General features: G+C 72.0%; 96 protein-coding genes, 6 tRNA genes and 5 pseudogenes (1 of these 107 running past the window's edge). 56 read left to right on the plus strand and 51 right to left on the minus strand.

The window, feature by feature from the left end; translation table 11 throughout:
- The 3 genes and pseudogenes from ACWCXH_RS03610 to ACWCXH_RS03620 form a co-directional block, all read right to left on the minus strand.
- Positions 1-727, minus strand: a pseudogene (locus ACWCXH_RS03610) (histidine kinase); the annotation flags it as partial.
- A 481-nt stretch (positions 728-1,208) separates the two neighbouring features.
- Positions 1,209-2,045, minus strand: a complete 837-nt coding sequence (locus tag ACWCXH_RS03615; RefSeq protein ID WP_449799674.1) for a polysaccharide deacetylase family protein — start codon at positions 2,043-2,045, stop codon at positions 1,209-1,211.
- Between the two features lie 290 nt (positions 2,046-2,335).
- A complete protein-coding gene (locus ACWCXH_RS03620) occupies positions 2,336-3,067 on the minus strand; it encodes a TetR/AcrR family transcriptional regulator (RefSeq protein ID WP_449799675.1) in 732 nt (243 codons plus the stop codon).
- 110 nt (positions 3,068-3,177) lie between these two features.
- Between ACWCXH_RS03620 and ACWCXH_RS03625 the strand changes: the two genes are divergently transcribed.
- Both ACWCXH_RS03625 and ACWCXH_RS03630 read left to right on the plus strand, forming a co-directional pair.
- The gene (locus tag ACWCXH_RS03625) at positions 3,178-4,260 is read left to right on the plus strand and encodes an alpha/beta fold hydrolase (RefSeq protein WP_449799676.1); all 1,083 of its coding nucleotides are present in this window, start codon (positions 3,178-3,180) and stop codon (positions 4,258-4,260) included.
- 101 nt (positions 4,261-4,361) lie between these two features.
- Entirely contained in the window at positions 4,362-4,775 is a 414-nt protein-coding gene (locus tag ACWCXH_RS03630; protein ID WP_449799677.1) for a VOC family protein, read from the plus strand.
- Here ACWCXH_RS03630 and ACWCXH_RS03635 read toward each other — a convergent pair.
- Both ACWCXH_RS03635 and ACWCXH_RS03640 read right to left on the minus strand, forming a co-directional pair.
- Entirely contained in the window at positions 4,772-5,470 is a 699-nt protein-coding gene (locus tag ACWCXH_RS03635; RefSeq protein WP_449799678.1) for a helix-turn-helix domain-containing protein, read from the minus strand. The two genes, ACWCXH_RS03630 and ACWCXH_RS03635, sit on opposite strands and share 4 nt — an antisense overlap.
- 10 nt (positions 5,471-5,480) lie before the next feature.
- Entirely contained in the window at positions 5,481-6,980 is a 1,500-nt protein-coding gene (locus ACWCXH_RS03640; RefSeq protein ID WP_449799679.1) for an alpha/beta hydrolase, read from the minus strand.
- Between the two features lie 102 nt (positions 6,981-7,082).
- Here ACWCXH_RS03640 and ACWCXH_RS03645 point away from each other — a divergent pair, with 102 nt between their 5' ends.
- Positions 7,083-8,039: a helix-turn-helix domain-containing protein gene (locus ACWCXH_RS03645; protein ID WP_449799680.1), complete on the plus strand. Its 957-nt coding sequence runs from the start codon at positions 7,083-7,085 to the stop codon at positions 8,037-8,039.
- 51 nt (positions 8,040-8,090) lie between these two features.
- Here ACWCXH_RS03645 and ACWCXH_RS03650 read toward each other — a convergent pair whose 3' ends face one another.
- The 3 genes from ACWCXH_RS03650 to ACWCXH_RS03660 form a co-directional block, all read right to left on the minus strand.
- Complete coding sequence (locus ACWCXH_RS03650; RefSeq protein ID WP_449799681.1) at positions 8,091-8,897, minus strand: VOC family protein; 807 nt, start codon at positions 8,895-8,897, stop codon at positions 8,091-8,093.
- 156 nt (positions 8,898-9,053) lie between these two features.
- A complete protein-coding gene (locus ACWCXH_RS03655) occupies positions 9,054-11,513 on the minus strand; it encodes a terpene synthase family protein (RefSeq protein ID WP_449799682.1) in 2,460 nt (819 codons plus the stop codon).
- 280 nt (positions 11,514-11,793) lie between these two features.
- On the minus strand, positions 11,794-12,141 hold the full coding sequence (locus tag ACWCXH_RS03660) for a DoxX family protein (protein ID WP_449799683.1): 348 nt from the start codon (positions 12,139-12,141) through the stop codon (positions 11,794-11,796).
- A gap of 274 nt (positions 12,142-12,415) precedes the next feature.
- Here ACWCXH_RS03660 and ACWCXH_RS03665 point away from each other — a divergent pair, with 274 nt between their 5' ends.
- Positions 12,416-13,027 carry an HhH-GPD-type base excision DNA repair protein gene (locus ACWCXH_RS03665; protein WP_449799684.1) on the plus strand — a complete coding sequence of 204 codons (612 nt, stop codon included), beginning with the start codon at positions 12,416-12,418 and terminating at the stop codon, positions 13,025-13,027.
- 115 nt (positions 13,028-13,142) lie between these two features.
- On the opposite strand, the gene ACWCXH_RS03670 is transcribed toward ACWCXH_RS03665, so the two are convergent.
- The gene (locus tag ACWCXH_RS03670; protein ID WP_449799685.1) at positions 13,143-14,624 is read right to left on the minus strand and encodes an MFS transporter; all 1,482 of its coding nucleotides are present in this window, start codon (positions 14,622-14,624) and stop codon (positions 13,143-13,145) included.
- A 96-nt stretch (positions 14,625-14,720) separates the two neighbouring features.
- On the opposite strand from ACWCXH_RS03670, the gene ACWCXH_RS03675 reads away from it, so the two are divergent.
- Positions 14,721-15,689 (plus strand): helix-turn-helix transcriptional regulator, encoded by a 969-nt coding sequence (locus ACWCXH_RS03675; protein WP_449799686.1) that lies wholly within the window; start codon positions 14,721-14,723, stop codon positions 15,687-15,689.
- 14 nt (positions 15,690-15,703) lie between these two features.
- On the opposite strand, the gene ACWCXH_RS03680 is transcribed toward ACWCXH_RS03675, so the two are convergent.
- Complete coding sequence (locus ACWCXH_RS03680) at positions 15,704-16,222, minus strand: YbhB/YbcL family Raf kinase inhibitor-like protein (protein WP_449799687.1); 519 nt, start codon at positions 16,220-16,222, stop codon at positions 15,704-15,706.
- 118 nt (positions 16,223-16,340) lie between these two features.
- On the opposite strand from ACWCXH_RS03680, the gene ACWCXH_RS03685 reads away from it, so the two are divergent.
- The 3 genes from ACWCXH_RS03685 to ACWCXH_RS03695 all read left to right on the plus strand — a co-directional run bounded on the left by ACWCXH_RS03685 (position 16,341) and on the right by ACWCXH_RS03695 (position 18,697).
- Positions 16,341-17,006 carry a rhomboid family intramembrane serine protease gene (locus tag ACWCXH_RS03685; protein WP_449799688.1) on the plus strand — a complete coding sequence of 222 codons (666 nt, stop codon included), beginning with the start codon at positions 16,341-16,343 and terminating at the stop codon, positions 17,004-17,006.
- Between the two features lie 432 nt (positions 17,007-17,438).
- Positions 17,439-17,735, plus strand: coding sequence for a type II toxin-antitoxin system VapB family antitoxin (locus tag ACWCXH_RS03690; protein WP_030061387.1), 297 nt, complete (start codon positions 17,439-17,441; stop codon positions 17,733-17,735).
- A 278-nt stretch (positions 17,736-18,013) separates the two neighbouring features.
- On the plus strand, positions 18,014-18,697 hold the full coding sequence (locus ACWCXH_RS03695; RefSeq protein ID WP_449799963.1) for a LytR C-terminal domain-containing protein: 684 nt from the start codon (positions 18,014-18,016) through the stop codon (positions 18,695-18,697).
- Between the two features lie 77 nt (positions 18,698-18,774).
- On the opposite strand, the gene upp is transcribed toward ACWCXH_RS03695, so the two are convergent.
- On the minus strand, positions 18,775-19,410 hold the full coding sequence (gene upp, locus ACWCXH_RS03700) for a uracil phosphoribosyltransferase (protein ID WP_329927243.1): 636 nt from the start codon (positions 19,408-19,410) through the stop codon (positions 18,775-18,777).
- A gap of 163 nt (positions 19,411-19,573) precedes the next feature.
- On the opposite strand from upp, the gene ACWCXH_RS03705 reads away from it, so the two are divergent.
- The 8 genes from ACWCXH_RS03705 (at position 19,574) to ACWCXH_RS03740 (ending at position 24,512) form a co-directional block, all read left to right on the plus strand.
- Positions 19,574-19,810 carry a hypothetical protein gene (locus ACWCXH_RS03705; protein WP_449799689.1) on the plus strand — a complete coding sequence of 79 codons (237 nt, stop codon included), beginning with the start codon at positions 19,574-19,576 and terminating at the stop codon, positions 19,808-19,810.
- 236 nt (positions 19,811-20,046) lie between these two features.
- Positions 20,047-20,622, plus strand: a complete 576-nt coding sequence (locus ACWCXH_RS03710) for a tRNA adenosine deaminase-associated protein (RefSeq protein WP_449799690.1) — start codon at positions 20,047-20,049, stop codon at positions 20,620-20,622.
- A gap of 51 nt (positions 20,623-20,673) precedes the next feature.
- Positions 20,674-21,195, plus strand: coding sequence for a tRNA adenosine(34) deaminase TadA (tadA, locus tag ACWCXH_RS03715; protein ID WP_449799691.1), 522 nt, complete (start codon positions 20,674-20,676; stop codon positions 21,193-21,195).
- Between the two features lie 57 nt (positions 21,196-21,252).
- Positions 21,253-21,339, plus strand: a tRNA-Ser gene (locus ACWCXH_RS03720).
- 382 nt (positions 21,340-21,721) lie between these two features.
- Positions 21,722-21,961, plus strand: a complete 240-nt coding sequence (locus tag ACWCXH_RS03725) for a hypothetical protein (RefSeq protein WP_449799981.1) — start codon at positions 21,722-21,724, stop codon at positions 21,959-21,961.
- A gap of 79 nt (positions 21,962-22,040) precedes the next feature.
- Positions 22,041-22,334, plus strand: a complete 294-nt coding sequence (locus ACWCXH_RS03730; protein WP_449799692.1) for a Dabb family protein — start codon at positions 22,041-22,043, stop codon at positions 22,332-22,334.
- Positions 22,335-22,622: 288 nt separating this feature from the next.
- The gene (locus tag ACWCXH_RS03735; RefSeq protein WP_449799964.1) at positions 22,623-23,462 is read left to right on the plus strand and encodes an RNA polymerase sigma factor SigF; all 840 of its coding nucleotides are present in this window, start codon (positions 22,623-22,625) and stop codon (positions 23,460-23,462) included.
- Positions 23,463-23,606: 144 nt separating this feature from the next.
- Positions 23,607-24,512 (plus strand): RNA polymerase sigma factor SigF, encoded by a 906-nt coding sequence (locus ACWCXH_RS03740; protein ID WP_449799693.1) that lies wholly within the window; start codon positions 23,607-23,609, stop codon positions 24,510-24,512.
- 15 nt (positions 24,513-24,527) lie between these two features.
- Here ACWCXH_RS03740 and ACWCXH_RS03745 read toward each other — a convergent pair whose 3' ends face one another.
- Positions 24,528-25,418 (minus strand): tyrosine-protein phosphatase, encoded by an 891-nt coding sequence (locus tag ACWCXH_RS03745; RefSeq protein WP_449799694.1) that lies wholly within the window; start codon positions 25,416-25,418, stop codon positions 24,528-24,530.
- Positions 25,419-25,914: 496 nt separating this feature from the next.
- On the opposite strand from ACWCXH_RS03745, the gene ACWCXH_RS03750 reads away from it, so the two are divergent.
- The 8 genes and pseudogenes from ACWCXH_RS03750 (at position 25,915) to ACWCXH_RS03785 (ending at position 36,077) form a co-directional block, all read left to right on the plus strand.
- Complete coding sequence (locus ACWCXH_RS03750) at positions 25,915-28,266, plus strand: hypothetical protein (RefSeq protein ID WP_449799695.1); 2,352 nt, start codon at positions 25,915-25,917, stop codon at positions 28,264-28,266.
- Positions 28,267-28,382: 116 nt separating this feature from the next.
- On the plus strand, positions 28,383-29,894 hold the full coding sequence (pelF, locus tag ACWCXH_RS03755) for a GT4 family glycosyltransferase PelF (RefSeq protein ID WP_449799696.1): 1,512 nt from the start codon (positions 28,383-28,385) through the stop codon (positions 29,892-29,894).
- Complete coding sequence (locus ACWCXH_RS03760; protein ID WP_449799697.1) at positions 29,891-31,414, plus strand: hypothetical protein; 1,524 nt, start codon at positions 29,891-29,893, stop codon at positions 31,412-31,414. The genes pelF and ACWCXH_RS03760 overlap by 4 nt, the downstream gene beginning before the upstream one ends.
- A 133-nt stretch (positions 31,415-31,547) precedes the next feature.
- Positions 31,548-32,540, plus strand: coding sequence for an SDR family NAD(P)-dependent oxidoreductase (locus ACWCXH_RS03765; protein WP_449799698.1), 993 nt, complete (start codon positions 31,548-31,550; stop codon positions 32,538-32,540).
- Positions 32,541-32,613: 73 nt separating this feature from the next.
- A pseudogene (locus tag ACWCXH_RS03770) lies at positions 32,614-33,315 on the plus strand (nucleotidyltransferase family protein); the annotation flags it as partial.
- 122 nt (positions 33,316-33,437) lie between these two features.
- A complete protein-coding gene (locus ACWCXH_RS03775; protein WP_449799699.1) occupies positions 33,438-34,352 on the plus strand; it encodes an NAD-dependent epimerase/dehydratase family protein in 915 nt (304 codons plus the stop codon).
- Entirely contained in the window at positions 34,349-35,041 is a 693-nt protein-coding gene (locus ACWCXH_RS03780) for a spherulation-specific family 4 protein (RefSeq protein ID WP_449799700.1), read from the plus strand. The genes ACWCXH_RS03775 and ACWCXH_RS03780 overlap by 4 nt, the downstream gene beginning before the upstream one ends.
- Before the next feature lie 22 nt (positions 35,042-35,063).
- Positions 35,064-36,077, plus strand: a complete 1,014-nt coding sequence (locus ACWCXH_RS03785; protein ID WP_449799701.1) for an endo alpha-1,4 polygalactosaminidase — start codon at positions 35,064-35,066, stop codon at positions 36,075-36,077.
- A gap of 60 nt (positions 36,078-36,137) precedes the next feature.
- On the opposite strand, the gene ACWCXH_RS03790 is transcribed toward ACWCXH_RS03785, so the two are convergent.
- Positions 36,138-36,335 carry a hypothetical protein gene (locus ACWCXH_RS03790; protein ID WP_449799702.1) on the minus strand — a complete coding sequence of 66 codons (198 nt, stop codon included), beginning with the start codon at positions 36,333-36,335 and terminating at the stop codon, positions 36,138-36,140.
- Positions 36,336-36,488: 153 nt separating this feature from the next.
- Here ACWCXH_RS03790 and ACWCXH_RS03795 point away from each other — a divergent pair, with 153 nt between their 5' ends.
- The 3 genes from ACWCXH_RS03795 to ACWCXH_RS03805 all read left to right on the plus strand — a co-directional run bounded on the left by ACWCXH_RS03795 (position 36,489) and on the right by ACWCXH_RS03805 (position 40,266).
- Positions 36,489-37,454 (plus strand): aldo/keto reductase, encoded by a 966-nt coding sequence (locus tag ACWCXH_RS03795; protein ID WP_449799703.1) that lies wholly within the window; start codon positions 36,489-36,491, stop codon positions 37,452-37,454.
- Positions 37,455-37,582: 128 nt separating this feature from the next.
- Positions 37,583-37,888 carry a hypothetical protein gene (locus ACWCXH_RS03800; protein WP_449799704.1) on the plus strand — a complete coding sequence of 102 codons (306 nt, stop codon included), beginning with the start codon at positions 37,583-37,585 and terminating at the stop codon, positions 37,886-37,888.
- Between the two features lie 185 nt (positions 37,889-38,073).
- On the plus strand, positions 38,074-40,266 hold the full coding sequence (locus tag ACWCXH_RS03805; protein WP_449799705.1) for a hypothetical protein: 2,193 nt from the start codon (positions 38,074-38,076) through the stop codon (positions 40,264-40,266).
- 67 nt (positions 40,267-40,333) lie between these two features.
- Here ACWCXH_RS03805 and ACWCXH_RS03810 read toward each other — a convergent pair whose 3' ends face one another.
- From ACWCXH_RS03810 to ACWCXH_RS03835, 6 genes are all read right to left on the minus strand, one after another.
- On the minus strand, positions 40,334-40,657 hold the full coding sequence (locus tag ACWCXH_RS03810) for a C40 family peptidase (protein WP_449799965.1): 324 nt from the start codon (positions 40,655-40,657) through the stop codon (positions 40,334-40,336).
- Between the two features lie 58 nt (positions 40,658-40,715).
- Positions 40,716-41,972: an SPFH domain-containing protein gene (locus ACWCXH_RS03815; protein WP_449799706.1), complete on the minus strand. Its 1,257-nt coding sequence runs from the start codon at positions 41,970-41,972 to the stop codon at positions 40,716-40,718.
- Positions 41,973-42,197: 225 nt separating this feature from the next.
- Positions 42,198-42,812: a hypothetical protein gene (locus ACWCXH_RS03820; protein WP_449799707.1), complete on the minus strand. Its 615-nt coding sequence runs from the start codon at positions 42,810-42,812 to the stop codon at positions 42,198-42,200.
- Positions 42,813-42,999: 187 nt separating this feature from the next.
- Positions 43,000-43,075 (minus strand) — tRNA-Arg (locus ACWCXH_RS03825).
- Positions 43,076-43,106: 31 nt separating this feature from the next.
- Positions 43,107-43,182, minus strand: a tRNA-Arg gene (locus ACWCXH_RS03830).
- 180 nt (positions 43,183-43,362) lie between these two features.
- Positions 43,363-43,456, minus strand: a tRNA-Ser gene (locus ACWCXH_RS03835).
- A 177-nt stretch (positions 43,457-43,633) separates the two neighbouring features.
- Here ACWCXH_RS03835 and ACWCXH_RS03840 point away from each other — a divergent pair.
- On the plus strand, positions 43,634-47,014 hold the full coding sequence (locus ACWCXH_RS03840; protein WP_449799708.1) for a PAS domain-containing protein: 3,381 nt from the start codon (positions 43,634-43,636) through the stop codon (positions 47,012-47,014).
- Positions 47,015-47,085: 71 nt separating this feature from the next.
- Here the strand turns inward: ACWCXH_RS03840 and ACWCXH_RS03845 are convergent, their stop codons facing one another.
- Both ACWCXH_RS03845 and ACWCXH_RS03850 read right to left on the minus strand, forming a co-directional pair.
- Positions 47,086-48,747 (minus strand): long-chain fatty acid--CoA ligase, encoded by a 1,662-nt coding sequence (locus tag ACWCXH_RS03845; protein ID WP_449799709.1) that lies wholly within the window; start codon positions 48,745-48,747, stop codon positions 47,086-47,088.
- A gap of 283 nt (positions 48,748-49,030) precedes the next feature.
- Positions 49,031-49,903 (minus strand): DUF1906 domain-containing protein, encoded by an 873-nt coding sequence (locus ACWCXH_RS03850; protein ID WP_449799710.1) that lies wholly within the window; start codon positions 49,901-49,903, stop codon positions 49,031-49,033.
- A gap of 153 nt (positions 49,904-50,056) precedes the next feature.
- Between ACWCXH_RS03850 and ACWCXH_RS03855 the strand changes: the two genes are divergently transcribed.
- On the plus strand, positions 50,057-51,124 hold the full coding sequence (locus ACWCXH_RS03855) for an EamA family transporter (RefSeq protein ID WP_449799711.1): 1,068 nt from the start codon (positions 50,057-50,059) through the stop codon (positions 51,122-51,124).
- A gap of 19 nt (positions 51,125-51,143) precedes the next feature.
- Here the strand turns inward: ACWCXH_RS03855 and ACWCXH_RS03860 are convergent, their stop codons facing one another.
- The 6 genes from ACWCXH_RS03860 to ACWCXH_RS03885 form a co-directional block, all read right to left on the minus strand.
- Positions 51,144-51,914 carry a pyridoxine/pyridoxamine 5'-phosphate oxidase gene (locus ACWCXH_RS03860; protein ID WP_449799712.1) on the minus strand — a complete coding sequence of 257 codons (771 nt, stop codon included), beginning with the start codon at positions 51,912-51,914 and terminating at the stop codon, positions 51,144-51,146.
- Positions 51,915-52,291: 377 nt separating this feature from the next.
- Entirely contained in the window at positions 52,292-52,471 is a 180-nt protein-coding gene (locus ACWCXH_RS03865) for a hypothetical protein (RefSeq protein WP_449799713.1), read from the minus strand.
- 409 nt (positions 52,472-52,880) lie between these two features.
- A complete protein-coding gene (locus tag ACWCXH_RS03870) occupies positions 52,881-54,245 on the minus strand; it encodes an FAD-binding oxidoreductase (protein ID WP_449799714.1) in 1,365 nt (454 codons plus the stop codon).
- Between the two features lie 189 nt (positions 54,246-54,434).
- Positions 54,435-55,262 (minus strand): MerR family transcriptional regulator, encoded by an 828-nt coding sequence (locus ACWCXH_RS03875; RefSeq protein WP_449799715.1) that lies wholly within the window; start codon positions 55,260-55,262, stop codon positions 54,435-54,437.
- A gap of 120 nt (positions 55,263-55,382) precedes the next feature.
- Positions 55,383-55,470, minus strand: a tRNA-Ser gene (locus ACWCXH_RS03880).
- Between the two features lie 59 nt (positions 55,471-55,529).
- Positions 55,530-57,413, minus strand: coding sequence for a S1C family serine protease (locus ACWCXH_RS03885; protein ID WP_449799716.1), 1,884 nt, complete (start codon positions 57,411-57,413; stop codon positions 55,530-55,532).
- Positions 57,414-57,876: 463 nt separating this feature from the next.
- Between ACWCXH_RS03885 and ACWCXH_RS03890 the strand changes: the two genes are divergently transcribed.
- The 4 genes from ACWCXH_RS03890 to ACWCXH_RS03905 all read left to right on the plus strand — a co-directional run bounded on the left by ACWCXH_RS03890 (position 57,877) and on the right by ACWCXH_RS03905 (position 62,063).
- Entirely contained in the window at positions 57,877-59,211 is a 1,335-nt protein-coding gene (locus tag ACWCXH_RS03890) for a purine-cytosine permease family protein (RefSeq protein WP_449799717.1), read from the plus strand.
- Positions 59,212-59,290: 79 nt separating this feature from the next.
- The gene (locus ACWCXH_RS03895; protein ID WP_449799718.1) at positions 59,291-60,115 is read left to right on the plus strand and encodes a glycerophosphodiester phosphodiesterase family protein; all 825 of its coding nucleotides are present in this window, start codon (positions 59,291-59,293) and stop codon (positions 60,113-60,115) included.
- Between the two features lie 285 nt (positions 60,116-60,400).
- Positions 60,401-60,976 carry an ATP-binding protein gene (locus ACWCXH_RS03900; RefSeq protein ID WP_449799966.1) on the plus strand — a complete coding sequence of 192 codons (576 nt, stop codon included), beginning with the start codon at positions 60,401-60,403 and terminating at the stop codon, positions 60,974-60,976.
- A gap of 103 nt (positions 60,977-61,079) precedes the next feature.
- Complete coding sequence (locus ACWCXH_RS03905; RefSeq protein ID WP_449799719.1) at positions 61,080-62,063, plus strand: DUF5926 family protein; 984 nt, start codon at positions 61,080-61,082, stop codon at positions 62,061-62,063.
- 194 nt (positions 62,064-62,257) lie between these two features.
- Here the strand turns inward: ACWCXH_RS03905 and ACWCXH_RS03910 are convergent, their stop codons facing one another.
- Positions 62,258-62,893 carry a bifunctional DNA primase/polymerase gene (locus tag ACWCXH_RS03910; RefSeq protein ID WP_449799720.1) on the minus strand — a complete coding sequence of 212 codons (636 nt, stop codon included), beginning with the start codon at positions 62,891-62,893 and terminating at the stop codon, positions 62,258-62,260.
- Between the two features lie 630 nt (positions 62,894-63,523).
- On the opposite strand from ACWCXH_RS03910, the gene ACWCXH_RS03915 reads away from it, so the two are divergent.
- Positions 63,524-64,978, plus strand: coding sequence for a PP2C family protein-serine/threonine phosphatase (locus ACWCXH_RS03915; RefSeq protein WP_449799721.1), 1,455 nt, complete (start codon positions 63,524-63,526; stop codon positions 64,976-64,978).
- 122 nt (positions 64,979-65,100) lie between these two features.
- Positions 65,101-66,600 (plus strand): aminopeptidase P family protein, encoded by a 1,500-nt coding sequence (locus ACWCXH_RS03920; RefSeq protein ID WP_449799722.1) that lies wholly within the window; start codon positions 65,101-65,103, stop codon positions 66,598-66,600.
- A 71-nt stretch (positions 66,601-66,671) separates the two neighbouring features.
- On the opposite strand, the gene ACWCXH_RS03925 is transcribed toward ACWCXH_RS03920, so the two are convergent.
- Both ACWCXH_RS03925 and ACWCXH_RS03930 read right to left on the minus strand, forming a co-directional pair.
- The gene (locus ACWCXH_RS03925; RefSeq protein ID WP_449799723.1) at positions 66,672-68,096 is read right to left on the minus strand and encodes a hypothetical protein; all 1,425 of its coding nucleotides are present in this window, start codon (positions 68,094-68,096) and stop codon (positions 66,672-66,674) included.
- Positions 68,093-68,770 carry an RNA polymerase sigma factor gene (locus tag ACWCXH_RS03930; RefSeq protein WP_449799724.1) on the minus strand — a complete coding sequence of 226 codons (678 nt, stop codon included), beginning with the start codon at positions 68,768-68,770 and terminating at the stop codon, positions 68,093-68,095. The genes ACWCXH_RS03925 and ACWCXH_RS03930 overlap by 4 nt, the downstream gene beginning before the upstream one ends.
- 313 nt (positions 68,771-69,083) lie before the next feature.
- Here ACWCXH_RS03930 and ACWCXH_RS03935 point away from each other — a divergent pair, with 313 nt between their 5' ends.
- Positions 69,084-70,061, plus strand: coding sequence for a helix-turn-helix domain-containing protein (locus tag ACWCXH_RS03935; RefSeq protein WP_449799967.1), 978 nt, complete (start codon positions 69,084-69,086; stop codon positions 70,059-70,061).
- Between the two features lie 52 nt (positions 70,062-70,113).
- On the opposite strand, the gene ACWCXH_RS03940 is transcribed toward ACWCXH_RS03935, so the two are convergent.
- The 9 genes and pseudogenes from ACWCXH_RS03940 to ACWCXH_RS03980 all read right to left on the minus strand — a co-directional run bounded on the left by ACWCXH_RS03940 (position 70,114) and on the right by ACWCXH_RS03980 (position 78,060).
- On the minus strand, positions 70,114-70,887 hold the full coding sequence (locus tag ACWCXH_RS03940) for a MerR family transcriptional regulator (protein ID WP_449799725.1): 774 nt from the start codon (positions 70,885-70,887) through the stop codon (positions 70,114-70,116).
- Between the two features lie 95 nt (positions 70,888-70,982).
- Positions 70,983-72,215 (minus strand): hypothetical protein, encoded by a 1,233-nt coding sequence (locus ACWCXH_RS03945; RefSeq protein WP_449799726.1) that lies wholly within the window; start codon positions 72,213-72,215, stop codon positions 70,983-70,985.
- Between the two features lie 138 nt (positions 72,216-72,353).
- Complete coding sequence (locus ACWCXH_RS03950) at positions 72,354-73,508, minus strand: LPXTG cell wall anchor domain-containing protein (RefSeq protein WP_449799727.1); 1,155 nt, start codon at positions 73,506-73,508, stop codon at positions 72,354-72,356.
- 313 nt (positions 73,509-73,821) lie between these two features.
- Positions 73,822-74,373 (minus strand): flavodoxin family protein, encoded by a 552-nt coding sequence (locus ACWCXH_RS03955; protein ID WP_449799968.1) that lies wholly within the window; start codon positions 74,371-74,373, stop codon positions 73,822-73,824.
- Between the two features lie 127 nt (positions 74,374-74,500).
- Positions 74,501-75,076: a GNAT family N-acetyltransferase gene (locus ACWCXH_RS03960; RefSeq protein WP_449799728.1), complete on the minus strand. Its 576-nt coding sequence runs from the start codon at positions 75,074-75,076 to the stop codon at positions 74,501-74,503.
- Between the two features lie 67 nt (positions 75,077-75,143).
- Positions 75,144-76,058 carry an NAD(P)-dependent oxidoreductase gene (locus tag ACWCXH_RS03965; protein WP_449799729.1) on the minus strand — a complete coding sequence of 305 codons (915 nt, stop codon included), beginning with the start codon at positions 76,056-76,058 and terminating at the stop codon, positions 75,144-75,146.
- Positions 76,059-76,104: 46 nt separating this feature from the next.
- The gene (locus tag ACWCXH_RS03970; protein WP_449799730.1) at positions 76,105-76,521 is read right to left on the minus strand and encodes a YunG family protein; all 417 of its coding nucleotides are present in this window, start codon (positions 76,519-76,521) and stop codon (positions 76,105-76,107) included.
- A gap of 219 nt (positions 76,522-76,740) precedes the next feature.
- A pseudogene (locus ACWCXH_RS03975) lies at positions 76,741-76,893 on the minus strand (heme-binding protein); the annotation flags it as partial.
- 594 nt (positions 76,894-77,487) lie between these two features.
- A complete protein-coding gene (locus ACWCXH_RS03980) occupies positions 77,488-78,060 on the minus strand; it encodes a hypothetical protein (RefSeq protein WP_449799731.1) in 573 nt (190 codons plus the stop codon).
- Positions 78,061-78,287: 227 nt separating this feature from the next.
- On the opposite strand from ACWCXH_RS03980, the gene ACWCXH_RS03985 reads away from it, so the two are divergent.
- The 4 genes from ACWCXH_RS03985 to ACWCXH_RS04000 all read left to right on the plus strand — a co-directional run bounded on the left by ACWCXH_RS03985 (position 78,288) and on the right by ACWCXH_RS04000 (position 84,202).
- On the plus strand, positions 78,288-79,067 hold the full coding sequence (locus ACWCXH_RS03985) for an alpha/beta fold hydrolase (RefSeq protein ID WP_449799732.1): 780 nt from the start codon (positions 78,288-78,290) through the stop codon (positions 79,065-79,067).
- A gap of 218 nt (positions 79,068-79,285) precedes the next feature.
- Complete coding sequence (locus tag ACWCXH_RS03990) at positions 79,286-80,404, plus strand: nucleotide disphospho-sugar-binding domain-containing protein (RefSeq protein ID WP_449799733.1); 1,119 nt, start codon at positions 79,286-79,288, stop codon at positions 80,402-80,404.
- Between the two features lie 687 nt (positions 80,405-81,091).
- Entirely contained in the window at positions 81,092-82,975 is a 1,884-nt protein-coding gene (locus ACWCXH_RS03995) for an FAD/NAD(P)-binding protein (protein ID WP_449799734.1), read from the plus strand.
- A 51-nt stretch (positions 82,976-83,026) separates the two neighbouring features.
- Positions 83,027-84,202 carry a putative PEP-binding protein gene (locus ACWCXH_RS04000; RefSeq protein WP_449799735.1) on the plus strand — a complete coding sequence of 392 codons (1,176 nt, stop codon included), beginning with the start codon at positions 83,027-83,029 and terminating at the stop codon, positions 84,200-84,202.
- 40 nt (positions 84,203-84,242) lie between these two features.
- Here the strand turns inward: ACWCXH_RS04000 and tyrS are convergent.
- The 3 genes and pseudogenes from tyrS to ACWCXH_RS04015 form a co-directional block, all read right to left on the minus strand.
- Positions 84,243-85,055, minus strand: a pseudogene (gene tyrS, locus ACWCXH_RS04005) (tyrosine--tRNA ligase); the annotation flags it as partial.
- Positions 84,986-85,918, minus strand: coding sequence for a phosphorothioated DNA-binding restriction endonuclease (locus tag ACWCXH_RS04010; RefSeq protein WP_449799736.1), 933 nt, complete (start codon positions 85,916-85,918; stop codon positions 84,986-84,988). The gene ACWCXH_RS04010 and the pseudogene tyrS, both read right to left, overlap by 70 nt.
- Positions 85,919-86,042: 124 nt before the next feature.
- Entirely contained in the window at positions 86,043-86,516 is a 474-nt protein-coding gene (locus tag ACWCXH_RS04015; protein ID WP_449799737.1) for an NUDIX domain-containing protein, read from the minus strand.
- Between the two features lie 144 nt (positions 86,517-86,660).
- On the opposite strand from ACWCXH_RS04015, the pseudogene ACWCXH_RS04020 reads away from it, so the two are divergent.
- Positions 86,661-87,197, plus strand: a pseudogene (locus ACWCXH_RS04020) (NUDIX hydrolase); the annotation flags it as partial.
- 39 nt (positions 87,198-87,236) lie between these two features.
- Here ACWCXH_RS04020 and ACWCXH_RS04025 read toward each other — a convergent pair.
- Positions 87,237-88,361: an XRE family transcriptional regulator gene (locus ACWCXH_RS04025; RefSeq protein WP_449799969.1), complete on the minus strand. Its 1,125-nt coding sequence runs from the start codon at positions 88,359-88,361 to the stop codon at positions 87,237-87,239.
- A 262-nt stretch (positions 88,362-88,623) separates the two neighbouring features.
- On the opposite strand from ACWCXH_RS04025, the gene ACWCXH_RS04030 reads away from it, so the two are divergent.
- The 3 genes from ACWCXH_RS04030 (at position 88,624) to ACWCXH_RS04040 (ending at position 91,947) form a co-directional block, all read left to right on the plus strand.
- Positions 88,624-90,135: a pyridoxal phosphate-dependent decarboxylase family protein gene (locus tag ACWCXH_RS04030; RefSeq protein ID WP_449799738.1), complete on the plus strand. Its 1,512-nt coding sequence runs from the start codon at positions 88,624-88,626 to the stop codon at positions 90,133-90,135.
- A gap of 79 nt (positions 90,136-90,214) precedes the next feature.
- Entirely contained in the window at positions 90,215-91,150 is a 936-nt protein-coding gene (locus ACWCXH_RS04035; RefSeq protein WP_449799739.1) for a methyltransferase domain-containing protein, read from the plus strand.
- On the plus strand, positions 91,147-91,947 hold the full coding sequence (locus ACWCXH_RS04040; RefSeq protein WP_449799740.1) for a hypothetical protein: 801 nt from the start codon (positions 91,147-91,149) through the stop codon (positions 91,945-91,947). The genes ACWCXH_RS04035 and ACWCXH_RS04040 overlap by 4 nt, the downstream gene beginning before the upstream one ends.
- Positions 91,948-91,969: 22 nt before the next feature.
- Here the strand turns inward: ACWCXH_RS04040 and argS are convergent, their stop codons facing one another.
- Positions 91,970-93,733 (minus strand): arginine--tRNA ligase, encoded by a 1,764-nt coding sequence (argS, locus tag ACWCXH_RS04045; protein WP_449799741.1) that lies wholly within the window; start codon positions 93,731-93,733, stop codon positions 91,970-91,972.
- Between the two features lie 188 nt (positions 93,734-93,921).
- Between argS and ACWCXH_RS04050 the strand changes: the two genes are divergently transcribed.
- The 4 genes from ACWCXH_RS04050 to ACWCXH_RS04065 all read left to right on the plus strand — a co-directional run bounded on the left by ACWCXH_RS04050 (position 93,922) and on the right by ACWCXH_RS04065 (position 98,860).
- Positions 93,922-94,518 (plus strand): HIT family protein, encoded by a 597-nt coding sequence (locus ACWCXH_RS04050; protein WP_449799742.1) that lies wholly within the window; start codon positions 93,922-93,924, stop codon positions 94,516-94,518.
- 63 nt (positions 94,519-94,581) lie between these two features.
- Complete coding sequence (locus ACWCXH_RS04055) at positions 94,582-94,992, plus strand: hypothetical protein (RefSeq protein ID WP_449799743.1); 411 nt, start codon at positions 94,582-94,584, stop codon at positions 94,990-94,992.
- Between the two features lie 516 nt (positions 94,993-95,508).
- A complete protein-coding gene (locus ACWCXH_RS04060) occupies positions 95,509-97,335 on the plus strand; it encodes a GmrSD restriction endonuclease domain-containing protein (RefSeq protein ID WP_449799744.1) in 1,827 nt (608 codons plus the stop codon).
- 238 nt (positions 97,336-97,573) lie between these two features.
- Positions 97,574-98,860, plus strand: a complete 1,287-nt coding sequence (locus tag ACWCXH_RS04065) for a DNA sulfur modification protein DndB (RefSeq protein ID WP_449799745.1) — start codon at positions 97,574-97,576, stop codon at positions 98,858-98,860.
- 644 nt (positions 98,861-99,504) lie between these two features.
- On the opposite strand, the gene ACWCXH_RS04070 is transcribed toward ACWCXH_RS04065, so the two are convergent.
- Positions 99,505-99,578, minus strand: a tRNA-Gly gene (locus ACWCXH_RS04070).
- Positions 99,579-99,838: 260 nt separating this feature from the next.
- Between ACWCXH_RS04070 and ACWCXH_RS04075 the strand changes: the two genes are divergently transcribed.
- Both ACWCXH_RS04075 and dcd read left to right on the plus strand, forming a co-directional pair.
- Entirely contained in the window at positions 99,839-100,075 is a 237-nt protein-coding gene (locus ACWCXH_RS04075; RefSeq protein ID WP_449799746.1) for a hypothetical protein, read from the plus strand.
- 71 nt (positions 100,076-100,146) lie between these two features.
- Positions 100,147-100,722: a dCTP deaminase gene (dcd, locus tag ACWCXH_RS04080; protein ID WP_449799747.1), complete on the plus strand. Its 576-nt coding sequence runs from the start codon at positions 100,147-100,149 to the stop codon at positions 100,720-100,722.
- Positions 100,723-100,806: 84 nt separating this feature from the next.
- Here the strand turns inward: dcd and ACWCXH_RS04085 are convergent, their stop codons facing one another.
- From ACWCXH_RS04085 to ACWCXH_RS04100, 4 genes are all read right to left on the minus strand, one after another.
- Positions 100,807-101,697 carry a metal-dependent hydrolase gene (locus tag ACWCXH_RS04085; RefSeq protein WP_449799748.1) on the minus strand — a complete coding sequence of 297 codons (891 nt, stop codon included), beginning with the start codon at positions 101,695-101,697 and terminating at the stop codon, positions 100,807-100,809.
- An 85-nt stretch (positions 101,698-101,782) separates the two neighbouring features.
- Positions 101,783-102,733, minus strand: coding sequence for a Yip1 family protein (locus ACWCXH_RS04090; protein ID WP_449799749.1), 951 nt, complete (start codon positions 102,731-102,733; stop codon positions 101,783-101,785).
- A gap of 101 nt (positions 102,734-102,834) precedes the next feature.
- Complete coding sequence (locus tag ACWCXH_RS04095) at positions 102,835-103,983, minus strand: sugar phosphate nucleotidyltransferase (RefSeq protein WP_449799750.1); 1,149 nt, start codon at positions 103,981-103,983, stop codon at positions 102,835-102,837.
- A 348-nt stretch (positions 103,984-104,331) separates the two neighbouring features.
- Complete coding sequence (locus tag ACWCXH_RS04100; protein ID WP_449799751.1) at positions 104,332-106,554, minus strand: (Fe-S)-binding protein; 2,223 nt, start codon at positions 106,552-106,554, stop codon at positions 104,332-104,334.
- A 294-nt stretch (positions 106,555-106,848) separates the two neighbouring features.
- On the opposite strand from ACWCXH_RS04100, the gene dnaK reads away from it, so the two are divergent.
- From dnaK to ACWCXH_RS04130, 6 genes are all read left to right on the plus strand, one after another.
- Complete coding sequence (dnaK, locus tag ACWCXH_RS04105) at positions 106,849-108,699, plus strand: molecular chaperone DnaK (protein WP_449799752.1); 1,851 nt, start codon at positions 106,849-106,851, stop codon at positions 108,697-108,699.
- Positions 108,696-109,316 (plus strand): nucleotide exchange factor GrpE, encoded by a 621-nt coding sequence (grpE, locus tag ACWCXH_RS04110; RefSeq protein WP_449799753.1) that lies wholly within the window; start codon positions 108,696-108,698, stop codon positions 109,314-109,316. The genes dnaK and grpE overlap by 4 nt, the downstream gene beginning before the upstream one ends.
- Positions 109,317-109,482: 166 nt before the next feature.
- The gene (gene dnaJ, locus ACWCXH_RS04115; protein ID WP_449799754.1) at positions 109,483-110,628 is read left to right on the plus strand and encodes a molecular chaperone DnaJ; all 1,146 of its coding nucleotides are present in this window, start codon (positions 109,483-109,485) and stop codon (positions 110,626-110,628) included.
- A gap of 7 nt (positions 110,629-110,635) precedes the next feature.
- Positions 110,636-111,151, plus strand: a complete 516-nt coding sequence (locus ACWCXH_RS04120) for a heat shock protein transcriptional repressor HspR (RefSeq protein ID WP_449799755.1) — start codon at positions 110,636-110,638, stop codon at positions 111,149-111,151.
- 203 nt (positions 111,152-111,354) lie between these two features.
- Positions 111,355-112,356: a LuxR family transcriptional regulator gene (locus tag ACWCXH_RS04125; protein WP_449799756.1), complete on the plus strand. Its 1,002-nt coding sequence runs from the start codon at positions 111,355-111,357 to the stop codon at positions 112,354-112,356.
- Positions 112,357-112,974: 618 nt separating this feature from the next.
- Positions 112,975-113,601 carry a hypothetical protein gene (locus ACWCXH_RS04130; RefSeq protein WP_449799757.1) on the plus strand — a complete coding sequence of 209 codons (627 nt, stop codon included), beginning with the start codon at positions 112,975-112,977 and terminating at the stop codon, positions 113,599-113,601.
- Positions 113,602-113,608: 7 nt separating this feature from the next.
- Here the strand turns inward: ACWCXH_RS04130 and ACWCXH_RS04135 are convergent, their stop codons facing one another.
- Complete coding sequence (locus ACWCXH_RS04135; protein WP_449799758.1) at positions 113,609-114,586, minus strand: LuxR C-terminal-related transcriptional regulator; 978 nt, start codon at positions 114,584-114,586, stop codon at positions 113,609-113,611.
- Positions 114,579-114,647, minus strand: partial view of a LuxR C-terminal-related transcriptional regulator gene (locus tag ACWCXH_RS04140; RefSeq protein WP_449799759.1) — the 3' end only. It continues 888 nt past the right edge of the window; 69 of the gene's 957 nt are visible here — the last part of the coding sequence; the start codon falls outside the window, past its right edge; it ends in the stop codon at positions 114,579-114,581. The genes ACWCXH_RS04135 and ACWCXH_RS04140 overlap by 8 nt, the downstream gene beginning before the upstream one ends.

Genomic DNA, 114,647 nt, shown 5'->3' on the forward strand with positions numbered 1-114,647 from the left:
CCGCGTGCAGCACCGCGTCGTGGTGCTCGTACATCCGCGTCATCTCGGCCGGGCCCAGGCCGTGCGTCTGGCGGCGCAGCCGCCGCCGCACCAGCGCCGCCCCGCCCGTGCCCACGGCGAGCGCCGCCGCCGCACCGCCCAACAGGACCGGCAGCTGCCGGTTCACCGCGCCGCCCGTGTTCTTGACGTAGTACCCCACCGAGAGAAAACCGGCGACCGAACCATCCGGCCTGGTGACCGACACAGTGGTGTCCACGTCGGGTCCCAGCGGTATGTTCTCGGTCACGGTGTACGGCCCCTTCAGGGCCGGCTGGTAGTTGCCGTAAACGTGCTTTCCGATCAGCTCGGGATGGGCGGTCTGGGCGTAGCGGGTCCCGTCGGTGCCGAAGATCACGATGTAGTCGAAGCCGCCGCTCTTCTGCACGTCCACGGCCAGCGGCTGCAGCACCGCGGTCGGATCGGCGCTGTCGAGAGCAGCCGCCATCCCGGGATAGCGCGACAGCGTGACGGCCGCGGCGCGCGTGCTGTGCTCCGCATCACTCGTGGCGAAGCTGCGGGCCTGCAGGATGAGCGTCGTCAGGGCCGCGCCGACCAGCAACACAACGACGATCAACAGCCACAGGAACACCTGCCCGGCGACACTGTGCACCCGCAGCCGCGAAAAGCGCAGCCGCCCCCAGGCGGACCGGTCTTCCCCCGGTCCGTCCTGGGCCTTGCTCGAGGGCATGCTCCCTGTGTGCATCCAGGCTGTCCCCGCGTATCCGGGTCCTCCTCCTCCACGCTGCCACCCTGCCCGAAGACGCGCACGCGCGAAGCCCACGGCGGGCCAGGCAGATTGCCGGCCAGAAACTGGTGGCTGCGGCGAGGACACCACCGGGGACGCCCCCGGGGGTGGTGGGCTTGCCTGCGTCATCGTCGCGGATCCGGCCTGGCCGGGAACCGGGTACAGAACCCCGACCGCCGGCTCCGCGCGTGGTCTCATTTTTGGTCTCGTTCACCGCCGTTCAGGCGGGTTCAAACGGGCGATCACGCTGTACCGGGTGCGGGCCGGCGACATCGACGACCCGGAGCGCGGACGTTCACGCCGACCGCCACCACGAATGGCTCTGTCCCGTGGCCGGGGCGGAGCCATGTCCGTTGCGGCAGTTCGACACATCCGGCTCGCGCTGCTCCCAGCGGCCGTCAGCCGGTCGCCCTCGGAGGGCGTGTCATGGGGTGGTCCGGACCGGGAAGCCGGTCGGGCGGCCCTGGTCCTTCAGCCAGCCGAGCACCTGGGTGAGGGCCTCGACGGTCTGCTGGCGGTCGCCGCCGCCGTCGTGGAACAGCATGGTCGGGCCGAGGCCGATCTCCTTCTTGACCGTACCGACGATGGCGGCGGTGCCGGGCTTCTCGAAGTCCTTCGAGTCGATGTTCCAGCCCAGTGGGCGCATGCCGTTCGCGGCGGCGATGCGCCGGCTGTCGGGAGTGAACGAGCCACCGGGAGCCCGGTAGTACAGCACCTCGGCCCCGCCGGCGGCGTCCTCGATCATCTTCTTCGCGTCCAGGATCTGCTTCTCCTGGTAGGCGACGGGCTTCTTGTCCATGGAGGTGTCGTGGTCCACGGTGTGATCGCAGAGCCGGTGGCCGGCCGCGACGACCTGCTTGACCAGGTCGGGGTGGGCCTTGGCCTGCGGTCCGATCATGCAGAAGGTCGCCTTGACGCCGTACCGCTTGAGCACGTCGAGGACCTTCGGGGTCCAGACGGGGTCAGGGCCGTCGTCGATGGTGATGTTGACGGCGTTGCCTCCGGCCTCGGAGGCGTGGGCTATGCCGTCGGGTATTCCCCCCGGCTGCTGCGTACCGCCGTCGCCGCCCTGGGCACTGCCGTCGCTGTTGTGGCCGTCGGTGGTGGCGGGCTGTTCCTGTGCGACGTTCTGGTGGGGGGCACGGATCGACCCGGTGACCGTCGGAACGGCCCAGGCGGTCGCCGCCACGGCGACGACCGCCACAGCGAGAGCCACCCGCGAACGGTTGCTCCGGTTCCCCGTGCGCGCCTTGAAATCCATCGACCGACCACTTCCCCCGACTGCGTCTGCCAGCTCTCTGAGGTTCATGACGTGAGCGGGACCGGAGAGGGTTCCCCCCAGTTCGACGCGCATAGGCGGTCGCACATGGCCTGACAGTGTGCCGTGGCCGGCCTGGCGGCCCACCAGCACATGCGGGTGCGGCCTCGGACGCTGCGCCCAGCAGGCCGGCCCACGGGCTCACGAGCGGGCCGCTCAATGCGCGAACCCTCCCGTCCCCCGCCATCGGCCGGGGCCCGGCCCGATTCCTCGGGCCGGGCCTCCACCGGGGGTCAGGGGTGGTCGATCAGGGACTGGACGCCGTCGAGGATGCGGTCGAGGCCGAACCGGAGGGTGTCGACCGGGTCGGCGGGGTCCGCGGGGGCGAAGGCGCCGGCGGCGAGGGCGGCGGTGAGGGCGGGGAAGCGGTCGGGGCGGCGGGCCAGGAGTTCGCCGGTGAGGTGGGCCCATTCGCGGCTGTGGGCCTCGTCGAAGTCGAGTCGCTGTTGCACGTGGGTGCGGACGAAGCCGGCGATGAGGACGAAGACGCGGTGCTGCTGGGGGGCGGTCAGGCCGGTGGGGGCCAGGGCGGTGAGAGCGGCGTCGAGCCAGCCGAGTTGGTTGGGGCCCATGAGTTGGTGGCGCATCGCGGTGGCGGCCAGCAGCCAGGGGTGGCTGCGGTGGACCTGCTCGGACGCGCGCGCCCAGGCGACGATCCGCGGGCGCCAGCCGGGGCCGGCCGCGGTGAGGTCGGGGGCGTCGGCGAGGACGGATTCGACCATCAGTTCGACGAGCTCGGCCTTGCCGGGCACGTAGCGGTAGAGCGCCATCGCGGACACGCCGAACCCGGCGGCGACCTTGTTCATGGAGGCGGCCTCCAGTCCCTCGGCGTCCGCCAGGGCGACCGCGGCCTCGGCGATCCGCCCCGGGGTGAGGCTCGGCTTGGGGCCCCGGGTGGGGCGGTCCTGTTCGCCCCACAGCAGTGCGACGGCTGCACGCAGGTCACGCGCCTTCTCCTTGGGCATGAGGCCCTCCCTCTCCGATCGGGTCCGCCGGGGCCGTTGACGCCGGCGAGAACTGTGTATACCTTAAACACATCGAACTGCTGATGCCATAAACAGTTGGGGGAATCACCATGCTCGCCACCGTCCTCGCCGCCTGCGTCGCCACCGCCGTCGCCACCCCGGCCGCCGGGCTGCTCGGCTACCGCGGGCTCAAGCGCCACGCCAACGCCGAGCGGATGCGCATCACCTCGCCGACCGGGATCGACGAGGCCGGGTTCGTCCGCATCGGCGGCATCGACCAGTGGGTCTCGGTGCGCGGCGAGAACCTCGCCAACCCGGTGGTGCTGGAGATCCACGGCGGCCCCGGCGCCTCCAACCTGCCGTTCATCCCGCGCACCCGCCCCTGGGAGCAGCACTTCACGATCGTCCGCTGGGACATGCGCGGCGGCGGCAAGACCTTCGGCCACGGCGGCCCGGACGGCCAGGGCGAGATGAGCCTCGACCGGCTGCACCGGGACGCGCTGGAGGTCACCGAGTACGTCCGCACCCGGCTCGGCGTGCCGAAGGTGCTGCTGGTCGCCAACTCCATCGGCACCGTCCTCGGCCTGCGCCTCGCCCGCAACCACCCCGAGCTGTACTCGGCCTACGTCGGCACCGACCAGAACGTCCTCGCCGGGGGCCACCGGCACCCCGCGTACGACGCCCTGGTCGAACGCCTCCGGACGGCCGGCAAGCGCAGGGAGCTGGCCACCGTCACCGGGATGGGCCCGGACGCCACGGCCTGGAGCACCCACCAGTGGTCGGAGTTCAACAAGCTGGTCGTCACCACCGACCCGCTGACCTACGACACCATGAAGACCGTCGTGGTCCGCTCGCTCTGGTTCTCGCCCCTGCACACGCTGCGCGAGCTGCGGACGTACCTGAAGGGCATGACCTTCGCCGAGCAGCTCGGGCCGCAGGCGATGGGGGTCGACGAGTGGGCCGAGGGCACCGACTTCGCGCTCCCGCTCTTCGTCTTCCAGGGCGACAGCGACGTCCTCACCCCGCCCGCGCCGGCCCGCCGCCTCTTCGACTCCGTCACCGCGCCGGTCAAGGACTTCGCCCTGATCCGGGGCGCCAGCCACTTCGCGTCGTTCCGCGAGCCGGAGCAGTTCCTGGAGCTCATGCTCACCAAGGTCCGTCCGGTCGTCACGGGCGAGCCGGCCACCCGATGAGGCCTGGTGCGGCCCGGCGCCGGGGCACCCCCGGCCGAAGGCCGGGGGTGTGTCCGATTCCTTCAAGACGGGCGCCCGCGCCGCCGCCTAGCGTGGCGGGCATGAACACCAGCACACCGGCACCCCGGTTCGCGTTCGTCGGCATCGCCGTCTCCGACATGGCCGCCTCGGTCGCCTTCTACCGACGGCTCGGACTCGCGTTCCCGGACGGGGCGGAGCACGAGCCGCACGTCGAGGCCGAGTTGCCGGGCGGGTTGCTCCTGGTACTCGACGCCGAGTCCACCATCCGTTCGTTCCACCCGGGTTGGCGGCCGCCGGCCGGAGGCGGCCGGACGGGACTCGCGTTCCGGTGCGAGAGCCCCGCGCACGTGGACGCGGTGTTCGGGGACCTCGTAGGGGCCGGGTACCACGGGGAGTTGAAGCCGTTCGACGCGTTCTGGGGTCAGCGGTACGCCGTCCTGCACGACCCGGACGGGAACGGCGTCGACCTGCTCGCGGCGCTGCCGACCGGCTAGCGGCGGATCAGAGCGGTGAGCGGCAGCCCGGTCAACTCCCGTATGTCGCGCGCCAGATGGGCCTGGTCCGCGAAGCCCGTCCGGGCCGCCGTCTCCGCGAAGGGGACGCCGGCGCGGGCGAGGGCGAGGGCCCGTTGCAGGCGGAGGATGCGGGCCAGGGTCTTCGAGCCGTAGCCGAAGGCGGTCAACGAGCGGCGGTGCAGCTGCCGTTCGCCGAGGCCGACGCGCTCGGCGGTCGCCGCGACGGAGCGGCCGGCCGCCACGGACGCGACGACGGCGCCCAGCAGCGGGTCGGCGGGCCCGGCGTCCGCCGCGAGGCACAGGGCGAGGTCCTCCAGCGCGGCGGCCGGGTCGGGGGCCGCGTCGATGCGCCCGGTGAGGCGGCGCACCTCGGCGCCGGGGCGCAGGTCGGCCAGGTCGACGCGCCGGTCGCGCAGCTCGTGCGCGGGCACGCCGAGCAGCGCGGGGGCCGTACCGGGGGAGAAGCGGACGCCGGCCCAGGGGCCCGAGAACCCGCCCCCCGGGCGGTGGGCGCGGGTGTCCGGCCCCGCGACGAGGAGCCGGCCCTCCGTCCACAGCAGGTCCATGCAGCCGTCCGGCAGGACGGGAAACCGCGGCAGTGCCGGAACAGCCGCGCGCGTCCACACCACCGCGCCGGGGAGGCGGGACGCGCGCTCGGCGTATTCGGGGGCCACGCCCGGAAGGCTACGCCCGCAGGTGCCGCAGGACCGAGGCGGCGGCGCGGGCGATGGCGTCCCGCACCTCGTCGGTGTGGTCGAGGACCTCGAAGCCGTGCCGGCCGTTCGGGACGTCGATCAGCTCCAGCTCCGCCTTGTGCTCGCCGGCCGCCGCGACGAATCCGGCGACCGTCGCCGCGATCGTCTCCGCCTCCAGCCCGGCCCGGGTCAGCACGATCGGCAGCGGGCCGGCCCCGGCCACCGCCTCCGCCGGGCGGAAGCGCCTGTCGACGGTCGCCCAGCCGGGCAGCGGCGCGAGGACCGGGTAGCTCGCGGCCAGGCAGCGCAGCCAGGACGGCGGGGCGGCCAGCCAGTCGGCGGTCAGCAGCCCGCCGCCGGAGAAGAACCAGAGCGCGATCCGGTCGCCGTCCACGCGCGGGTCGGCGCGCAGCACGTCGATGGCCGCGGCGATGGCCTCGGCGGCGCGCGGGTACTCGTGCAGGCCCTGCAGCCCGTGCTCGACCGTCGCGCCGACGACGCCGAGGCTCGCCGCGTACCGGCCGTACCCGACGTAGATCGGCCAGTCGCGCGGGGTGGGCCGGGTGTCGGCGGGCAGGGGGCCGCCGTGGACGAACAGGACGGCGGGCAGCGGGCCTTCGGCCTCCGGCAGGTACAGGTCGAGGTTCCCGGTGCGCTCGTGCGCGCAGTCCGGCAGCGGGTGCTCCGCGGTGTCCAGGACGTGCGGGCCGGTGAACGCGGGTGTCTCGGCGGCGGGCGGCAGGACGATCCGGTGGCCCTCGCCGGCGGCGGCCCGGAGCAGGACGTCGGCGAGCTCGTCCGGCTGGGAGAGCATCGGCCAGTGGCCGGTGTCGAGGTCGAAGAAGCCCACCCGGGGGTCGGCCAGGAACCTGAACTGCGGCATGCCCGTGCGCACGATGGCCTCGACGGTGGCGATGTCGGTGCCGCCCGCGGTGCAGAGGATCCCGGAGGTCGGCACCGACGCGAGGGCGCCGGACAGCAGCAGGGGCTCGGTGAGGGTGGCGACGGGCTGCGCGGTGGCCAGGTCGGTGAGCCGGTCCAGTGCCTCGGCGGTGAGGCCGGCGACGCTCCCCCAGCGGTGCCACTCGCCCCGGCCGGGCGCCGGGAGGAGGCCGCCCGGGGGCCGGCGGGCCGGGTCGAACAGCAGCTCGCGGGCCGGTTGGTCCGGGACGAGCTGGACGGCCCGGTCGCCGTCCACCGGCAGGCCGGCGTCCAGGTAGACGATGCGGGTGAGCCGGTCCGCCCTCCGGTCGGCGGCACCGAGCGCCGGGTGGATGCCGTACTCGTGGCCGACCAGGACGAGTTCGGGGTCGGCCGCCGCGTCGATCAGGCGCAGGACGTCCTCGATGTGCGTCTCCAGGCCGGCGTCGCCCCGGCTGCTGAGCGTCGCCTCGTGCACCTCGGCGCCGGCCGCGCGGAGCCGGTCGCTCACCTCCCGCCAGATCCAGCCCCCGGTGAAGTGGCCCGGTACCAGCACGAACGCGGTCATGATTCGTCTCCTCGTCGTTTCGTCGCTTGTGATCGCCCGTCCGGCCCCGTCCGGCCGGGCACGCGGGTACCGTAGGAACTCCCCCTGAGGGAGGTTCAAGCCTTGCCACCGGCCGTCCTGTGGAGCATCGGTGAACTCGCGGAGCACGCGGGCGTCACCGTCAAGACCGTCCGCTTCTACTCCGACCGCGGCCTGCTGCCCGAAGCCGGGCGCAGCTCCGGCGGCCACCGGCGGTACGGGCCGGAGGCGCTCGACCGGCTGCGGCTGATCCGCTCGCTGCGCACGCTCGACCTGCCCGTCCCGGAGGTCGGACGGCTGCTGGAGCGGGACGAGACGCTGGGGGACGCCCTGGAGGACGCGGTGGCCCGGCAGTTGCGCGAGCTCGGCTCCCGACTCACCGCCCTGCGCTGGCGGGAGGCCGCCCTGCGGTTGCTGCACGAGTGCCCGCCCGAGGAGCGCGCCGACCGGCTCACCCTGATCGGCGGGCTGACCACCCCGCCGGACACCACCGCACTGGCCCGCTTCTGGCGGCGCGCGCTGCCGCCCCGGATGCCCGCCCGGCTGACCGCCGCGATCGTCGACGCGGCCGTCCCGCAGCCACCGGCCGACCCGGCGCCCGCCCAGGTGCTGGCGTTCGCGCGGCTGAACGCGCTCGTCTCCCGGGGCTGCTCCGGCGCCGGCGGCCACTCCCCCGCCGGCAAGGGAGGCTGCCCGAACGAAATCGCCCGCACCGACGGCGGGTACCGGCCCGCCGTGCTCTACGAGGGGCTCGGCGAGGCCTACGACCTGGCCTCGGCGGAACTGCGCGCCGGCCGTGACCCGTACGACGGCCCGGCACTCGACAACTTCGTCGCCGCCCACGCCGCCTCACGCTCCGTCCGGGACACGCCGGACTTCCGGCGCCGGCTGCGGGGCATGCTCGACGTCACCGACGATCCGGTGATCGCGCGCTACTGGGAGCTCACCGGCGAGCTCACCACGCCGGACGAGCCCACCCTCGGCCGGGCGCACGCGTGGCTGCGCGCGGCGCTGGCGGGACAGTTGGCGGCGACGGCCTGACCCGGCACGCGGGCGTCGCGCCGTCCACGGCGAGGTCCTCGCGCTCGCCCGTCAGGCGTCCGTCAGGGTGGGCAGGTCGCCGGAGGTCGTACCGGGGTCGATGATCCCGAAGGCGGCGCCCTGCGGGTCGCCGACGACCGCGAACCGGCCGAACGGGCTGTCCATCGGCTCCATGTGCACGGCACCGCCGCCCGCCCGCAGCCGTCCGATCGTCGCGTCGACGTCGTCCACGGCGAAGTACACGCTCACGTACGAGGGCACCTCGGGCGGCAGGTCGTCCGGCCCCATCCCCATCCGGCCGAGCACCGGCTGCTCGCCCACTCGGAAGATCTTGTAGTCGACCTGCTCGCTGTCCATCTTCTGCACGGTGTACGGGAAGACGGCCGGGAAGAACCCGTCCGCCTCGGCCGGGGCACGGGTCACCACCTCGGCCCAGGCGTACGAGCCGGGCGCCCCCTGCTTCTCGAAGCCCTCGTGCGTACCGCCCTGCCAGACGCCGAACACGACGCCGCCCGGGTCCCTGGCGATCAGCATCGTGCCGAACTCGCCGACCCGCATCGGGCCCATCAGCACCTCGCCGCCGTTGCCGCGGATCTTCTCGGCGGTGGCGGCGGCGTCCGGCGAGGCGAGGTAGAGGCACCAGGCGGACGGGGCCTGCCCGCCGTCCGGGCCCGGCATCGGCGGCACGATGGCGGCGACCGCCCTGCCGTCCGAGTAGGCCTGCGTGTAGTTGCCGTGCTCCGACGCGCTCTCGCCGAAGGTCCAGCCCAGGACATCGCCGTAGAAAGCCTTGGCGCCCTCCAGGTCGTTGAACATCGCGTCGGCCCAGCAGGGTGTGCCCTCAGGTAGCGCGGCCATCTCTCTCTGCCCTCTCGTGTGGCGGTATGCCCTATTTGCCCCCATTCCGTCACCCTAGCCAGTCCCCCGTCCGCACGCGCGCCCGTCCGCAACGCCCGCACACGACGCGGCCGGCCAGGGCACGCCCCGGCCGGCCGCGGACCGCACGGCTCCCGGCTACCCGATCGGCAGCGGCGCGCGGGCGCCCCTCGTCCCGAGCCCGGTCGGCCCGCCGGGCACCACGCCCGGCCGCGGCACCTGCGCGCCGCCCGCGGCCGCGGCCGCCTCGCCGGCGTGCGCCGCGACGCCGGGGTGCGCCGCCGACGTGCCCAGCCCGGTCGGCCCGAGCGCCAGGCCGCCGGTGGGGACGGACTCCTCCACCCGTGCCGCGTCGTGCCCTTCACGTCCGAAGTGCCGCATCAGGTCCTCCTCGGTGTACCGGTGGCACCCCTGGTGCCAGTTCACGATGCCCGCGATCCAGTTCTCCAGCTCCTCCACGTACCCGCCGAGCAGCTCCCGCGCCGCGCCGTCGAGCCCGAAGTCGTCGAACATGACGGGGAGTTCCTTCTCCGCGACGTGCTGGAACTGCGCGAGCCGCGAGTGCATCAGGTCGTCGACGATCCGGACGGCCGACGGGTAGTCGCAGTGGAAGAAGTTCTGGACCACCAGGGCCATGTTGTGCAGCTCGCCCTCGTACTCGATCTCCTTCTGGTACGAGAACAGGTCGTTCACCATGCACGCGTAGTCGGCCGCCGAGTTCTCCAGCGAACGCATCGCGCCGTGCTCGTACACCTCGGGCGGGACGACCTGCCCGTGACCGATCCGGCTGAGGCTCATGGTGAGGTCGGAGCCGAAGGTGGCCCGGCGCATCTCCAGGTAGTCGACCGGGTCCGGGATCCGGTGCTGCACCTGGTTGGAGAGCTCCCAGATCCAGCTGAGCAGCATGTCCTCGACAGCCTTGCGCAACGTCCGCCGGGCGTCGACGGTCATCGGCCCCGCCGTCCGCTCCCAGATGTCGGCCAGGCCGCGCTCCAGGGCGTTGGCCGGCTCCGCCGCCGGGCCGCCGTCGTCGACCGGCATGAACAGCGGCAGCCGCTCGACGGCGAGCTTGGCGCCGGCCAGGTCGCGGGTGCTCCCGTAGACCCGCGGGAAGTAGTCGTCGGCCCAGGTGCCCCACAGCAACCAGGCCGAGCCGATGTCGAGTTGGTCGACCGTGGCGTCCGGGTGCATGCCCGCCATGCAGAGCGGGAGGTCGTAGTCGCGGGTGGACTCGGCCGTCCAGAGCGCGGACCCGGGAATGCCCGGCAGGTCGTCCAACAGGCCCGTCCGCCGGGCCCATTCGACGGCCCGGTCGCGCGCGCCCTCCAGGTGCGGGCTCAGCGAGAGCGCGAACGGCACCCTGAACTCGGGCAGGCGGGACGGTCCGACGCGCCGGAACGGCACGTGGCCGTGCGAACGCGCCCGCCGCACCGCCGGATCCACCCCGCCCGGCCCGACGGGCACGTCCCGTGCGGGCACCTCCGGCACGGCCCCGCCGCCGCGCACCATGTCGAGTGCCGAGGTGCCGATCCCGCCGATCGCGAACGGGTCCCAACGACGGCCGGCTTCGGAGAGGTCGGACGGGTCGCCCGAACCCGCCGCCGCGCCCCCGCCGTTCATGTAGCGACTGGACCGCATGTGCCACTCGTGGCCGCCGGACTGCCAGTCCTGCAGGCCCTTGACGTACGTCAGCACCCTGGCCCGGCCCAGCGGGTCGAGCCCGGTCTCGGCGAACAGCACGGGCAGTTCGGTGAACACGGTGTTCTCGAACTGCTGGAGCCGCGAGGTGAGCAGGTCGTTGACCGCCTCGGCGGCCTCCTGGGTGGAGCACTCCAGGAAGCGCTCCAGCACCAGGATGCCGTTGCTCAGCTCGCCCTCGTCCTCCACCTCCCGCTGGTAGGAGAAGACGTCGTTGCGCAGGTGCACGGCGTCGGCGAAGGCGTCCGTCAGCACCCGCAGCGCGCGCGAGCCCGAGACCTCCTTCGGCACCTCGGCCCCGGCGGCCACCTCGACCAGCTGCGCGGACCACGGCGCGCCGCCCACCTTCCGGCGCATCTCGATGTACTCGACCGGGTTGGCGACCCGGCCCGCGTTGATGTTGGACAGCTCCCACAGCGACTCGTCGAGCAGGTTCCGGGTGCTCCCGGCGAACCGGATCCGCCAGTCCTCGCCCATCGTCGGCACGGTGCGCCGCCAGAGGTCGGCCAGGCCCGCCTCGACCGGGTTCTGCGGCTCGGGCACCGGGGTGGCCGGGTCGGCGGGCATGAACAGCGGCAGCCGGTCGAGGTGCGCCTTGCCGCCCTCACGGTCGTTGGTCCGCTTGTACATGTCGAGGAAGTGGTCGTCGAAGAAGAAGACCCACACGTACCAGTCGGTGACCAGCGACAGGACCTCGGCGGAGGCGTCGGGGTGGGTGTAGGCGCAGAGCAGGCCGTAGTCGTGGGCGTCCAGGTCGGCCCGTTCCCAGATGCCGGACCCCTCCAGCATGCCCATCTCCCGCGCCCAGACGGAGGAGTGGGCCCGGGCCTCGTCGAGATGGGGGTTGAGGCGTGCCGGGTGCGGCACGTAGAAGGACGGCAGTTCGAACGGCTGGGTCACGGCGGGCGAGCCTTTCTGGACGCGTCGGCTGGACCAAGAATGACCCGCGCCCCGGCCCGGCACCGGCACAACAAGAACAGTCATATGAGATGACCCGCCTGCTCGAACCTCCGGTCGAACTGCCGCCCGAGCCACCGCTCAACGGTGGCTCGCCTGTACGGAGCCGGGAGCCCCGCATCCTTGCCACACGCGCACCACCCACGAGCCCCCACACCCCCGAACCCCCGGCGGGACGGACCGAGTTCGGCCCGTCCCGCCGGGGGCGTCGCGCAAGGGCCGCTCAGGCCGCCAGGCCGAGGACCAGCGAGGCCGCGGCCGGCGCGAGGTAGACGAGAGGGAACGGGACGTGCGCGTAGCTGCGGGCGCGGACGACGGTGAGCACGGCGCCGGCGAAGTAGAGGATCAGGCCGATGGCGGCGAGGCGGCCGATCACGGGGACGAAGAGGCCGACCAGGAGGCCGGCGGCGCCCGCGGCCTTGGTGGCGCCGAGCCACACCCACGAGGCGCGCGGGACGCCGTACTCGGCGAGCGGCTCCACGACGAACTTGGCGCCGGCGAAGACCGCCCCGGCCGAGAAGCCGGCCATGAGGGCGCCGAGAACGGTGACGATGACGTAGGCCACGGACATTGAAGTGCTCCCCACTCGGTGGCTGGTTGGTCCGACACTCCTCCGACCCGCCGCACGCGGCGGGTGTGACAGCCGCGGGGGAAAAAATGTTCCGTCCCGCAGTGGGGTGTTGACACCGGACGCCCCCAACAACCGCTACGCCAACGAACAAACCAGCTGCACCAAGGCATCGATCCCCAAGACTTCCCCTCCTACGGGCGTGTTGACACCACCCCTCCCGCCCCTTCGACCAGACTGGGCGCCGACCCGACCAATCCACTCCGAGGAGGGGCCCATGAACGTCACCGTTCGGCTCGCACAGCAGCCCGAGGCCGACGAACTGCTCGGACGCAGTGCGCTCGCCGCGCTCATCGGCATGCTGCTGGACCAGCAGGTGCCCATGGAGTGGGCGTTCACCGGCCCGCTGACCATCGCCCAGCGGCTCGGACGGGACGATCTGGACAGCCACGAGATCGCCACCTACGACCCCGAGGAGTTCGTGGCGCTGCTCTCCGCGAAGCCGGCCGTGCACCGCTACCCGGCCGCGATGGCCAAGCGGGTGCAGCAGCTCTGCCAGTTCCTCGTGGCGCAGTACGACGGCGATGCCGCCGCGCTGTGGAAGGACGCCAGGACCGGCAAGGAGCTGCTGAGCCGGCTCAACGCGCTTCCCGGCTTCGGCAAGCAGAAGTCCCAGATCTTCCTGGCACTGCTCGGCAAGCAGTACGGCGTGCGGCCGGACGGCTGGCGCGAGGCGGCCGGCGCGTACGGCGAGGAGGGCGCGCACCGCTCGGTCGCCGACATCACCGGGCCCGAATCCCTCGTCCTGGTCCGGGAGTCCAAGCAGGAGGCGAAGCGCGCCGCGAAGGAGGCCAAGGACACCGCCAAGGCCACCGCCAAGGCCCGCTGAGTCGCCCGATCCACCGTCGGGGCACCCCGGACCGCCGGCTCAGGCCGCCGCCGGCCGGGCCGCGGCCCTGCGCTCGTCCGCGTCCGCCGGCCAGAAGTACACCGGCGGCGGACCGTCAGACCAGCTCCGGCTCCCGCCGCTCAAGAACCGCATCCTGCTCCGCACCCGCGGCGACGGCCTTCCGCCGCGGCAGCGCGAACATCAGCAGGAACACCACCACCAGCACCCCCGCGACCCACCACATCGCGTGGACGAAGGCCCCGCTGAACGCTTCCCCCACCGCCGTCGGCGCGACGACGTCGTCCATCGCCCCGAAGAAGGCCACCGACACCAGCCCGAGCCCGAGCGCGTTCCCCACCTGCTGCACGGTGTTGATCAGGCCCGACGCCGAACCGGCGTGCTCGCGCGGCACCTCCGCGAGGATCGCGTCGGTGATCGGCGCGACGATCAGCCCCATCCCGAGGCCCATCACCACCAGCGGCAGCGCCATCTGCCACGGCGCGATCGCCGTCCCGTACCGGTCCGCCTCCCAGATGTAGGTGAGCACGCCCGCCGCCATCACCAGCGCGCCCGTCTGGAGCACCCGGCGCCCGAACCGCGGCACCAGCTTCTGCACGGACAGCCCGGCCGCCGTCGAGACCGCGAGCGAGAACGGGATGCCGGTCGAGCCGGCCTTCAGCGGGCTCCAGCCGAGGCCGATCTGCATGTAGAGGGTCCACACCAGGAAGAAGATCCCGCAGGCCACGCCGAAGGTGAGCTGCACCCCGATCCCGGCCGCGAAGGACTTCACGCGGAACAGCGAGAGCTCCACCAGCGGCGAGCCGTCCCGCCGCGCCTTGGCCTTCTCGTACACCACGAACAGCGCGAACACCACGAGGCCGCCGGCCATCGACAGGTACCCCCAGAGCGGCCAGCCGGCCTCCCGCCCGTGCGTCAGCGGGTAGATCAGCATCAGCAGCCCGACGCTCGCGAGGGCCACGCCCACCAGGTCCAGCTTGAGCGCCTTCCCGGCCTTCGACTCGGCGATGAAACGGCGCCCGGCCAGCAGGCCGGCGAGGCCCACCGGCAGGTTGATCAGGAAGATCGGCCGCCAGGCCAGGCCGAAGAGGTCCCACTCGGTGAGCAGGGCGCCGATCAGCGGGCCGCAGACGGCGCCCAGTCCGACCACCGCGCCGAACATCCCGAACACCTTGCCGCGCTCCTCCGCCGGGAAGGTCGCGTGGATGATCGAGAGCACCTGCGGCACCATGAGCGCCGCCGTGCCGCCCTGGAGCACCCGCATCGCGACCAGCATGTCCGGGCCGGTGGCCAGGCCGCACAGCGCGGACGCGAGCGTGAAGCCGCCGATGCCGATCAGGAACAGCCGCTTGCGGCCGTAGATGTCGCCCAGCCGCCCGCCGGTGATCAGGCCGATCGCGAAGGCCAGCGAGTAGCCGCCGGTCACCCACTGGACGGCGCTGAAGGAGGCGCCGGTGTCCTCCTGGATGCTGGGGACGGCGATGTTGACGATGGTCACGTCCACCAGGTCCATGAAGGAGGCGACCATCACGATCGCCAGCGCGATCCACCTCCGCCGATCGGTGTCCACAGTGCTCATCACACGCTCCTCGTTCGTCTCGCTCGTCGGCACGTCCGAAACGGTAGACGGCATGTAGGCCAGATCCTGTCCCAGTTCTCCGGCATCCTGGACGGCATGACCGACACCCCGGCCCGCTTGCTGAACCTGCTCTCCCTGCTGCAGACCCCGCGCGAGTGGCCCGGCAGCGAGCTCGCCGAGCGGCTCGGCGTGAGCCCCCGGACGATCCGGCGCGACATCGACCGGCTGCGCGACCTCGGCTACCCGGTGCAGGCGACGATGGGCGCGGTCGGCGGGTACCGGCTGGTCGCGGGGACGGCGATGCCGCCGCTGCTGCTGGACGACGAGGAGGCGGTCGCCATCGCGGTCGGACTGCGGGCCGCGGCCGGGCACGCGGTGGTCGGCATCGAGGAGGCGTCCGTCCGGGCGCTGGGCAAGCTGCTCCAGGTGCTGCCCGCGCGGCTCAGGCACCGGGTGGGGGCACTCAACGCGGCCACCGTCCCGCTGCTCACCGGGGACGGACCGACCGTCGACCCGGACGGCCTCACGGTGCTCGCCGGCGCCGTCACCAACCACGAGCGCCTGCGCTTCGCCTACCGGGCCCGCGACGGTGCCGAGACCCGCCGCAACGTCGAACCCGAGCGCCTGGTCTCGACCGGCCGCCGCTGGTACCTGGTCGGCTTCGACCTGGACCGGGACGACTGGCGGCTCTTCCGGGTCGACCGGCTCCGCGAACCCTTCGCCACCGGTGCGCGCTTCACCCCGCGCCCGCTGCCCGCCGAGAACGCCGCCACGTTCGTGGCCGACAAGCTGCGCCGCCGGAACACGACGTACGCCATGGTCGCCACCGTGCACCGCCCCGCCGCCGAGGTCGACCGCTGGATGCCCTGGACCGGGGACTACCGGATCGAGCCGATCGACGACCGCACCTGCCGCCTGCACTCCCGGGCGGACTCGCTCAAGTGGCTGGCGTCCGGGCTGCTGCTCCTCGACTGCGACTTCGAGGTGCACGAGCCGCCGGAGCTGATCGCCCACCTGCGCACCCTGGCCGACCGCGCCAACCGCGCGGCCGACCGGGCGGGTTGAACCGGGGCCCGTCCTCAGACCCCGTACTCGGCGGTGAGCAGCGCCCGGCCGAGGGTGTGGAAGGTGAGGTGGAAGCCGACCTGGGCCGGCGGGGTGTCGGCGGAGACGTCCAGCTTCTCGACGTCGAGCGCGTGCACCGCGAACACGTAGCGGTGCGGGGCGCCGGGCGGCGGGGCGGCGCCGTCGTACTTGTTGCCCGGGAAGTCGTTGCGCCCGTGGAAGGAGGCCGCGCCCGGCAGGGCGTCGTCCGAGGAACCCGCGCCGCGCGGCAGTTCGGTGGTGTCGCCCGGCAGGTTGAGCGCGAGCCAGTGCCACCAGCCGGAGCCGGTCGGCGCGTCCGGGTCGTAGCAGGTGACGGCGACGCTCCGGGTGCCCTCCGGCAGGCCCGACCAGGCCAGCTGCGGCGAGAGGTTGCCGCCGGCGTGGATGAACTCCCGGGCCAGCGTGCCGCCTTCGGTGATGTCCTCGCTGCTCAGCGGGAAGGACGGCACCTCGGGCAGGAACTCGTACGGCAGCGGCGGACGCTTGCTCATGCTTGGGTCACCTCTCAACGGGCCCTGACGGCCTCGGACCTGGTGCGGCCTCGGCTGAATGACACCGTTCACTGTAATGGGGTGCACGTCCGAACCGGCGGCCCCTTACAGTCGGGTCATGGCCTCCAACCTCGCCCGCCTGCTCGCCGACTCCCGCCGCGCACTGTTCACGATGCTCGGCGCCCTCGCCGCCATCTGGCTGGTACAGGTGGCCAACTGGCTGGACGACTACCGCCTCTCGTACGACTACGGCCTGCGCTCGGGGCGGATCGACGAGCTGCCCGAGATGTTCACCATGCCGTTCCTGCACTTCGGCTGGGACCACATCGAGGCCAACTCCTGGCCGCTGTTCGCGTTCGGCTTCGTCGCGGCCTACCGGGGCATGCGGAAGTTCCTGCTGGCCAGCCTGCTGATCGTCATCTCCGGCGGCCTGACGGTGTGGCTGCTGGAGCGCCCGGAGGCGGTGACGGTGGGCGCGAGCGGCATGGTCTACGGGTACTTCGGCTACGTGGTGCTGCGCGGGATCCTCGACCGCAACCTGCTGGACACCGCCATCGGCGTCGTCATCGCCGCGCTCTACTCCTACATCCTGCTGGGCGTGCTGCCGGGCGCCCAGGGCGTCAGCTGGCTCGGCCACCTGGGCGGGCTGGCCGGCGGACTGGCCGCGGCCTGGCTGCTCCGGGGCCGCGCCCCGGAGCCCGCGCCCGCCGCACCCGCGGCCGCGCCGGAGACCACGTCCGGCAACGCCGCCCTGCTCAAGCAGCTGGACGACCTCGGCCTGTAGCCCACTCGGGCCTGTGGCCCGCTCGGCGCAGCCAGGTATGGACCGATACCGGCCCTCCGGCCGGCGTGGAAGGCACACCCGCCCCCTGCTCCGGAGCCGCACCGCGGAGTCGCCCGTCCTCGCCTTCGCCACCGACCTGATGCACGAGGGCCCCGACACCTTCTTCGGCCACCTCACCGACCGCGCCGGGGTCGGCGGCGTCACCCGAGGAGTACCTGTCGGCGACCTCCCGGACGGCCGACGGGGTGACGGCGGAGGACCATCGGGGCACACTCCTGGGCCGAGCGGGATCAGAACCCGCAGAAAACCTGGGGCAATGTTCGCGACATTTCCCATCAAACAGCCGCAAACGTCCACCTGCGGTTCACACCCGAGCGCGTGGCGGCGTCGCGGCTGCTGCGCCATCCGCCGTCCGAACGGTAGGCTTTCCGTGTGATCTTCAAGCGCATCGGCAACGGGCGGCCGTACCCGGATCACGGCCGGACCAGCACCCGCCAGTGGGCTGACGTCGCCCCACGCCCGGTGCGGCTCGACCAGCTGGTGACCACCAAGGGACAACTCGATCTCGAAACCCTGCTGGCCGAGGACTCGACCTTCTACGGGGACCTCTTCGCCCACGTGGTGAAGTGGCACGGCGACCTCTACCTGGAGGACGGGCTGCACCGGGCCGTGCGGGCCGCGCTGCAGCAGCGCCAGGTGCTGCACGCCCGCGTCCTCGAAATGGAGTGACGGGCTCGCCCGCACGCTTCCGGACCGCTCCCTCGCCGCCACGGCGGGAGGGCGGTCCCGTCGTGCCCGGACGCCTCCGCGCGCCTCTCGCGTACCCCCTTTCGGGTAGCGAGGTACTCCAGATGATGATCGTTTAGTACCTTCGCGGGAATCCGGCACTAATCTGCTGACTACGGCCGCGACCAGGGGAACCGTCCCCGTCGGCCGACTCGTCGTCATCCCGAGATCCCGAGCCATCCCGACCCCGCCCCGGCACGAGGGGGAGACAAACCGTGAGCATGTTGACTCCCCAAGGCCTCAAGGGGAAGCAGTACCGCATCACCGGCAACGCCTATCCGCGCCTCGGCCGGCCGCCGAAGAAGAGCCGCAAGGTGATCGCCGGGCTCGCGGCGCTGCTCGCCCTGGCCCTCATCGGGCTCGGCAGCGTGCAGCTCTACGACATCTTCACCAGCAAGAACAGGAACACCAGCGCGCAGGCCTGTGCCACGCCCTCCGGCAAGGCGCTGGCCGCCCCCACGCCGGGGGCCTCGCCGGGCGCCCCCGCCGCCTCCGGCGCCCCGGCGGCCGCGCAGGGCGACCCGCACGCGATCCCGCAGCCGGCCACGGTCACGGTGAACGTCTACAACGCGACCACCAAGGCCGGCCTGGCCGGGCGGACCGCCGAGGAGCTGAAGAAGCGCGGCTTCACCATCGGCAAGGTCGGCAACGCCCCGGCCGAGCTGGACAAGAAGGTGCCCGGGACCGCCCAGGTGATCGCCGGTCCGGCCGGCGCCGGCGCGTCGACCCTGGTCAGCTCGCAGATCGCGGGGGCCACCGCCACCGCCGACGCACGGACCGACGCCAGCGTGGACTTCGTCATCGGCGACAGCTACAACGCGCTCCTGGACGAGACCCAGGCCGCCGCCGCGCTGGCCCTGGCCGCCAAGCCCTCCCCCACCCCGAGCGCCACCGGCAACTGCTGAGCCCGCGCGGCCCGTGAGGACGGAGAGAGCCCCCCGGCGGTGTGCCGGGGGGCTCTCGGTCGTTCGGGGATCTCGCGTCAGCCGGCGGTGCCGTACAGGCGGTCGCCCGCGTCGCCGAGGCCGGGGACGATGTAGCCGTTCTCGTTCAGCCGCTCGTCCAGGGCGGCGGTGACCACGGTGACCGGCAGGTCCGCCAGCTCCCGCTTCATCACCTCGACGCCCTCCGGCGCTGCCAGCAGGACCACGGCGGTGACGTCGGTGGCGCCGCGCTCGATCAGCATCTTGATCGCCGCGACCAGCGTGCCGCCGGTGGCCAGCATCGGGTCGAGCACGTAGACCTGGCGGCCGGAGAGGTCGTCCGGCATCCGGGTGGCGTAGGTGGAGGCCTCCAGGGTCTCCTCGTTGCGGACCATGCCGAGGAAGCCGACCTCGGCGGTCGGCAGCAGGCGGGTCATCCCGTCCAGCATGCCGAGGCCGGCCCGCAGGATCGGCACCACCAGCGGACGCGGGTAGCTGAGGCGGGTGCCGGTGGTGACCGCCACGGGCGTGGTGATCTCCACCTCGTCGGTGCGGACGTCCCTGGTGGCCTCGTAGGCGAGGAGGGTCACCAGCTCGTCGGTCAGGCGACGGAAGGTCGGCGAGTCGGTGCGCTCGTCGCGCAGGGTGGAGAGCTTGTGGGCGACCAGGGGGTGGTCGACGACGTGGAGACGCATGTACCGAGGTTAGCCCGGCCCTGGACGCCTGTACGACACGCCGCGGGCCCACGGCGCGCGGCGGGGGCTCACTCTGTCGTGACACGCCGTGACGCACCGCGAATGTCCGGCCGGAACCGGCCGCTGTGGTATCAACCGGGCCGATCTGGGAATGTCACGTCTTATGACGAGCAACCCGAACACCGGGGGCGGCTCGGCGGAGGAGCCCAAGGGCCCCTCGGGCGGCCGCGCGGGCCCGTCCGCGAGCCCCCCGGAGACCGAGGCGGCGCGCCGCAAGCGGCGCGCCGTCTTCCTCCGCGAGCTCGCCGAGGCACGCGAACTGCGGGAGCGGGTCCAGCCCAGGCGGACCAAGGAACGGCGGATGCGCGAAGCGATGCGGATGCGCACCTTCCGGATCTGAAGAACCCCCGAACGGCCCAGACCCACCATTCGACCGTCCTCGGACGGTCCGGGCGGCGTGGGACCGGCCGTCGACCGACGCTTCCGACACGACCTGCAAAGACGCGCTGCCGAACACCCCCCGCAAGGGCGGGCTTTCTGTCACGATTCCGATGGGACGGTCCGAACAGCGGACCGCCTCTGGCGCGGGGGCGGCCAGATGTTCGCGTCGCCCGTGCGCGCCGACAGCCGAGACCGATGATCTTGGGAGTGTCCCTGGTGGCGTACTTCGCTGCAGTGCTTGCTCGCTCCGAGGACGGGTGGGATGTGAGCGAGACGGAGCTCGACGACGTCGAAACCCTGGCCGATCTGGCAGACCTGGCCCGCGACGCCGCGCAGGACGACGACAGCGTCCTGATCTTCATCGAACAGGAGGACGCCTGGTTCGCCATCGTCCGGGTGGACGGCGAGGAGGATCCGCGGATCTTCGTGTCGGACGGCGCCGCCGCCGCCCGCAGCTCGTACGGCTCCGTCCTCACCGACGAGCTGGTCGACCAGGCCGGCGAGAGCGAGTTCGGCGACCTCGACCACCTGGTCGTGGAGCTGGAGGACAGTGAGGAGGCCGAGGACCTGGACGACGAGGCCGCCGACGACACGGCCCCGCACGGCGGCGTCCCGGTCGGCCCGCTCGGCGACTCCCACCTGCTGACCGAGTTCGGCCTGCCCTCCGACGAGCTGCTCGCCCTCAGCGGCGAGGGCGCGGTGCCGGGCGACGCCCTGGAGGAGATCGCCGAGGCCCTGGGCTGCGGCGAGGTCCTGGAGGCGGTCCGGTAGCGGGCAGCGGCCCGAGAGGTGTCCGTCGCCGGATGCCCGACACTGGATGCCATGCAGTCCGCCACCCCCGCAGCCCCCCTGATCGCCCCGCTGCCCGCCCCCGTCCGCCCCGACCCGGTCCGTGACCGCTGGGCGGCGCCGATGCGCCTCGCGATGGCCGAGGCCGCCCTGGCGCCGGTCACCGGCGACGTCCCGGTCGGGGCGCTCGTCCTGGGCCCGGACGGCGAGGTGCTCGGGCGCGGCCACAACGAGCGCGAGGCGGTCGGCGACCCGACCGCACACGCCGAGGTGGTCGCGATCCGGCAGGCCGCCGAGAAGGTCGGAGAGTGGCGGCTCAGCGGTTGCACGCTGGTCGTCACGCTGGAGCCCTGCACGATGTGCGCGGGCGCCATCGTGCTGTCCCGCATCGACCGGGTGGTCTACGGCGCCCTGGACGAGAAGGCCGGCGCGGCCGGCTCGCTCTTCGACGTGATGCGCGACCGGCGGCTCAACCACCGCCCCGAGGTGATCTGGGGGGTCCTCGCCGACGAGTGCGGCGAGCAGCTGCGCGCCTTCTTCGACACCCACCGCTGAGGGTCCGCCGGGATACGGATTTCGTGACCGCGACACCCGTCCGGTAGAGTTCCTCTCGGTAGCGTGTCCGAGCGGCCAAAGGAGCACGCCTCGAAAGCGTGTGTGGGGGCAACTCCACCGTGGGTTCGAATCCCACCGCTACCGCTGGAAAGCCCGAGGGCCCGTCCGATCCGGACGGGCCCTCGGCGTTCTTCCGTGCACCCTCGGAACGCGGAGAGGACTCCGCACCCGGGCCGGTGTCCGCCAACGCCCTTGTCGGGTACGGAGCCTGGAGGGGGAGCGGTTCGGGGGAACCAACCGCTCCCCCGGCGGAGTCCCACGACCGGCGCCGCGGTCGGGGGAGGAGCCGCGACACCCGGTCCCACAGCGGGGAGCTCCGGATCCACGCACCGGGATTCCTGCCGGATCCTCGGTGCGTCATCCATCCTGCCGCCCGGTTCGCGCACGGGCACCCGGAGAAAGGCCCCAACTCGTGGGGACCTTCGTCCCGCCGGGCGAACGCGCCACGCACTTGATAGCCCGTCCGGTGGATAAGCTGCCCCTGCAGGGCCGCTCGGGGACCCGGATGACGGCGGCCCACAGCTGGGAGGAAGGTCACCCGATGGCGCAGGCGAAGAAGATCGGCATGATCCTCCTGCTCGTCTTCGTCCTCTACTCGATCATCACGTCGCCGGCCCGCTCGGCCGAGCTCGTCCAGCTGGGCTTCGAGGGCATCTCGAACGCCGCCAAGGCCGTCGGCACCTTCATGACCGGCCTGATCAAGTAGCCGCCGGTCTCGAGGCCGCCCCGGCGCACGGGCTACGGTGGGCGGGACCCTCATACCCCCGTCCGCGAGGAGCGGCATCGTGATCCGGCACCTGGTCCTGTTCAAGCTCAACGAAGGCGTCCGCAAGGACGACGAGCGCGCGCTCGCCGGCGCCAAGGCGTTCGCCGAGCTCGGCTCGGTGATCCCCGAGCTGCGCGAGTGGGAGTGCGGCTGGAACACCACCGACCGCGACATCGCGTACGACTACGCGATCAACAGCCTGGTCGAGGACCGCGACGCGCTCCAGGCCTACCTGACCCACCCGGCCCACCAGGCGGCGGCCGGCCAGTGGCGCGAGTTCGCCACCTGGGTGATCGCGGACGTCGAGGTCTGAGAGCACCGTCCGCCCCGGGGCGCTTCCCCCGGACGGACCGCGGCGTCCCGCCCGAGGTCCGGGCGGGACGCCGCGCTCCGCCCCGGAACGATCCTTGCGGCGCCTCACCGCCGGGCCCCGCGAAGGCCCGGTACCGCATCAACACACCTCCGCCGGGTGCTTGCCCGACCTGTGCCCGCCTTGTGATGCTATGACCGGTTTTGCCGGACATGGCGAGGTGAAGAACCAGCCGCGACACCCAATCCGCCAGGGCCCGCCGTAGTCGACTTTGGGAGGGGTGACGTGTCCGTGGACGAGGTGCTGGCGGGGATCATCAGCCCGGCCGGCGAGCTTCGGCCGGACGGCCTGCGCGGCTCCGGCGGCCGTCCGGCGGTGGACGTCCGGACGCTGACCCGGGTGCTGTTCGAACGCCTGGCCGAGCTCCCCCCGGACGCCCCCGAGCGGGAGCGGGTGCGGGCCGCTCTGATCGAGGTCAACATCCCGCTGGTGCGCTACGCGGCCACCCGCTTCCGCAGCCGCAGCGAGCCCATGGAGGACGTCGTCCAGGTCGGCACCATCGGCCTGATCAACGCGATCGACCGGTTCGACCCCAGCCGGGGCGTCCAGTTCCCCACCTACGCGCTGCCGACCATCCTCGGCGAGATCAAGCGCTACTTCCGGGACAACGTCCGCACCATGCACGTCCCGCGACGGCTCCAGGAACTGTGGGTGCAGGTCAGCGGCGCCATGGAGGAGCTGACGGTGCTGCACGGGCGGACCCCCAAGGTGCCCGAGATCGCCGCGAGCCTGCGCATCCCCGAGGAGGACGTCCGGGCCTGCCTGGACGCGGGGCGGGCCTACAACGCGGCGTCCCTGGAGGCGGCGCAGGAGCACGAGGGCGGGCTCGCCCTGCTGGACCGCCTCGGCTACGAGGACTCCGCGCTCGCCGAGGTCGAGCACCGGGACATGGTCCGCCACCTGCTGGTCCAGCTGCCCGAGCGGGAACGGCGGATCGTCATGCTGCGGTTCTTCGCCAACCTGACCCAGTCGCAGATCAGCACCGAGCTGGGAATGTCCCAGATGCACGTCTCCCGGCTGCTCTCGCGGATCCTGACGAGGCTTCGAACCGGCAACTCCTGGGAAGACTGACATCGCTCCGCGTCACCACCGCGTGACATCTTGCGACGACCGGGTTTGCCGGGGATCGTGTGCCGGTATGGAGGGGGAGGGCCTTCGGCGGGAACATCCGCGCGTCGACGCCCGTTCAACCGTCAGTCACAAGGGGGTGGGCGCATGTCCGGAGAGCTGGGCACTGCGGAGATCCACGCTGGTCAGGCCACAGGCATCGCGGTCGCCGAGGACCGGGTCCCGCTGCAGCGGGGGCCGTCCACCGCACCGCCCGTCCCCGAGGCGCCCGTCGCGGCGTCACCCGGCACCGGGCTGGACACCCGGACGCTCTCCCGCTCGCTCTTCCTGCGGCTGGCCGCCCTGGAGCCCGGCAGCGAGGAGCACACCTACGTCCGCGACACCCTGATCGAACTCAACCTGCCGCTGGTCCGGTACGCCTCGGCGCGCTTCCGCAGCCGCAACGAGCCGATGGAGGACATCGTCCAGGTCGGCACGATCGGGCTGATCAAGGCGATCGACCGGTTCGACCCCGAGCGCGGGGTGGAGTTCCCCACCTTCGCGATGCCGACGGTGGTCGGCGAGATCAAGCGGTTCTTCCGGGACACCAGCTGGTCGGTCCGGGTGCCCCGGCGGCTCCAGGAGCTGCGGCTCGCACTCACCAAGGCCGGCGACGAGCTGGCCCAGCGGCTGGACCGCTCCCCCACCGTCCCCGAGCTGGCGGCCTGCCTCGGCGTCAGCGAGGAGGACGTGGTCGAGGGCCTCGCGGTCGGCAACGCGTACACCGCGAGCTCGCTCGACTCCAGCCCCACCGAGGAGGACGGCGACGGGCCGCTGGCCGAGCGGCTCGGCTACGAGGACCTCGCGCTGGAGGGCGTCGAGTACCGGGAGTCGCTCAAGCCGCTGCTGGCCAAACTGCCGCCGCGCGAGCGCCGGATCATCATGCTGCGCTTCTTCGGCAACCTCACCCAGTCGCAGATCGGCGAGGAGATCGGGATCTCCCAGATGCACGTCTCCCGGCTGCTCACCAAGACCCTCACCCAGCTCCGGGAGGGGCTCATCAGCGAGGGCTGACGGGCCCCGCGGGGCTCAAGCCGCCTCGCCGTCCAGCAAGTTGTTCCGGAGCCCGGCCAGCACCTCGTCGTCCAGCCCGAGGCCGTCGCGCCAGAACGCCCCGAAGTCGGACCAGCCGGCCTCGACCTCCTCGAAGGCCGCGGCCAGGTAGGCGGGGTCGGCCCGGAACACCGGCAGCAGCAGTTCCGGCTCGCGCATCAGGCCGCGGGTGCCGAAGTCGTCCATCACCCGGCCGACGACCGGCGCCGAGCGCTCGTTGGTGAGCAGGTAGTCGGCGAGGACGGTCTCGTGGTCCACGCCCAGTGCGGTCAGCAGCAGCGCCGCGAGCCAGCCGGTGCGGTCCTTGCCGGCCGAGCAGTGGAACAGCAGCGGCGGGCCGTCGGGGGCGGCCAGCAGGCGCAGCGCGGTGGCGAAGCGCTCGCGCGCGAGCCCGTCGGTGACGAACCAGCGGTAGAGCCCGGTCATCATCGCGGCCGCGCGGCCGTCGCCGAGCAACGCGCGCTGCTTCTCCGGGCTGCGGTCGGCCAGGGCGTCGCGCAGCGTCACGTAGATGTCGAAGTCAGGTGCGAACACCGGGAGATGGTGCAGGGTCACGCCGCCCTCGGCGTCCGGTTCGACGGTCACCGCGGTGCCCGGGGGGAGGTCGGCGGCGACCTCCGGGACGGGGAGGCCGGGAACGCGGTCGGGGCCGGCCTCGCGGACCTCGTCGAGGCTGCGGAGGTCGACCACGCGGCGCAGGCCGAGGGCCCGGAGCGAATTCAGGTCGTCGCCGGCGACATGGTTCAGGCCATCGCTGCGCAGGACCGTACCGGGCCGGAGGACCCTTCCGTCAGCCGTCCGACAGCCGCCCAGGTCACGGGCGTTGACCGCACCGCGCAGTCCGAGACTGCGCCCGACCTGGGGCATTCCACTCCGGTTGGACGCGGCATTCCGAACGCCGCCGATTGTCCCGGCCTCGGTCCGCTGATCGGCCATGCGGGAGCCTCCATTGCATATTCGGACTGTCACATGGCACAGAGGTGCCCGATATTGCATGAACCTGCCCAATGGGGCGGCGAGATGTGCAAGAGTGTCATGCGCAACGACCACAGTGTAGGTGTCCGGCGCGCCCCACCACGTCGCCCGGTTGGTAACAACGCTTGGTAACCAGCTGTAGCACTCAGGTTCCGGTTTTTCATTTTCAATTCATCATTTGCATGGCCGGTGCTGTTCCGGTCACAATCAGCGCCTTCATGGCTTCGCCATGAACGTTGGTAACAGGTTTGCTGCACTCTCGCCCAATTGGTCCCTCGCGGAGCCGACCCTCGACCAGGATGGGCGCCGGGCAGCCTGCTGCCCGCGAACAGCTACAGGGCAGGCGAGCGCAGAGCAGCGAAGCGCCTGCCCCAAGGGGAGGATCACCATGGGTCGAGCGACCCGAAGAGTTGCCGCCTACGCGGCAGCAGTTCTGCTGGCCAGCGGCCTGCAGACCACCCTGGCCCACGGCGACACCGCGACGCCGCCGAGGATCGATCTGACCGTCCTCGTCATCGACGACGGCGGACCCTCCGTCGCGGCCATCACGGCCGAACTCAAGAGCCAGGGCACCCCGTACAAGGTCATCACCCTGAGCGACCCCAACCGCCCTGTCATCAACGCCGCTTTCCTGAGCGACACGATCAACGGGCAGCCGCGGGGCAAGTACCAGGGCATCGTCCTGCCCAACGAAAACCCCTTCACCAACTCGCCGGCCGAGATGACGGCAATCGCGACGTACGAGGCGGCATTCAACGTCCGCCAGATCGACGCGTACACGCTCGCCAGCCCGGCGGTGGGCCTGAACTGGGCCCAAAATCCCGGTTACATTGGCACCTTGGACGGTTTCCAGGCCGCCACCACCACGGCAGGCACTTCGGGCTCGTTCAGCTACCTGAAGGGCGCCGTGCCCTTCGAGGACAACGACCCGAACGTCAGCGAGAGCTACGGGTACCTGGCCACCCCGCTGGCGGGCCTCCCGTCCGGCGCCTCGTTCACGCCGCTCGTCGACGCCCCGATCCCGGGCAGCTCCTCGCGCGGCTCGCTGGTCGGTGAGTACACCCACGACGGCCGCAAGGAACTGGTCGTCACCTTCGTCTACAACCAGTACCAGCAGCAGTACCGCCTGCTGGCCCGCGGCATGGTCGACTGGATCACCCAGGGCGTCCACCTCGGGTACGACCGCAACTACTTCGCGGCCCACGTCGACGACGTCTTCCTCGCGGACGACCGCTGGTCCACCACCCTGAAGTGCACCCCCGGTGACGTGACCTGCCCGCCCGGCACCCCGGGCACCAGCAACCCGATCCGGATGACCCCGGCCGACGCGCAGTACGCCAAGCAGTGGATGGCCTCGAACAACTTCACCCTGGACATGGTGTTCAACGGTGGCGGCAGCGAGGACTGGAAGGCCGACAACAACACCACGGTCGACCCGACGGCGAACCAGATGATCGCCGACCAGAACAGCTACCGCTGGGTCAACCACACCTACACCCACCCGTACCTGGGCTGCGTCCAGGACGTCAGCGTGGTGCCGTGGCGCTGCACCAAGGACGCCTCCGGCAACACCGTCTGGGTCGACCAGAACACCATCTCGACCCAGATCAAGAACAACTTCGACTGGGCGGCCAAGAACGGCCTCAAGGTCGACCCGCAGGTCCTCGTCACCGGCGAGCACTCCGGACTGCTGACCGCCCCGCAGGAGACCAGCGACAACCCGTACCTGGCGCCGGCGCTGGCCGCCAACGGCATCAAGTTCACCGGCAGCGACGCCTCCCGCGAGCCCGCCCAGCGGGCCGTCGGCTCCTCCACGCTGACCGTGCCCCGCTACCCGATGAACGTCTTCTACAACGCCGGCTCGGCGGTCGAGGAGACCGACGAGTACAACTGGATCTACACCAGCAAGGCCAACGGCGGCAGCGGGATCTGCGAGAACAACCCCAGCTCCACCTGCCTGCCCAAGCCGCTGGACGTCAACACCGGCTTCCAGTCGTACATCGTGCCGCTCGAGGCCCGGATCGACCTCGGCCACGTGATGAGCAACGACCCGCGGCCGCACTTCATCCACCAGTCGAACCTCTCCGAGGGCCGGATCGTCTACCCGGTGCTGGAGAAGATCCTCGGCACCTACCGCTCGCTCTACGCCGACAACGCCCCCATCGTGAACCTCGGCGAGCGCGAGATCGGGCAGGAGTTCCAGAAGCGCGCGGCCTGGAACGCGGCCGTCGCCTCCGGCCAGGTCACCGCCTACAAGATCGGCAACAACGTCACCGTCTCCGCGCCGGCCGGCGTTCAGGTCCAGGCCACCATGCCGACGGGAACTACTCAGAAGCTGGCCATCGGGTCGACCGCCTTCGGTTCCGCCTACGCCGGTACGCTTTCCGGCTGGGTGGCGCCGGGCGCGCTGCAGAGCTCCATCACGCTGCAGCTGTCCTCGGGTGCCACTCCGGCGGCCCCGGCCGCCGTCGCACCGAGCGTCGCGGCCAAGTCCGTCCCGGCCCCGGCGCAGGCCGACAAGAAGGTGGTCCCCCAGGGCGTCGCCACCCCGGTCCCCGTCGGCCCCAGCGACACCACCCGCACCAAGGCTCCGGTCCTGGTCCCGGGCAGCGGAACCCCGGTGCCCGGCAAGGACGTCCAGCGGGGCGGCAACGCCGCCGGGCTCGTGAAGAGCGCCATGGTCTCCGGGGGGACGGCCGAGCTCGACAGGAAGTCCGCCGGCAAGCCCGGCTCCCGGTAACACGTAAGACCCGATGGTGGGGCCGGTGCCGGCGAACCCGGCCCGGCCCTGCCACGGCTCCCGTTCCGGCCACCCAGGCCGGACACCCGACGCAAGAACAGGAGGGGGGACAGGAGATGCGCGTCACCCTGCTCACCGAGGGGACGTATCCGCACCAGCACGGCGGCGTGAGCGTCTGGTGCGACCAGCTCGTTCAAGGCATGCCCGACGTGGACTTCGACATCATCGCCGTCACCGGAACCGGTCACGAGCCGCTCGCCTGGGAGCTGCCCGCCAACGTCCGGTCCGTCACCACCGCACCGCTGTGGGGCCCGGCCTCCGAGGCCAGGGCGCCGCGCGGCAGCGAGATGCGGCGCTTCCTCAACGCGTACGAGCGCTTCCTGCACTCCATCCTCGACCCGGTCTACACCACCCACTTCGGCACCGAGCTGTACGGCTTCGCCGACCTCGCCCGGCGCGGGCTGCTCAGCCCCGCGCTGCGCAGCGAGCGCGCCCTGCGCACCCTCCAGCACGTCTGGACCCGCGACTACCTCCCCACGGCCGTCTCCCGGCCCACCCTCCACGACGCCCTGAACGCCACCGACCTGCTCGAACACGCACTGCGCCCGCTCTCGGCCGAGCCGCCGACGGACGGCGTCGCCCACGCGGCCAGCGGCGGTCTGGCCACCCTCCCCGGGCTGATCGCCGCTCAGCAGTACGGCGTACCGTTCCTGCTCACCGAGCACGGCATCTACCTGCGCGAGCGCTACCTCGGCTACCGCACCGGCCCGTACCGCTGGCCGGTCAAGGCGCTGCTGCTCGGCTTCTACCGGATGCTCGCCGAGGAGAGCTACCGGCAGGCCGCCCTCGTCACCCCCGGCAACCGGTACAACCGGCGCTGGGAGGAGCGCGGCGGCACCCCGTCGGCGAACATCCGGACCGTCTACAACGGCGTGGACCCGACGGCCTTCCCGCCCGCCGGCCCCGAGCCGCAGACCCCGACCCTCAGCTGGGCCGGCCGGGTCGACCCGATCAAGGACCTGGAGACGCTCATCCGGGCCTTCGCCATCGTCCAGCGCGAGATCCCCGAGGCGCGACTGCGGCTCTTCGGGGGCACGCCCAAGGGCGGCGAGGCGTACCGGGACGGCTGCATAGCCCTGGCCGCCGAGCTCGGCATCGCCGACTCGGTGGTCTTCGAGGGCCGCGTCGCCGACATCACCGACGCGTACGCGGCGGGCAACGTGGTCATGCTCTCCAGCATCAGCGAGGGCTTCCCGTTCACCCTCATCGAGGCGATGTCCTGCGGCCGCGCGACCGTCTCGACGGACGTGGGCGGCGTGCGCGAGGCCGTCGGCGACACCGGACTGGTCGTCCCGCCGCGCGAGCCCGAGCCGATGGCCGCCGCCGCGATCGAGCTGCTGCGCGACGCCGAGCGGCGCGCCCGGCTCGGCGAGCAGGCCCGGCTGCGGGTCATCGAGCAGTTCACGCTGCGCCAGAACATCGACGGCTTCCGCGGCATCTACACCGAGCTCCTCGGCACCGCCCGCTGGATGCCGGGCGGCGTGGTGCCCGTCGCCGACGACGTCCCGACCGGCTGGGACCAGCAGCTCGCCACCGCCCGGCGCCGGCCCAGCGAGGTGGGCGCATGAGTGGTCCCATCCGTCTCGTCCCGGACGAGGCCGACGCCGACCGGACGATGCAGCTGCGCACGCTTCCGCGGGGGCGCCGCCGCCCGTCCCTGCCGGCCCGGCCCGCGCCGGAGGAGGAGCTCGGCCTCTCCGCGGACCCGCTGGACGAACTCGCCGAGCGGCTGCAGGACATCTGCGCCGACGCCGTCCACCCCTTCGAGATCGCGGCCTTCCTGGAGTCCGACGGCCTCTCCGACGAGCAGGCCGCCCTCCTGTACGGCCGCCCCGACGCGTTCACCGTCGCCGAGGAGCTGTTCGAGAAGGTCGAGCGCCGCTACCCCGGCCCGAGCTCCGAGTTCGCCAACCCCTGGCGGGCCGACCCCTGGCGCTGCGTCGTGCGCGGCCTGGTGTTCGCCCTGCCCGGGCTCGGCTACCTGCTCGGCGCCAACCTGTTCGCGGCCACCCGGATGCGCTTCGGCCTGCCCTCCGGCATGCTCGCGCTCACTGTCGCCACCGTCGCCAGCTGGGCCTTCAACCAGGCGCTCGCGCACCGCGCGTACCGCTGGCTCAGCCGGCTGCGGCGCCGGGAGTCCGCGATCTGCCTGAGCATCGGCGCACCGATCGGCGCACTGATCGCCTCGACCGCGGCGTACGTCGTCGGCGGGCCGCTCGATTCGCTGCTCTTCGCCGCCGGGCAGTCCGCGTACCTGGGCGCGGCGACCGTGCTGCTGGTGCTCGGGCGGGAGAAGTTCCTGCTGCTGGCACTGGCACCGGCCTCCATCGGCGCGGGCGTGGTGCTCGCGGCGGACGTCCCGCAGGTCGTCCGGACGGTGGTCCTGCTGACCTCGCTGGTGCTCGCCGTCGGCCTGGCCGCCCGGGAGCTGGTCCGCTGCATCCGCGGCGACAAGGACGCCAAGGACGCCGTCGCGGTGAAGCTCCAGCTCCGCCAGGAGATCCCGCACCTGCTGTTCGGCCTGGCCTGCGGCACCCTCACCCTGATCGCCGGCCTCGGCGTGACCATCCACGAGGCGGTCAGGACCGGCGCCGCGCACGGGACGCACACCACGCCCACCGGCCCGGCCATGATCGCCCTGACGCTCAGCCTCGGGCTCGCCGAGTGGCTGCTCTTCCGCTACCGGGCGATGGCCGTCGCCGCGCTGCGGGTCAGCCACACCTCCGCCGAGTTCGTCCGCCGCACCGGCGGGGTGCTGCTCGGCTGCCTCTTCATCTACCTCACCACCGTGGCCGCCCTGGACGCCGCCGCGACCGTGCTGTGGCCCGGCGCCCCCGCGCTCGGCGTCCCGCAGCTCGGCGCGCTGCTGCTCCTCGGCGGCTCGCTCTGGCTGGCGCTGCTCCTGAACGCCTTCGGGCTCAGCTGGAGCACCGCCCTCATCTGTCTGGCCGCCGCGGGTGCCGAGAGCGCCGGGCTGCTGACCGGTGCGGACCCGACCCTCCTGCAGCTGATCGGCTGCGGGACGGCCGCCTTCGTCCTCACCGCCATCGCCGGGCCCGTGCTCGGCCGCACCACCCAGCACCGCTGAACACCACCGGAACACACGCACGACCGAACCACGCGCACGGCTGGACGAGCACCGCCGCACCAGCCGGCATCATCACCGGCCGGGCTGCCACGACGCCCGGCCGCTCCCCCGAGAACCAGAAAGCGAATCACGCATGAGCAGCGTCGCCGTCACCGGAGCCGAGGGCTTCATCGGCTCCCACCTCGTCGAGACCCTGGTCGCCGACGGCCACCACGTCCGCGCGATGGTCCAGTACAACTCCTTCTCCTCCTTCGGCTGGCTGGAGACCCTGTCCAAGGACGTGCTGGACTCGGTCGAGATCGTCCTCGGCGACGTCCGGGACCCGGGCTCGGTCATCGACCTGGTCAAGAACACCGAGACCGTCTACCACCTGGCCGCCCTGATCGCGATCCCGTACTCCTACCGGGCCCCGCACTCGTACGTCGACACCAACGTCACCGGCACCCTGAACGTGCTGGAGGCGGTGCGTCACCTCGGCATCCAGCGCCTTGTGCACACCTCGACCAGTGAGACCTACGGCACCGCCCAGACCGTGCCGATCACCGAGGAGCACCCGATCAACACCCAGTCCCCGTACGCCGCCTCCAAGGCCGGCGGGGACCGGCTGGCCGACAGCTACTACGCCAGCTTCGAGACCCCGGTCGTGACGCTCCGCCCGTTCAACACCTTCGGCCCGCGCCAGTCGATGCGCGCCGTCATCCCGACCGTGATCGCCCAGGTCGCCGCCGGCCAGACCGAGATCACCCTCGGCGACCTGCGCCCGACCCGCGACTTCATGTTCGTCAAGGACACCGCGAACGCCTTCCGCACCGTCGGCACCGCGCCCGCCGACGCCGTGGTCGGCAGGACCTTCAACGCCGGCACCGGCGGCGAGATCTCGGTCGGCGACCTGGTCACCCTGGTCGGCAAGCTGATGGGCGTCGACCTCGTGGTCAAGGAGGACGAGCAGCGCATCCGCCCGACCAACTCCGAGGTCATGCGCCTGGTCGCGGACGCCACCAAGCTGCGCGACGCGACCGGCTGGGCCCCCGACTTCAGCCTGGAGCAGGGCCTGGAGCAGACCATCGAGTTCTTCCGGGACCCGGCCAACCTGGACCGCTACAAGACCGACATCTACAACGTCTGACCGCCGCACAGATCTTGCCAGCCCTGGTTATCAAGGTTCGTGTCCTGCGCATTCCTTCCGTGGGGGAAACACCATGCATGCAGTGATCCTGGCCGGTGGTAAGGGCGTCCGACTCCGCCCGTACACCACCGCGCTCCCCAAGCCGCTCGTCCCGATCGGCGACCAGCACGCGATCCTGGAGATCGTGATGCGCCAGCTCGCCGCCGCGGGCTTCAAGACCGTCACCCTGGCCATCGGCCACCTCGGCCACATCATCCGCGCGTACGTCGGCAACGGCTCCCAGTGGGGCCTGCGCGTCGGCTACGCCGTGGAGGACAGCCCGCTCGGCACCATGGGCCCGCTGCTCACCATGCAGGACCGGCTGCCCGAGCACTTCCTGGTGATGAACGGCGACATCCTCACCGACCTGGACTTCGCCGGAGTGCTCAAGCACCACGAGGCGTCCGGCGCGCCGCTGACCATCGCCACCTACGCCCGCCAGGTGAAGATCGACTTCGGTGTCCTGACCACCGAGTCCGGCAGCATCACCGGCTTCCAGGAGAAGCCGAGCATCGACTACCGCGTCTCGATGGGCGTGTACGGCGTGTCCCGCTCCGCGCTCGCCAAGTACACCCCCGGCCTGCCGCTCGGCTTCGACGAGCTGGTGCTCGACCTGCTGGCCGCCCAGACCCCGCCGTCCTCCTACGACTTCGGCGGCTACTGGCTCGACATCGGCCGCCCGGACGACTACGACCGCGCGAACGCCGAGTTCGCGAGCATCCGTCCGGTGCTGATGCCCTTCGAGACCAGCGGCGTCGCACCTGCGGTCACCGAGCTGCCCGTCCCCGCCGCGCCCACCACCGCGGACCCCGCCCAGGCGCCCGTCGCCACGGGCGCCGAGAGCGACGGACGGGCCGCGTGAGGATCCTGCTTCTCGGCGGGGACGGCTTCCTCGGCCGCCACGCCGCCGCCGTCCTGCGGTCGCTGCCCGGTGCCACCGTGCTGACCGCGGGCCGGCGGCCCGCTCACGACCTCCGGCTGGACCTGGCCACCGCCCAGCCCGGCCCGCTCGGCGAGGAGCTCGCCGCGCTGGCCCCCGACGTGGTGGTCAACTTCGCCGGCGCGGTGGCCGGCAGCGCGATCAAGCTCGCCGAGGTGAACGCGCGCGGTCCGGCGGTGCTCTGCGAGGCGCTGCAGCTCGGCGCCCCGAAGACCCGGCTGGTGCACATCGGTTCGGCCGGCGAGTACGGCGTCTGCGAGCCGGGCGGTTCGCTGTCCGAGGAGGCGGACGCCCGTCCCGTCGGCGTGTACGGCGCGACCAAGCTGGCCGGCTCCCTCGCGGTGGCCGGCTCGCCGCTGGACGCGGTGGTGCTGCGGGTGTTCAACCCGGTCGGCCCGGGGGCGCCGGCGGGCTCGCTGCCCGGCCGGCTCGCCGCCGAGCTGCGCCGGGTCGCGCCCGAGGGTGCCGACGGCGTCGTGAAGGTCGGGGACCTCTCGGCCCACCGCGACTTCGTCGACGCCCGCGACATCGCGCGCGCGGTCGGCCTGGCCGTCGCCGCGGACCGTCCGCTCCCCCGGGTGCTCAACCTCGCCTCCGGGCAGGCCAAGCCGGTCCGGGCGATCGCCGAAGGCCTGGTCGCGGCGGCCGGGTTCACCGGCCGGATCGACGAGAGCGGGGCGGGCTCCGAGCGCTCGGCCGCGGTCTCCTGGCAGCAGGCCGACGTGTCGGCCGCCGCCCGGGAGCTCGGCTGGCACCCCGAGACCGACCTCGCCGACACCCTGCGCGACCTCTGGCTCAGCACCGAGCCCGGCCCGACCCCGGTCGTCGGATGACCGGGACCACCACCGACGGCCGCCTGCTGGTGCCGCTGTACGTCCACCCCGCGGTGGACCCGGCGGCCTGGCGGGCGGTCGCCGCCGCCGACCCCGCCCGGATCGCCGCCGTCGTGCTCAACCTGGCCGACGGCCCGGGCGAGACCCCGGACAACGTCTTCGCCGAAGCGGCCGACGAACTGCGCGCCGCCGGACTGCCGTTGCTCGGCTACACCGACACCGACTACGGCCGACGCTCCCACGCGGCCGTGGTGAGCGATGTTCTGACGTATCGTCAGCGGCATGCCATCACCGGCGTCTACTTCGACCAAGTCGCCTGCCACCCGGGCGCGTTGGCGCACTACCGGCGGCTGGCCACGGCGGCCCGCGCGGCCGGCTGCGGCACCGTCGTGTTCGGCCACGGCGAGCACCCGGACCCCGGCTACGCCGAAGTCGGCCTCGCCGACCTGCTCGTCACCTTCGAGGGCACCTGGGACTCCTATCGGGAGATGACCCTGCCCCTGTGGACCGGCCGCCACGCGGCCTCCCGCTTCTGCCACCTCGTGTACGACGTCCCCGCCGACCAGGCACGGGACGCCACCGCGCTGATCGCCGCCCGACGGGCCGGCGTCGGCGCCGCCGTCCCGGGCTCCGGGGACAACCCCTGGTGCACCCTTCCCCACGGTCTGACCGCCGCTGAACTGACCTGACCAGATCCGGAGTTCGACAACCGTGAACCGCCGTACCCGGCCCTTACCGGCCGCCATCGCCCTCACCACCGCCCTGCTGGCCACCGCGTGCGGCAGCTCCGGCTCCGAGGACGACCACAGCCCGTCGGCCGAGGACCCCCCGAGCAAGCCGCCCGCGGCGACCGCTCCCGGCACTCCCGGCACCCCGAGCGACACCGCGACCCCCGGCGCCCCGGGCACCCCCAGCGCTCCCGCCACGCCCACGCCGACCGGCACGCCCAGCACGCCGTCGGCCCCCGGCACGCCGTCCGCTCCGGGCACCCCGGGCGGCGGCACCACCGCCCCGCCGCCGTCCGGCGCCCGCTGGCAGCCCACCCCGGGCCTCGCCTGGCAGTGGCAACTCGGCGGCAACGTCGACCAGTCGGTGGACGTGCCGGTCTACGACATCGACGGCTTCGAGAACGACGCCTCGGTGGTCGCCGCGCTGCATGCCAAGGGCCGCAAGGTGATCTGCTACATCAACGCCGGCTCCTGGGAGAACTTCCGCCCCGACGCGGCCGCCTTCGCCCAGGCCCTGCAGGGCTCGGACACCGGCTGGAAGGGCGAGAAGTGGTTCGACATCCGCAAGGTCGACCAGCTCAAGCCGCTGATGGCCGCCCGCTTCGACATGTGCAGGAGCAAGGGCTTCGACGCCATCGAGCCGGACACCATCGAGGCCTACAACCAGAACAGCGGTTTCCCGCTCACCGGTGACGACCAGATCCGGTACAACCGCATGCTGGCCCAGCTCGCCCACGAGCGCGGCCTGGCGATCGGCCTGAAGAACGACCTGGACCAGATCCCCGCGCTGCTGGGCGACTTCGACTTCGCCGTCAACGAGGAGTGCTCGCAGTACGACGAGTGCGACCGGGTGGAGCCGTTCGTCAAGGCGGGCAAGGCGGTCTTCCACGTCGAGTACAAGGTCGACACGGACCAGTTCTGCGACAAGGCCAAGGCGCTCGGCTTCAGTTCGATGCAGAAGAAGCTCGACCTGAACGCCTGGCGCAAGCCCTGCTGAGCCGCCCGCGGCGGCCTCCCGTCGCGCGGGTGACCCGGACCGGGGTCACCCGCGCGAGGGTCACTTGACCGCCAGCCAGATGACACCGCCCAGCACGGCCAGGCCGATGACGGCGATCAGCGCGATCACGCCGGTGCGGTTGCCGCTGCTGCGGCCGTAGGTGGAGACGGAGCCGGGGCTCTGCGGCGCGGGGGTCTCGTCGACGAACGCCCGGAACATCTGGGTGCTGCCGGCGGGGTCGTAGTCGTTGTCAGCCATGGCAGGGACTCTAACGAATCCGGCGGCCGGCCCGACACCCCGGACCCTCCCCGCGGCCCCGGACCACCCGCACGTGCAACAGCGCTACGACAACCGCGTGAAGACCGCCCGAAGCCCGGAATGCCGCACGGGGTGATCCCGTTGACTGCGACCATGACCGGTAACCACAGTGATGCCGCACGCCGGGTCCGGCTCGGCAACTCCGACCTCAGCGTCCACCCGCTCTCCCTGGGCGGCAACGTCTTCGGCTGGACGGCCGACGAGGAGCAGTCCTTCGCCGTCCTGGACGCCTACGCGGCGGCCGGCGGCAACTTCGTCGACACCGCCGACGTCTACTCCGCCTGGGCCCCGGGCAACACCGGCGGCGAGTCCGAGACGATCATCGGCAACTGGGTGCGCAGCCGCGGCAACCGGGACGACGTCGTGATCGCCACCAAGGTCGGCATGCACCCCGAGGCGAGCGGCCTGAGCGCGGCCAACATCAAGGCCTCGGCGGAGGCTTCGCTGCGGCGCCTGGGCGTCGAGCGGATCGACCTCTACTACACCCACCGGGACGACGACACCCCGGTCGAGGAGTTCGTCACCACACTGGACGAGCTGGTCCGCGAGGGCAAGGTCCGCGCGGTCGCCGCGTCCAACATCGGCGCCGAGCGGCTGGCCGAGGCGCTGGCCTTCGCCGAGCGCGAGGGCCTGGCCGGGTACGTGGCCGTCCAGCCGCACTACAACCTGGTCTCGCGCGGCACCTTCGAGGGCCCGCTGGCCGACGTGGTCGCCGAGCACGGACTCGCCACCGTGCCGTACTACGCGCTCGCCTCCGGCTTCCTCACCGGCAAGTACCGCCCGGGCGGCCCCGGGGTGGCGAGTGCGCGCTCCGAGGGCGCCGCGCGCTACCTGGACGACCCGCGCGGCCCCAGGGTGCTGGAGGCCCTGGACAAGGTCGCCGCCGAGCACGGCGTCGAGCTCGCCACGGTGGCCCTCGCCTGGCTCGCCGCCCGCCCGACGGTCGCCGCCCCGATCGCCAGCGCCCGCACGGTCGAGCAGCTCCCGCCGCTGCTGGCCGCCGCCTCGCTGCAGCTCACCCCCGAACAGACGGCGCTGCTGGACGAGGCGTCCGCCTGACGCCACTACCGCGCGCCCCTGCGGGCCGTGCGCGCGCCGCCCGTCCGGGTGGCGGGCACACGGCCCGCGGCCGTTCCCGGGCCACCATGGGTCGAGCCCGACCGACCCACCGCAGCCCGGGGGCCCGATTGCCCGACCAACCCGCCGGGGGCGGCTTCGCCGTCTCCCCGTCCGACCTGTCCGCCCACGCCGGGACGGTCGACGAACTCCACGCCGGCCTCACCGCCGCCGACGACACCGCCCGCGACCACACCACCACCGCCCACACGGCCCTGGCCGGCTGGCGCACCGGCCCCGAACTCCGCGCCCGCGCCGCCCGCTGGGACGACCAGGTGACCGCCTTCGGCGGCATCCTCCACGACCTCGCCCACCGCCTCCGCGCCACCGGCGCCCGGTACGCCGCCACCGACCGCACCCTGGCCACCGAGGAGTAGCCGGTGCCACCCCACGTCCCCACCCCGCCACCACGAACGCCCCCGCCACCCATCGCTCCGGCTCACCCGCCCACCACGCCACCGCGAACGCCGCCACGAACGCCCCCGCCGACTCCGGCCCGTACCCCGCCCACCCCCGCACCTCCCTCACCCACCACCCCCCGCCCGGCGAGGAGCAAGCAGCCGTGCTGAGCTACGAGACCGTCCGCTCCACCCGCCTCGACGCCCTCACCGCCGCCGCCGAGGAGTGGACCGCCCTGCGCGCCCGCTACCTCGGCCTGCGCGACCGGCTCGACGGCGAGATCACCGGCCCGCTGGCCGAGGGCTGGGACGGCGAGGCGGCCACCGCCGCCCACGCGCTGATCGCCGAGGTGGCCGGCCAGTTCACCGCCGCGAGCCAGGAGTCCGCCGATCTCGGCACCCTGCTGGCCGACGCCGCCGGCCAGTTCACCGACGCCCAGCGCCGCCTCGTCCGCCTGGCCGACGAGGACGCCCCCGCCGCCCACCTCCGGGTCTCCCCCACCGGCACCGTCACCGACGTCCACCCGCTGCACGACGACGAGTCCGCCCGCCACCAGCCCGAGTACCAGGCCGTCTTCCTCCCCGAACGCCGCCGCACGGTCGCCGAGTTGGCGGGCCGCATCGAGTCCGCCCTGCGCGCCGCCACCGAGGCCGACGAGGCCGCCGCCTGGGCCCTGCGCTCGGCCCCACCCGCCCCGGGCGACCGCCCGTTCGGCCCGGACGGCTGCCACACCCTCGCCCAGGCCCGCCAGGCCCGCGCGGACCTCGGCACCGCCCTCACCCTGGCGGCGAAGCGCGCCGCGCTCACCCCCGACGAGCTGACCCGCCTCGACGCCCTGCTCACCGCCCACGCCGACGACCCCGCCTTCGCCGCCGAGTTCACCACCACGCTCGGCCCGCGCCCCGCTCTCGAACTCTGGCGCGACCTCAATGACCCCTCCCTGTCCCGCGGTTCGGACCGCGGTCGCACCGAAGCCCTCCGCCGGCTCCAGTCCTCGCTCGGCACCGTCCTCGGCACCGCCACCCACAGCACCGACCCGGCCATGCGGGCCTGGGAGCAGGAGATCCTCCGCCTCGGCCCCAAGCAGCTGCCCCGCCCCGGTGGCGGCCCGGTGCCGACCGGCTACCACCTGATGAGCGCCCTGCTGCACTCCGGCCGGTACGCGTCCGGCTTCCTCAGCGCCTACGGCGAGGGCCTGCTGGCCACCGAACACGCCGCCAAGGTGTCCCCGCAGCTCCTCTGGGCCCCCGACAGCACCGAGCCCGCCTGGGACCACCTCGGCGAGGGCCGCGGCGGAGACCCGGTGACCGGCCTGCTGGCCGCCCTCGGCCACAACCCGGCCGCCGCCACCGCCTTCCTGGACCCGGGCGACCCCCGGCGCGGCGACCACCTCGCCTACCTCCTGCGCGGCCGCCGCTGGCCCGAGGAGCTGGTGGCCGGCGCTCACGTCCGGGGCCACCACGCGCTCGGGCTCGCCGTCCAGGCCGCCGCGACCGGCACCCACCCGGACGGGTTCCACGCACACACCGCCGCCCAGGCCCGGGTGATGCGGGACACCGTGACCCTGCTGGACGCCGGCATCGGCCACGAGCACCTCCCGCCCGGTCTGCACGCACCCGTCGCCGCGGCCCTCGCCGACTACGCCGCCGACACCCACGCCGTCCTCTCCGGCACCAGCAGGTCCGCCAAGGACCACGCCGCCGCCGCGGCTTCCGGCGTGTGGACCGACGAGCGCACCGGCGAGGTGCGGATGGCCGTCGAGAAGGGCCCGCTGATCCGCACCCTGCGCGGCCTCGCCGATCTCCCCGAGGCCCACCACGGCATCCAGCAGGCCGAGTTGACGCACATCGCGGAGCGGATCGGCGGCCTCCCGGCGGACGCCTCCGAACCGGAGTGGAAGGGACTGCTCGCCAACTCGACCGTCGCCCTCGGCGTGCTCGACGCCGTCCAGGCAGACGCGGTGCTCGACCAGCGCGACGACGCCGCCAAGGTCGCCGCCTGGAAGGCCAAGGGCCTGTACACCGGCCTCGACGTCCCGCTGAAGCTCGTCCCCGGCCCCGGCCTCGGCGAACTGACCCGGCGGGTCCTGGCCGCCGGCATCGCCGACTGGCAGAGCGGCGCCCTCGACGCGATCGACGCCGCCGCGGCCGGCCGGATCGAGCGGAACACCCTCACCGGCCCCGACGGCCGCAGCGGCCACGAAGGCGTCATCGCGATGGTCGAACAGTGGCGGCGCGAGCACGGCCACCCGGACCCGGACGGCCTCGCCGCCGACTGGGACAAGCAGCAGTTGCGCACCGTCTACAACACCGGCCGCACCGACGCCGCCGCGGCCCTCGGCCGCACCGGAGGCTGACCGCCGCCGCCCGAAAGGGCCGGGCCCCCGGCAGCAGCACGCCGCCGGGGGCCCGGAGCCACCGAGGCTACGGCCGACCGAAGTGGGTCGGGGAGTAGCCCCCGTTCAGCGTCGAGATCCGCACCGCCCCACCCGGCCGCGGCGCCTCCACGAACGTGCCGCCGCCCAGGTATGTCCCCACGTGGTGGATCCCGGAGGCGCGCCCGCTGTCCGACCAGAACACCAGGTCGCCGCGGCGCGACTGCCCCGCGCTGATCGACGTGGTGGCCGCGTACTGGTCGTCGGCCACCCGCGGCAGGCTCATCCCGCTGCGCCGGTACGCCTGCTGGACGAGCCCCGAACAGTCGTAGCCGGACGGGCCGTTGCCGCCCCAGACGTACGGCTTGCCCAGCTGGGCGAGCGCGTAGTCGACGGCCGACTCCGTGCGGCGTACGCGCCGATGGCCGTCCTCATGCGGGTCGTCCTTCCTTCCGCCCGGCCCGGGCGGCCGGGGGCGGCACCGAGGCGGCCACTCCGGCCGGGGCGACGAAGGCGACCAGCAGTTGCTCCATCAGCGCGCTGCGGGCGGCCTCGTCCAGTTCGTGCGCGGTCGCACGCTCCAGCCGCCGGACGGCGAGCGCCGCCGCCTCGACCGCGTCGTCCACCAGCACCGTCCGCAGACCCGCGTCCAGGTCGGCCAGCCGGCGGCGACGCATCGACTCGGCGACCTCGGACGCGTAGTCCAGCGCCAGCGGCTGCACCGAGTACACCTCCAGACCCGCCGGAGCGGCCTCGGCGGCCAGCGCCCGGGTCAGCTCGTCGGCGAACCACTGCCCGTCGCGCAGCGCGGGCCCGGGCGCCGCGTTGCTGTCGCACGGCAGGGCGGACGCGGTACGGGTGAGGACCGCCTGGACCTGCTCGCGCAGGTAGCTCTCATGGTCGTCGATCGCCAGCAGCGCCCGCGCGGTGTCCTTGACCCGCCAGACGACCAGCAGCCGGACGACGATCGGGGTGCCGGTGCGGTCGACCACCCTGACCAGCTCGCTGCGCCAGTGCCGCAGCCGCACGTCCACCCGGCGGCGGCGCAGCAGCGGGTTGACCCAGACCAGGCCGGTGCTGCGGACGGTGCCGCGGTAACGGCCCCAGCGGGTGAGCACCCGGGTCTCGCCGCCGGCGTTGGCCAGCAGCCCGGCGAGGGCGTACACGACGAGCAGCCCGGCGGCGCTCACGGCGACGACCGACGCGGTGTCCACGTCGGCCCGGCCGCTCTCCCGCGTGGTGCTGCCGCGCAGGTCGGGCACCGCGTCCCAGTACGGGATGACGCCGTCGTGCAGCAGCACCGCGAGGACGCCGGCCACGCCGACGAGCACCGCGAACAGCGCCCCCCAGCCCGGCAGGGCGGTGGCGACGTGCTCGCGCAGTGCCTGGTCGGCGCGCGGGGGGCGGCGGGAGGTCACGGCCACGATGCCGCCGGCGGGGGTGGCGTCGGGGAGCTCGACGGTCTCCGGCGCGGCGGTCTCCAGCGGGTCGCGCAGGTCGGCTCTGCCGGACGCCGGTCCGGGGACGACGGCGAGGGGGGTGGTGGCCGGGCCGCGGTCGGCCGGACCGGCCGTCTCGGCGGGCTTGGCCGACGCGCTCGCGCCGATGACGAACCGTTCCGGCAGTGCCGACGGGAGCGTCTTGGGCAGGTGGTCGGGTCGCTGCGAAGAATCGCGGGTGACGTCCATGCACGGATCCTCGGGGTCGGTGTGTCGCGCAACGGGCGGCCCGGATCTGACGGGCAGTGCCAGAGTCAGGCTAAGTTCATACGTCATCAAATGCGACATTTAAACCACAGTGTGTCGATATTTACTGACGAATCATCTGAAGTCGACCTGATGCGCAGACACATGATCGGATGGTCGGGGTGATGTCGAATGGCCGCCGGAAGGTCCCGGACGTTCCGGAGCAGGTCAGCGCCGTCGGGCACCCGGCCCTCGGGCGAACACCCGGCGAGTGATCAGCCCGATCGCGGCGAGCAGCAGCAGGCCACCAGCGAGCCTGGTGCGCCACCGCGCAGGCCCGGTCTCGTGGGCCGCCACCCGGGGAGTGTCCGCCCCCACGGGCGAAGCGGCGGGCGGCGCCGTCTTCACGGTGATCCGCACGGGCTCGCCGCGCAGCACCACGCCGCCGCTGGTGGTCTCGACCGGGGTGAGGCTGTACGCGCCCGCGGCGAGCGGGCCGCCGGGGCGGCAGTTCCAGTCGCCGCTGCGCTCGACCGGGGCGCGGCAGAGCGGCGTGTCCCCCTCACGGACCTCGACCGAGGCCTCAGCGACGGCGTCCTCGCCGCGGATCCGCGGCCGGACGTCAGCGGTCACGGCCCTGTCGGCCGGTTCGGCGGTGGCGTCGAAGCCCGGGAAAGTGGCGAGGCCGAACTGGACGGAGAGGCCGGCGGGCAGGACGGCGCGGTGCTCCGCGCTCCAGGTGTCGGGAGACTGCTGGGCCGCCGAGGGCGGGCTCCAGGCGATGAGGAGCCCGGCGGTGAGGGCGGCCAGGGCGGCAGCTGTGCGGGGGAACTGTCGGCTCATCCGACTCTCCTTCGCGGTCGGCTGCCGGGTGGCGGGCAGTCCGGGCACAAGATGCGACAAAACGGAATCACGACCTTGAGCTGGCCATACCCCGACACCTGCGCATTTGGCCGTGTCCCACCCGTTCGGCCGCCTGGAGATCCCCGACACGAAAGAAGCCCCCGGCCGATGGCCGGGGGCTTCTTGCTGGTGCGCTCAGCAGGATTCGAACCTGCAACCTCTTGATCCGTAGTCAAGTGCTCTATCCGTTGAGCTATGAGCGCAAGGAACGGGCGAACCCGATCTTGCGGAGGTTGGTGCGCTCAGCAGGATTCGAACCTGCAACCTCTTGATCCGTAGTCAAGTGCTCTATCCGTTGAGCTATGAGCGCTCGCCCCGGTGAACGTGTCTCCGTGGCGTTGCGGGAACAACATTACATGACCTGCGACGTAGGACGAAATCGATTGATCCGGCCCCCTCGGGACCGGCGCCCAAACGTGCCCGGACGTGCCCGGACAGGCCCGGACATGCGAGAAGCCCCGCCGACGAGATCGTCGGCGGGGCTCCCGGCTGGCGGAGGCTGAGGGATTTGAACCCTCGATCAGGAATAACCCCGAAACCGCATTAGCAGTGCGGCGCCATAGACCGGACTAGGCGAAGCCTCCTCCACAAGGGACGCATCCGCTTGGCGGACGCGTTCCGTGTGCCTGTGATGATGCCACACCCGTGGGGTCCGGCACCAACCACCGCCCACGTTACTAGCCGGGTCGTCCCCACCGCAAAGAAGAATGAGATACTGCCGATTCCGGAGGAGCTGCCCTGAGCCGAGGAGACCTGTCGACGTGAGCAGCAGGCCGATCCGAGGCGCTGCTCGCCTCGCCGCCATACTCGACGCCCTGCCCGACGCGTTGCTGCTGGTGAACAGCAACGGCACCGTCGTCGATGCCAATGCCGCAGCCGTCCAGCTGCTGCAGGCACCGGGCACCTCGCTGGTCGGCATGGGCTTGCTGGGCCTGCTGCCCGAGTTCGACCCCAGCCGGATCCCCGGTTCGATGCGTCCGGCCGCCCGCGAGGACGACACCCTCGACCGCCCGGTCCGGATGACCGCCCACCGCACCGACGGCACCACCCTCCCGGTCGAGGTCTCCGGCAACGACTTCGCCGACGACGGCGCCGGCGAGGGCCGCGGCTACGCGCTCTCCCCGCTCGTCCCGTACGACCCGTACCGCGAGAGCTCCCGCTCACCGTCCGCGAGCGACCTCCTCCTGTTGCTGGTCCGGGACCTCTCCAGCCGGCTCGGGGTCGAGGCGGAGCTGCGCCGCCAGCACAAGCAGACCGAGATGATCCTGCGGGCCGCCGCCGAGGGCGTGCTCGGCGTGGACCTCGAAGGACGCTGCGTGCTGGTCAACCCGGCCGCCGCGCACATCCTGGAGTACCGCGCGAGCGAGCTGGGCGGGCGCGAGCTGCACCCGCTGATCCAGCACTCCCGGGCCGACGGCACCCCGTTGGCGCTGGAGGAGTCCGCGCTGATGGACACCCTGACCTCCGGGCGCAAGCACCGGGTGCGCGGCACCGTGCTGTGGCGCAAGGACGGCCGCCCGGTCACCGTCGACCTCACCACCGCCCCGGTCCGGGACGGCGACCAGTTGGTCGGCGCGGTGATGACCTTCACCGACCGCAGCCGCGAACTCGCCCTGATCGCCCGCAACGAGCACCTCACCGCCGTCCTGGAGAGCGAGCTCGGCGGCGCGCTGACCGCGCTGAACCAGCGTCTGGACACGCTCGCCGCCGACCCGGCCGGGCAGCTGTGGCCGGAGGCCAACTGGACGCTGCGCCGCCTCGCCGACGAGTGCCGCCGCTTCGGCCGGCTGATCGACGGCGTGCTCGCCCACCAGCGCTCCGAGGCCGGTGAGGGCGCACCGTCGGACGGCAGGGGCGGGGCCGAGGGCAAGGGCGGCCAGGGCGAGCGGAAGGCCGCCCAGCAGCGGGTGCCGGTCGCGCTGGACAAGGTCGTGCGGCGGGCCGTCGAGGACGCCGGGGAGTTGGTCGGCGCGGGCCGGGTGCGCTTCTCGGTGCACGCCGCCGGCGTCGAGGTGATCGCCGACGAACGGCGCCTCGCGCAGGCGATCGCCCACCTGGTCGCCGACGTCAGCGGCGTCGGCCTCTCGCTGGACGCCCCGACCACGCCCTCCCCTGGACTGAACACGGGACTGAGCAACGGCGGAGGGGCGGCACTGCCCCCGTCCGCCGACGAGCCCCCGCTGGTCGTCCTCGCGGCGGCCCAGCGCGGCGACGTCGCCCGGGTCGAGATCCGCGGCCCCGGGCGCGGCGGCAGCCCCGTCCACCTGCCGATAGCCCGCGCAGTGGTCGAGCGCCACGGTGGTGTGCTCCAGCCGCACGAGCTGCCCGGCAAGGCCGGCACCACGTACGTCGTCGAGCTGCCGCTGGACCCGGCCGCCGCGAAGGCCGCCGCGGAGCGCGCCGCCGCCGAGGGCCGCTCCGACCGGCCCAAGGAGGGCGACAGCGCCGTCCTGCCCGACCTGCCCGACCTGCCGGGCATCCCGCAGCTGCCCGCCGCCCGCCGCTCCGAGGACGAGCGCCCTGCCGAGCCCGCCGCAGACGCCGAGGCGGACCGCGCGCCCGCCGAGGAGCCGGCCCCCGAGCGGCGCGGGCGTCGCGGCCGGCCCGCCGCCGAGACCCCGGCCCCCGACTCCCCCGAGACTCCGGCCGACCAGTGGCCGAACGCCCCCGCGCGGATCGAGCGGGCCGTCCCCGAGCAGTGGAACGGCACCGGCAACGACCCCGCGTACGGGCGCCAGGGCCTGCCCGGCCCGGACGGCGCGCAGCGCGACCCGTGGGGCAAGGACGACGGCCGCTCCGGCCCGGCCTACGCCGTCCCGGTCGACGGCGAGGGCCCGCAGGAGCGCCCCGCCGCGCGCGGCCCGCTCGCCCTCGGCCCGGGCACCGGCGACGCCCCGAGCACCGGGACACCCGCGGACGGCACCCCCACCGGCGAGACCAGGCCCCGGCGCCGCCGCGCCCGGGAGGCTTCCGAGGACTCCTCCTCGGGCGCCCTCGCCCTGCCCGGCGTGCCCGAAACCCCCGTCTACCCCGGCCTGGAGCACGCCCTCCCGGCCGGTCCGGCGCCCGCCCTGCCCGAGCCGGCCGCCGCGCCGACCGGCCGCCGCCGGCGCCTGGCCGTCCCGCCCGGCCCCGGCCCGGAGACGCCCGCGGCACCCGTGCCCTCCACTGCGCTGGAGCCCGCCCGCCCCGCACTGCCCGCCGCCGAGAACCCCGGGGACGCCGCTCCCAGACCTGTCGGCACCGGCCTCGGCGAGCTCGCCCCGCCGCGTCCGCTCGGCCCCCCGCCGATGCCGGCCGTCGCGCCGCAGCCGCCCGTACCGGCCGAGGCCCGCACCGCCCCGCGCCCGGTGGCCGAGCTGCCCGCCGCCGGCAGCGTGAACCTGGAGAAGCCCGCGGGCGAGGACCCCGGCACGCGCCGACTGCTGGTCTGGCCCGAGCCCGACCCGGCCACCAGGCAGGCCCTCCAGGAGCGCGGCTACCACCCGGTGATCGTCCGCTCCCGCGAGGAGGTGGACGCGCAGGTCGCCGGCTTCCCCGCCGCGCTCTTCGTCGACCCGCTGACCGGCCCGATCACCCGCACCGCCCTGCAGTCGCTGCGCACCGCGGCGCTCAACAGCCGGATCCCGGTGCTCGTCACCGCCGGCCTCGGGCAGGCCACCCGGGACGCCGCGTACGGCGCCGATCCGGCTGTGCTCCTGCGCGCCCTCGCGCCGCGCGACGGCGAGCACCACGCCCCGCGCGTCCTGCTGGTCGAGAGCGACCCGGACATCGCCTCCGCCATGATCAACAGCCTGGAGCGGCGAGGCATGCACGTCGAGCACGCGGTGGACGAGAACGACGCCGTCGCCCGGGCCAGCAGCGTGCAGCCGAACCTGGTGGTGATGGACCTGCTCCAGATCCGCCGCCGCCGGGTCGGCCTGCTGGACTGGCTGCGCGCCAACGACCGGCTGCACCGGACCCCGCTGGTGGTCTACACCTCGGTGGACCTCGACCCGCGCGAGCTGCCCCGGCTGCGCACCGGCGAGACGGTGCTGTTCCTCGCCGAGCGCTCGACCAGCGCGGACGTCCAGTCCCGGATCGTCGACCTGCTCGGGCGGATCGGCGCGATGGGCGAGGCGGGCGTCGCCGCCGCCGGCTGACGGCCGACCGGTACGCGAAAGGGCCGGTCACCCCGTTCGGACGGGGTGGCCGGCCCTCGCCGCGCCGCCGGTCACCCCTTGCCGAGCACCGTGACGTCCAGCTCGTTTGCCGCGTAGCTGGCCCGGATCACCTTCTTGTCGAACTTGCCGACCGAGGTCTTCGGCACCGACTCGACGATCGACCAGCGCTCCGGCAGCTGCCAGGAGGCGACCCGCTCGGCCAGGAAGGCCCGGAGCTCGCCCAGCCCGGCCATGGCGCCCGGGCGCAGCACGACGGTGGCCAGGGGGCGCTCGCCCCACTTCTCGTCCGGGACGGCGACCACGGCGGCCTCGGCCACCTCGGGGTGGGCCATCAGCTGGTTCTCCAGGTCGACCGAGGAGATCCACTCGCCGCCGGACTTGATCACGTCCTTGGCGCGGTCGGTGAGGGTCAGGTAGCCGTCGGCGGTGATGGTGCCGACGTCGCCGGTGCGCAGCCAGCCGTCCTCGGAGAACTTGTCGTCCGGGCGGAGCGGGTCCTGCCCGTCGCCGCCGTAGTACGCGCCCGCGATCCACGGACCGCGCACCTCCAACTCGCCCGCGGCGACACCGTCGTGCGGCATCCGCTCGCCGCCCGGGCCGATCAGCCGGGCCTCGACGGAGGCCGGGAAGATGCCCTGGGTGATCCGGTAGGGCCACGCCTCCTCCGGGGTGAGGCCGCCGGGCGGCTGGGCGAAGGAGCCGAGCGGCGAGGTCTCGGTCATGCCCCAGGCGTGTATGACGCGGATGCCGTGGCGCTCCTCGAAGCCCTTCATCAGCGACGGCGGGCAGGCACTGCCGCCGATGACCACCATGCGCAGGCTGGAGGTGTCGTAGTCGCCGGCGTCGAGCTCGTCCAGCAGGCCGCTCCAGATGGTGGGGACGGCGGCACTGACGGTGGGCCGGACGGCGGCGATCATCTCGGCCATCGGCTTGGGCTGGAGGAAACGATCCGGCATGAGCAGGTTGGCGCCGGACATGTAGGCGGCGTGCGGGATGCCCCACGCGTTGACGTGGAACATCGGGACGACCGGCAGCGCGGTGTCGCGCGGGGTGAAGGCGAAGTTGTCGCCGGTGTTCACCTGGAGGCAGTGCAGGTAGACCGAGCGGTGGCTGTAGAGCACGCCCTTCGGGTCGCCGGTGGTGCCGGAGGTGTAGCAGAGCACGGCGGCCTGCCGCTCGTCGATCTCGGTGCTCCACGGGTACGCGGTGGGCCGGTCGGCGATCAGGTCCTCGTACTCGTGGACGGTGCCCGCGAAGCCGGCCAGCACCGAGCGGTCGCCGGGACCGCTCACCACGATGTGCCTGAGCGTGGGGTCGAGGTCCGGCAGGACGGCGGCGAGCAACGGCAGCACGGTGCCGTTGACGATGATCACGCGGTCGGCGGCGTGGTTGACGATGAACGACAGCTGCTGGGCGGGCAGGCGCAGGTTCAGCGTGTGCAGCACCGCCCCCATGGCGGGGACGGCGAGGTAGGCCTCCAGGTGCTCCGCGTTGTTCCACATCAACGTGCCGACGCGGTCGTCGCCGGTGACCCCCAGCTCGTCGCGCAGCGCGTAGGCGAGCTGGGCGGCCCGCGCCCCGACCTCGGCGTACGTCCGGACGACCGGACCGGTGCCGTCCCAGGTGGTGACGGTGGACCGGGCGTGGATCGTGGACCCGTGCTCCAGGATCCTCGCGACGGTGAGCGGTACGTCCTGCATCGTGCTGAACACGGGGCCTCCTTGACCTGGCGGCACTGGCGGGTGCGCCTGCGGCACCTACCGGACGGTAATGGACGCGGGCGTGCCCGATTGTGCCGTTCCGTCCGGCCGCTGTCAGCATCCCGGCCCCGTTGCACGGATCACGCGCGGGGAACGGGCGCGCACCGGGCGCGCGGGACCCGGACCGCTCGGAGACCTGCCGGGACTGCCTCGGCCGGGGCCGGCTGCCGTTCGGCGGCCGGGGCCACGGGGGCCTCGGGGGCCTCGGGGCGGGGGCCTCGGGAGCTTCTGGGGCCTAAGCCGCCGTGGGGCCGTCGACGTAGTCGCGGTCGATGCTGAGGGTCGCGCCGCCGTACGTCTCCTTGACATTGCCGTTGTACTGGTGGACGCGCTGGTGGTAGACCCACAGGTCGCCGCCGAGCGGGGCGGGCGCGGCGGTGTCGGCGTGACCGTCCCAGCGGCCGTACCAGACGGCGTCCGGAAGCGGGGAGCTGCCGGCCCAGGCCGCGGCGGCCAGGTCGGCGATGCCGGACTCGAGACTGGAGTAGAAGCCGGAGCGGAAGCCGGCGTCGTGCAGCCCCTGCGTCCAGCCGAGGGCGAAGTTGACCACGGTCTGGCCGCAGCCGGGGTCGCTCATCGGGTAGGCCTCGATGTCCAGGTAGACCGGGCTGCCCTTGTCGAACCCGAGCGTCTGCAGCCCGCGCACCGCCTCGGCGGCCTCGGACCGGCCCTGCTCGACCGCCTGCCCCGGGTCGATCCGCATCGGTTTGGCGTTGAGCGCGCTGCACGGCGCCTGGAGCCCGACGTGCACCGGCAGGAACCGCCAGCCCATCGCCCGCGCCTGGCTGACCCAATCGGCGGTCAGCCGGGTCTGCGCGCAGGCGCGCTGGGAGCCGCTGGTGTAGATGCCGAGCGCACCGTACGCGGAATGGTCCCACCACTCCTGCATGACGCTCAGCGACGGCGCGGTGCAGGCGTCGAAGGCGGGGCCGCTGTAGCCGTCCCGGGCCTCGGGCGGGCCCTCGCGGTCGGGCAGCCTGAGCGCCCGGATGCGGGGAACGGCGACGGCGGCCGGGGCGGTGGCCCCGGCGCTCACGGCCGTCCCGTCGATGGCCAGCAGGAACACGAGGGCGGCGGCGACGATGGCCGTGGGGCGGAGATAGCGCATGCCAGCCTTGATACTGACGGACCATCGGATGAACGTGGCAACCACGCCGCCGCCCCCGCACGGTCCCACCCTTTCGGGGCACCCCGTCCGCATCCGTCCCGATTTTCGTAACGAGCTTGCTGGTACTGCACTCCTTACGGCAAACTCGTCAGCATGCCCACCTCCAACCCCAGCGAAACCGTCGCCCCGACGCCGGCCACCGCGGCCGTCGCCGAGGCCCTTGCCATGCCGCCCGCCCCCAAGGGCGAGCCCGCCGGCGAACGCGGCAGCTGGCGACGAGGCGAGGCGCCCGGCCCCGCGGCACCACCCGACCTCCGGCTCGACCGGCCCACCGGCCGGTTCCCCAAGTTCCTGCGGCGCCCGGAGAGAATCCCGGCGCCGCTTCTGTGTCTGGCCGCGATGTTCCTGGTGCAGACCGGGATCGCGCTCTCCAAGCCGCTCTTCGGCCCGCTCGGGGTCAGCGGCACCACGTTCCTGCGGCTGGGCTTCGCGGCGGTCATCCTCCTCGCCGCCACCCGGCCGAAGCTGCGCGACAAGCGTCCGCGCGACCTCGCCGCGGCGGCCCTGCTCGGAACGGCCTCGGCCGGGATGACCTTCCTGTTCGCCGGGGCGGTCGACCGGCTGCCGATGGGCACCGCGGCGACCATCGAGTTCCTCGGCCCGCTCGCCGTCGCCCTGGTCTTCGCCCGCCGGGCGAGCCACCTGCTGTGGGCGCTGCTCGCGGCGGCCGGGGTGGCGCTGCTGACCCTGCTCGGCGAGGGCGACGGCGGCGGTTCGCTGGACCCGGTCGGCCTGCTCTTCGCGTTCGGGGCGGCCGCCTGCTACGCGGTGTACATCCTGTTCACGGACAAGGTCGGCGCCACGTTCCAGGGCTTCCAGGGCCTCGCGGTGTCGATGACGGTCGGCGCGCTCACGCTCGCGCCGTTCGGGCTCGGCGGGGCCTGGCACGGGCTGACCTCGCCCGGCGCCTCGCCGGTGGTGCTGCTCGCCTCGGTGGCCGGGGTGTCGCTGCTGCTGCCGGTGATCCCGTACGCGCTGGAGATGACCGCGCTGCGGCGGATGCCGCAGCGGGTGTTCAGCGTTCTGGTCAGCCTGGAGCCGGCGGTCAGCGCGCTGGTCGGCCTGGTGGTGCTGGGCCAGCTGCTGGGCGCGCCGCAGCTGGCCGGGATCGGCTGCGTGGTGGCGGCCAGCGTCGGCGCGACGCTGACCGGGCGGCGGTGAGCCTCCAGGACACGTCCGGCTAGGGCCAGAGCAGGGTGCGCGACCACTCGGGGGTGCGGACCGGGCCGGTACGGGTGTAGCGGAGCCGGATGTGGCGGCGCTCGGCGTCGCCCTGCCAGTACTCGACCTCGTGCGCCCAGAGCGTGTAGACGGCGTGGCCGGCGGCGACGGCGTCCGGGGTGGCCTCCAGCCGGCGGCGGGCGACCGCGACGGCCTCGTCGTACTCCTCCAGCGAGGCCAGCGGCTCGCTCTGGCGCCCGACCAGCGCGCCCACCCGGGCGGCCGGGGAGCGGGTGGCGAACTCGGCGGCGGCGACCAGGTCGGCGGCCCGCTCGACGGTGCCGCGGACCCGGACCTGGCGGCCCAGCTGCGGCCAGTAGACGGTCAGCGCGGCGGCCGGGTGGTCGGCGAGCTGACGGCCCTTCGGACTGTCGGCCGCGGCCGAGAACACCCAGCCGGTGCCGCTCGCGTCGACGTCGCGCAGCACGAGCACCCGGGCGTCCGGCAGGCCGTCGGCGTCGACCGTGGAGAGGGTGACCACCTGCGGGTCGAGCACGCCGGCGGCGAGGGCGGTGGCGAGCCAGTCCACGAACAGCGGGCCGGGCTCGGCGGGGGCGGCCTCGGCGTCGAAGGTCGGCAGCGGCCGGGCCATCGGCGGGCGGCCGAGCAGCAGCTCCGGCACGGACCTCGGCCCGGGCCGGTGCTCGTCCCGCGACTCGGGCCTCGGATCCGGGCCGGGTGCAGGCCTGGCCTCGCCCGGGCCGGTCAGGCCCTCCTCCTCCGCTGCCATCGCGTCCTTCCTTCCGGTCGCCGCGTCCGCCGCCACGGCCGACCGGGCCTTCCTGGACCCGGGCGCGCGCGGTGTGCTGTCGGGCGCAACCGTACCGCCGCCGTCGGACGACTCCGGGCGCGGGCCCTGGCTGTACGCACCCGGACGGATGACGGTGGCGACCTGCGCCGGCGCGGCGACGGGCCCGGGGCCCGGACGCACGCGTGGGCGGTGCCGGTGACGGCACCGCCCACGCGGCCGGTTCGCGGCGACCCTTTCCGCTGGCCGGTCATGCGCTTGTTGATCCATCTCGACTGTTTCGAGCCCCGCCGCGGGTGTTCAGCTCGCCCGCGGCCACCCACCTCCGGCGCCCCCGCCGGCGGTGGAGTGCGCCCGGATCAGCGGAAGATCGGCGCGAAGACGACGTCGACGCCGGCGTTGGAGTCGGCGTTGGAGCCGGCACCCGCCGCCGCGCCGTTGTCGGCCGCCGCGGCGCCGGCACCGGCGAGCAGCAGGCCGACCACCAGCGGGGCGGCGACCAGGAAGCCGGCCGCCCGGCGGGTGTGGATGCGAGCCATGAAAGCCTCCAAGGAACTGTGAATCGTGCAATGTGTGCGGGAGTTCGCCGACCAGGCGAACACCTCGGGCTGCGGCGCCGAGGGACAGACTTCCGCAACAAATCGACAAAGCGCCACCCCGTGGAGCAGTTTTCGCCCGTTAGCGTGATATCCAGCAAGGCTCCGCATAACCGCCCACCAGCCGGAGAGCGCACCGAAACACCCGCACTGAGCTGGGAGTTCACCCGCGCAGCCGCCCGGCACGGCACCGCACGAAGCGGCGCGATAGGGCGTACGGAAAAATCGCCGCACCACCCCCGGCGCACAGAAATGGGAACGCGCCGCCAAAAGGTTCGACAACCCACCCATGTCGACATTCGGCGTCTTTTTAAGACCATCATTCAGAAATGATACTGAGGCCGTCGGAACATCAGACCATCTTGCCCGGATTGAGGATTCCCAGCGGGTCGAAGACCGCCTTCAGGTGCCGCTGGAGGTCCAGCGCCACCGGCCCCAGCTCACGCGCCAGCCAGTCCCGTTTGAGCAGCCCGACGCCGTGCTCACCGGTGATCGTGCCACCCAGCTCCAGCCCGAGCGCCATGATGTCGTCGAAGGAGCGCTGCGCCCGGGCCGCCTCCTCCTCGTCCGAGGCATCGAAGATGACGATCGGATGGGTGTTGCCGTCCCCCGCGTGGCTCACCACGCCGATGGTCAGCGCGTGCCGCTCGGCGATCGCCGCGACACCGTTCAGCATCTCGGCCAGCCGCGAGCGCGGCACCGCCACGTCGTCGATCATCGTGGTCCCCAGCCGGTCCAGGGCCGGCAGCGCCAGCCGCCGGGCCGCCAGCAGCAGCTCCGACTCCGCCTCGTCCTCGGCCGGCACGACCTCGGTCGCCCCCGCCGCCCGGCACAGCCCGGCCACCCTGGCCAGCTCGGCGGCCCGGTCCGGCCCGTCGAAGGCCACCAACAGGAGCGCCTGGGTGGACTCCGGCAGCCCCATTCGCCCCAGCTCGTTGACGGCCCGCACACTGACCGCGTCCATCAGCTCCATCAGCGACGGGGTCAGACCGCCCGCCATCACCTCGCAGACCGCGGCCCCTGCGGCGTCCGCGCTCGGGAACTCCGCCGCCAGCGCCAACTGCGGCGGCGGGGCCGGCCGCAGCGCCAGCACCGCCCGGACCACCACGCCCAGCGTGCCCTCCGAGCCGACCAGCAGCCGGGTCAGGTCGTACCCGGCCACGCCCTTGGCCGTCCGGCGCCCGGTGGACAGCAGGCGCCCGTCCGCGAGCACCACGTCCAGCCCGAGCACGTACTCGCTGGTGACCCCGTACTTGACGCAGCACAGCCCGCCCGCGCCGGTGCCGATGTTGCCGCCGATCGTGCAGGACTCCCAGCTGGACGGGTCCGGCGGGTAGGCCAGGCCCAACTCGGCCACGGCGCGCGAGAGTTCGGCGTTGACCACGCCGGGTTCGACGACCGCGATCCGGTTCACCGGGTCGATCTCCAGGATGCGGTTCAGCTTCACCAGGGAGAGCAGGACGCACCCGTCGACGGCGTTGGCCGCCCCGGAGAGCCCGGTCCGCGCGCCCTGCGGCACCACCGGGGCGCGCAGGTCGGTGGCGGTCCGCAGGACGTGCTGCACCTGCTCGACGGTCTCCGGGAAGACGACCGCGGCGGGCGTCCCGGCGGCGCAGAACCCGGCCATGTCGTGGCGGTAGGCATCCAGGACGTCCACGTCCACCACGACCGCCCCGGGCGGGAGCCCCTGCGCCAGCCGATCCGTCAGATCACCCATCGCCGCCTCCGCTCACCGTCCGCAGCCGTCCCCCGCACTCTGCCCGGCACGCGGAGACCCGGCAAGTGGGCCCCGACCGACGGACGGTGGGGTACGGCTCCGCCGGAGGGCGGGTGGGGGTTGGAGGGGGCGGGGACGGAACCAGGGCGAGTGGCCCCGGCGGGCGAACCCGGCGGGGCCGTGTCGGGGCTACTGCGGTTCGACGGGTTCCTGGAGTTCGGTCACCCAGTGGGCCGGGTCGTCCGGGCACTCCAGGTAGAGCTCGCGGGCGTAGCCGGTGGAACGGTAGCCATTGGCCTCGATGAAGTGGGCCAGCTCCTGGAAGCTGCCCACCGCGTCCTCCATCGAGCCGCGGTGGACGACCGTCGCCGCGTGGTCGAGCGCGGGCAGGTCGACGACGTCGAAGTCGTGCTCCCCCGCCCGCACGCCCGGCCCGACCGGGACCGCGGCGCGGACCAGCACGGCGCCGCCGCCCTCCGGGGCCTCCTCGTAGCAGGCGACGGCCGGGCCGGTCTCGGCCACCCCCGCCGCCGCCAGCCGGCGGCACAGCTCCGCGAACAGCGGGCCGATCACCGGTCCGATGTCCTCCGGCTGGTAGCTCGCCGCCACCGCGCTCAGTTCGGCCACCCGGACGGATGGCACCGGCTTCACCACGACATCGTGCGTGGACATGGTCCCCTCGCTCTCGATCGTCCGGAGCCTCGCCTGCACCCGGGCCAGTCGCCGCGTGTCCGCCGCGATCGCCTCGGCGAGCTCGGCGCGCCGCAGCCGCAGCATCCCGCGCAGCTCGGTCGCGTCCACCTCCTCGTCCAGGACGGCCCGCACCTGCTGGAGCGTGAAGCCCAGCTCCTTGAGCGCGATCGCCCGGTTGAGCCGGGCGAGTTGGGCCGCCTCGTAGAAGCGGTAGCCGCTGACCGGGTCCACCCGGGCGGGGCGCAGCAGTCCGATCGCGTCGTAGTGGCGCAGCATCCGCACCGACACCCGGCCGTACTTGGCGAAGTCTCCGATGGTCAACATGGTGCTTCCAGTGCACGGCCTTCCACGGTGTCAGGGTCAAGCGCCGCTGTCCGGGAAACGCGAAGGCGGGTGCCGAACGATCGTCGGCACCCGCCCTGAGCAGGTGTTTTCCCCTACCGGCGGAGAGCGTGGGATTCGAACCCACGGTGACGGGTCACGCCACGACAGTTTTCAAGACTGTTCCCTTAGGCCGCTCGGGCAGCTCTCCAGGCGGAGGTCAGCCTAACGGGTCCGGCGGGGTTCGGTGCACACGGTTTCGCGGCGGGGTCAGCTGGGGATGTCGCCTTCCCGCGAGCCGAGGGTGACCTTGGTGGTCATGGTCTGGCCGTTGCGCTGGTACTCGACGTCGACGGTCTCGCCGGGCTTGTGCGTCCAGATCCGGCTGACCAGCGCCGGGCCGTTCTCGATCGGGGCACCGTTGAGCTTGGTGATGACGTCGCCGGGCTTGAGGCCGGCCTTGTCGGCGGCGCCGCCGGGGGTGACGGCGGGCTGGCCCTGGCTGTCGCGGGTCTGGATCTGCGCGCCGTCACCCTTGTAGTCGTCGTTGCGCAGCACGTCGAGCTTGGCGTACACCGGCTTGCCGGTCTTGATCAGGGTGTCGGCGACCCACTTGGCCTGGTTGATCGGGATGGCGAAGCCCAGGCCGATGCTGCCCGCCCGCCCGTTGGCGGAGGCGTTGGACTGGATCGCCGAGTTGATGCCGACGACGGCACCGCTGGAGTCCAACAGCGGACCGCCGGAGTTGCCGGGGTTGATCGAGGCGTCGGTCTGCAGGGCGTTCATGTACGAGGCCTGGCCGCCGGTCTCGTCGCCGGAGGCGACCGGGCGGTCCTTGGCGCTGATGATGCCGCTGGTGACGGTGGACTCCAGGCCGTACGGCGCGCCGATCGCGATGGTGGCGTCGCCGACGTTGACCTTGTCGGAGTCGGCCAGCGTGAGCGGGGCCAGCTTCTCCTTCGGCGGGTTGTCGATCTTGACGACGGCCACGTCGTAGCCCTCGGCGCGGCCGAGCACGGAGGCGTTGTAGGAGGAGCCGTCGGCGAACTTGACGGTCAGTTTGCCTCCGCCGCCGGTGACGGCGGGCGCGACCACGTGGTTGTTGGTGAGGATGTGGCCCTCGGTGTCGAAGACGAAGCCGGTGCCGGTGCCCGACTCGCTGCTGTTCTGCGCCTTGATGGTGACGACGCTCGGCAGCGCCTTCTGCGCGATGGCGGCGATCGAACCGGGGGCGGGCTCGTTCTTCTGGGTGTTGCTCGCCTGGATGGTGGTGCTGCGGTGGTCGTCCGCGGTGGCGACGGAGTTGCTGCCGCCCGAGACGGCCACGCCGACCGCGCCGCCGGCGATGCCCGCGACGAGCGCCACGGCGGCGATCAGGGCGACCAGGCCGCCGCGCTTCTTCCGGGGACCGCCGGGGCCGGCCGAGCCGCCGGGGTAGTCCGCCGGGTAGCCGAGCGGACCACCGGGGGCACCGGGGCCGCCCGGGTAGCCGGGCATGCCGTGGGCGGCGGTGGTGTCGTGCGCCGCGCCCCAGCCGCCGAGCGGGTGGCCCGCGCCGAACGGGTGCTGGGGGCCGGTGGCGGCGTACGGGTCGTGCGCACCGGCGGCGGGAACGCCGTGGGTCGGGGTCGCGTACGGGTTGGCGCCCGGCGGCAGGGCCTGGGCGGCCTCGCCGACGGGGGCGGCCGGGGCGACGGGGGCGGCCGGGGCCGGCGGCAGGACCGGCGGCGGAGCGTCGATGTAGCCGGTCTCGGCGACGGGCGCCTCGACGGGTGCGGCGGGCGCCTCAACAGGTGCGGCGGGCGCGGCCGGGGCGGCCTCCGGTGCGGGGACCTTGGTGAACGCCATGGTGGGCTTGTGCCCGCCCTCGACCGGGGCGGCCACCGCGGGGGCCTCGGCGGCCGGAGCCGTCGGCTCGGGCACCCGGCTGAACGCCATGGTCGGCTTGTGCCCGCCATCGGCCGCCGCCGCGTCCGCGGCGGCCTCGGGCTCGGCGGCGGGAGCGGCCGCGGCGGCCTCGGGCTCGGGAACCCTGCCGAAGGCCATGGTCGGCTTGTGCCCGTCCGCAGCCGGGGCTGCGGACACGGCCGCCTCGCTGCCCGAGGGCTGCTCCCCCTGCGGCCCGGCGGGCCCAACCTCGCGCTCGGTGCTCACGGACGACCTCCATAGCTGACAGAACCAAGGACCATAGTTTTTCGCACTGCCGATTCGATTGCCGTAAGGACCCCTCTGAAGAACTCATAAGAATCCTTAGGCGGGACCGACGGATCCGCTCGACGGCACCTTCCCGGCGGAAGCTCCCCCACCCCCGCCGGACGTCCCGCGATGCGGACCGCACACCCCCTGGCCTTGGGCGTTCGCCCCGGTGCCGGTTAGCCTGTCGCTCCAAACTGACACGCGGGAGCTTGGACCTTCCAGGCTGAGAGTGCGCTGGTCGACCGTACGCCACGGGATCGTGGGCGGACCGTCGAGGGGGCGCTGACCGCCGGAACCTGTCCGGGTAATGCCGGCGTAGGGAGTATCGGCCATGCCGCCTGCTTCGCCATCCTCTTCTTCGGGCGCGCCCTCGTCCAAGGGTTTCTCCGAATCGTCCACGACCGTTCACACCGCGACCGCGGTGCCGGACCGTCCGGAGAAGGCCGAGGCACCGCTCGTCCTCGACACCGAGCCGCCGCGCACGCTGCGCCTGCGCGACCACTTCGCGCTGTGGATGAACCTCGGCGTCAGCCTGATCGGCTTCTCCACCGCCGCCACCGTGCTCGGCGCCCCGGGCAGCGAACTGTCCCTGGCCGCCGCCGGCACCGCGATCGTGGCCGGCACCGCGGTCGGCACCGCGATGCTCGGCGTGGCCGCGCTGATCGGCGCCCGTACCGGCGCGCCGGCGATGGCGAGCCTGCGCGGGCTGTTCGGCACCCGGCTGTCGTACGTCCCGACGGTGCTGAACATCGTCCAGTGCGTCGGCTGGGGCGTGTTCGAGCTGCTGACGATCGCGGCGGGCGCGCAGACCGTCGCCCACACCGACGGCTACCGGTGGCTGTTCGTCCTCCTCGCGGGCGGGCTGACCACCGCGCTGACCATCTGGCCGCTCGGCTCGATCCGGGTGCTGCGCCGCTTCGTGGCCGGCGCCGTCGCCGTCGCGATGGTGTACCTGACGGTCCAGCTGGGCCGGCACGGCGTGCCCGACCCGGGCGCGGGCAACTGGCACGGCTTCCTGGGCGCCACCGACGCGATGATCGCGGTGTCGATCTCCTTCGTCCCGCTCGCCGCCGACTACACCCGGCACTCGCGCACCCCGCGCTCGGCGTTCTGGGGCAGCTTCTCCGGCTACACCGTCGCGCAGGTGTGGTGCTACGCGCTGGGCCTGATGGCACTGCTGCAGTCGGACGGCGACCCGAACAAGATCTTCGACTCCTTCCTCGGCGTCTGGGCGGGCTGGCTGTTCCTGCTGGTGCTGGTGCTGCGCGAGACGGACCAGTCCTTCGCCAACGTGTACTCGACCGCGATGTCGGTGCAGAACCTGCTGCCGCGGGCGGACCGCCGGGTGCTGTCCGGCGCGATCGGCCTGCTGACCACCGTGCTGGCGCTGCGGATCGACAAGTTCACCGACACCTACACCAACTTCCTCGGCCTGATCGGCTCGGTCTTCGTGCCACTGCTGGCCGTGCTGGCGGTGGACTACTTCTTCGGCGCCGGCCGGGGCGGCTGGAACCTCTCCGACGACGCGCCCTCGCGCTGGCTGATGCTGCTGCCGTGGGTACTCGGCTTCGCCGTCTACCAGTTCATCGCACCGACCCCGGTGGCCGGCTGGTGGACCGACTTCTGGACCTCCGCCCAGGAGGCGCTGCACTTCACCCCGCAGGAGTGGACGTCGGCCTCGCTGTTCGCCTTCGCGGTGCCGGCGCTGGTCACCTGGGCGCTCACTCCGCTGAGCCGGCGCGCCGCGCAGCACTGACGGACCGGAGGCGAAGCCGGCCCCGCAGGTTGGGACCGGCTTCGCCTCGGCGTTACCCGCGCCGCCTATCGTTGGCGGTGTGACCAGCCCAGATCTGTCTCCGGTGGCCCCGCGCACCGCCCCGCCCGTCCAGGTAGTCGCCCACCGCGGCTCCTCGGACGCCCTTCCCGAGCACACCCTCGCGGCCTACCGGCGCGCCCTCGACGAGGGCGCGGACGCCGTCGAGTGCGACGTCCGGGTGACCGCCGACGGCGAGCTGGTCTGCGTGCACGACCGCCGCATCGGCCGGGTCTCGAACGGCCGGGGCACCGTCTCGGCGATGACGCTCGCCGAGCTGGAGGCGTACGACTTCGGCGCCTGGAAGACCGGCCGGCCCAGCACCGACCCCGAACTGCGCGGCGTGCTGCGGCTGGAGCGCCTGCTGGAGCTGGTCGTGGACTGCGGACGCCCGGTGGACCTGGCGATCGAGACCAAGCACCCGGTGCGCTTCCGCGGCCGGGTCGAGGCCGAGCTGCTGCGGATGCTCGAACGGTTCAAGATTTCCGGCACGCGCGAGGGCGACCGCCCGTCCGCCCGGATCATGAGCTTCTCCTCGATCGCGCTGAACCGGGTGGCCGCGGCCGCGCCGGAACACCAGCGCGTGTTCCTGATCGAGCGGATGCTGCCGCTGCTCGGGCAGCTGCGCGAAGGCAGGCCGCTGCCCGGTGGGGCGCGGATCGCCGGGCCCGGCATCGAGCTGGTGCGGGCCAAGCCGCAACTGGTGCCGCGGCTGCGCGAGCTGGGCCACGAGGTGCACGTGTGGACGGTCGACGAGCCGGCCGACGTGGACCTGTGCCTGGAGCTCGGGGTGTCGGCGATCATCACCAACAAGCCCGCGCAGGTGCTGGCGCAGCTCGGCCGGTGAGGCGGGGGCGGCCGGGGTGACGGTCCCGGGGTGACGGTCCCGGCGGCCCCCGGACGTCCTGTCGGAACCTGATCGCTCCGGTCGGCACTCAAACCTTCCGCGCACGTTCATTGTCGGAAATCATTCGATCGTGCGACAGAGGGTGAGCGGGGAATGACCTCCCGCCCACCCTCCGTCGCACCGCTCGAAATGGGCTCGCGGGATCGTCGCGCACTCGTTTCCGACGCATTACCAAGGGGCATCCATCCCTCGGCATACGCTGAAGGAGGTCCGGGGGTGGCGTTGATGGTGGCGCGTGAAGTGCCGACTTCATCGACCATGGCAGTGCCGCACGGCCCAGCGAGTGTCGGGGTCGCACGGCGCCGACTGCGTCGAGATCTGGGTGATCGGCAGATACCGGAACCGGTCATTGATGATGCCGTACTGATCCTTTCCGAACTGTTGAGCAATGCGTGCCGGTATGCCCGGCCGCTCGGCCCGCTGCCGGCGCTCGGGCGCGGCGCCCGGGCCGAGGTCGTGGACCAGGTGCTGGTCGGCGTCCCCTCCGGGCCGCACGCCGGTGCGCCCGCCGGCCGGGACGCCGAGCAGTCCGGTGATGACGACGGCGGGGTGCTCGTCCGCTGGCAGATGCACGCGGACGGCGTGCTCACGCTGGAGGTCACCGACGGCGGCGCGCCGACCAGGCCCCAGCCCGCCAGCCCCTCGCTGACCTCGCGCGGCGGCCGCGGCCTGGGCATCGTCGACCAGCTCGCGAGCGACTGGGGCGTGCGCGACGCGCCCGGCGAGGTGACGGTCTGGGCCGCGCTGCCCGCCCGCGCGCGGCACGCCCGGCGCACCGGCGGTGACGCCCGCAGCGCTTAGGGCCCGTCGTCCAGGTGTCCGCCCCGGCGCGTTCCCGTGCGCCGGGGGAACGTCAGTAGGCTTCCCGGAGCAAAGGACCACCGTCCCCCGGGAGAGCCGCACCATGGGCAAGAAGGCCGCCAAGAAGGCGCCGCAGCGCCAGTCCACCACCGCCGTCACGGGTGAGGTCCCCGTGGTCGGGGCCCGCGAGAACTGCCCGTGCGGCTCGGGCCGCCGGTACAAGGCCTGCCACGGCCGGGAGGCCTCGCACGCGGTGCAGGAGCTGGTGCACCGCCCGTTCGAGGGCCTGCCGGGCGAGGCCGACTGGGTCGCGCTGCGCGAGCTGGTGCCCGCCGCCACCGTGCCGCTGACGCTGGCCGCCGGGGTCGCCGAGACCGCCACCGGCGAGGTCCCGTCGGTGACCCTGGCCACCGTGCTGCCGCTCGCCTGGCCGGCCCTGCGCCGCCAGGACGGCTCGGTCCTGCTCGGTCTGCAGACCCAGTCCTCCTCGGGCGACCTGAGCCGCGACCTCGCCGACGCCCTGGAGCTGGCCCTGACCGTCGAGCCGGGCAACCCCGTCCCGGCCCGCCGGACCGTCCCGGGCGGGCGCCGCCTGCAGGAACTGCTGGACGTCACGGCGGCGTTCACGCCCACCGTGCACACCGGCTTCGAGTTCTGGCTGGAGAACGCCGAGACCGCCACCGGCGAGGTCGCCGCCTCGCTGGAGCGCGCCAACGCCTCCGCCATCCCGACCGAGAAGCTCGCCGGCGTCGACTCCGCGTACTGGTGCGGCACCCCGGACAAGAACCACCTGCGCTGGGTGATGACCGTCCCCGAGGAGCAGCTCCTGGACGCGCTGGCCCGGCTGAACGCCGCCGGCGAGGCCTCGCTCGGCCCGGACACCCGCCTGGTCGGCTCCTTCCGCGCGCACGGCCTGACCGTCCCGGTGTGGGACCTGCCGCTCGCCATGTCGGCGGCCGACTGCGAGAAGCCCGCCGCCGAGTTCGCCGAGCGGCTCGCCGCCGTCCTCGCGGACGCGACGCCGCTCACGGCCGACGAGCGGCGCGCCCGCGCGAACCTGGTGAACCGTCAGGTCACTTTGAACTAAAGCACGCAGGAGCAGGGTGATACGCGTCACATTGTCGCCGTGAAGCGCAATTTCCGGGCGTGGAGGGCGTCTTGGAAATTGGCGCGGACGCAGATCCTTGTTACTGTCTAAAGAGTCCGGTCGCTGGTGCATCCCCCGTCGCCAGCGGCCGGATCTTCTGCTTTTCCGGCCGGCCCGCCGAGCGGGCCCGCCGATCAGTACGCCGAGCGCCCGCTGTCCAGCCGGACCGCCGCCTCCACCAACTCCCCCAGCAGCGGCCCGACCTGCGGCAGCCACACCCCGCCGTCGGCCGCCCGGCGCGGCGCCAGCACCCAGCGCACCGGGCCCGCCCCGGCACCGGGCGGCAGCGGCAGGAAGCCGCCCGGCCCGTGGTAGTGCAACGAGCCGGGAACCCAAGGGAGTTGGGCGAGCATCTCGCCGAGCGCGTCCAGCGAGTACGGCGCCACCAGCAGCGCGTAGCGGCCCGGCATCGCCAACACCGGCCCCAGCGGCAGCCGCAGCGCACCCAGGTACGCGAGCGCCCGGGCCCCGGCCAGGGCCGGCAGGCTCACCGCCGAGACCACCCGCCCGGTCGCCGCCAGCACCGGCGCGTCCGGGCTCTGCCGCTCCCACCACCAGCGCACCATCCGGGCGTCCGTGGTGGCCGCCAGCAGCGACGGGTCGTGCGGGTGCGCGCCCGGTACCGGGCAGTCCGGGTCGCCGCACGAGCAGCGCCCGCCGCACAGCACCGCGCCCGGCACCACCGGCCAGCGGTGGTCGACGGCCGCCTCCAGGGCCGCGGTCAGTCGGGCGGACCGGGCCGCGGACCGGCCCCTCGGATTCTCACGCATGGCGCTCGTTCCTTTCCCTGACCGCTCGGTTCGCTCCGGGGCCGCCGACCGCTTCCGGGGCCGCGTCCGCCGGGGCCACCGTACGGGCCGCGGCGGCGCGGACCGGGGGCACGCGGCGGGCGGGCGGTACGGCGGACGGCGCGGCGCGGACGTGGAGCACGGTGTGGAGCACGACATGAGAAGGGCCACGCACGGGAACAGCCCTCGGAACGAGAATCGCGTATGCGCCCGGATGGACGCCGCCCGGGCACGCTTGGTTCCACCGTACGAGTGAGTGACATCCGGCCAGCACGGCATCCTGGCGGCGAAAGCATACGATCCGGACGGCCGCCGGGTCCGTCCTCACGGTTCTGCCCGCTCCCGGGCCGCTCCATGCCTCCCGGCCGGAACGGCGCGCGTACGAACCGGGCGCGCCCGCCGTCCGGGTCGCAGAGGACGCGGAACCGGCCACCGGCTCGTCCTGGATCTGGACATGCCCCAAATGGCCTGTGTAGAAGTGGTGCCATTGCTGTCGATCAATGACGAGTAGTAGCGATTCGAGGCGAAACACGCCCTTTGGCCGTGATCGCTCCACATCGGCCGTACCTGGGGGTTCCGCATGACACGTAGCACCGCGTCAGGAGTGCCGACATGACCGAGACCCACCCGTCGTCGACGCCCAGTTCACCCGCAGCGCCGGTCGAGCCCGGCTTCACCGGCGGGCTCTCCGTCCTCGACCCGCTCATCGGCCCGCCGGGCCTGCCCTGCCCCGCCGAGGCCCAGGACGGTGCGGCGCAGGCCCGTACGGCGCCCTCCACCGGGGTGCAGGACCGTTTGGCCGGACACCTGTCCGATTTCACCAGCCTGCACGAGCACACCGAACGGCTCGCCCGGGCCCGCGGCCTCGACGCCACCCTGGCCGCCGTCCTCGCCTCCGGCGCCGACCTGCTCGGCGCCCGCCGCGGCGTCCTGGTCACCCGGCAGCCCGGCGGCGGCCCCGGCCAGCCCGTCGGCCTCGGCCTCGACCGCGCCAGCCTCGGCGCCCTGGAGACCGTCCCGTTCGACCAGAGCCTGCTCTCCCGCCTGCTGCGCGACCAGGACCGGCCCGAGCGGCTGCAGTCCCCCGACCTCGCCGAGGACCCGGCCACCGGCGCCCGGCTGCGCGAACTCGCCACCCACCTCGGCCTCGGCGGCTGCTACGGCCTGCCGCTCGCCACCGAGGAGGACGGCCCGCTCGCCGCCGCCGTCTGGTTCTACGACCAGCCCGGCGAACCCACCGACCGCCAGCGCGAACTCGCGCACCGCTACTGCCGGTTCGCCGCCCCGCTGATCGCCAAGCAGCTGGAGGCCGACAAGGTCCGCCGCACCACCGAGGCGCTGCGCCGCGGCCTGCTGCCCGACCGGCTCCCCCAGCCCGCCGGGCTGCGGCTGGCCGCACGGCTCGTCCCCGCCGCCCTCGACCGCTCCCACGGCAGCGACTGGTACGACGCCATCCCGCTGCCCGACGGCACTGTCGGCCTCACCGTCGGCTCCGTCTCCGGCGACGGCCCCGGCGCGGGCCCCGGCTCCGCACCCGGCGCGGCCGCCGCCATGGGCCGCGTACGGGCCGCGCTGCGGGCGTACGCGGTGCTGGAGGGCGAGGACCCGGTCTCCGTCCTCGGCGACCTCGAACTGCTCCTCAAGACCACCGAGCCCACCCGCACCGCCACCGCCGTCTACGCCTGGATCGAGCCCGCCGAACGCCGGATCACCCTGGCCGGCGCCGGGCACTGCCCGCCGGTCCTGGTCAACCGGTACGGCGCCGAGTTCGTCGAGACCTCGCTCTCCGCGCCGCTCGGCATGCTCTCCTGCTGGGAGGCCCCCGGCGTCGAGTTCACCGCCGAGCGCGGCGACACCCTGCTGCTCTACACCGAGGGCCTGGCCCGCCGCTGCGGCCCCACCCTGCACGCAGGACAGGCCAACCTGCGCCGGGCCGCCGCCGACGCCCCGCGCGACGTGCGGATCGACCCCGACCGGCTCTGCGCCCACCTGCTCGCCGTCTGCCCCGGCCGCGAGGGCGCCACCACCACCGACGACCTGATGCTGCTGGGCGCCCGCTTCGAGTAGTCCTTCCGGCCCCGAACGAGTGGGCGACCGGGCGTCCGTACCATGGGACGCACGGCCGCCCACGTGTGTCGCGATCCGACATCCCCCACGGGCGGGCGCACCACCCCAAGGAGGCGTTGTACGTGACCGAGGACCGCACCCCGGCGGTGGCCGAGAACCCCGAGGCCACCGGCGGCGAGGAGCCGAAGCAGTTCAAGGGCCGCAAGAACGGCCTGTACTCCGAGGTCTCGGACGAGCTGGCCGCCTCGATGAAGTCCGGCTGGGCCGACACCGGGCTGCACGGCCTGGCCCCCGTCGCCCAGGCCCCCTACGCCGCCGAGCGGCGCGCCAGGCTCTCGGCCGCGTACCCCGGCGAGCGCCTGGTGATCCCGGCCGGCAACCTGAAGGTCCGCGCCAACGACACCGACTACAACTTCCGCGCCGCCAGCGAGTACGTCCACCTCACCGGCGACCAGACCGAGGACGCCGTCCTCGTCGCCGAGCCGACCGGGGACGCCGGCCACGAGTTCGGCCTCTACCTGCTGCCCCGCTCCGACCGCGAGAACGGCGAGTTCTGGCTCGACGGCTACGGCGAGCTGTGGGTCGGCCGCCGGCACAGCCTCACCGAGCAGGAGCAGCTGCTCGGCCTGCCCGCCCGCGACGTCCGCAAGGCCGCCGACGAGCTCGCCGCGCGCGCCAAGGACTCCACCGCCCCCACCCGTCTGGTCCGCGGCTACGACGCCGGCCTGGAGGCCGCCCTCGGCGAGTTCCTCGACGCCGACAAGGACGCCGAGCTCAAGGAGTTCCTGAGCGGCCTGCGGCTGGTCAAGGACGCGTGGGAGATCGGCGAGCTGCGCGCCGCCTGCGACGCCACCGTCAAGGGCTTCACCGACGTCGTCCGCGAGCTCGGCCAGGCCGTCGCCACCTCCGAGCGCTGGATCGAGGGCACCTTCTGGCGCCGCGCCCGCGTCGAGGGCAACGACGTCGGCTACGGCACCATCGCCGCCGCCGGCCCGCACGCCACCACCCTGCACTGGGTCCGCAACGACGGCGACGTCCGCCCCGGCGAGCTGCTGCTGCTCGACGCCGGTGTGGAGACGCACACCCTCTACACCGCCGACGTCACCCGCACGCTGCCCATCGACGGGCGGTTCAACGACCTCCAGCGCAAGATCTACGAGGCCGTCTACGACGCCCAGGAGGCCGGCATCGCCGCGGTGAGGCCCGGCGCCCGCTTCCGCGACTTCCACGACGCCTCGCAGCGCGTGCTCGCCGAGCGCCTGCTCGCGTGGGGCCTGCTGGACAGCTCGGTCCACGACGTGGAGAAGGTCCTGGAGCTGGGCCTCCAGCGCCGCTGGACCCTGCACGGCACCGGCCACATGCTCGGCCTGGACGTCCACGACTGCGCCCACTCGCGCCGCGAGGAACACGTCGACGCCCTGCTGGTGCCCGGCATGGTCCTCACCGTCGAGCCGGGCCTGTACTTCCAGCAGGACGACCTGACGGTGCCCGAGGAGTACCGCGGCATCGGCGTCCGCATCGAGGACGACATCCTCGTCACCGCCGACGGCAACGAGAACCTCTCGGCCGGCCTGCCGCGTCGTGCGGAGGACGTCGAGGCCTGGATGGCCTCGCTCGCCTGATCCACGGGTCGAGAGGCGCCGTGGCCGGGGACGTCCCTGGCCACGGCTCCTCAACCACGGCTTGGCAGGCGCTACTTCACGACCTGCACCGCGACGGAGCGCGCCGCGAGCACGGTCAACCCCTGCGTGCCGTCGTACGGTAGCGCCGCCTGGGCCGTCACCGGCATCGCCCCGGGGCCGTCGTCGCCGTCCAGCGTCAGCCGGTAGGTCACCGTCCTGCTCTGGCCCGGCGCCAGCGGGAAGGAGGCCGCCTTGGACTGCACCGCGTAGTCCATGCCGCCACCGGGCGAGACCGGGAGCTGGACCCAGGTGTCACCGTCCTGACGCTCCAACTTGCCCTGGTTGACCGGAACCTGAGTGCCAGGCGTACCCGCGTAGTTCTCCGTGAAGACCAGCGGTTCGACCGCCGCGTAGGTGGTCTGGCCGGTGTTCCGGTAGATCACCGAGAAGACGGCCGGCGCACCCTTCACCTTCACCTGTGAACCGATTTGGCTGAACATGATGTCGACGCCGGCCGGGGCGCTCGGGGAACCCGAGGGGGTTGACGAGGCCGCGGGCGTGGGACGGCCGCTGACGTCGAGGCTGTTCACGATCGACATCAGGTCCGACTGGTAGTCGCTCTTGAGACCGACCGCGGAGACGAACACCTGGTCCTTGGGCAGAGCCCACATCTGGGCCGTGAAGGCGGACTTGCCGCAGGTCACCTGCCACTGCGACTTGAGCGCGGAGCGGCCGGCCACGGTGGGCGTGGTCTTCGTCGGGCCGACGCTGTTGATCGACTCGCCCGCGGCGGGCACGTGGGGGTTGCCCCAGATCGAGCAGTAGGGCTGATGGCCCCAGCCGCCGTCGGAATCGAGATCACCGGTCGACGGCCAGACCGGCGACTCCGTGTCGAAGACCGACAGTTGCACCCCGTACGGCTGGCAGTCGGTGAAGCCGGCACTCTGGGGCGCTCCCGGGCTCAGGACGCAGAGCTGGTAGGCGTACCCGTCCAGGGTGGCGACCCGCCAGCCCGCGGGGATCTTCAGCTTCACACCCCGGAACGTGTACGGCGTCGCCGAGCCCGTGCGGGTGCTGGCCGGGGTCGGGGTGTCGTCGGCGAGGGGGGCGACGGTCTCGGAGGTGGCCGACGGGGTCTCGGTCTCCGTCGGGGCGGCCGTGGGGGTGGGGGTCTCGGTGGGCGTCGCCGTGGGGGTCGGGCTCGGGGCGGCCGTCACGGTGGCGGCCGGCGGCGCGTCGACGTGGCGGGCGACCGGCTCGCCGTGAAGGGTGAGCACACTGACCGCCATGGCGGCGGCCAGGCCCAGCAACGGGACGGTGACGGCATAGACCGGCCGCAGTCTGCGGATCCGGCGGTTCGGCGGCGCGGCCGGGCGCAGGTCGTGGGCGGTGATCAGGGACGTGCGGGCGTTCATCGCCTCGCGCAGCAGCCGTTCCGTCGGGGTCTCGGCCGTCCCGTCGTCGCCGCCGCTCCGGCGGGGGAACTTGTCGGTCATCGAACCTTCTCCAGGTGCTTTTCCAGAGCGTCCAGGGCCCGGCTGGCGGTGGACTTCACGGCGCCCCGGGAGAGTCCCAGGGTTTCGGCTATCTGCGCCTCCGACATGTCCGACCAGTAGCGCAGCACCAGCACCTCGCGCTGGCGGGGGGTCAGTTCCCGCATGGCCACCAGCACGCGCCGGTGCTCGTCGTTGAGCACGGCGTGGTCCTCGGCGGACGGCGCGTCGGCCTCGTGCGGCGGCACGTACTCGCGGGCGGTCTTGCGGCGGCGCAGCATCGAGCGGGCGCCGTTGACGACCGCCGTGCGCAGGTAGCCGAGCGCGTTGTCGAGGTCGTCCAGGTCCTCGCCGTGGCGCTGGTAGAGCTGGGTGAACGCCTCCTGGACGACGTCCTCGGCGAGGTCCTGGTGGTCGACCAGCAGGACGGCCATCCGGACCAGCCCGAGCCGGTGGGCGTGGTAGAGGTCGGTCAGGGTGGGCCGGTCCTCCGCGGGCTTGCGGCCGCCGCGCAGCAGCCGGAAGCCGGAGCGGCGCTGAGCCGCCTGCTGGTCGGTGGTGGGACCGGTGATCGGCTCGCCGGCCTCCTGCGCGCCGAACAGCACGGCGACTGCTCCGCGGAGGGAGAAGCCGCGCCCCCTCGCCGGCGCGATGATCGGCCCGATGGCCATGGACATGTGTGTTCTTCCGCTTCCCCCGGGACGCTTCCGTGTAAGCCGGAACCGTCAAGCCGCCTGATCAAGATCGTGATCGGCGAGATCCTCCCAGGCGCCGTCCGCCCGGTTCACTTCGCCCCCGCACCTATGGACGTGTGACCGCGGTGGAGGTTGCAGGGGGATTCGGAGGAATCTCAGGGATGGCCGAAACGGCTACACTCACCGGCGTTCCTCCACCCGTGAGCAGGGGGTTCCCATGCCCGAGCAGCACAGCGAGAGTCCCGTGTTCGGGACCGGGCCGGTCGCGGTCGCCATCGGGCGGCGGCCGGAGCCGGTGCACGACGTCGCGGTGTACGCCTTCGACGGCATGGCGCCGTTCGAGCTCGGCGTCGCGGTGGAGGTGTTCGGACTCGCCCGGCCGGAGCTGAGCGGCCTGCTGGCGGCGCCCTGGTACGGCCTGAAGGTGTGCGCGGACCGGCCGGGGAAGGCGCTGGACGCGGTGGGCGGGTTCGCGATGATCGCCCGGCACGGGCTGGACGAGCTGGCGGCCGCGGACACCGTGATCGTCCCCGGGGTGCCGAACGCGTTCGGCGGCGAAGTCTCGCCGGGCCTGGTCGCGGCGCTGCGGACGGCGCACGAGCGCGGCGCCCGGATCGTCTCGATCTGCTCGGGCGCCTTCGCCCTGGCCGCCGCCGGACTGCTGGACGGCCACCGGGCGACCACGCACTGGCGGTACGCCGAGCTGCTCCAGCAGCGGTACCCGCAGGTGGAGGTCGATCCGGACGTGCTGTACGTCGACAACGGGGACGTCCTGACGAGCGCGGGCAGCGCGGCCGGGATCGACCTGTGCCTGCACCTGGTGCGCCGGGACCACGGCGCGAAGGTGGCCAACACCGTGGCCCGCCGGTTCGTCGTGCCGCCGCACCGGGACGGCGGGCAGGCCCAGTTCATCGAGGCGGCGATCCTGCCGGTCGACGAGGAGGACGACGGGATCGCGCGCAGCATGCAGTGGGCGATGGACCACCTGGCGTCGCCGCTGACCGTCTCGGCGCTGGCCGGGGCCGCCCGGATGTCCGACCGCTCGTACCTGCGGCACTTCACGGCCCGCAACGGGACCAGCCCGATGCGCTGGGTCGTCACCCAGCGCATCGCGGCCAGCCTGCCGCTCCTGGAGTCCCCGGAGGGGACGGTCGAGGAGATCGCCACCGCGATCGGCTTCGAGAGCGCGGCGACGTTCCGTCACCACTTCGGCCGGGTGATGCGCACCTCGCCGACGGCCTACCGGCGTGGCTTCGGGCGCACAGTGGCGTGACCCGGTGACCCGGTGGCCCGGTGAGCCGGTGGCCCGGTGCGCCGGTGGCGGCTCAGGCCTGCTCGTGCCGGGCCGCGTTGGCGAGGATCGCGTCGTGCAGCCACTGCGCGAGGCCGGGGGCGGCCTTCTCGTAGGCGGCGGTCCAGCGCGGGTCCGAGACGTACAGCCCGCCCAGGCCGCGGTGGATGGTGTAGGTGCAGTCGTAGAAGTTCCGGCAGATGTGCTGCCGGTGCTCCTCGGCGAGGTCCATGGCGAGGGTGCCGTCGGCGGGCTCGCCGGCGGTGACCGCCTCGGCCAGGCGGGAGTTGAGGGCGGTCATCTCCGCCTGGATGCGCTGCCAGTCGGCCTTGTCGTAGCCGCCGGTGCGGCGCTGCGACTCGGCCCAGGCCTCGGTGTTCCCCCAGCGCCGCTCGGCCTCCTCCTCCCACTCCTCCTGGTAGTCCTCGCCGAAGATCTCGAACTTCTCCTCGGGGGTCAGCTGAACGCCCATTCTCCGTGCCTCCATGGCGTGTTCGACGGCCGCGGCGAGGTCCTGGAGGTGCTTGATCCGGTCGGTCAGCAACTGGTGCTGCCGCCGGAGGTGTTCGCTCGGGCTGACCGAGTCGTCGTCCAGGATCGCCGCGATCTCTTCCAGGGGGAACCCGAGTTCGCGGTAGAACAGGATCTGCTGCAGCCGGTCGAGGTCGGTGTCCACGTACCGGCGGTAGCCGGCCCGGGTGCGGCCCGCGGGGGACAGCAGTCCGATCTCGTCGTAGTGGTGCAGGGTGCGGACGGTCACCTTGGCGATCTTCGCCACGGCGCCGACCGAGTAGCCGTCGCTGTTCATGCGGGGTGTTCCTCCCTTCGTGCTGACCTCAACACTCGTCTCTCACGTCGCGTGAGGGTCAAGCCGGACCCGGGGGTCGAGCCAGAAGGGGGGCGTCAGTGCCCTGCGCCGACCAGGATGCGGTCGCGACGGCGGCCGGCCCGGCCGCGACCGGAGCCCTGGTCCTCCGACGAGGAGCGCGGGCGACGGGTCCGCTGGGTGGGCCAGAGCAGCACGTACGCCGTCGAGACGACGACGAACGCGAGCCGGACGAACCCGCGCGCCGAGTCGGACGGGAGGTAGAGCGTGCCGCCGTACAGCGTGGCCAGCGCGATCCAGCTCCACCACGGCACCAGGCGCTTCTGCCCGACCGCGTCCCACAGCAGGGTGCCGAGCAGGATCGAGGCGGTGTAGTACGTGTAGACGCTGGGGTCGAGCAGGATGCGGGCGTTCGCGCCGAGCAGCACGACGGCCGGCCAGCGCCCGCGCCAGACCGCGACGACGCCGAGGCCGATGCCGAGCACGAACTGGGTCGGCCGGTCCCACCAAGGGGTGGAGGGGTCGGTCACGCCGAACCAGCGCAGCGCGGAGGCCGGCTGGTTGGGGATGGTGAACTTGGCGGCCGCCATGGTGTCCAGGTTGCCGAGGTAGAACGGCAGCCAGGCGATCGCGACCAGCCCGCAGAACCACAGCACGGTGCGCAGCCAGGTGGGCCGGGGCAGGGCGAGGACCAGCGGCGTGAAGGCGATCGCCCAGGGCTTGGAGTCCACCGCGAGCGCCAGGAAGATCGCGACCTGGGTGGGCTTGCCGCGCGCGAGCGCGTGCGCGGCGAGGGCGGTGAAGAACAGCGCCAGCACGTCGTCGAGGTGCGCGAAGCGCACCGACACCTCGACCCACATCGGGATGAACGCCAGCCCGGCGATCAGCACGCGCTGCTGGAGCCGGCGGTGGTTGGTGCCGGTGCCGAGGTAGTACAGGGCGGCGGTGCGGCCCACCAGGACCAGCATCACCAGGCCGAGCGCGGAGCTAGCCGCCTCGGCTATCACCTGGCCCGCGTACGGCGAGAACGGGGCCGTGAGCCGGGCGGCGGCCAGACTGACCGGGCCGATCTGCAGCTCGGGGTGGTGGGCGTAGAGCGACAGCCCGCCGTCGGGCTGGCTGCTGAAGAGCAGCTGCTCACCCTGGCGCAGGTAGTGCCAGGAGAAGCCGCCCTTGGGCTCGACCAGGAAGAACCAGAGCACCGTCCACGCGATCAGCAGGACGTGGTGCCTGCGGACCAGCAGACCCGCGATCCGCCCTGTCCCAGCCTCGTAGTCGGTGGTGGTTTGTGCCGTGCGTACTCCCCGCACCTGTCCCTCTCCCCGCCGGTTCCGCCCCCCTCCGGCCGGACATCCTATGTGACGGAGGAGTACCTTCCGCGCCGCCCGGGTGTCCGTCGGATGGACGGCCGGGCGGCGCGGCGGTACTCAGGCGGTGATCCCCCGAGGTCAGCCCTGCTGGGCCGACTTGCGGCGGCGCAGCACCACGAGGGTGCCGACGCCGGCCACCAGGACGGCGCCGCCGGCGGCGGCGATGGCGGTGGTGTCGTCACCGCCACCGGTGGTGGCGAGGGCCTTGTCCGCGTTGTCGGCGGCGGCCTTGGCCTTGGTGACGGCGGCCGGGACGATCTTCGGCGGGGTGACCTTCGGGACGCTCACCGGGAAGTCGATCGGCTCCTGCGCCTCGGTGCTGCCGCCGGACGGGGCCGGGGCGGCGGTCGAGCCGGAGGCCGACGGCGCCGCGGACGGCGAACCGGTGGTCGGGGCCGGGGTGGTCGGCTGGGTGGTGGGCGTGTCCGTGGCCGTCGGGGTGGACGTCGGCGTGTGGGTGGCCGTCGGGGACGCGCTCGGCGAGTGGCTGGTCGTGGACGAGCCGCTCGGGCTGGGCGTGTGGGTCGGCGTGTGGGTGGCCGTCGGCGAGGTGCTCGCGGTCGGGCTCGGCTTGCCGGTGGGGCTCGGGCCCGCCTTCTTGATGGTGAACCCGGCGCCGCGGATGCCCTCGCAGCTGAACGCGCCGGTGTCGACCGGCAGGTGGGTGTTGTCGTCGAGCTCGGCGGCGAACACCACCGGGACGACGCCGGCCCGGCCGAGCGGGGCGTCCCCGGTGAAGGAGACCCGGACCTTGATGGTCAGGTTCTTGCCGCGGTTCACGACCAGCATGGCGTCGTCGGCCGGGTTGCCGTCCGAGTCGACCTGGCCGAGCAGCATGAGGGCGGCGGAGTCGTCGCCGTCGCCGCCGCCGGGCGCGACCGCGCCGGTCTGCCAGCCCTCGCCGGGCAGCTGGTACTCGACCTTGAGGTTCTTCGCCTGGAGCGAGCCCGCCTTGTTCTTGAACTTCAGGAGCGGGAAGAAGACGTCGTCGTGCTTGGACGGGTTGTCGATCCGGTAGGTGAACTCGCGGGCGTCACCACCGGCGACGAAGGTGTCCGGCACGCCGTGCAGCGAGAGGGCGAGGGCCCGCGCCGACGCCTGCTCGGCCTGGGCCGGGGCGGCGGACGGGGAACTGGTGGCGCCCACGGCCATGGCGCCCTGGGCGCCGGCCAGCACCATCGAGGACGCGAGCGCGGCGGCGCCGGCGAGGGCAAGACTGCGACGTATCGACAAGGGAGACCTCACGGGAGTGTCCGGGCGCGGCCCGGGAGCGCGGCGGGGCGCGGCTGGTCGCGCCGCGTACCCCCCGCGAAGCTTGAAAGTCCGACGGAGACTACCGAACGATCCGGCCGGTTCGGAAGGCAGGTGTCACGCTCCGTCCCGAAGGGGCCACGAAGCCGCCCGAATCGTCCAACTCCGTCCCCGGAAAAGGCTTTTGTCTTTTACCAAAAGAACACCGGAACGTGACGAGTACACGCCCGGAGAACCGTATCGCACGGCCCTCCGCGGCGTGAACCCGTCGGTCCCGGGAGCGGCGGTCACTCACTCACTCCGAGAAGAAGGACTTGGCGGCGATCAGAGCCCGCTCGTCGCGCAGCACGTCCCCCGGCCGGGTGCCGTTGCCGAGCAGCGCGCCGCCCCAGCGCATGCCCATGTAGTCGGCGGTCAGCCGCAGCGTGCCGATCAGGGGGTCGGCCTTGTCGTCCTCGGTGGCCAGGGCGGTGACGGCCCAGATCGTGCCGTCGGCCATGCCGTCGCGGAACACCCTGTCGGGCAGCCGGAGCCAGGCCGACCAGTAGTCGAGGTAGAGCTTCGCGCTGGTGGGCAGCGAGTACCAGTACAGCGGCGCGACGAAGACCAGGTCGGTGGCCTCCAACGTGGCGTCCAGCAGCGCCCGTTCATGCCCCTCCGGCTCGGGGAAGGTGCCGTCCCCGACGTGCCGGAGGTCCTCGAACGGCGGCAGCGGGTGGTCGCTCAGCCGCAGCCAGCGCTGCTCGGCGCCGGGTGGCAGGCTCGCCTCGGCGGCGAGGCGGGCGAGCTGCTCGGAGTTCCCGTCGGTGCGCGCGCCGGCGACGAGGAAGAGGAACGTGCGCGGCACGTCGGTGCCCGGGCGCTGATCGTGCTGGTCGTCCATTGGATGTCTCCCCCGTCGAACAGGTATCGCCCGGGCGGCGCGGTCCGTGCCTGTGATGCGGCCGCAGGCGCCAGCACGCGGGCCGGGCCGGTTATTCCGGGGGCGTTCCTCCCGGTTCCGCGGGCGGGATCGGCCGGTCGGCGAACAGCCGGACCGGTTCGCGCAGGACGGGGTGCCGGCGCGGGCCGAGGTCGGCGAGGCCGATCCGCTCGACGACCGCGCGGGAGCCGGTGTTGTGGTCGTGCACCCAGGCCACCACCGGCCGGTCCGGCGCGTGCCGGTGGGCGGCGTCGACGGCGGCGCGGGACAGCTCGGTGGCGTAGCCGCGGCCCCAGTGGGCCGGGTCCAGCCGGTAGTAGAGGTTCCAGAAACCGGTGGAGAGCTGCAGCGAGGCGCCGCCGACGCCGATCACCGGGCCGTCGACGCCCAGCCGGGCCGTCCAGTAGCCCATGCCGTCGGACTCCCAGACGTCGACGGCCCGTCCGATCCAGGCGCGGGTGGTGCCCTCGTCGAGGTGCCGGCCCTCGGGGGCGTGCCACCAGGTGCGGGGATCGTGGTTGATCGCGTGGAGCGGGGCGAGGTCGGCGAGGCCGACGGCGCGCAGTTCCAGCCGTTCGGTGCGGACCAGCCAGGGGGCGGCGGAGCGGTCGTCGTGGGTGGGCGTCACGCGCGGATCGTAGGCGGGTGCGGGGTGGTCCGGCACGTGATTATCGGACGGGGCCCGGGACGGCGCCTCAGTCGGGCAGGCCGGCGCGGCGGCGGGCGACGGCCGCGACGGCGGCCCAGTCCTTGTCGCCGTCCCCGTGCGCGAGCGCGTCGAGGAAGGCGTCCCGCAGGACGCTGCCGAACGGGAGGGGGACGGTCGCGGCGGCCCCGGCGTCGAGCGCGAGGCCGACGTCCTTGAGGCCCAGCGGCAGCCGGAACCCGGCCGGCTCGTAGCGCCGTTCGGCCACCATCGCGCCGTACCCGCCGTACACCGGGCCGGGGAAGAGAGTGCCGGTGATCAGCTCGACCAGGTCGGCCGGCCGGACGCCGTGGGCCTCGGCCAGGCTGCACGCCTCGGCCATCGACTCGATCGCGCAGGCCAGCAGGAAGTTGACGCTGATCTTGGTGGTGTTGGCCTGGCGCGGGCGGTCACCGAAGTGCCAGGTGCGCTGCCCCATGGCGGCGAACAGCGGCTCGGCGCGCGCCAGCAGCGCGGGATCACCCGCGGCGAGGATGTTCAGCTGCCCGGCGGCGGCGACCGGCGGCCGGCCGAGGACGGGCGCGGCGACGTAGCCGATGCCGTGCTCGGCGTGCGCCGCCTCGGCGCGCTCGGCGAGCGCGAGCGAGACCGTCGCCATGTTGACGTGCAGGGTCGCCCGCGCGCCCGCAAGGAGGACGGGGTCGAGCAGCAGCCCCTCGACCGCCTCGTCGTTGGCGAGCATGGAGACCACCGTGTCGGCGGCGAACACCTCGGCGAGCGTCTCCGCCGCCTGCGCGCCCTCGGCCACCAGGGCGGCCACCGGCTCGGCGGAGCGGTTCCAGACCCGGACGGCGTGGCCGGCCCGCAGCAGACTGCCGGCCATGCCCCGTCCCATCGCACCCAGCCCCACGAAGCCGACCGTCGTCCCGGTCATCGCGCACTCCCGTCGCCGTAGCCGCCGCACTCGTGGCCGACTGTACGTCAGCCGGGCCCGGACGGCCGGGGTGGCTTCACGCGCAGGCGCGCTCCGGCAGCCGTACCGCCCGGCCGCGCTCCAGCTGGGTGATCACCCGGTGACGCAGCAGCTCGTACTGGGCCTGGAGCCGGCCGTGGCGGGTCGGGCGGGAGACCGGACGGCCGGGGCCGACCAGTTCGTCCGGCCCGAACTGCTCGCGGGTGAGGTCGATCTCGACACCGGGGCCGAATCGGTTCCACCAGTGGAGGTCCGTCCGGACCCCGCCGACGTACACCTCGCCCATCATCAGCTCGCCGCCGAGCAGGTCGTGCAGCACCATCGCGGTGACCCCGCACTGGCCGCGGGCGGGATTGTCGGGACGCCAGTGGGCCAGGTCCTCGGGCGCACAGGTGTCGACACCCCAGGAGGAGCGGATCGCACGTTCGATGTCGTTGAGGGTCCACGCCGTCATACCAGGAAGCCTGCCACGCCCCACCGACAGCGGCACCGGCTTTTGACCGGTCCGTGCCCTGTACTGCAACGACCTTCCCGATCTTCACCCGAACGAGGGTGCTCCGAACCCGCCCGCCCGGCGTGCGGGGCGGACGGGCGGTGCTTTCGGGGGCGCTTCGGGTGACGTCCCGACGGCGTCCCGGCAGCGTGCGCCGGCGCGTTGCGGGTCAACGCGCCGCAGGTCGCCGCCGGGCGCGCCCGCGACGCCGATCGCCGCGACCGGAGCGCCCTTGGACCGCACCGGGGCGCCGCCGGCCAGGAACAGCGTGCCCGGGATGTCCTTGAGGTCCGGGGCCTGCGCCAGCCGCTTGGCCGGCTCTGAGGTCGGCGCGGGTCGCGGCGTCGATGGTCAGGCCGGTGCTCCGGGCGAGGTTCCGGTTCCGGGTGTCGGCCTTGACCGCGGCCGGCGCGAACTCGCCGCCACCGAACGGCGGGAGTCACCAAGGAGCGCCGGCTGCTGCGCTGAGCGCTCGCCCGGTGCCGCTCCGTACGGGCGAAGTGCTCGGAATGTCGGATTCCAGACCCGCGCACGCCGCTTCCCCACACCTCGCACGCACCCCCGACGGGCCGTCACGCGCCCTGATGCGCCCACAAATACCTGGTGGCAAACTGTCCACGCCCCTGCCACGATTGTGGATGTTTCGTGGAACCCACTATTGACAAACCAACCATGCGGTTTGTTAGCGTTGAACCAACGACGCCCCCGGGGGAGGGGGGCTCGCCGGGGCCCGTGCGGACCGCCCTCGCCGGAGGGTGCTGCCGGGGGGCGGCGGGCGGCCGGGGAGTCGGGGCAGCGGCAGCGCCGAAGCCGCGCGACGAGGGTGGCGCGGAGCGAGTCCGGGGGGACTCACTCCGCGCCTCCTCTACCCGTCAGGACCGTTTCGCCAGGCCCCCGTTCACGCGGCCGCGGACATCACTCCCCGCGTCACACCATCGCGCTCCAGTGGGCACAGCACACGTACGGCAGCGGCGCGCGACCGCACCCGCCCGCGACCTGCACGCGCGACGGCCGCTCCGGACGGCCGGCTCCGGGCGAGCTCGCGGTCAGTCGGGCCTCGCCCAAGTCCCCGAAGTGCAGCGACAGTTGGTAGCCGTCGCGGGTGGCCGCGGCCACCCCCGGCAGCTCCCGGCCGACGCCCAGCGAGGTGATCGTCCAACCGCACCGCCGCCAGTGGCGCTCGACCGCGCCCACGAGCGCCCCGCGCCTGGCCTCCGAGACGACGGTGAGGACGTCCCGCCCGCGGGTGACGTACCAGCTCAGGCCGTCGCCCTCCCCCGGCAGCGGCAGCCGGACACCGGACCGGGGCGGCGCGCTCTGCCATACCGGCATCGGCCGGATCGCGTCCAGCGCGTCCTGGAGAAGCGTCTCGCAGCGTGCAGCGGCCAGGAGTTGATCGATCGTCGCCTCACCGGACGGCCAGGCCTCCGACTCCTCCGGCCCGCAGCAGGGGCGGCCCACCGGGCATCCGAGGTTCAGTTCGGCACCACCTGGCAGCACTGGGCTCTCCGTACTCCTCCCGGCGTTCAACCCGGGCCGGGATTCCGTCACTCCTTCGACGGCGGGCATGCGGAATCGGTTCCGCCCCGCACCGTTCCGCGGGCCGCTCCCGCGCTCCATGTGCACTGCACGGTGCAGTTGAATCACTGATCTGCACCGTGTAGTTTACTTCTTGTCCGGCGTGAAGCGCCGGCGAACAGAACCCCCTCCACCGGAAGGACCCCGCCATGCCCACCATCACCGTCGGCACCGCCCGCATCCCCTACCGCGTCGTCGGCGACGGCCCCGGCACCCTTGTCCTGGTCCACGGCACCGGCCCCGGCTCCGACATGTGGGACGGCCTGCTGGACTCCTTCACCGACCGCTACACCGTCCTGCTGCCCGACCTCTCCGGCAGCGAGGCCGCCGAGGACGACGGCGCCGAACTGACCCTCGAAACCCTCGCCACCCAGGTCAACGCCGTCATCGACGACGCCGGCCGCGGCCCCGCCGACGTCGTCGGCTTCTCGCTCGGCGCGGTCGTCGCCACCGCGGCCGCCGCCCTGCGCCCGGACCAGGTCCGCCGGCTCGTCGCCACCGCCGGGTGGATCAGCAGCGAGCAGGACGAGTACCTGCGCCTCTCGCTCGCCACCTGGCTGTCGCTCGCCGACAACCCCGCCGCCTTCGGCCGCTACGGCACCCTCACCGCCTTCAGCCGCGGCTTCCTCAACCGGATCGGCCGCGCCGCCGTCGAGGCCAACACCGCCTACATGCAGCCGACTTCGGGCACCCTGCGGCACATCGCCCTCGACCTCGCCCTCGACCTCGGCCCGCTGCTCCCCCGCGTCCAGGCCCCGGCCCTGGTGATCGGCTGCACCCAGGACGCCACCGTGCCGGTGGAGAACACCCGCCGGCTGCACGCCGCCCTCCCCGGCAGCGCGTACGCCGAGTTCGACACCGGGCACATCGTCCTGGCCGAGGAGACCGAGGCCTACACCAAGACCGTCCGCGACTTCCTCGACGCCTGACCGGGGCCGCCGGTGCGGGGCCCGCGACCTGGGCGACGGTCGCCCGCCCCGCACCGAAGAGCACACCGTGTCGCGGCTGGCAAGAGCTGCGCCAGAACGTCCGATTCCCACAGGCCGCGGCGAATTTCGAATTGACTCGACATCAGCCCGCGAGGGGAGATTGCCTTGTCCGTCGCCGCTCCGCACGAGAGCGCGATACGTCATGCAAGGAGACGATCATGCGCATACTCCTCACCGGCCCGGCCGCGGCCGGCCACCTCTTCCCGATGGTGCCCACCGCCCAGGCCCTGCGCGCCGCCGGGCACGACATCCTGTTCGCCGCCGCGCGGCCGATGGACCAGATCCGCTCGGCCGGCTTCCCGCTCGCCGAGATCGGGGACGGCCGCGAGATGCGGGAACTGTTCATCGAGGCCAACGAAGGACAGTTCAGCTACAGCGGCAACGGCCTCGACCAGGACGGACTCCTGGACATGGCCTCCCGCGCCTTCGCCTACGCCGCCCGCCCCACCGTCGACGACCTCCTCGCCGTCGCCTCCGGCTGGGGCGCCGACCTGCTCGTGCACGCCGCCTTCCAGGCCGCGGCCCCGCTCGTGGCGGCCAAGCTCGGACTCCCGTCGCTCCTGCACAACTACGGCATCCCGACCGGCCGCGACATCGTCGAGCGCCTCGCCGCCAACTTCACCGACCTCTACGACAAGCACGGCGTGGACGGCCCGGCCACGCCCACCTCGCTCAGCATCGGCCCGCTCGGCGGCGACCTGGACGGCCTGCGGATGCGCTACGTGCCCTACAACGGCGGCGGCCTCGTCCCGGGCGAGTACCTCGGCCCGGCCGAGCGCCCGCGGGTGCTGATCACCCTGGGCACCGTCGTCACCCACGTGGACGGCGTCAGCGCCGTCTCCCGCCTGGTCGAGGCGGCCTCCTCGGTCGACGCCGACTTCCTGCTCGCCGTCGACGGCGCCGACCTCGCCCCGCTCGGCACCCTGCCCGACAACGTCCGTGCCCTGCCCTGGGTGCCGCTCGCCGACCTGGTCCGCCACTGCGACGCGGTGATCCACCACGGCGGCGCGGGCACCACGGGCACCACCCTCCAGGCCGGCGTCCCGCAGCTGCTGCTCCCCCAGGGCGCCGACAACTACCTGGTCGCCGACGCCCTCACCGCCGCCGGCGTCGCCCTGCGCTCCACCTCGGAGACCGTCGACACCGACGTGCTGAACCGCCTCCTGACCGACCCCGACCTCCGCGCGGCCGCCGCCCGCGTCCAGGCCGAGAACAACGCCCTCCCCACCCCCGCCGCCATGGTCCCCACCCTCGAAGCCCTGGCCGCCGCCCGCTGATCCACCCCGGAACCCAGAAAGCCGCAGGTCACCAGGCCTGCGGCTTTCCCGTTGCGGCGCGGGCGGCGAGATCGGTCGCACACCGGTCCGCGAAGGCCGCGGGTGCGGACGACGACCGGGTCGCGCTCTTCTTCCTCGACCACGCCCGCCAGGCCCGCCAGGCCCGCCAGGCCCGCCTCAAGCCTTGCTCACCGTCCGTTCTGGCACGGACCTGGCACGCGCCGGAATCGTCCGCGCGGAGCCCGAGGTGACGCTCGACACCTACGGTCTGCTCGACCACGGCGTCGCAACTGCCCTGGCGCACTTCGCGGACCACGTCCGCGAGGACGTGGACCACGAGTGACTCCATGACCCGTCCGTGGACGGAATCGACGAGGAACCCGGCAGTTGCGCACCTTGGCATCACGCCCATGGGGATCAAGGACTGGTTCACCCAGTGCAACGAGGGCCGTTGCCTACACCCCTGCGCGGCGGGCGACCCGATCCGGACACAACCGGCCTGGGAGGCGGCGCCAAAAGCCCGGCGGGCGAGCTGTTGTCGGTCCATTCTGGGCTCATGACTCAGCCCCGGACGGGATCTGCCCAGGACAGCCGGCCGGGGGACGGAGTCACACTCCATCAGCAGCCCCGGCACCCGGTGCGCGACAGCAGAGCCGGGTCCCCATCGCTCAACCGGGAGGCTTCACCATGGGCCGAGCAGGCACATGTCCAAGAGTGCTCATCGTCGGGGCGGGCCTGGCCGGCACCGCCACGGCGATCCGGCTGCTCCGCTTCGCGCGCAGGCCGCTCGAGATCGTCCTGCTCGAGCGGCGTTCCGACTACCGGTCCGCCGGCGTCGCCTACCACCGGGACGGCAACCCCTGGGACCACGTGTTCAACATCCAGGCGGGTCGGATGTCGGTGTTCCGGGAGGACGTCCACGACTTCGTCCGCTGGGCCAACCTCGAAGCCGACCGCCGGGACTGGCCGGCGCCCTGGGACCGGCTCGAGTTCGTCGAGCAGGGCCCGGCGCCCCGGCGGATCTTCCAGGACTACCTGACCGATCGGCTGGCCGAGGCCAGGCGGGAAGCCTGTCCCGGCGTCGTGCTCGTCGAAGCGGACGGCGAGGCGGTCGACATGGAAGTACGCTCCACCGGTGTCGAGGTGACGGTACGGCAGTCGTCCGCAAGCGGTCCCGAGGCCGGACCGGGCCCGGAACCGACCGCGCTGTTCGCCGAACACGTCGTTCTCGCGACCGGCCTCGAACTCAGGGATCCGCCCTTCGCCGCCGACGTACTCTCACACCCGTCCTTCGTGAGGAACCCGTACTCCGCGGCCGGCGTCCGGAAGCTCGTAACGCTCCCGGCCGAGGCGACCGTCGCGATCATCGGATCCGTGCTGAGCGCGTACGACTCGGCGGGCCTCCTGCTGCGCCGGGGCCACACCGGAAGGATCCACCTGATCTCCAGGACCGGGACGATGTTCCGAACGTACCCCGGCGGGCACGAACACGGAGTGTTACAACTACCCTGCCCGAAAACACTGCTGGAGCCGTACCGGAACCGCGAGGAGTTCCTCGCCCGGGTTCGGTCCGAGTGGGCGACGGCACGCTCGACGGTCGTTCGGGACCACCCCGAGGTCGACCCTGCGGTGGTTGCGGAGCGGGTCGCCAAGGCGTGGGAACCGCATCTTCCCGAGGCCATCGAACGGATTCCCTCCGCGGAACTGCGGAGCCTGCTGGACGAGTTCGGTACCTCGATAGCAGCCCTCCGGGTCGGCGCGGTGGAGTACACGATGGCGGTCATCGAGCGCGCGATACACCCGGTGGACGGGCCGGCGAAGCTGGTCGTCGGCAACGTGGAGGGGATCACGCCGACGGAGTCGGGGCGGCTGGTCGTCTCGGTCGCGGCCCCGGAGGAGAAACACGCCATCGAGGCCGACCTGGTGGTGTCCAACTTCGGCAGGGAGTCGGACTACAGCAGGGTCGGCCACTCGCTCTGGAGGAATCTCCTCCGGAGGGGGATCGCGGTCCCCCATGAGCGCACCGGGCGCGGCCTGGAAGTCGACGAACACGGGGCGCTGCTGAGCCCCGGCGGGGAGCCGGCCGGCCCGGTCTCCGCGGTCGGCGTGCTGAGAGAGGGCGACGAGATCGTGCGGAACGGCCGAACCGGTGCGTTCGCCTTCAATCTCGCTGCCATCAAGAACCAGTCGATCGCGGTCGCCGCACGGGTGATCGAGCAACTGGAGCTCCATGACGACGGCTTGGCCCAGGACATGGCTCAATACCACGGCCACGTCAGCAATACAGAGGAAGCGGCCCTGGTCGGATTCGAGGAGGCTGTAGCCCTGGAGGTGAGGAGGTTGGCCACGCGTGCTCGAAGCAAGCGGGAACTGCTCGATTCCCGGTTGGACGCCTGTATCCGGTCCATGGGAGACCTTCCGCCCCTCCCGATGGCTGCCTCCCGGCGTGACCGCCTGATGGGGGCGGTCGTCAACCGGGCCGCCGTTCAACGGCTCACTGACGTCACCGTGACGCCACGGCAGCTGCGTCGACACCTGGGGATAACGGACGCCGAAGATCTGGAGGACTAGTTGAACGGGCGACGGATTCAAGGATTCCTATTAACCGGTGGCACACAGAGCGTGTTACGGGGTACCTGTAACCGCACAAGAAGTCCGCTCAACGGATCCATTCTCGTCGCCCCTTCCCTCGAAGCGGGAATATACGACGCGATCGTGGCAGCGCGTGCGGTCGTCTGCAGTTCGGGCGGACTGACCGGCCACATGCAGTCCATCTGCCGCGGCAGGGGCATACCCGTACTCCGCGTCGACCAGGCGGATCTCGCCGACCTGGTCGGCGAAGTGACGCTGCACCTGGAGAGCCAGACCATCGTCATCGGGTCCGACGCGAGTGGTGCCGGGGCCCCGGGCCCGGGGGCCGGGCGTTCCTCGCTGGACCGTCTCGGCTCGGCGTGTGCGGTCATCGCGGACCTGCAGGACATCCACACGATCAACGCGTGCGGGCCGAACGCGAAGCGGGTCGAGTCCTTCTTCATCCGGGAGGAGTTCCTCTGCCTGGCGGCGGGCCTGCGTCCCCTCGACTCCCTTCACGGCGGCCCCGCCGACATCGCGGTCTACGGGCGTGCCGTCGCGGACCGGCTGTGCACCTTCGTGGAGGCGCTCCTGCCCGACCAGCGGCTGGTCCTGAGGCTTCTCGACCTCCGCTCCGACCACGCCGCCGGCGTCACCGAGCTGGCCCCGGTCGCGGTCGAGCCGAACCCCGAGCTGGGCCTGCACGGCGCACGCTGGCTGCTTGGTTCGACCGCCTACCGGGACGCACTGCACTCCGTTCTCGGGTCCCTGCGGGAGCAGCTCGGTGACGATGCGGGCCGAGTGCACCTCTCGGTTCCGTTCCTCAACGATGCGGAGGAGTTCGCCCAGCTCAGAACGCATCTTGAGGTGCCGGTCGACGTGCCCGTGTCCGCGTTCATCGAAACGCCCGCGGCAGTGCACGCCACCCGGGCGCTCTGCGCCGTGGGCGCCAGCGAGCTGTTCGTCGGCACGAAGGACCTGGTGCAGTTCTACCTCGCCGCGGACCGGACCAACCACCTGGTGGCCGAGTCCTACCAGACCCGGCACCCGGCCGTCATGGACGGAGTGCGGAGGGTGGTGGAGTCCGCGCGCGCAGCGGACACCCCGGTGAGGGTGTTCTCGTTGGGTGCGGACCTCGCCCACTACCTGGAACGCCTGCCGACCCCGGACGGCTACATGATGTGCACCGCCGAACTCCGGCAGGTGCTCCTTCAGCCGCAACCCTGACCGGGCCGGCAGGACGGGGCGGCCGATTTTGAGCGGCAACGCGGCGGGCGGCGGAGTTGCTTGGGGCGAAGCCCAGGATCTGGGTCAGCAGGGTGACCAGAGCGGTCTCGGCGTGCTCCTTGAGGGAGATGGTCGGGAGGTTGTGCGCTTCACCGAAGGTTCGCTTGGAGAAGCGGGCGGCGAACTCGGCACGGGCGGCCTCGGCGGCCTCCAGGCCGTGGAGGGTGGCGGTGACCTCGCCGGCGAGGATGCGCTTGACGGCCATCGGGTGCGCGGTGCCGTTGGCCACGCGCGCGGTGACGGTGGCGATCTCCTCGTCGGTCCACTCGGTGAGCTGCTTGAGGTAGGGCTCGATGAGGTGGTCGGGGATGGACATCACGCGGCCGAAGATCTCGTCCGGTGAGGAGGAGAGTCCGACGTAGTTGCCCTTGGACTTGCTCATCTTGGCGCCGGTGCCATCAGTGCCCTCGATGAGCGGAGTGGTGATGATGACCTCGGGGGTCTGCTCGCGGATCTCCATGACCTTGCGGCACATCTGGAGATTCAGGAGTTGGTCCACGCCGCCGAGTTCGACGTCCGCGGTGATGGCCACTGAGTCGAGGGCCATGACGACGGAGTACACGAACTCGGCGACCGACAGTCCGTCGCCGGCGGCGAGGCGGCTGCGGAAGTCCTCGCGCTGGAGCGTCATGGAGACTGGGATGTGGGCCAGGATGCCCACCACCGGGCAATCTGTCGGTTCAGGAAGCCTGGTGGACGGCGATGAGCTGAGCCGACCATCTGTTACCCAGGCAGCACAGCCATTCCGGCTGGCGTACGGGGCACGCCGTGGAAGACCTGTCGGGCATGCCACTCGCGATGCCGTTCGGCGACGGATGGAACGCCCGATTGCGGACCTATCACCGGCTGCCCGGCCAGCGCGAGCACGTGCTGCCGGCTCGCCTCGCTGCGGCCGACGAAACGCTGCGAGACAAGAATGCGATGCCCCTCGCCCAGGCCCAGGATTCCCTTGTCGAAGAGCTTGTGGTGCAACGAGCACAGGCACAGGCCGTTGTCGACCTCGTCCGGACCGTCGTACGACCACCAACGCACATGCGCGGCCTCCAACCCGACGCTGCTCGCTCCGAGCATCCCGTCGTAGCCGCAAAAGGCGCACTGGAACTCGTACGCCGTCAGAACGATCTCACGCATCCGGCGGTCTCGCTGCCGCCGTGCAGCAGTCTCCGCTTCACCGGGCAGGCCGGCCACGGGTGCGGTCTCTGCCAGCTCCAGGTCGAGACCGACGGCCTCGCACAGATCGGCGTGTAGCGACGGCGGGAAATTGACATCCAGCAGCGCTCTGGCCAGCCTCCCCAGCAGCGAAGGCTCCTTGCTGAGCGCTGTCCGCAACTCGGGTACGAGCCTGCCGGTGGCGCCGCTGGACCGGAGAACCCGGACCCCACTTCCCGGGCTCCCCTGCCCACGATCGGTCCTGACCTCCCACACACCGTCATTGACCAGATGGTGGAAGGGGTATGCGGGCGTCGTCGGATTCGGCGGCCCGTACTCGACCAGCAGCCGCTTCAGCTCCTCCTCGACCACGCTGTAGCGCAGCTCGCTGTCGGCATCCTGCTGGAAGCTGCCGAGCGCGTACAGCAGCAACAACGGCTTATGCGGAGCGCGGACCTCGTTGTTCGTCCACTGCCGCAGCTTCGCCACCCGATCGAGCCAGTCCATGGCCGCCAGCGTAGTTCGTGGCACCGACGCCAACTCCGTTGTGGAGTTCGGCACCTGGTCCCCGGGCGGGAAGGTCGGTAGTCGGGTCGAACCATCCGGTTCGAGGGCGGCCTGGGCACCTGGGTCAGAGGCGAGGCATCCCATGCTCCAAGTAGGAAGTTGCCGCGAGAGATCGGGCGTCAAGGGCGGCGTGGGCCCGCCGGGCCAGGCGAGGGATGAGGAGCTCGCTGATCTGGTCGGCGGTGTGGAAGGCGTACTCGCCGATCTCCACTCCGTCCAGGTTGATCTGAGCTCGCTCCTCCGCGGAAAGGATGCCCCCGTCGAAGACGAAGAGCAGCTTGTCGCCCTCGGTCGGGTGGGGCGCCCAGTCCGCGACGAGGAGGCGGCCGATGGGCGGGGTGATGCCGAGCTCCTCCTTGACCTCTCGGGCCGCGCCCTCGCTCGGGGTCTCACCGGGGTGGAGGTAGCCGCCCGGGATCTCCCAGCCCGGCTTGTACGTGGGCTTCACCAGGAGCACGCGGTCGGCTTCGTCAAAGAACAGCACGCCGGCGGCGGTGCGCGGCTGGGCAACGGCATCAGGTACGTCGGAGTCGCTCACGGCTGCGACTGTAGCGGCGGCGTGGTCCGAACTTGGCCGGTTCAAGCTCGCAGACACATGTCCGGGTCTCGGAGCATTGTGGTCAACTAGGGCCGTTGCTGCTCTCACACCGGGATGTGGACGCTGATGAGCGATCAGGCGGGCGAGCTCGAGCCGTGGCGGATCCACGGGGACCGAGTGGTGTACGACAACCCCTGGGTGCAGCTGGCCCTGGTGGATGTCGAGCCGCCGGGAGTTCCGCGGTTCGAGCATCACGTGGTCAGGTTGAAGCGGGTGGCCATAGCGGCGGTCCTGGACTCCGAAGACCGCGTGCTGATGCTGTGGCGATACCGCTTCGTGCCGAACTCCTGGGGCTGGGAGCTTCCGGGCGGCATCGTCGACCCTGGGGAGGACGGTCGGCAGGCGGCGCTGCGTGAGGTGGAGGAGGAGACCGGCTGGCGTCCGGACGGCCTTGACCACGTGGTGACGTTCCAGCCGATGGTCGGGATGGTGGACTCCCCCCACGAGGTCTTCGTCGGCGAGGGAGCGACCTTGATGGGCGAGCCCGAGGCCGGCGAGGAGGCTGGACTCATCTCGTGGGTGCCGCTGGCCGACATTCCGGCGCTCATGGCGGAGGGAAAGCTGATGGGCTCCGGCACCCTGGTGGCGCTCCTCCATATCCTGGCTACCCGAAAGCGGTAGGTCGACCTCCGGGCAAGACCCCCGCCGACACTGCCGCCTTCAGAACTTGGTGCCCAACTGGTCGATGCGCGCCCGGTGACGGGCGGAACCCGTGCGGTTGGCAAGGAGTCGGGCCTTTCGTAAGTGGTTCATGGCCTGTTCCTGTTCCTCGCGCGCGAGATGGGCCTGCGCGAGGTCGCAGTGCAGGCCGGCTGTGGCCCGGGTGAACGTCGCGTCCATGCCTGCGAGCGCGTCGTACAGGTCGCTCATCGCGGCGTCGTCGCCGAGTCGGGCGAGCACATTGCCGCGCCACCGGGTGAGGTGATTGCCGTTGAGGAAAATGCTCAGCATGTCGGGATCGCGGTCGGTATCCCCGGGCGGGAGGATGGCGGCTGCTCGGTCCAGTGATCGGCGGCAGTCGTCCGGACGGCCAGCCTGAGCCAGGAGTTCGGCTTCGGCGGCGTGCAGCCATGCCAGCAAGCGCGGCGACGCCTTGCTGCCGACTGTCCGATGTGCCTCCTGTACGAGCTGCACGGCCAGGTCCGACTTGCCGGCTGCGGACAGGACGTAGGCCTGCTCCGCCATGGCGTGAGCCAGGTACATCGGCTCCTTCGCCTCGGCGGCGGCCCGCTTGCCCAGCTCGTAGTGCCGCCAGGCCCGCTCGGTGGCGCCCACGTCGAGTGCCTGCCATGCACCGAGCGTGGCTGCCCCGGCAAGTGCTCGCGCAATCGGCTCCCGGGTACTCGGCAGCACGGCGAAGGTCAGACACTCCTCCAGAGCCGTCAGATGGGCCTGCATCTGGTCCACCAGGGCGGCGGCACCCATCTGACGGTCGACGGTACGCAGCAGCTCGGTCTGAGCCATGAACGTCTCGACCATGCCGAGACTCAGGTTGTGGGCCGAGTCGATGCGGCCGATCAGTTCGTCGTAGCCGGTGACGGTCTCGGCCGATGTCGTCCGGCCGAGAAGTTCACGATTGGTGAGCCCGAGGAGGGCGCGAAGTACGGCCGCGTACAGCTGGCCGATCGGGCGCCGGCCGTTCTCCCACTCCGACACGTAGACACGCAGACTCGCCGTCGAAGCCACGTCGAGGCTGTGCTGCCGGGCGTAACGCTCGATCTCGTGGACGAGCCGCTCCTGCGACCAGCCGTGTGTCTTGCGCGCCTGCCTGAGCCGAGCTGACACCGTCGCCCCCACCTTGAGATCGTGCCGCCATCGGTGCCATACCTCGGGCGTATCGGCGCAGGTCGCCAGGGGTTAACCCCGTGACGTTAAGGCCCGTTGGCTACCGGCCGGGCCGCCGGTCAACTCTCATGGTTCCCACGCTAATCGTCGCGCCTCCCGTCCGGGGAGAGTTCGCTCCGATTCGAGCGGCTGGCGGCAGCAGGGCAGGCCGCATCCAGCCGCCGGCTCGCAGGCATGTGACGTTGCATCACTGGAGGCCACGATGACCGCACCGCTTGTCCTGGATCAGTCGCCGCGCCATCTCACGGCCGAGCACCGCGAGGAGCTGCTCGGCGTGTTCACCCGCCTTATCGACCTGGGCCTCGACTTCAAGCTCCAGGACTCCGTTTTCCAGGCACGCCGCCAGCCGTTCGAACTGAGGGACACGCTGCTCGTCCCGCTGCCGGAGGAAGGCAGCACGCTCGAGGTGGTACTCGACGAGTTCGTCCGCGACGTGCTGCCCGACTGCAAGAACGAGAACAGTCCCTTCTTCCTCGGGTTCGGCGACACGGGCGATGACGTGGCGGCCCTCTGCGGTGGCCTCCTCTCCCTGTTCACCCAGCAGAACCTGATCAACCAGAGCTTCGACTCCCCGAGCGGCACCTTTGTCGAGATCGCGGTGCTGCGCTGGCTGCGTGAGCTGCTCGGATACCGCAACTCCCCGGTGGAGAGGACCGAGTCGATCTGGGACATCGGCGGGTGCGTCACCCACGGCGGCACGCTCAGCAACACCATCGCGATGATGCTCGCCAGGGAGCACCGCGCACCGGGCACCATGGAGCACGGGATCACCGACCCTTCCAAGCTGTCCATCGTGGTGCCGCGCGGGATCGGCCACTACAGCGTCAAGAGCGCCATGGCGTGGATCGGCTGCGGCTCGCGGCTGGTCGAGGTCGACACCGTCGACTTCCGCTACGACCTACGGGCGCTGGAGCGCACGCTCCGTCAGGAGGTTGGCGCGGTGATGGCGGTCGTCACGTACGCCGGCGACAGTCGCACCCACACCATCGAGAACCTCCGCGCGGTACACGACCTGGTGCGCTCGGTCGACGAGAGCGTCTGGCTGCACGCGGACGCGTGCTGGGGCCTCGCGTGTGCGCTGACGGACGAGCTCAGCCACAAGATCGACGGGATCGGGGGCTTCGACAGCATCACGGTGGACCCGCACAAGGTCATGGGTATCCCGTACGCGCTCAGCGCGCTGCTGGTGCGCGACCCGGCGCACATGAGGATGGTCGCGAGCTACTCGGACCTGATCATGCAGGAGGACTTCGCGATCGGTCAGACCACGCCCTTCATCGGTTCGAAGGCGTGGATGTCGCTCAAGCTCTGGATGATGCTCAAGGCGTACGGCCGGTCCGGGCTCGCGGCCATGGTCGAACGGCGGCTGGACACGACGAGGCGGTTCACGGAGCTGGTGGACGCCTCGCCCAGGCTCGTGCGCCTGAACGACCCCGACCTGACGGCGGTGGCGTTCATGTACGTCCCCGCCGATGTGGACCTGACGGCCCCCGACGTCGATCGGATCAACAAGGTCAACCAGGCCATCCATGACCGCATGCTCGCCGAAGGCACCTGGCACCTACACCAGTTCAGCCTCCCCGACAGGGGGACCTTCCGCCGCGGCGCGACCCTGTACCCGCTCAGGTTCATGGGCCAGAACCTGCGGATCGAGGAGCACCACCTCACCGGCGTGCTCGACCATGTCACCGCACTCGGGCGCGACTGCGAGTAGCACTCCCGGCGGTCGTCAGCCTGCGCGCCGCCGCACCGGCGGCGGCGCGCACTCCTCCCAACCGAGAAGGGGCACCACCATGTCCGCAGCACCCCAGTCCTTGTTCCGGGAGATCTATCAGGTTCCCGGCCTCTACGACCAGCTCCTCCTCCCCCACTACTTCGACGGCGTCGAGGACACTGAGCTCATCGGCCAGCTGATGGAGCGCCACTACGGCCGCCCCGGAGACGCGCCCGACCTGTCCGTCGCCGAACTCGGCTGCGGTACCGGTCGCGTCACGGCCTGCCTCGCCCCGTACGCACGGCACCTGCGCGCCAGCGACTACAGCCGGTCCATGGTCGACACCTTCCAGGCCCGCTACCCCAGGGCCGAGGCACTACAGCAGGAGACCAAGTTCTCTGTCCGCCAGATGCTCGACGAGGACCTGGCCGGCTCCTTCGACGTCGTCGGTGCGTTCTGGTCGCTGAGCTATCCGCTGATGGACTACTTCGAGGAACTGGGCTCCGACGGCATCGTGCCCCGAGTCGACCTCGCGCAGGGGCGCCGGGAGGCAGGCGGTCTGATCCGCGACACCCTCCGTCTGCTCGCGCCGAGCGGGCACCTGCTGGCCCTGTTCTTCGACTCCGAGACCCCCGAGCAGCAGTTGGTCACCAGGGCCTGGGAGAAGGTCGCACCGTTCCCCGGAACCGGACGCGGTTACACCCGCGAGATCCTCCTCGAGGAACTCCAGGACGCGGAGGCACACGGCGAGGGACGACTGCACTACTCCCGGCTCGGCGGGATCGCCGTCGCGCCCAGCCCGGAGGCCGCCCGCGCATGGTTCGCCACCGTCCACATGAAGTCCCTGCCGGTGCTGATGGACGACCCGCACGTGCACCGCGAGATCAGTGCCTTCGTGGACGCCCACACCCAGCCGTCTGGCAAGGTCTTCATCCCCACCGGCGCTTACGTGATCGACTTCTGGGCCGGCCCGGCCGATCGCCACGTTCCGCGCAACCGGGCGAAGGCCGCGTGAACGCCGGCGACCGCCTGCTCCCCCGGCAGCACAACAAAACCCCCTACGACGTCTTCGGGACCGCGGCCGTGCTCCGCGCCGAGTACGTCGGTGCCGACGGCTATGGACTGGCCTACGGGTCGCACGCCGATGGCAGTGCGCACGCCTCGTCTGATCTCGACCTCCTCTTCGTTGGCTTCGAGGTTCTGCCCTCCGAACGGTTACGGGCGCTCACCCGCGACGTCATCGAACTCCACCGGCAGCATGGGCTCGCCCTGGACCAGGAGGTCTCCTACGCCAGCAAGCTCTACGCCACCGTGTACGAGGTCGAGGAGGCCATCACCCTCGGAGGCTTCGCCGTGACACCAGAGGGCGAGGTGACAGTGGATCCCGTGGTTGCGGAGCCCTGGTTCCTCGATTCCCGGCTCTTCAAGCTCCGGCTGGTCCTCAACGCGCTCACGGTTCCGCACGTCTTCCTGGGCGGCGACACCGCAGCGTACGAGAGGCATCGCAACCGCGCCGAGCGGTCCGTCGCCCTGCTCGCCCTGTCCCTGGTCAAGGAGGACGAGGAACTCACAGTCCATGACGTCTTACGCGCGCTGACGGGAGATCCCGGCGGTGTGTGCGGCGAGGACCACCTCGGCTACGACGAGGCGGTGGGCCGATCCCCGGCGCTGTTCTCCTTACTGCAGCGCGGCATGAGCCCGCTCGTGGCCGACGGTGCCATCAACACGCGGGACGGCATCCACCTGCGGCAAGACGGCGACCAGCGCCGACGGCTGCTGAGGGCGCTGCGCGAGCCCCCGGTGGGCGCGTAATCCGCCCACCGGGGGCCACCTGCTACATCCGGTCCGGGGCCTGGAGGCCGAGCAGGTCCAAGCCCCGGGCCAGCGTCTGCGCGGTCAGACGGCACAGGGCCACCCGGTTCGCCCGCATGGCCGGCGTCTCCGCCTTGAGGACCGGGCAGGCGCCGTAGAAGTCCGTGAGGGCCTTCGCCAGGGAGAACAGGTACCCGCACAGCCGGTGCGGCTCCAGCTCCTGGGCGACCTCGCGAACGGTGGCGTCGAAGCCGTCCAGCAGAAGGATCAGCGCGCGCTCCGCGGGGTGCAGCGGCAGCGAGGCGTCGACCGGCTGCTCCAGGGCCTCCTTCGGGGCCTTGCTGAGGATGGTCCGGACCCGGGCGTGAGCGTACTGCATGTAGACGCCGGTGTTGCCCTGGAGCGAGACCATCTGGGCGATGTCGAAGACGTAGTTCTTCGCGCGCGACGTCGACAGGTCGGCGTACTTGACCGCGCCGATCCCGGCAGCCTGGATCACCTTCTCCATCGCGTCGCCGGTCAGGTCGTGCGGCTTGTCGGCCATCGCCTCCCGGGCGCCCTCGACCGCCGCGTCCAGCAGCTCCGACAGCCGCACCGTGCCACCGGAGCGGGTCTTGAACGGGGTCCCGCCGGGGCCCATCACGGTACCGAACGGCACGTGGACGGCCTCGACGTCGTCGGTGAGCCAGCCGGCCCGGCGGGCGGTGGCGAAGACCATCTGGAAGTGCAGGGACTGCCTGGCGTCGACGACGTACAGGATCCGGTCCGCTTCGAGCTTCCGGATCCGGTGGCGAATGGTGGCCAAGTCGGTGGCCGCGTAGCCGTAGCCGCCGTCCTTCTTCCGAACGATCAGCGGCGCCGGCTCGCCGTCCGGGCCGGTCACGTCATCGAAGAACACGCACAGCGCGCCGTCGCTGTCGACCGCGATGCCGGCCTCGACCAGTTCCTCGACGACCTCGTCCAGGAAGGGGTTGTACGTCGACTCACCGGCGGAGTCCTGCTCGGTAAGCAGGACTCCGAGCCGGTCGTAGAGCTGCTGGAAGGCCTGGGTGGACACCGCGACCAGCTCGCGCCACACGGCCAGCGTGGTCTCGTCGCCGCCTTGCAGGGCCACCACCCGCTGCCGGGCACGCTCGACGAACTCGGGATCGGCGTCGAACTTCTGCCGCGCCGCCCGGTACAGGCCGTCCAGCACGGAGACCTGCTCGCCGGCGTCAACACCCCCGGCGCCGCTCCGCCACTGTGCTTCGGGGTGCTCATCGATGTACTGGATCAGCATGCCGAACTGGGTTCCCCAGTCACCCAGGTGGTTCTGCCGGACGACGTCGCCACCGAGGAAGGTCAGCACCCGGACGAGCGAGTCACCGATCACGGTCGTCCGCAGGTGGCCGACGTGCATCTCCTTGGCGATGTTCGGCGCCGAGTAGTCGATGACGGTGCGCGTACCGGCCAGCGGCAGGCCGATGCCCAGCCGGTGGTCCGCGAGCCGGGCCTCGACCTGTCCCCAGAGCTGCGAGTCCGCCACCGTCAGGTTGAGGAACCCGGGGCCGGACAAGCTCGACGAGATCAGGCCGCCGTCCAGCTCGCCCTGGAGTGCCTGCGCCAGGTCCCGCGGCGGGCGTCCGGCCTGCTTGGCCAGCGACAGGGCGACGTTCGACTGGAAGTCGGCGTGTTCGGAGGGTCGGACGAGAGGGTCTCGCTCGGACAGCTCAGGCGGCAGGACGCGGGCCATGGCGGCCGACACGGCTTGCTCCGCAAGGCTGATCGCTGCAATTACCTCAGTCACTGGGATTCCCTCTCCGGCGCAAACGGACAATCGGCTGCCAACTTGCTTAAATAGTAGAGGTGATGACGGAGCGTGGCCGTGTGATTTTGAGGCCATGGACAGCTGGTACCGACCTACGGCCCATGCGGCCGAGTCCGCCTTGGCGCACTCAAGGTGCAGGACGAGCCCTCGGGCGCTATCCAAGGATCATGACTACGTCGACGTGGCCGGCAGACTGGGAGGACCGGAAGGCCGGTCTCGACTGTGCCATGTGCGCCACCCGAGGGGTGGAGGACAACGGCCATGGCCGCCGGATCCTGCACGGGACATTCGCCGACGTCTACCTGAACCGGGCGGCCCTTCCTGGCTACGCCATGGCGATCTGGAACGGACCCCACATCGCCGAGCCGACCCAACTCGACGAGGACGAGGCCGCTGGCTTCTTCCGTGAGATGCTCCTGGCCGCGCGGGCGGTCGAGAGCCACTTCAAGCCCGTCAAGATGAACTATGAGGTGCTGGGAAACTCGGTGCCCCACCTGCACGTCCACATCATCCCCAGGTACGACGACGATCCGGCGCCAGGATCGCCACTCCCCACGTCCTTCCTCCGGCCGAGCCATCCAGCGGATCACCGATTCCGCGCGGATGCCGATGCTCTCCGCGGGCTACTGGCGCAATGCGCTGATGGACTCGGGGGGCCAGACGTCCCGTCTCGGCCCATAGCCGTCGGCCTCGGAGCACCAGTAGCGGGTATGTCGACGACCTGCTGCCCAGCAGCGGCAGTACGCCCACCCGATGCACCGTGAGCACCATCCGAACCAGCGGAAAGTACGGCCTCGTTCAGGTTCACACGCGGGCATAGAGCCGCTATGGGTCTGAAGCGCGCACAAGACGCTGCTGGCCGGGAGTGTTCCCGATCGCCGAAGACGACATCGAGCCAACCAGACGGGCTCGTTCTTGGCGTCGCGGTCGCCGGGGAGTGCGAACTTGTAGCCGATGGCGTCGCCGGAGGGCGCGCGTCGGGTGCTGGTCCTGATGCCGTGCTCGGCGAGGCGGCGCAGGAACTCCTCCTCGGCGGCGGCTCCGACCAGGGACTGACGCACAGCGGCACGGCTGAGCAACAAACCAAGATCTCCAACGGCATCAGTGCTGCCGTCGTCGACATCTGCACCGGCCGCCAGCAGCCGGCCTCGATACGACCGCGGACGTACCTCGCCGGGCATAGCGTTCCCCGACACGGTTGCCCCTGGTCCGGCCACCTGGGCCCGGGACAACCGTGAATCGATATCGAGCCGACGCAGCGCGCCGGCCCCTTGGGAAGAACGGAGGCAGGCGCCGACTTGCCCTTGTCGGCTTGAAGTGGTTCTGGCCCAGGCCGTCTGGAGTGGTCACGGAGCGTCAGTCGAAAAGGGGGCTCGCTTGCGCACGAAGGAGAAGCCGGAGCGTCCAGACACGGCTACGTCCTGCCGCCTCCGGCCTGTCGATCCAGGAACTCGATCAGCCGTGTCTCGGAACGCTCAAACCGCTACCGCTGCTCGCCCGGCAGTGACGCCAGGCCATCCGTGATGTCGATCACGATGCTGCCCTCCGGCGCGACTGAGGCGGCTCAGCGGCGATCGCGAGTCGGCGCCCCGGGGTAGCCAGTCCAGTCGCGTTTGGCTTTCCTCAAAAACCTGGCCAAAGAGCAAATAGCGGTGATCGCTGCCAAGGCATGTTCAGTTTCAGAACTGACCTCGTGGTCACACGGCCACCCGATAACCTCTCGGCAGCGTTCAGCGTCGAGGAGGGGACGGGCCGTGACGGAGCAAGCATTTGGGATCGACAAGATCCAGCTGGTCAAACTGCTGCGGCGGGTGGCCGAGGGCGAAGCTCAGCTGCCGGAGTTCCAACGCGGCTGGGTGTGGCCGGACCACAACATCATCGGCCTGCTCGCGTCGATCTCTCGTGGATACCCGGTCGGCACCCTCATGTTGCTGCAGACCGGCGGTGACGTACGTTTCAAGTGCCGCCCGGTTGAGGGCGCCACCCCGCCCCCGGGCGCCGAACCGGACACCCTGATCCTCGATGGCCAGCAGCGGATGACCTCGCTCTTCCAGTCGCTCATGCTCGGTAAGCCGGTCGAGACACAGAACCAACGCAAGCAGCGGATCTCCGGCTGGTTCTACGTCGACATGGTCAAGGCCCTCGACCCCCAGCTGGACCGTGAGGACGCCATCCGCCTGTTGCCGGCGGACCGGGTGGTCCGCAGCTTCCGGGGCGATCCCATCGAGGACTGCTCGACCCCGGAGAAGGAGTACGCGGCCCGGCTCTTCCCACTCTCCCAGCTCTTCGCCAACCGCGACTGGAGCTACGGCTACGAGGACTACTGGAAGGCGCGGGGTGAGGACGGCCGCAAGTGGTGGCGGGACTTCGAGGAGGCTTTCGTCCGCCCCTTCGAGCTCTACCAGGTGCCGGTTATCGAACTCGGAAAGCAGACCGAGCGTCAGGCTGTTTGCCAAGTCTTCGAGAAGGTCAACACCGGCGGCGTCACCCTCACTGTCTTCGAGCTGCTCACCGCCACATACGCCGCCGACGAGTTCGACCTGCGCGGCCACTGGGACAACGTGGTCCGGGCCACGTGGAAAGCGCCGGAGTACCGCGTCCTCAAGGAGGTTTCCAACACCGACTTCCTGCAGGCCGTAACGCTGATGGCGACGGCCGCCCGGCGAGCCGAGGCGGCTGCCGTCGGGGTCGACGAGGAACGTCTGCCCCGGATCGGCTGCAAGCGCAAGGACATGCTGGAACTGGGTCTGGACGAGTACCGCCGCTTCGCGCCACTGGTCGTCCAAGGCTTCAAGGACGCCGCCAAGTTCCTCCGTCAGCAGTACCTCTTCGACACCAAGTTCCTGCCCTACGGCACCCAGCTGATCCCGCTCGCCGCGATCCTCAGCGTGCTCGGCGAGCATGCCGAACCGGCCGGTGCACAGCAGAAGCTGGCCCGTTGGTACTGGTGCGGTGTGTTCGGCGAGCTGTACGGCGGCTCGACGGAGACCAGGTTCAGCCATGACCTCCCCGAGACCGTGGGCTGGGTGCGCGGCACGGGGGCCGAACCTCGCACCATCCGCGACGCCCGGTTCAGCGAGAGCCGCCTGCTGACATTGCGTACCCGCAACAGCGCCGCCTACAAGGGGATCTACGCCCTGCTGATGAAGGAAGGCGCCGTCGACTGGCGGACTGGTGAGAAGACCGAGATCACTGAGTACTTCGCGGAGGCCGTGGACATCCACCACATCTTCCCGAAGGCGTGGTGCGAGCGGGAGAACATCGCCCGGGGCAGCTACAACTCGATCGTCAACAAGACCCCGCTGACCGGACGCACCAACCGAATCATCGGCGGGGCAGCGCCCTCCTCCTACCTCCCCAGGCTCGCCAAGAACGCCGAGGTGGAGGCGGACACCGTGGCCGACCACATCCGCACCCACCTGGCTGATCCCGCGCTGCTCGCCAAGAATGACTTCGCGGGCTTCTTCGACGCCCGACAGCGGGCCCTGGTCGAGGCGATCGAGAAGGCCACAGGCAAGGCGGTCGTCGCCGAGGACGGGTACCCCACCACCGATCCGGTGGACGAGGGCGACGAAGACTGACCGCCGGCAAGCGCCCTGGCGACATCTCGCCCGAGACCATCCCGGGGTTCGAGCAGCACCTGAGCTGGTCGCCCCGGGTGTCTCTCGGTCCAGTCCGGAAGCGCAGGCGGTGCGCTGCGTGACGGATTATGCATCTAACTCATGGATTTACAACCTATTTTGATGATTAGTCAGTAATGTTGCTACGGTCGCCTCCTTCGTGACAGAAACCCGCGTCTGTCACAGAAAGGGCATGTCCATGAACATCGCCGTCGACCCTGCACGCCTGAGCCTGACGCGCCAGGAGTCCACATACCTCGCGATCCGCACCACACAGGGCGGCCGAACCGTCTACAGCACGCGCGTGCCCCTGGCCGAGTTGTCGGTCATCCTCCCCGTCCCCGACCCCGACAAGGTCGACCCGGACAACCGCCGCGTGGACCTCCGCCACGCCAAGGGCTTCGGTCAGTACCTCGCCGACAACCCCAACTGGGTCGCCCCGGCTCTCCTGGTCCGCGACGCCGGTTCATGCCGATTCGAGCTGCTGAGTGAGGATGGCAGTGTCGGCTACCTCATCGTCCCCTGGGCGATCGGCGGCATCGGCCGGCTCATCACCATCGACGGTCAGCACCGCATCCTCGGCGTCCATCTGGAGAAGAAGCACCTCACCGACGAAATCACCCGCATCGAGCGGGAGCTCTACCGCGCCAACGACGCCCGCAAGGCCAAGCTGGAGGAGGAGCGCGCCGTCACCATGGCGCGCATGGAGCGACTCAAGAACGAGTATGTCGGCATCGACATCTACGTGGAGCTGGACGCCGTTCAGGGCCAGCAGATGTTCGTCGACGTCGCCGACAACGCCAAGGGCATCTCGGGCGCCGTCCGCGCCCGCTTCGATACCTCTCGCATCGCCAACCGCACCCTCTCCGACATCGTCACCCACCCGATGCTCAACGGGAAGGTCGACATCGAGCGGGACCGCATGACTGACGCCAACCGCAACCTCATTGGCGCCAAACACGTCGCCGACATTACCCGCGCCGTCATCGCCGGCCCCGGCGGGCGCGCGAACAAGAAGGTCGAGGCCCTCACCGACCAGGAGGTCATCGAGAACGTCCGCGGCTTCCTCGACGTCATCTCGACGGCCTTTGAAGGCCTCGCCGCCGTTACCGAGGAGGACAGCGACAACTACCGCGCCTCCCTGGCCGAGAAGCCCAAGAAGGGCGAGCCGGTGCCTGAGCCCACCAAGGCCATGGAGTTGCGGAAGAACTCCCTCCTCGGCTCGGTCGGCATGCTTCGGGTCCTGGGTGGCGTCTATCGCAACCTGAAGGACGACGGCGTCGAGGACGGCGACATCCAGGAGTTCTTCAAGAAGCTTGATCGTCACATGGCCGCCCCAGTAGCCGAGTCCAGCATCTGGCGCACCTCCGCGGCTAACGAGCACTTCGAGCCGAACGCCAAGGCGCCCATCATGCGCACCCAGAACATCGTGCAGCTGACCGCCACCATCACCGGCTGGTACAAGAAGGCCCCGAGCGCCCTGTAACACTGGCCGCCCCGCACAGGCGCCCCTCCCCATCTCAATTGGGGAGGGGGCCGCCATTTTCACACGGCGGACTTACGGATCTTGGTCGACCGGGTGGCCGCGCCGCAGTCGGCGCTTCCACGCCTGCCCTCGCCGAGGCCCTGCTTGATCGCCCCTTCTGGAGTGGCGAGACCTGGTGCCTCGAAGGATCCGGCTCCCCTCCCAGAGGTGACTCCGTCACCGAGACCAGGCAGGTCCTGCGCTGCAGCGGCACTCACGGCCCGCGCACCGCCCGCTTCGGGCTCTCTCCCGAACGGGACGCCCGCCTCGCCGCATCCCTCGGCACCGCCGGCTGACGACGGCCCCCGGCAGTCCCGCGGGACAGGCGAGTTGTCGAGCATCAACAGTGGGCCTGGCCGCTCGCTCTGTTCGACGAGCAACCTCCCTCCACCGTGAATCAGCAGAGCGCGTGCCTCAAACCACACAAAATAGATCTCGCCCTCCGAGACAACCAGCCCTCGCCCGCATAGAGGGCGCAACCCGCGAACCGAAATCCGCCGCTCAGACGCCGGCCCCAGCGACCTTCTGGCACGGATCTGGCACGGCAGAGCCGAATTGGTCCAGACAACACGAAAGCCGCAGGTCGCTGACCTGCGGCTTTGATCTGGAGCGGGCGACGAGAATCGAACTCGCGCTCTAAGCTTGGGAAGCTCATGTTCTACCATTAAACTACGCCCGCCTGACGAGCCGTCAGTGACCGCTCGATCGCCTTCACTGTACCCCATGCGTGACACCGCTTGCACGGGTGGCCGGGGGACGTGGCGGAGCGGGCCGGGGTGGGGGCGGGGGGCGTACTGTTTGGGCCGCGTGAGAGTGCTCCGGCAGGCGGGGTCGGGGCGGCGAGCCACGGTGTGGAATGTCCGGAACATCCCCTAATGTGACGCTGTCCCGAGGCCTGTTCCCGGGGCGCGACGAGTACGGGTGAGTACTGGGTTAGGGATGGGAAGGGGATCGATGGAGCAGCGCACCGTCGTTCGTTGTGCCGAGGGGCACCTGTTCAGCACCACCACGTTCCCGATGCAGAACCTCGGACCCGGCCGGCTGGGGCCCGGCCGGCTGATCCGCTGTCCGCAGTGCGGACGGCTGAGGAGTTCGGTGCCGGCCGACGTGCAGGAGCTGTCCGCTCCGCAACTGGCCCGGGCGATGCGGCTGGAGGCCGCTGAGTTCCTGGCCTGACGGCCGGCGCGGGACGGAAGGGGCCCCGGGCGGATTCGTCCGGGGCCCTGTCGTGCACGTAACCTCGAAGCGTGCTGCTCTCTGACAAGGACATCCGGACCGAAATCGACCTGGGCCGGGTCGTCATCGACCCGTTCGACCCGGCGATGATCCAGCCCTCCAGTATCGACGTGCGACTCGACCGCTTCTTCCGCGTGTTCGAGAACCACAAGTACCCGCACATCGACCCCTCCGAGGAGCAGCCGGACCTCACCCGGCTGGTCGAGCCCGATGGCGACGAGGCGTTCATCCTGCACCCGGGCGAGTTCGTGCTGGCCTCGACGTACGAGGTCATCACCCTGCCCGAGGACGTCGCCTCCCGGCTGGAGGGCAAGTCGAGCCTCGGCCGCCTGGGCCTGCTGACGCACTCGACGGCCGGCTTCATCGACCCCGGCTTCAGCGGCCACGTCACGCTGGAGCTGTCGAACGTCGCGACGCTGCCGATCAAGCTGTACCCCGGGATGAAGATCGGGCAGCTCTGCATGTTCCGGCTGTCCTCGCCGTCGGAGCACCCGTACGGCTCGGAGCGCTACGGCTCGCGCTACCAGGGCCAGCGCGGCCCGACGCCGTCGCGCTCGTACCTGAACTTCCACCGCACCGAGGTCTGACCGCAGCAGAGTGCACGCACGGCGGGCGGCCGCCCTCGACACGAGGGTGGCCGCCCGCGGCGCTTCCCAGGCCCGTCAGGCCCGTCAGGCCCGCTTCGGGCGGGTGACGGCGACGAGCTCGGTGCCGTCCTCGGAGAGCCGCAGCTCGGTGCGGAGCTCGGCCAGCTCGCCGAGGTGGTGCAGGTGGGTGCCGCCGCAGAAGATCTGCGCGCCGCCCTCCGGCAGCTCGCAGTGCCACTGGCGGCGGGCGGTGAGCTCGGGGCCCGGCACCTCGATGAGGACGGCGGCGTCGGCGGCGACCCAGGCGGCCAGCTGCGCGTTGACGGCCTCGGTGAGGGCGGGCAGGGCGTCGGCGAGGGCGGGGAGGTCGTCGGTGGCGTCGACCGTGAAGCCCTTCTTCTTGAGCGACTTGCCGAGCCGGTAGGTGTCGGTGCTGGCCTCGGTGTCCATCACCGAGGTGGCCATCGCGAGGCTGTCGAAGTCCGGGTGGCCGAAGGCGTCGGAGCGGCCCGGGTCCTTGCGCCAGCGCGCGGCGAGCGCGGCGTTGAGGGCGAGGGCGAGCAGGTGGCAGCCGCTGTGCGAGGCACTGAGGGCGGCCCGGCGCTCGGCGTCGACGGCGAGCACGGCGCTCCGGCCGACGATGTCGCCCGGGTCGGTGCCGACGACGTGCAGGACGAGCCACGCCCACTCCTCGTCGCCGCGCCGGACCGGGATGTCGGCGCCGACCAGCGGTGCCCCGCCGTCCGGGCCGACCGCCCCGGTCAGGCAGTCGACGACGGCCAGCTCGGCGCCGTCCACGGTGAGCGTGCCGAGGTCGGCGGGCTGGTCGGGCCAGGTGTGGTCGAGCGGGTGGAACGGGGTCGCCGCGGTGACGACGGCGTACCGGCCGTCGGCCAGCGGGTGCACCGCGAGCACCGGGGACTCGCCGGTCACCGCCCCGGCCGGGAAGCTGACGTGGGTGGTGGGGAGGGTCATGCCTGGCTCCGGTGGACGTCGGTCGACAGAGGGTGGACGGGCCCCGGCACGCGCGGGACCCGTCCACCATTGTGCCGTCCGGTGTTCAGCCCAGGGTCGGCAGCTTGATCAGGACCAGCAGCGCGAGCAGCTGGACCGCCGCGGCGCCCGCCGCCTTGCCCCAGGGCAGGTCGTGCACCCGGCGGACCATCGTGGTCAGCAGGAACGCGCAGAACGCCCAGGTGGTCCAGCCGACGACCTGCACGACCGCGCTGCCGGAGGGCAGCACCAGGGCGAGCAGCAGCCGGGGCGCGTCGGTCAGCCAGCCGATCAGCGCGGCCAGGCCGACCGTCGACTTCCAGGGGCCGTCCCCGCCGAGCTGGCGGGCCAGCGCGTAGGTGACCGCGCCGAAGATCGCGCCGGTGACGGTGAAGCCGACCGCGGCGGCGGCCATCCCGGTCAGCGCGACGGTGAAGGTCGAGTTGACGATGTCGTTGTGGGTCAGGCCGATGCCGAGCACCGCGAGCGCGCCGTAGAGGAGCGAGACGGTGAGGGCGGGGAGCCAGACCTGGTGGTCGCGGGTGCGGTCGAAGGTCGCGGCCGGGGCGCGGACGATGCCGAGCAGCAGCTCGCGCCAGTGCGGGCGCGGCCCGCGGACATGCGGTGAGGACTGGCCGCCGGCCCGGTAGACGGCGACGTTGTCCTGACCGTAGTGCGGCTGCTGGGGGTACCCGCCGCCCTGGTCGTACCCCTGGTCGTAGTAGCCCGGCTCCTCGTACCCCTGCGTCGGGTAGTCCTGGTACGGGGGCTGCGCCGCGTACGAGTCGCCGCCGGTCGGGAAGGCCCGGGTGTTCCCGGGCCGGTCGGCGGCGTACGGGTCGTAACCGGCCGGGCCGCCGCCCGGTCCGTGCGGAGCGACCCCCTGGTGCGGGGCCGTGAAGTACTCCGGCCCGTCCGTCTGCCCGTGCCCCCCGGGCGCCCCCGCCGGTGGCGGAGGGGCCGACCACCCGCCGTGGGGGTCGGCGCCCTGACCGCTGTCGTATCGATTACCAGCCACGTTCCGAAGGTACCCGTCCGGCCCAGTCCGCGTCCGTCCCGGACGGAGCCGGGGCCGGTTTGCAGCGAGCCTGAGACGAACGGGTCCGAAAAGCCGGGCCCCTAGCGCTGCGCGGTGACGGTCGGCCCGTGGACGGCCGCCGCGGCGGAGGCGCCGGCCGGGCAGCCGCCCGGGCCGGCCGAGGTGCGGACCGCGCCGACCGGCAGCAGCGTGCCGCAGGCGATCCGGATGCCGCTCGGCAGCTCGTTGTCGGACTCGACGATCGCGCCGTCGCCGATCACCGCGCCGTCCAGCGCCGAGCGGTCGCCGACGGTGGCGAAGGCGCCCACGATGGAGTCCTTGACCAGGGTGCCCGGGCCGATCACCGCGCCCGGCAGGATGACGCTGCCCTCGACGATCGCGCCGGCCTCGACCACCGCGCCCTCGGAGACCACGGAGCCACCGCTGAGCACCGCGCCGGGGTGGACGGTCGCGCCGGGCAGCAGCAGGGCGTCGCCGGTCGGGCCGGGGACGGCCGGGGAGTCGACCTTGCCGAGGACCAGGTCGGCCGAGCCGCGGACGAACGCGCCCGGGGTCCCGAGGTCCAGCCAGTACGAGGTGTCGACGACGCCGCGCAGCAGCGCGCCGGTGGCCAGCAGCTCGGGGAAGGTCTCGCGCTCGACGGACACCTCCCGGCCGGCCGGGATGCGGTCGATGACGGACCGGGTGAAGACGTAGCAGCCGGCGTTGATCTGGTCGGTGACGATCTGCTCCGGCGTCTCCGGCTTCTCCAGGAACTCCAGCACCCGCCCGTCCGCGTCGGTCGGCACGAGGCCGAAGGCGCGCGGGTCCTCCACCCGGGTGAGGTGCAGGGTGACGTCGGCCCCGGCGGCCACGTGGCCGTCGCGCAGGGCGGCGATGTCGACGCCGGACAGGATGTCGCCGTTGAAGACCAGGACCGGCTCGTCCGGGCCGCAGGTGAGCCCGGAGGCGGCGTTGCGGATGGCGCCGCCGGTGCCGAGCGGCTCGCGCTCGGTCAGGTAGACCAGCTCGATGCCGTACGGGGTGCCGTCCTGGAAGTGGTCCTCGAAGACCTCGGCGAGGTAGGAGGTGGCGAGCACCACGCGGGTGACCCCGGCGGCCGCGGCGCGGGCCAGCTGGTGCGCGATGAACGGGACGCCTGCCACCGGCAGCATGGGCTTGGGGGTGTGGGTGGTCAGCGGACGCAGTCGCGTGCCCTTACCACCGACCAGCATGATCGCCTCGGTCATGGTCTGCGCTGTTCCCCTTGTGGTCTCTGCGGCCCGGCCCGGCGGGCCGATACCTCGGTCGTTCGTGTGGACCCGTCCGTCCATTTGTCGTCCGGCCGTCGGCCATCCGTCGTCACAGCCGTCCGGAACGGGTCGACCGGCCCGCGGGCCGGTCTGGCCTACTGTATTTCCTTCCAACCGAATGCCAGTCCGGCGGCTGTGCGATTGGCGTCACTCGCCCGCGGCCCGGGGACGGGGACGGTCCCGCCGAAGCCCCGAAAGCCCGGCCCGGCGGACACCACGAGGGCGTCCGCCGGGCCGGGCACTTGTAGCAGAACTGTCGAACAGCGCAACCGTCGACCGAAGACGCTACGCGTCCACCGTCGCGGGCTCCTCGGCCCCGGCCGGCGGGGTCGCCTTGACCGAGTCGAGCAGCAGCTGGGCCACGTCGACCACCTTCAGGTGCTCCTTGGCCGCGCCCTCGTTCTTCTTGCCGTTGACCGAGTCGGAGAGCATCACCAGGCAGAACGGGCAGGCCGTGGAGACGATGTCCGGGTTGAGCGACAGCGCCTCGTCCACGCGCTCGGTGTTGATCCGCTTGCCGATGCGCTCCTCCATCCACATGCGCGCACCGCCGGCGCCGCAGCAGAAGCCGCGCTCCTTGTGCCGGTGCATCTCCTGCTGGCGCAGACCCGGGACCTTGTCCATGATCTCGCGCGGCGGGCTGTAGACCTTGTTGTGGCGGCCCAGGTAGCAGGGGTCGTGGTAGGTGATCAGGCCCTCGACCGGGTTGACCGGGACGAGCTTGCCCTCGTCGATCAGGTGCTGCAGCAGCTGGGTGTGGTGGATGACCTCGAAGTGGCCGCCCAGCTGCGGGTACTCGTTGGCGATGGTGTTGAAGCAGTGCGGGCAGGTGGCGACGATCCGCTTGACCGGGGCGTCCTCCAGGGCCGCGTTCAGCGTCTCGACGTTCTGCGCGCCGAGCATCTGGAAGAGGAACTCGTTGCCCAGGCGGCGGGCGGAGTCACCGGTGCAGGACTCCTCCTTGCCGAGGATCGCGAACTTCACGCCCGCGGTGTGCAGCAGCTCGGCGAAGGCCTTGGTGGTCTTCTTGGCGCGGTCCTCCAGGGCGCCGGCGCAGCCGACCCAGTAGAGGTACTCGACCTCGGCCGGGTCGATGTCCTCGCCGATCACCGGCACCTCGATGCCGGTCTCCTTCTTGAGCTCCTTGACCCAGTCCAGGCGGGCCTTGGTGGCCATGCCCCACGGGTTGCCCTTGTTCTCCAGGTTCTTGAGCATCGTCCCGGCCTCGGTCGGGAACGAGGACTCGATCATCACCTGGTAGCGGCGCATGTCGACGATGTGGTCGATGTGCTCGATGTCCACCGGGCACTGCTCGACGCAGGCGCCGCAGGTGGTGCAGGACCACAGCACGTCCGGGTCGATGACGCCGTTCTCCTCGGCGGTGCCGATCAGCGGGCGCTCGGCCTCGGCGAGGGCGCCCGCCGGGACGTCCTTGAGCTGTTCGGCCGTTGCCCGCTCCTCGCCTTCGACGGACTTGCCGCCACCGGCCAGCAGGTACGGCGCCTTGCCGTAGGCGTGCTCGCGCAGGCTCATGATGAGCAGCTTCGGCGACAGCGGCTTGCCGGTGTTCCAGGCCGGGCACTGCGACTGGCAGCGGCCGCACTCGGTGCAGGTGGAGAAGTCGAGGATGCCCTTCCAGGAGAAGTGCTCGACCTGGGAGACGCCGAAGACGGCGTCGTCGGCCGGGTCCTCGAAGTCGATCGGCCGGCCGTTGCTGGTCATCGGACGGAGGGCGCCGAGCGCGGTGCCGCCGTCCTCCTCGCGCTTGAAGTAGATGTTGAAGAAGCCGAGGAAGCGGTGCCAGGCCACGCCCATCGAGGGGTTGAGGCCGATGGTGATGGCCCAGGCGAAGGAGATGGAGATCTTCAGCGTCGCGAACAGCCAGATCAGGTTCTCCAGCGTGCCGTGCGACAGGCCGCTCAGCGCGGAGACGATCGGGTACGAGACGAGGTGCGCCGGGCCGTACGAGTCGACGCCGTTGAGGGCGCCCTCCAGGGCGCGCAGCATCAGGATGCACAGGCCGATGCCGAGGATCGTGTACTCGACGTAGAAGGCCTGCCAGGCGATCGAGCCGGCGAAGCGGGACTTGCGGCCGGACCTCGACGGCAGGCTCATCAGCCGGATCACCATCAGGGTCAGGATGCCCAGCGTGGTGAGCGTGCCGACCAGTTCGACGAAGAGCTGCCAGATCATCCAGTGGCCGATGATCGGCAGCTCGAACTCGGCGTCGAAGAGCTGGCCCATCGCGTTGACGATGGTCAGGACCAGGCTGAAGAAGCCGACCGCGACGAACCAGTGGGCGATGCCGACGATCCCCCAGCGGTTCATCCTGGTGTGGCCGATGAACTCGACCGCGACGGTCTTCACGCGCCGGGCGGGCTTGCCGAAGCGCGTGGTGTCCGGCGCGCCGGTCAGCACCACCTTGAAGATGTGCCACGCCGCACGAAGGGCGAGCGCGGTGCCGATCACGAACGTGACCAGCGAGATGACGATCGCTGCTAGCTGCATCGGCTCCGTCTCCTGCGGCTTGCGGTTGAGCAGTCCGGGTTCTACGTCTTTACCAAGGGAGTGTACTCGTCGGTAACTTGCCGGGCCGACGGCCCGGACATTACCGCTCGTCAACAGTTCTCCAGAAGATTCTCAAGGTATGGCGGCAGTCACGTAACTCCACCCCCGCCACCCCGCCCGGGATGACCGGCATCAGCAAAGTTGAGTGCTACGGACTCATAGCTGTTGACGCGGTCCGGTGGGTCATGCATCCTTGAGCCCGTAAAGCTCAACTCTTCCGTGGAGGTATCTACGATGGCACGCGCGGTCGGCATCGACCTCGGCACGACGAACTCGGTCGTCAGCGTTCTGGAGGGTGGCGAGCCCACCGTCATCACGAACGCCGAGGGCGCGCGGACCACGCCGTCCGTCGTCGCCTTCGCGAAGAACGGCGAGGTCCTGGTCGGCGAGGTGGCCAAGCGCCAGGCGGTCACCAACGTCGACCGCACCATCCGCTCGGTCAAGCGCCACATGGGCACCGGGTGGAAGATCAACCTGGACGGCAAGGACTTCAACCCGCAGCAGATCAGCGCCTTCATCCTGCAGAAGCTGAAGCGCGACGCGGAGGCCTACCTGGGCGAGACCGTCACCGACGCGGTCATCACCGTCCCGGCCTACTTCAACGACTCCGAGCGCCAGGCCACCAAGGAGGCCGGTGAGATCGCGGGCCTCAACGTCCTGCGCATCGTCAACGAGCCGACCGCGGCCGCCCTCGCCTACGGCCTGGACAAGGACGACCAGACCATCCTGGTCTTCGACCTCGGCGGCGGCACCTTCGACGTCTCCCTGCTGGAGATCGGCGACGGGGTCGTCGAGGTGAAGGCCACCAACGGTGACAACCACCTCGGTGGTGACGACTGGGACCAGCGCATCGTCGACCACCTGGTCAAGGTGTTCCAGTCCGGCCACGGTGTCGACCTGTCCAAGGACAAGATGGCCGTGCAGCGTCTGCGCGAGGCCGCCGAGAAGGCCAAGATCGAGCTGTCCTCGTCCTCCGAGACCTCGATCAACCTGCCCTACATCACGGCCTCCGCCGAGGGCCCGCTGCACCTGGACGAGAAGCTCACCCGCGCCCAGTTCCAGCAGCTCACCGCCGACCTGCTCGAGCGCTGCAAGATCCCGTTCCACAACGTGATCAAGGACGCCGGCATCTCGCTCTCCGAGATCGACCACGTCGTCCTCGTCGGCGGCTCGACCCGCATGCCGGCCGTCGCCGAGCTCGTCAAGGAGCTGACCGGCGGCAAGGACGCCAACAAGGGCGTCAACCCGGACGAGGTCGTCGCCATCGGCGCCTCGCTCCAGGCCGGTGTCCTCAAGGGCGAGGTCAAGGACGTCCTCCTGCTCGACGTCACCCCGCTGTCCCTCGGCATCGAGACCAAGGGCGGCATCATGACCAAGCTGATCGAGCGCAACACCACGATCCCGACCAAGCGCTCGGAGATCTTCACCACGGCCGAGGACAACCAGCCGTCCGTGCAGATCCAGGTCTACCAGGGCGAGCGCGAGATCGCCGCGTACAACAAGAAGCTCGGCATGTTCGAGCTGACCGGCCTGCCGCCGGCGCCGCGCGGCCTGCCGCAGATCGAGGTCACCTTCGACATCGACGCCAACGGCATCATGCACGTGGCCGCGAAGGACCTCGGCACCGGCAAGGAGCAGAAGATGACCGTCACCGGCGGCTCCTCGCTGCCGAAGGACGAGGTCGACCGCATGCGCCGCGAGGCCGAGCAGTACGCGGACGAGGACCACAAGCGCCGCGAGTCCGTCGAGACCCGCAACTCCGCCGAGCAGCTCGTCTACTCGACCGAGAAGTTCATCGCCGACAACGCCGACAAGCTCCCGGCCGACGTCAAGACCGAGGTCGAGTCCGCCATCGGCGAGCTCAAGGAGGCCCTGAAGGGCGAGGACATCGCGAAGATCCGCGAGGCCTCGGAGAAGGTCTCCACCACCGCGCAGAAGCTCGGCCAGGCCCTCTACGCCAACGCCGACGCCGCCGGTGCCGCCCCCGCCGGCGACTCCGCCGCCCACGGCAAGGACGACGACGTCGTCGACGCCGAGATCGTGGACGAGGAGAAGCACGACAAGCCCAAGGGCGGTGCGGCATGACGGACAAGCCGCAGGGCGGCAAGTCCGGCGACGACTCCGCCGCCGAGGAGGCCGTGATCAAGGCCGCCGAGGAGGCCGCCGCCGGCTCCGGCGACGCGTCGGCCGAGCTGGCCGCCGCCAAGCGCGAGGCCACCGAGCGCACCGCGGACCTCCAGCGCCTCCAGGCCGAGTACCAGAACTACCGCAAGCGGGTCGAGCGCGACCGGCTGACGGTCCGCGAGATCGCGGTCTCCAACATCCTGGAGTCCCTGATCCCGGTCCTGGACGACATCGGCCGCGCCCGCGAGCACGGCGAGGTCACCGGCGGCTTCAAGTCCGTCGCCGAGTCGCTGGAGACGGTCGTCGCCAAGCTGGGCCTCCAGCAGTTCGGCAAGGAGGGCGAGCCCTTCGACCCGACCATGCACGAGGCGCTGATGCACAGCTACTCCTCGGACGTCACCGAGGACACCTGCGTGCAGATCCTCCAGCCCGGCTACCGGATCGGCGAGCGGATCATCCGCCCGGCGATGGTCGCGGTCGCGGAGCCCCAGCCGGGCACCCAGACCACGTCCGGGCCGGACACCGACGCCGCCAAGTCCGACAAGTCGGACAAGGCCGACGGTGGCGCGGACAGCTGACAACCTGCGACAGGTGACAGCCTGTCACAGCTGACAACCAGCGCGCTGCGGAGTCGTACGCCGGCAAGTACGGCGGCCGGCTCCGCAGCGCGCTGTCGGCAACAGGCCTGCGCGACCGGGCTGTTGACAACGCAGTGACGATGGACATCGGGAGGTGGCGGAAGCCATGAGTGGCAAGGACTTTGTCGAGAAGGACTATTACAAGGTCCTCGGCGTGCCCAAGGACGCCACCGCCACCGAGATCAAGAAGACCTACCGGAAGCTGGCGCGCGAGTTCCACCCGGACGCCAACAAGGGCGACGCCAAGGCCGAGGAGCGCTTCAAGGACATCTCCGAGGCGTACGACGTCCTGTCCGACGAGAAGCGCCGCAAGGAGTACGACGAGGCCCGCAGCCTCTTCGCCAACGGCGGCTTCCGCTCCGGCGGGCCCGGCACCGGCAGCTACAGCTTCGACTTCGGCGACCTCTTCAGCGGCAGCCAGGGCGGCAGCGGCGGCATCGGCGACGTCTTCGGCGGCCTCTTCAACCGCGGCGGCCGGCAGGCCCAGCCCCGGCGCGGCGCCGACGTCGAGACCGAGGTCACCCTCTCCTTCGAGGAGGCCGTCGACGGCGCGACCGTCCCGCTGCGGATGACCAGCCAGGCCCCCTGCCGCGTCTGCAATGGCACCGGCGCCAAGTCCGGCACCACCCCGCGGGTCTGCCCGACCTGCGTCGGCGCCGGCACCGTCAGCCGCGGCCAGGGCGCGTTCGCGCTCTCCGAGCCCTGCAAGGACTGCAAGGGCCGCGGCATGATCGTCGACGACCCCTGCACCGACTGCCACGGCAGCGGCCGGGCCAGCTCCGCCCGCACCATGCAGGTCCGCATCCCGGCCGGCGTCCAGGACGCCCAGCGCATCCGGCTCAAGGGCAAGGGCGCCCAGGGCGAACGCGGCGGCCAGCCCGGCGACCTCTACGTCACCGTGCACGTCGACGCGCACCCCGTCTTCGGCCGCAAGGGCGACAACCTCACCGTCACCGTCCCGGTCACCTTTCCCGAGGCCGCGCTGGGCGGCACCATCGAGGTGCCCACGCTGAACGGCCCGGCCGTGAAGCTCAAGCTGCCCCCGGGCAGCGCCAACGGCCTCACCATGCGCGCCCGCGGCAAGGGCGCCACCCGCAAGGACGGCACCCGCGGCGACCTCCTCGTCACCGTCGAGGTCGTGGTGCCGCAGCACGTCACCGGCGACGCGCTGTCCGCCCTGGAGCAGTACCGCGAGGCCACCGCCTCCGACGACCCGCGAGCCGCCCTGTTCCGGGCGGCGAAGGGAGCGTGACGACCAGATGTCCCCGATGACCCCCGACAGCCCGATCGGCCCCGGCCTCGGCGAAGGCCTGCCCGGCGACGGCCGCCGCCCCCGGCGCGCCGCGGCGCCGCCCCCCTACATGCTCACCGAGGACACCCCGGTGTACGTGATCTCGGTGGCCGCCGAACTCTCCGGCCTGCACCCGCAGACCCTGCGCCAGTACGACCGCCTCGGCCTGGTCAGCCCCGACCGCACCGCCGGCCGCGGCCGCCGCTACTCCGCCCGCGACATCCAGCAGCTGCGCGAGGTCCAGCGGCTCTCCCAGGACGAGGGCATCAACCTGGCCGGCATCAAGCGGATCATCGAGCTGGAGAACCAGGTCACCGCCCTCCAGTCGCGCATCGCCGAACTGGCCGACTCCCTGGAGGGCGCCGCCACCGCACTCCAGCAGCGCGAGGCCGCCGTCCACGCCTCCTACCGCCGCGACCTCGTCCCGTACCAGCCCCCGACACCCCAGTCGAGCGCCCTGGTCGTCTGGCGCCCGAAGCGCTGACTCGGTCGCACAGCCCCCAGCCGCCGGCTCCCTCCTGTCCGGGGGGTGCCGGCGGCTCGGCTTTGGTGAGAGGGTTCCACTCGGCCACCTCGGTCAAAAGGAGGTGGAACACCTCGGTCCCGTGCCCGCAATGCGGTCTAAGATCGGCCAGCGAGGTGTCAGCGCATCCTGAGGCCGGATCGTCCATCGAGAAGGAGCCGTGAATGATCGGGAGGGACGAAGCAAATTCGGGCGTCGGCGCGACGGGCACCTTGTCTCCCGGCGCACATGAGCTCTACCTGACAATCATTCGCGAACACGGACGGATTGCCCGCAAAGACGTCGACAACGATGAGCAGAGCAATCTGGCCGAGCTCCTGCAGATAGGGCTGCTCGTACCCGACGCGGATGATCCCCAGGTCCTGGTGGCCGTCGACCCGAAACAGCTCGCGTCCGGACTCAGCGTCATATGGCAGCGCCAGGCCCTCGAACTCCTCTCTCGTGCGGTATCCATACCCGGCGACCTGCAGGGCCTCGCGGACGCATTCCACAAGCCCGAATCAGCGGGCGGCACGATCGAATACGTCCGCGGCAAGGCCGTCATCAACCAGCGCATCAACAACGCCGTCGCCTCGGCAAAAGAAGAGGTACTCGCCGCCCAGCCCGGCGGCCCGCGCCCTCCGGACGTACTCTCCGGCACTCTGGCCGAAGACCTGGAGGACCTGAAGAGAGGTATCTCGACGCGAACGATCTACCATCCGAGTACCCGCTACCATCCGCCCACCAGGGACTACGTGGGGACGCTCACCGAGGCCGGCGGAAAGTTTCGGACCCTCGACGAGCCCTATACCCGGCTGATCATCATCGACAGAATCCTCGCCGTCATTCCGGTGGCCGAGGACCTGAACCTGGCCGCCTTCATCTACGACCCCGCCGTCATACACTTCCTCACTCATGAGGTCTTCGAGCGGAACTGGAACAGAGGGCTCGATTTCAACGGCAGCCGAACCATCCCTCAGCAGGTGGTCTCCAGCCTGCGGCAGACCATAATCGACCTGATGCTGGAAGGCACGAACCACCGAGTGATCGCCCGTCGGCTCGGCATCAGTGAGCGCACCCTGGCACGGCATCTCGCAGAGATGCGCGAGGACTACAACGTGGATTCCCTCTTCCAGCTCGGGTATGCCCTCGCGCGGTCGTCGAGAGAATCCGACAACGCCTCATAGCGCGCCCTCTTCCATTCGCGCCGCGCAGCCGACGAATCAATACCGGAGTGGCGGCGGTCACGTCCAGGAGTGGTCGTTGTCCAGGACGGTGCCGGTGGCCAAGGACGCAACGTCCGCATCGGCGCTGGAAATTGAATAGTTGACATGCACGGAACCGTCTGCACCATGGTCAGTACATGCCACGCCGACGCCCAGCATTGTGAGGACACTGGCGGCTATCGCCACAAGGGCCGCCTTTGCGGCCTGACGCTTACGAGACACTCGCGTACACCCCATCCTCTAGCGACCTGCCGATGCGGAGCCACGCGCGGCACGTCCATCAAACGCTCAAATGCTGCCATACGGCGTTCTGGCTGTCACGGGCGCGTTCAGCTGGCCAGGGGTGTCATCTCTCTGCCATGCAGACGGATGACACCACGCATCAGTGGACTGCCGCGCCTGCTCGGTGGACGATCAACTCACGCCCGCCTCACATGACGCCCGGATCTTCCGATCAGGTCGCTGCACCGGATTGGGCGTCGAAAAGCGATATATCCGTCCAAATTCCGCCAGTCTTATCTCTACGACCAGCGTCGGCAGCGAGCAGCTCAGCCTCGGCGCACTTCCCCCGGAGTCGACATGAGTGAGCCCTACCTGCGTCACCACGACAGCCAGGCCCCCGAGGGTCGGCGTGCACGTGTGTTTCTGGCCGCGCCGCTGATGCGGCTGACCGGGCCGGCGGACAGTGTGGTGACGCTCGCCAGCCGGACGCGGCTGACGACGCTTCGCACCACCCTGCTCCGCAGCGGTGCCGCGGTGTACAGCGCGCACCACAGCGACGCCTGGACCGTCGCCGGCCGGGCGCCGGAGCCGCGGGTTCCGTCGGACTTCCGGGCGCTGCAGTCGGCGGACCTGGTGTTCGCCTACGTCGGAGCGCCGCTGTCGGCGGGGGTGAGCCTGGAACTGGGCTGGGCCTCCGCGCTGCGCAAGCCGATCGTCCTCCTCGTCGACGAGGCCATCACGCACAACCCGCTGATCGCCACCATCGAGCAGGTCGCCCCCGTCCTGCCGCTGGTCTTCGACGACACCTGGTCGCAGGAGGCGCTCAACCACACCGTCGAGACCGCGCTCGACTGGGCCGGCATGGCCCTGTCCCTGCGCGAGGGCTTCTGGACCGCCCCCGGCGAGCAGTTCAACGTCCCCCGCCAGCAGCCCCCCGCGGTCGGCCGCGCCGGCTACTGGCCGTCGGGCGCCGCCACCGGCTGACGCGCGGTCACCCACCGGACTCCCCCGTCCGGGATCCCCGCATCTGCCAGCCCAGTTGGAACAGCGTCTCCGCGTCGTACAGCTCACGCAGCCGGGCGATGTGACCGGCCACGGTCCGCTCGCTCAGCCCCATGCGGCTCGCGATCGCCCGCTGTGTGAGCCCGTTCGCCAGCAGCCGGCCCACCTGCTCGTGGACGGTGGGACCGGTGGCGCCGGCGGCCAGCGCGGCCCAGTTCACGCCCTCGGCCTGCTGCCACTGCTGCTCGAACAGCTCGACCAGGAAGCCCACCGTGGCCGGGTCCTCGACGAAGGCCGCGCTGCCGAAGTCACGAGCGGCGGGGATGACGGCCACCGCACGGTCGAAGATCATCATCTTGGAGAGCTGGAACTGCGTCACGCGGATCTGGCAGCCGAGCTCGGTCAGACCGGCGGCCAGCTTTGCCGTCGGACCATCGAGACGTGCCGCGGCCTCGTACAGCGTCCGGATCGTGCCGCCGCTCGCAGTGAAGCGGCGCATGTGGTCGAGGATGTCGTCCGCGGCGGAGTCCGGGCGGGCGCCGCCCGGTTGGCAGGACAGCGCCTCTCGACGGAGTTCCTCGGCGAGCTGGGAGATGCGGTGCCGGATGTTCTCCTTCCCCTCCAGGATCACGGTCTGCCCGGTGCGCTCGTGCTGTCGAGGCGCGGCATCGTAAGCGGCGGTGAGATCCCCCAGGAGACCGGGGAGTTCCTCCGCCTGGGCGAGCAACCGTGTGCCGGCGGCCCGCAAGTCCGCTCCGATCCGGGCGGTCACCGAGCGCGGATCGACGGCGCTGAGGAAACCGCCCGACACGTAGGGCTTCAGCAGACCGAGATCGAGCAGCGACTGGACCGGCTCCGCGTCCTCGGGCCGGACGTCGGCCATGCGCAGGCGCCCGCCTTCGCGCAGGATCGCCTGGTAGAGCGCGCGGGCGGCGGGGTCGGGGAGGCGGGAGCCGTGGTCACCCATCGGCGTCGCCCCTCAGCTGCCAGCCGAGCTGGAAGAGGGTCCGGGCGCCGTAGCGGTCGCG

Source organism: Kitasatospora sp. NPDC001660 (assembly GCF_053596725.1).

Coding starts and splice junctions, on each gene's coding strand:
- ACWCXH_RS03615 (WP_449799674.1), bottom strand. CDS start 2,045: ATGGATTTCAAGGCGCGCACGGGGAACCGGAGCAACCGTTCGCGGGTG.
- ACWCXH_RS03620 (WP_449799675.1), bottom strand. CDS start 3,067: ATGCCCAAGGAGAAGGCGCGTGACCTGCGTGCAGCCGTCGCACTGCTG.
- ACWCXH_RS03625 (WP_449799676.1), top strand. CDS start 3,178: ATGCTCGCCACCGTCCTCGCCGCCTGCGTCGCCACCGCCGTCGCCACC.
- ACWCXH_RS03630 (WP_449799677.1), top strand. CDS start 4,362: ATGAACACCAGCACACCGGCACCCCGGTTCGCGTTCGTCGGCATCGCC.
- ACWCXH_RS03640 (WP_449799679.1), bottom strand. CDS start 6,980: ATGACCGCGTTCGTGCTGGTACCGGGCCACTTCACCGGGGGCTGGATC.
- ACWCXH_RS03650 (WP_449799681.1), bottom strand. CDS start 8,897: ATGGCCGCGCTACCTGAGGGCACACCCTGCTGGGCCGACGCGATGTTC.
- ACWCXH_RS03660 (WP_449799683.1), bottom strand. CDS start 12,141: ATGTCCGTGGCCTACGTCATCGTCACCGTTCTCGGCGCCCTCATGGCC.
- ACWCXH_RS03665 (WP_449799684.1), top strand. CDS start 12,416: ATGAACGTCACCGTTCGGCTCGCACAGCAGCCCGAGGCCGACGAACTG.
- ACWCXH_RS03670 (WP_449799685.1), bottom strand. CDS start 14,624: ATGAGCACTGTGGACACCGATCGGCGGAGGTGGATCGCGCTGGCGATC.
- ACWCXH_RS03675 (WP_449799686.1), top strand. CDS start 14,721: ATGACCGACACCCCGGCCCGCTTGCTGAACCTGCTCTCCCTGCTGCAG.
- ACWCXH_RS03680 (WP_449799687.1), bottom strand. CDS start 16,222: ATGAGCAAGCGTCCGCCGCTGCCGTACGAGTTCCTGCCCGAGGTGCCG.
- ACWCXH_RS03685 (WP_449799688.1), top strand. CDS start 16,341: ATGGCCTCCAACCTCGCCCGCCTGCTCGCCGACTCCCGCCGCGCACTG.
- ACWCXH_RS03695 (WP_449799963.1), top strand. CDS start 18,014: ATGTTGACTCCCCAAGGCCTCAAGGGGAAGCAGTACCGCATCACCGGC.
- upp (WP_329927243.1), bottom strand. CDS start 19,410: ATGCGTCTCCACGTCGTCGACCACCCCCTGGTCGCCCACAAGCTCTCC.
- ACWCXH_RS03705 (WP_449799689.1), top strand. CDS start 19,574: ATGACGAGCAACCCGAACACCGGGGGCGGCTCGGCGGAGGAGCCCAAG.
- ACWCXH_RS03710 (WP_449799690.1), top strand. CDS start 20,047: ATGATCTTGGGAGTGTCCCTGGTGGCGTACTTCGCTGCAGTGCTTGCT.
- tadA (WP_449799691.1), top strand. CDS start 20,674: ATGCAGTCCGCCACCCCCGCAGCCCCCCTGATCGCCCCGCTGCCCGCC.
- ACWCXH_RS03740 (WP_449799693.1), top strand. CDS start 23,607: ATGTCCGGAGAGCTGGGCACTGCGGAGATCCACGCTGGTCAGGCCACA.
- ACWCXH_RS03745 (WP_449799694.1), bottom strand. CDS start 25,418: ATGCCCCAGGTCGGGCGCAGTCTCGGACTGCGCGGTGCGGTCAACGCC.
- ACWCXH_RS03750 (WP_449799695.1), top strand. CDS start 25,915: ATGGGTCGAGCGACCCGAAGAGTTGCCGCCTACGCGGCAGCAGTTCTG.
- pelF (WP_449799696.1), top strand. CDS start 28,383: ATGCGCGTCACCCTGCTCACCGAGGGGACGTATCCGCACCAGCACGGC.
- ACWCXH_RS03760 (WP_449799697.1), top strand. CDS start 29,891: ATGAGTGGTCCCATCCGTCTCGTCCCGGACGAGGCCGACGCCGACCGG.
- ACWCXH_RS03765 (WP_449799698.1), top strand. CDS start 31,548: ATGAGCAGCGTCGCCGTCACCGGAGCCGAGGGCTTCATCGGCTCCCAC.
- ACWCXH_RS03780 (WP_449799700.1), top strand. CDS start 34,349: ATGACCGGGACCACCACCGACGGCCGCCTGCTGGTGCCGCTGTACGTC.
- ACWCXH_RS03790 (WP_449799702.1), bottom strand. CDS start 36,335: ATGGCTGACAACGACTACGACCCCGCCGGCAGCACCCAGATGTTCCGG.
- ACWCXH_RS03795 (WP_449799703.1), top strand. CDS start 36,489: ATGACCGGTAACCACAGTGATGCCGCACGCCGGGTCCGGCTCGGCAAC.
- ACWCXH_RS03815 (WP_449799706.1), bottom strand. CDS start 41,972: ATGGACGTCACCCGCGATTCTTCGCAGCGACCCGACCACCTGCCCAAG.
- ACWCXH_RS03820 (WP_449799707.1), bottom strand. CDS start 42,812: ATGAGCCGACAGTTCCCCCGCACAGCTGCCGCCCTGGCCGCCCTCACC.
- ACWCXH_RS03850 (WP_449799710.1), bottom strand. CDS start 49,903: ATGCGCTATCTCCGCCCCACGGCCATCGTCGCCGCCGCCCTCGTGTTC.
- ACWCXH_RS03855 (WP_449799711.1), top strand. CDS start 50,057: ATGCCCACCTCCAACCCCAGCGAAACCGTCGCCCCGACGCCGGCCACC.
- ACWCXH_RS03860 (WP_449799712.1), bottom strand. CDS start 51,914: ATGGCAGCGGAGGAGGAGGGCCTGACCGGCCCGGGCGAGGCCAGGCCT.
- ACWCXH_RS03865 (WP_449799713.1), bottom strand. CDS start 52,471: ATGGCTCGCATCCACACCCGCCGGGCGGCCGGCTTCCTGGTCGCCGCC.
- ACWCXH_RS03870 (WP_449799714.1), bottom strand. CDS start 54,245: ATGGGTGATCTGACGGATCGGCTGGCGCAGGGGCTCCCGCCCGGGGCG.
- ACWCXH_RS03875 (WP_449799715.1), bottom strand. CDS start 55,262: ATGTTGACCATCGGAGACTTCGCCAAGTACGGCCGGGTGTCGGTGCGG.
- ACWCXH_RS03900 (WP_449799966.1), top strand. CDS start 60,401: ATGGTGGCGCGTGAAGTGCCGACTTCATCGACCATGGCAGTGCCGCAC.
- ACWCXH_RS03905 (WP_449799719.1), top strand. CDS start 61,080: ATGGGCAAGAAGGCCGCCAAGAAGGCGCCGCAGCGCCAGTCCACCACC.
- ACWCXH_RS03910 (WP_449799720.1), bottom strand. CDS start 62,893: ATGCGTGAGAATCCGAGGGGCCGGTCCGCGGCCCGGTCCGCCCGACTG.
- ACWCXH_RS03915 (WP_449799721.1), top strand. CDS start 63,524: ATGACCGAGACCCACCCGTCGTCGACGCCCAGTTCACCCGCAGCGCCG.
- ACWCXH_RS03925 (WP_449799723.1), bottom strand. CDS start 68,096: ATGACCGACAAGTTCCCCCGCCGGAGCGGCGGCGACGACGGGACGGCC.
- ACWCXH_RS03930 (WP_449799724.1), bottom strand. CDS start 68,770: ATGTCCATGGCCATCGGGCCGATCATCGCGCCGGCGAGGGGGCGCGGC.
- ACWCXH_RS03940 (WP_449799725.1), bottom strand. CDS start 70,887: ATGAACAGCGACGGCTACTCGGTCGGCGCCGTGGCGAAGATCGCCAAG.
- ACWCXH_RS03970 (WP_449799730.1), bottom strand. CDS start 76,521: ATGACGGCGTGGACCCTCAACGACATCGAACGTGCGATCCGCTCCTCC.
- ACWCXH_RS03985 (WP_449799732.1), top strand. CDS start 78,288: ATGCCCACCATCACCGTCGGCACCGCCCGCATCCCCTACCGCGTCGTC.
- ACWCXH_RS03990 (WP_449799733.1), top strand. CDS start 79,286: ATGCGCATACTCCTCACCGGCCCGGCCGCGGCCGGCCACCTCTTCCCG.
- ACWCXH_RS03995 (WP_449799734.1), top strand. CDS start 81,092: ATGGGCCGAGCAGGCACATGTCCAAGAGTGCTCATCGTCGGGGCGGGC.
- ACWCXH_RS04010 (WP_449799736.1), bottom strand. CDS start 85,918: ATGGACTGGCTCGATCGGGTGGCGAAGCTGCGGCAGTGGACGAACAAC.
- ACWCXH_RS04030 (WP_449799738.1), top strand. CDS start 88,624: ATGACCGCACCGCTTGTCCTGGATCAGTCGCCGCGCCATCTCACGGCC.
- ACWCXH_RS04035 (WP_449799739.1), top strand. CDS start 90,215: ATGTCCGCAGCACCCCAGTCCTTGTTCCGGGAGATCTATCAGGTTCCC.
- ACWCXH_RS04050 (WP_449799742.1), top strand. CDS start 93,922: ATGACTACGTCGACGTGGCCGGCAGACTGGGAGGACCGGAAGGCCGGT.
- ACWCXH_RS04055 (WP_449799743.1), top strand. CDS start 94,582: ATGGGTCTGAAGCGCGCACAAGACGCTGCTGGCCGGGAGTGTTCCCGA.
- ACWCXH_RS04065 (WP_449799745.1), top strand. CDS start 97,574: ATGAACATCGCCGTCGACCCTGCACGCCTGAGCCTGACGCGCCAGGAG.
- ACWCXH_RS04075 (WP_449799746.1), top strand. CDS start 99,839: ATGGGAAGGGGATCGATGGAGCAGCGCACCGTCGTTCGTTGTGCCGAG.
- ACWCXH_RS04085 (WP_449799748.1), bottom strand. CDS start 101,697: ATGACCCTCCCCACCACCCACGTCAGCTTCCCGGCCGGGGCGGTGACC.
- ACWCXH_RS04095 (WP_449799750.1), bottom strand. CDS start 103,983: ATGACCGAGGCGATCATGCTGGTCGGTGGTAAGGGCACGCGACTGCGT.
- ACWCXH_RS04100 (WP_449799751.1), bottom strand. CDS start 106,554: ATGCAGCTAGCAGCGATCGTCATCTCGCTGGTCACGTTCGTGATCGGC.
- dnaK (WP_449799752.1), top strand. CDS start 106,849: ATGGCACGCGCGGTCGGCATCGACCTCGGCACGACGAACTCGGTCGTC.
- grpE (WP_449799753.1), top strand. CDS start 108,696: ATGACGGACAAGCCGCAGGGCGGCAAGTCCGGCGACGACTCCGCCGCC.
- dnaJ (WP_449799754.1), top strand. CDS start 109,483: ATGAGTGGCAAGGACTTTGTCGAGAAGGACTATTACAAGGTCCTCGGC.
- ACWCXH_RS04120 (WP_449799755.1), top strand. CDS start 110,636: ATGTCCCCGATGACCCCCGACAGCCCGATCGGCCCCGGCCTCGGCGAA.
- ACWCXH_RS04125 (WP_449799756.1), top strand. CDS start 111,355: ATGATCGGGAGGGACGAAGCAAATTCGGGCGTCGGCGCGACGGGCACC.
- ACWCXH_RS04130 (WP_449799757.1), top strand. CDS start 112,975: ATGAGTGAGCCCTACCTGCGTCACCACGACAGCCAGGCCCCCGAGGGT.
- ACWCXH_RS04135 (WP_449799758.1), bottom strand. CDS start 114,586: ATGGGTGACCACGGCTCCCGCCTCCCCGACCCCGCCGCCCGCGCGCTC.